Genomic DNA, 115,343 nt, shown 5'->3' on the forward strand with positions numbered 1-115,343 from the left:
CGCTGGTCCCCTGCGGTCTGCTTCCGTCGTGCTGCCATTGAACACCTCCGCCCTCAATTTGGGGCTGGTGAGGTGTCCATCAAACCGGGTCAGGTCCAGGTCGACTGATGGAGTGGCTGCTGGTAAACGCCGCGAAGCCATATGACGGCGTCGCGCGATTGATCGCGGGAGTGATGGGTACGCGAAGAACCTTCGATGCGGAGTTCCGTGACCTGTACATCCGCAGGTTCAGGGAACGGTTCGACTTGGATCCGATGTTGGCGGGTACCAACAACTTCTGGCTCAGCTACGCGCACGTACTCGAGACGTCGCGGTCCACGTGGTCGCGAATCGCCAACTGGCAGACGCTCTATGGGTTCGCGCGCAATCTTGCCACAGCATTCTTCGCGGCCTTCCTATACTCGTGGTTCTGGTACCGGCTGCACCGTGACGCGTTTGTCGTTCCTGAGAGTTTCGATGTGCGGGTGTTGGCGGCATTGTCCTACGGGTATTTCCTCTTGTCGCTCGTGCTCCTGCTTCGCTACTACTACCTGTATCGTGGCTACTTCACGAAATTCGTCTTTCGCGCATTCGTATACGCGTGCTCCGGAAACGTGCCGCCTGTGCGCGAGAACGAGCGCCGGGATCGTGGCGACGGCGTGGGATTCTAAGACCTTCGGTGGGTTCTAGCTGGCTGCGATGCTGCCCGTGACTGCTGCATGAGGTGGTAGTCGAGCACCGTCGACCCGAGTGCGGCAGCGTTCACACCGGCGGCCGCTGCCACGACCACGGGCCAGTCCGGGGAGAAGGACGTGTTCGTCTCCCGCGAGAGGGTCGCCCCATGTGGCGGTCGAATTGATGTGCCGAGCGCAGGTGCTGCAGTCGCCAACCTACCATCTAAGATGCCGCCTGAACCGCCCCGGCCTTACCGGAGGCTCCAGTCTTTAGGAGGCTGGAGCCATGAGGAGAGCGAACCGGGCCTCGCCTGAGGTGCGTGAGCGCGCCGCCCGATGGTCACGCACCCAAGTCCACGAGACGGTGCGCACAACTCGTAGGAGTTGCTCCCGTCGGCCACGTCATTGAGGCGCATCGCTGCGCGGCCGCATCATGGGGAGTGTCCGCAGCAGATGCCAACGTCAGGCCGACCTCGCACTGCCACGCCACGTCTCAGTTGGAGCATTACACTCGCGGTCGTCCTCCTCTCCGGATGTCGCACCACTCCGTCGTCCCGACCGACGACGGACGACTGCATCCCCGGCGACTCGGGCCCGTCACAGCCGCTCGTAACCTCAATCACGGACTCCTTGCCCCCGGGCACGCTTCTCGTCAACGTTCGGGACCGACTGACGGGCGCGGCCCTCGATGCCGCCGTATTGCGCCTCGCCTCGCCCGTTCGCCGCGCCTCGACCGACGCGCGCGGCGATTCTCGGTTCGACTCCCTGCATCCAGGCCAGTACGTCGTGACGACCCGGCGCATCGGCTATGACGCCCGTACAGATACGGTGTCGGTCGGGAATGTTGCAGACCAGCGTGTACAGATGTCGCTTCGCCGCCCTGCGATGTGCCTCAGGAGCGTCGTCTTCGTCGGCCTTCCCAAGGTCGCACGATGAGGGGTCTACGATCGTCTGATAATCCCCACCAACGATCGTCTCCAGTTCCCCACCACGTGAGACCTCACGCCTCGGGCTAAGGGGTGAGGGTGGAACGGACAAGCAACACCGTCATCGACGTCCTCGACGCCGAGGCGAAACGTGCGAGCGGCCGTCACTTCATTGACCGTGGGCTGGCTCGGTTAGGCGACGGCAGGTGACGACGCGTTCGACTCGTCGGCCGCGCTCCAGCGGGTCGAAACTCCCCATAGCCTCCTCGTGCGAGGTCGAGTGCGGCCCCACGTCGAGAGATCCCTCGGTTAACGCCCGATTGACGCCCGAATGGCACAGTTCGGTACCTCGTCGTTCAGCGTTAACCCTCGAGGATCACCCACCAATGATCGAAGAACGAAAGCTTCGCGTCGCGCCCAGTGCAGGCGCAATCGCGACCCGGCTCGCTGCCGCCGTGTCGCTGGCGCTTCTTGCCGCCGCCTGCTCCCCCGACTCCGGGCTCCCGCCGGGCTTGGTGCCGGGATCGGACGCCGCATACGCGGCCAAGGGGGGCAACCCGGCGGCCCGCGTCATCGTCTCCGTCGTCGTCACGCCCAACCCCGCCACCGTGCGGGTCGATGCCACGCAGCAGCTGACGGCGACCGCGTACAATCGCGACGGTGGCGTGGTTCAGGACGCCGTCTTCAAATGGTCCAGCAGCGACCCGACGATCGCGACCGTGAACGCCGCTGGCGTCGTCCTGGGGCGTAGGGCAGGGGGGCCCGTCACGATCACGGCCAAGACCGACATGAAGTCGGCCGCCGCCACGGTCCGCGGCGCGGCGCGGGTGACGGTGGAATCTCGTCAGCTGCAGTGGGTGGTGGTGCCGAGTCCGACCATGCAGCCGCTCCATGCCGTATGGGGCGCTGCCCCGGACGATGTCTGGGCCGTTGGCGAATACGGGACCATCCTGCACTATGATGGCGTGCAGTGGACGTCGGTGGCGAACACCATCTCCCGAAGTCTCGTCCGCGTGTGGGGCGCGAGCAGCACGGACATCTGGGCGACGGCGTACACGGTTGGTGGCGGCGGATATGCCGTCTACCACTACGACGGCCACCAATGGACGCAGTCCACGAGCGTCGGCAACGGAGGTGTCTGGGGGACCGCCTCGAACAACGTCTGGGTGGGCGGCGACGGCGGGTTCCTGATGCGCTTCGACGGAGCGCAGTGGAGCACGGTCTCGAGTCCGTTCAATCGCGCCATCGACGACTTCTCGGGGACGAGCGCCTCCGATGTCTGGGCTGTTGGCGACGCGAGCGGGGGTATCGCCACGATGCACTACGACGGCGTCTCGTGGGCGGCTGCGCCGACACCGCCCGTCCAGCGACTCGGGACGGTATGGGCGGCCAGCGCGGCCGACGTCTGGGCGGGCGGCTACAAGGGCTCGCCGGCGCAGCCGGTCATGCTTCGGTGGAACGGTTCCACCTGGTCGGAAGTGCCACTGCCATCGCTGGGTGGAGCCTGCTGTGTCCACAAACTGTGGGGGAGCGCCGCGAACAGCGTCTGGGGGACGTCGTCGGGAGGGCAGATCCTGCACTTCGACGGCACGCAGTGGTCTGTCGAGGGCACGTCGACGTCATCGACATTCGTGTCCATCTGGGGGTTCGGGGATGACGACGTCTGGGCCGTGGGCGATGGAGGGGTGATTCTCCATCGCACGTACGTGCCGTAGGTGCGAGGCGAGGTCGGATCGGTGTCTACCGCACACTCTCAAAGCACCAGCCGGCGGAGCGGATCCCGGAGTGTGCAATTCTCGCCGGTGATCCTGTGCAATTCTGCGCCGGTGCTAACACGCCTGCAGTCCTGGTAAGCGAAAGCCCATCAGCGCGAACGCGGCGAGCCCGCGCGCATGACATTCGGCGAGCGCGCGCTCGACCGCTTGCGGAAAGCGCAGGGCGAGGACGCCGGGGTCACGATTGACCGCCAGGGCGCTGGACCAATGGCCGGCGCTCACAGGGCTCCCTCGTCGGGGTCGGATGCGTTCGCCCACTGGTGGGCGACGATGGTAAGACCGCCCAGTCCTCGAGACCGAAGCAGGCACATGCATGGCGCAGTTGGTCAATGCCTGAGCGCCGACTTGACGAGGGCGGCAGGGATTGTAGGATTGGGCGGTCGACATGGAGCGGCGCCATCCGCTTTTGAGACGGAAGCGCCGGCCGCTGGGGAGGATGTGAAGCCACGAGGAGGGCATATGCGGCGCAGCGTCACAGGCGGGCTGGTGCTCACGGTCGTGCTTGCAGGATGCAGGGATGTGTCGACGGCCCCGGACGTGCGCGTGCGGTTACCGCTGGATCCCCCGTCACTGTCTGTCGTCCCGGACCAGTTCGCCATCTTCGCGCGAATGGTCACGCTCGCTCAGGGCTGGGTAGGCAGCGGACTGCTGAACACCGGCCAGGGGGATGGCCTGATCGCGAAAGTCAATTCTGCCCGTGCCGCAATGGCCCACGGCAGCCAGAACCTGCCGGCCACGGCGGGAATCCTTCAGGCGCTCGCGAACCAACTGCAGGCCTTCGTGCAGGCGGGACTGCTGACTGCCGCCCAGGCGGCGGAGCTGGTGGCGCTCGGCCAAGCCGTGACAAACAACGAGCTGCTCTTCGAGTCCATCAGTGCGGGTAGCGGTTTCGCCTGCGGGCTGGCTATTGGAGGCTATGCCTACTGCTGGGGACGAAATGACGCCGGGCAATTGGGCAACGGGACTACGATCGCGACCGTCCACCCAACGCTGGTGTCCACAAGCAAGACCTTCACGTCGATCGGTGTCGGTGAGTGGCACGGGTGTGGCCTGACCGCCGGTGGTGAGGTCTGGTGCTGGGGAGGGAATAACTCCGGCCAGTTGGGCGATGGCACGATCATTGATCGGCTCGTGCCATCGCGAGTCTCCGGTGGATGGGTCTTTGCGTCGCTCGATGTGGGTGCGTACGGCACCTGCGGTACCACGACGTCGGGAGTGGCGTACTGCTGGGGCGCAGGAGGCCGCGTCGGAGTCGACCTCGGAGGTCTCGGAGCACCGGCGCCGGCGATGTGCGCGGGCTACTACGCCGGTCCGTGGCCGTGCGCTCTCGCTCCGTTGCAGGTCTCAGGAAGTCACACATTTTCTGCCATCAGTGCAGGACTCTGGACCGCCTGCGGCTTAGCGACTGGGGGACAACCGCTCTGCTGGGGGTGGAACCAGTTGTGGCAACTCGGGAACGGCACCACTGTCAACGCGCCGAGTCCCACCCCGGTGTCGACGAGTTCTCCGTTCCAGTCCATCGCCATTGGGGCCGCTCACGCGTGCGGGATCGCGAGTGGTGGCGCGGCCTACTGCTGGGGGCCATCGGCCTTCAACTGGGGCCAGCTCGGTCACGGCACCTTCCTCGGTGCGTCGGCACCCAGCCCCGTGAGCGGCGGATTGACCTTCAGCATGATCCGACCGGCCAAGGGGAACAACATCTTCTCCTTCACGTGCGGGGTCACCACCGCAGGCGTCGCCTACTGCTGGGGGGCGAACGTGCGCGGAGAGCTGGGTGGGGTGGCCGCCGAGAGCTGCAATTCTGGCGTCTTCGCGTTCCCGTGCAGCTCGACGCCTATCGCTGTGTCCGGCGGTCACATGTTCGACGAGGTAAGCGCCGGCAACGCATTCGCATGCGGTGTGACCCCGGTCGGCGAAGGCTATTGTTGGGGTGCGAACGATGTCGGCCAGCTTGGCGACGGGAGTACTACTGACGCAAGTGCCCCGGTGCGCGTCGTCCGGTGATAGCGCGAGTGGCGAAGGCGTGGCCTCGGACCCCAGTCGTGCAGGGGAAGAGTGTCTGTGTTGCTCCTACGCCAATGGCGAATGCGGCACCGTGCGTTGTCTGGCTGCACCGCGCCGCGATGGCCGCGCACTCGAGTGAGCTTACGCGACGTACGCGATCGAGCTTCTCGCCTGGGACCTTCTGCTCGGCCTCGCACTCATGCTCGCGGCCGGCGCCCTGCCGGCTGACCGGACATCGCAGCGGCTGCGCCCCTGGCTCCGGGTCACCGGGGCGCTGTGCCTGGCCGGGCTGATCGGCCCCCTCGTTGGCGACATGCGGCTGCAGCTGGTCGGGGTGTTCGGGTATGCGGTCCTCCTCCCGCTGGTCGCGTGGATGCTGCGCGGCTGGTTTCGCGCGGAAGAGCGGGAGCAGCGCGTCGGCACCTAACGGGCGGTGGCGCGGAGGGCTGCCCCGGAGGAACGTCTGGATCGCCGCGCACGGTCCTCGCGCTGGGCCATGGGAAGCCGGCCCCCCGGCGCTCAGAACAGGAAGCGCACCACCAGCATCGTCCCCAACACCGTCGTGGCCCCGCCGGCGGCGTATGCTCCGGCGCCGGTCGCCGCACCGCCCGCGATGCCCCCGGTGCACGGCGACGGCGAGCGCTGTCCCTGCACGCCGCCGATGACGGCGCCGGTCACCGCCACCGCGCCTAACGCCACGACCGCCGGGCGCACGTCGCGCCACGACCATGGGCGAGCCGGGGCGCGCTGCGCGGCGGCGCGGGCGTGCTGGTCGCGGGCGGCGCGCTCGTGGCGGCTGATGTGCCGCGTGACCAGGCCACCGATGCCGCCCAGCGCCGCCCCGGCGATCGCCCCGTGCACGGCGCTCTTCTCCGCGTGGCCGAGGCAGCGGGAGGGCGAGACGGCGCCTCCCACGAAACCGGCCAGCGCCCCCGCGCCGGCGCCGACGAGCGAGAGCCCGGCCGCGTTGAGCACACGCCCTTCGCACGTGGCCGATGCACTGAGCCAGCTGACCTCGAGGCAGCGGCGCGACGTGCTGTCGAGCGCGGCACTCGACGGGCGTTGCGATTGGGCCGCGCAGGGGAGGAGGGCGGCGAGGACGAGCGCGATACATGCGAGCGGGGGACGCATCTGGCACCTGCTGCGGGGAGTGAGTCCGGCGCGGTGCTCCGAGCCCGATTGCAGGCCGCCACCGATGGGATCGGGGATGATCGCCCTGGGCGATTAGTTGCCGATTAGCGGGAGTGGCCGCGCCATCGCGGCTCTCCATGAGCTCCCCCCACGCGCGACCACGCCCCCGCGCCGCAGCCCGTCGCCGTCGCGCGCCCCATTGCGGCGCCCGCAGGTGCGCATTATTGTGTGTGATCAACACGGAATATCCACGACCCGGAGCGGAGAGACCATGGCGGCCACGGCACGACGATACGGCACGACTCAGCAGGCGATGGTGAGCCTGCTGATGGCCTCCGGCCGCCTGCATCGCGCGCTCTCCGAGCTCATGGAGCGCCACGACGTCACGCACGACCAATACAACGTGCTGCGGATCCTCCGCGGCGCCGGGGCGGAGGGATTGCCGCGCTACGAGATCTCCGCCCGGATGATCTACCGCGCGTCCGACGTCACCCGGCTCCTCGATCGCCTGGAAGCGCGGAACCTCGTGCAGCGGCAGCGGTCGGCACAGGATCGCCGGCTCTCGCTGACGTGCATCTCCCGGAAGGGGCTCGCCCTGCTCGATGCCCTCGAGCCCGAGGTCGCTGTCGTGCACGAACGAATGACGCAGCGCTTCACGGCCGCCGAGCGCCATGAGCTGGCGCGGCTCTGCGACATGGTGACCGACTGATCGCGACGGCTGGTGCGGCGACACCCCGCTCCGGACGCACGAACACGTGGTGGAAACATCAATAGTTCACAACTTGCAAGGAGGGGCACATGCGGGTGCTGGTGACGGGCGGGACCGGGTACATCGGGGGAGCGGTGCTGCGGGCGCTGCGAGCAGCGGGGCACGAACCGCGCGGCGTCGTACGCTCGGAGGAGGCGGCGCGGGGTGTGCGCGCGCGCGGCGGGGTGCCGGTGAACGGCGACCTGCGCGACCCACGCGGGCTGGCCGAGCTGGCGCGCGATGCCGACGCGGTGATTCACGCCGCCAGCACGCAATCGCCCGATGCGGCGGAGGCCGACATTGCCGCGTCGCGCGCCATCCGTGACGCCCTGGAGGGGAGCGGGAAGCCGTTCGTCCTCACCAGCGGCGCGTGGGTGCTCGGCGACACGGGCGATCGCATGGCCGACGAGACCTGGGCGCGCAACCCGGTGGAGTTGGTCGCCTGGCGCGGTCCGCTGGAGGAGGAGATTCTCGCGGCACCCGGAATGCGCGGCATCGTCCTCCGCCCCGGCGTGGTCTTCGGCGAGCATGGCGGGATTCCGGAGTCGGTCGCTCAGGGTGAGCTTCCCGTTGTCGGCGACGGTGCGCAGCACTGGGCGCTGGTGCATGTGCGCGATCTCGCGGACCTCTACGTACGGGCGCTCGGCGCCCCGGCCGGTGCGATCCTCCATGGTATCGCCCTCGTCGCCACGATGCGCGACGTCGCGCTCCTCGGTGCGGCGCGGCGCGGCGGGCGTTCGTTCGAGTCGGCCACGCTCGCGCAGGCCCGCGATCGTCTGGGGGCGTTTGCCGACGCGCTCGCGATCAACCAGCGCATCTCATCGGACCGGACGCAGGCGCTGCTCGGCTGGCGCCCGAGTCGGACCTCGCTCGTCGAGGAGTTCCTCGGCGACGGGCGGCTGGCGGCTGCCTGAGACAAGGCGGCGCACTCCCCCGGCAGCGAGCCGAGGGAGTGCGAGGCGGGTGTCGGTCGGGGCGACGGGCGAGCGCTTCGTTGCCATGCCCCCCCCGGCAGTCGCGGGACGGTTGGCGGCCGCGCCTAACCCGTCGCACTCGCCACGACGCGCCGCACGAACGGCGCGACGATGGCGACGGTGGGAAAGGCCACGGGCCACGTCGTGAGGCAGCTGCGCACCCACTGTTCAGGGAGTCCAGGATGGAATCCACGTGAGGTGATCAGGACGAACGCCGAGACGATGCAGACCATGATGGCCGACAGCAGGGCGCTGAACAGGACGGGTGCAAAGCGGGCGGGAATGCGCATGACGGTCTCCAGTTGGCAACGGGGAAGGGTTTCAGTCAGGTCGTGCGCTCAGCGCGCGGGTGACGCGAGGAGGAGTGTGGCCCATCCGGCCGCATAGAGCCCGAGGCCGAAGACGAGGTGCGTGAGGAAGCTCTGGATCCTGGCCGCGCCAGGCCTCGGGCTTCGGGAGGCGGCGACCCCCACCCCCATCCCCGGTTGCATCAGCAGCATGGGCGCCGCCACGGTCCCGATGCCGACCGTCAGGGCAGGGCCGATGGTCGGGTGCCGCATCCATTCGGGTCCCCAGATGCCGGTGAGCACCGCTGCGAAGGTGATGCCGATCAGGTAGTGCATCGCCCAGCCGATGACGTGCTCGCCGTGCACGGGAGGCGACGCGGCGATCGCGTCGTGGCGGAACTGGCCGCGGGGCATGTAGGCGAACCAGCGCCCCACCAGCCGGTAGTCGGGGCGAGGGAAGCCGAGCAATCGTCGGCGCGCCAGCCCCCACAGGTCCGTGACCGCGGTGGCGATGACCCCGATGGCGATCGTGCGAATGAGATAGTCCAAGACGTCCTCCGGTCGACTGAGTTGCACTCCATGCGAAGGGAGTGTACAAATTGAAGTCGACTTTAGGTCAAGGAGGCGGGATGGACATCGGCGAGGTGGCGCGGCGGACGGGAGTGCCGGCGTCGGCGCTGCGCTACTACGAGAAGAAGGGGCTGATCCGCTCCGTCGGCCGGACGGGGCTGCGCCGCACCTTCGATGATGGGGTGCTCGAGCGGCTCGCCTTGATCGCGCTGGGGCAGTCGGCCGGCCTCACGCTCGACGAGATCGCGCGGATGTTCGCGGCCGATGGCTCCCCTCGCGTGGACCGTGCGCTGCTCGCCGCGAGGGCGGACCAGATCGACGCGCGCATCCGCCAGATGACCGCGATGCGCGACGGCCTGCGGCACGCCGCTGCCTGCCGCGCCGCAGACCACATGGCATGCCCGAAGTTCCGCCGCCTGCTGGGACTCGCCGCGTCCAGGCGCCGGACGAGCGCGCGCGAGCCTTAGGCGGGGGTCACGCGCGAGTCAGTCGAACAGCGCTGAACGTTGCAGCGCAACGCTTCCCTCACTCGCCGCCCTTCGCCCGCTCGCGCTCTCGCCGGCGCACTGCGAGCAACTCCGCGCACTCCTTCGCCAGGATCCCGCCGTGCACCTCGGGAGGGAGCGTCCCAGGAAACGCCGTGACGTCCGCGAGCAACGGCCACGTGCCGCACGCTGCGCCGACGGCGCCGGCAACGGTGCCGTAGACCACACGCGCGATGCCGGTGCGCCGGATGACGTAGGCACAGAGCACGCACGGCTCCACGGTCGTGTACAGTGTGGCCCCGGCGAGGTGGAGCGACCCGCTGGCCGTGCATGCCTCGCGTACGGCCTCGACCTCGGCGTGGGCACTGGGGTCGAGGCGCTCGCGGGTCCGCTCGCGCCCCGCGCCGAGCACGCGACCGTCGCGCACCACGAGCGCTCCCACCGGAGTCTCGTGTGCCGCCAGCGCCTGGCGTGCCAGCTCCAGGGATCGCCGCATCCAGTAGTCGTCGTCCGTGAGGCTCATTCGGCTAGAACTTCCAGTTGTAGCCCACACGAATGACCTGCGTCTCCAGGTAGTCCGTGCTGACGAGGCGAAAGTTGGTGCCGCGGATGGTACGCTCGACCTGGTTGGTGTTGAGCAGATCGGTGGCGTTCACGACGATCTCGCCCCTCCCTCGCAGAACGCTCTTCTTCGCGCCGGCGTCGAGGAGGTAGCGGCTCCCCATGCGCCCCTGCGGGAAGAGATCGGGGGCGAGGTAGATGTTGGAGAGCTGCAACTGCCAGTCGCGTGGAAGGGTGAGCGTCGCGTTGAGCTTGACGTTGCCCGATGTGAGCTGCTCGCGCGACGCCGTGTACGTTACCGGGACCGGGTAGCGGTTCACGACCGAGAACGCGTCGATGATGCGGCGGTAGACGTTGGCATTGGCGTTGAGCGAGAGCTGCGCCCCGACCAACTGCTGCCAGACCACTTCGCCCCCAGTGCTCCAGCTGCGCCCGGCGTTCTGGAAGACGTTGTACAGGAGCACGCTGCCAGGAGGCTGCGTGGCGATGCGGGTGATCGTGCCGTCGACGATGCGGTGATAGGCGGCGGTGTACAGGCTCCCCGTTGCCCAGCTCGTCTTGTAGCCGAGTTCCATGGAGGTGGCATACTGCGGCTGGAGCCCGGGGTTGCCGACCTTGATCAGCTCCGGCTCGTCGTACTTGGGGAAGATGCGGATGTCGACCTCATTGGGGCGATCGACGCGCCGGTTGAAGAAGAGCGACAGCTTGTTGGCGTCGTCGAACTTCCAGGCGGCGCGCAGGTTGGGGAACGGCCGGAAATACCGATAGCCGTCGCTCTTGTAGGTGTTATGGCCCGGGTTGACGTCGTAGTCGACGTGCACGGCCTCGATGCGGACTCCCCCTTCGAGCTCCACGTGCTCGCTCTCGAAGACGTAGTTGCCGTACACGGCGGGAATGGTCTCGCGGTAGGTCGCCCAGCCGCCGGCTCCCGTGTCGATGGGAGAGTTCTGGCCCGGGAAGAAGCGCATGTTCACCGGGATGGAGCGGTAGCGCCCCTTGAACCCCGCCTCCAGACGCCCCTGCCGGAGCGGCTTGACGTAGTCGGCGTTGAGGTCCACGACGTGCTCGTCGGAGAGCAGCTTGAACGCGTCGCGCCCCGTGAAGGAAGGGAGCGTGTTGGTGAAGAAGTACTGCTCGTCCTCGCGGTGGAAGGAGTAATTGCTGGTGAAGGTCAGCGTGTGCCCGGCCTGCGGGAACCTGTGCACCAGCGAGGCGGTGCCGAACGCGGTGTACTTGACCTCGTCCTCCAGGAACTGCCACAGGCGCAAGCGGGTCTGCAACGTCTGGTCGAAGTACGGGTTGTCGCCGTAGTCGAGGATCTTCTCGCGGTTGAACAGCCCGGCGACGTGGAGCGTGTTGCGCTCATCGATGGCGTGGTCCACCCCCGCGTTGAGGGTGGCGTAGTCGGTGCGGCGGTTGCGCTTGACCTGTTGGACGATGACGGTGCCGTCGTCGTAGGTGCGGGTGGCGAACTCGTTCTTGTTGAGCGTCGGGGAATAGAGCCAGTCGGCCTGCAGGAAGGAGTTGGTCTTGCCGTTGCGGTAGTTGACGCCGACCGAGGGGTTGAACTTGGGCGTGCCCTGGTACTGTGGGCGGATGGTGGGGAGGTTCGCCTTCTTCTCCCACAGCGCGCCCGCACCGCCCATCACGCCCAGCTTGCCGTTGAAGCCGCGCTGTTCCTCCTTGCGGAAAACGAGGTTGATGATACCGGCGCTGGCGTTGGCATCGAACTTGGCCGACGGATTGTTGATGACGTCGATGCGCTCGAGCGCCGACGCGGGGAGGTTGTCCAGGCCGGCTTGCGAGCCGAAGCCGGTGAGTGCGGTCTGCTTGCCGTCGATGAGGACGACGACCTTGTCGCTGCCGCGGAGGAGAATCTTGCCGTCCTGTCCGACGGTCACCCCCGGCACGGCGCTCATGGCCTGGAGGACGGAACCGCCCGACTGACTGATGTTGTCGGCGACGGTGAAGCTCTTGCGGTCCATGGCCGCGGAGACGGCATCGGCGCTCCCCGTGACGACGACGCCGGCCAGCGCCTGCGGCGACCGGGTCATCGCGATGGGGCCGAGGTCGAGGAAGGGACTCAGCTCACCGATCAGGACGCGCTGTCGGAGGGGCTGGTAGCCGATCGACCGGGCCACCAGGACGTATACCCCCTTCTTGAGCGCCGCGAAGGTGAAGGCGCCCTCCTGGTCGGTCAGCCCTCCTGCGACGAACGCGCTGTCCTTCTCCGCCACGAGCTGAAGCGAGAGGTAGGGGAGCGGCGCCTTCGACTCGGCGTCCTGGAGTCTGCCCGAGAGGGTGACGCCCGACGGCGTCTGGGCGGCAACGGCTAGCGGGAGGCAGAGCGAGCAGAGAAACCAACGAAGGACGCGGAGTGGCACGGTACGGGGAAGGGTTGGGCTCGAGGCGTGTATGGAGAACGCCCGTGTGAGGTCCGTCGGGGCGCATCGCGGTGCGCTGGCAAGTTCGCGGGGCGTCGCAGGGGCGACAAGCGGGTGCGGGATGGGCGGTCGCCGGGGTGCCGGATGGCGAGCGCCCCTCGTGGCATGGGACGCGAAGGGGGCTCCGTCGAACCGCTCGGAAGGCGTGATGCGGAACTTGACACCCCAGGCCGCGTGGCGGGAATTGGGGGCGTCCCAGCCCCGGAGTCTCGTCATGGTGATGCGTTCGTGCCGATGCCCCGCATTCCGCTAACGGCGTGCGTCGCGGCGGCCGCGCTGGCCGCGTCGCTCGGGGCATGTGGTTCGCGCGACGAGACGCTCACGCGACGGATCCACGCGCACCCGAGTATGCCACTCGACGCCACGTTGCGGCTCGCGATTGGGGCCGAAGCCGATACCAGTGAGCCCGCCGCACTACTGGCGGGCGTCGGCAACGCGATCATCGACCAGGGGGAGCATCTCGCGATCGTGGATGGCGGCAGCAGCTCCATTCGCCTGTTCGATGCGCGCGGGCGATTCGTGCGGTCGGTGGGTCGGGACGGGAGCGGTCCGGGCGAATTCCGCCTCCCGACATGGATTGGAGGGTGCTGGGGAGGGGGCTATGCCGCGTGGGACTTCGGCCGGAAGGTCGTGTACTACGACTCCCTGTGGAACTATCGCGACGAGGTGCCCATCCCTGCGGCGGTGACGTCCGCGAGGCCGCTGGCTTGCCTCACGGGCGGTGTCATCGTCGCGACCGTGGAGACGGGAGGTCGGGTCCCCGAAGGAGGTGGGCTCGTGCGGCTGCCCACGTCGGTCCTGCGCATCCGCCCTCGCGAAGGACGTGTGGATACGATCGCCACCTTCGCCGGGACCGAGTACTTCTTCTCGCGCCGGTCACCCATCTTCCTCGACGTCCCCCTCGGGCGCGCGACTCGGGTGGCCGTGCGGTTGCAGGACGTCGTCGTGGCGAGCACCGACAGCACCACGTTGCACGTGCTCTCGTTGAACGGCGCGCCGGTTACCCAGTGGCCGCTGGGGCTCACGCGGCGTCACGCGAGCCTGGACGATCAGCGGCGGGCGTTCGAGGAGCGGCTGGAGGCGTTGCAGCTCCTGCGCACGCGCCGCATGCTGCGCCCCCTGCTGGAGGAACTGCCGCGTGTCGATCAGTTCCCCTACTTCGAGACCCTGGTGACGGATGACAGCGCGCGCATCTGGATCAAGACCTACGATGGCGCGGGGACGCCGTGGCGCGTGTGGCAGGTCGTCGGCGACCGCGGAGGCGTGCGCGCGACCGTACGCCTCCCTGCCAAGGCGCAGGTGACGACGATCGCGCAGGGCTGCATCGTCGCCATCGAGCGCGACTCCGTGGGAACGGAGCGCGTGCGCGTGTACGGGATGCGCACGGGGGAGAAGGATGGCCTGATGGCCCCGTGCCCGCTCGGTCTTACCGCCCTCCCTTCGTCGACTGGATGAAGCTGGCGATGTCGCGCTTGAGCTGCGCCAACAGCGCCGGGTGGATGTACATCATGTGCCCCGCCTCGTAGTACTTCAGCGTCACCCGGTCGTGGTACGAGCGATCGTTGCCCAGGTGATCGAAGGTGTACTCGGTGGCGCCGAACGGCGTGGCGAAGTCGTAATAGCCGTTGGCCACCATCACCTCGAGGAAGGGGTTGCGCGCCATCGCCGAGCGCAGGTCCTCGACCATGTTGAGGTACCGGTTGGTGTATGGCGCGTAGTCCCACGGTTGCACCTGGCCGCTGGTGTAGTACGGCAGCTCCGACTCCCAGCGCAGCTCGCGGCGCAGGTAATCGAGGAAGAGCGCGGTGTACGGCCCCGACAGGGCGTGGTTGGAGGGGTCGAACTCCTGTACCTCGCCGGCGGCATCGGCATCGACGCCGGTGTAGCGCCCGTCCAGGCGCCCGATGTGCACCCCCTTGTCGCGCAGCAACTCCTTGCGGAAGCGTGGGTCGGTCACGCGCAGGTTGGCCCGCTCGATGAACTCGGGAGAGAGCCCGGAGAAGCGCGCCACCTTCTGTACGATGGCGGCGCGCTCGGCGCCTTGCAGCCGCGTCCCCTTCGCCAGCGCCGTCAGGTACTCGCCGAAGGCGAAGGCGCGCGACTCGGCGACGGCGCGCTCGAGCGTCATGGCTTGCAGGTCGGCGGGGAGCTTGCGGTGGTACCAGGCCGACGCCGTGAACGACGGGAGGAAGTTGGCGTAGGGGTAGTCGTTCCCCGGGACGTATCCCTTGGTCTGGTAGTCGAGGATGGAGGAGACCAGGACGATCCCGTTCAGCTCCATCCCATGCACGCGTTGCAGCTCCGCGGCCACGCCGGCCGAGCGCATGGTGCCGTACGACTCACCCAGGAGGTACTTGGGCGAGGGCCAGCGATTGAAGGTGGTGGTGAAGACGCGAATGAATTCCGCCACCGACTGCACGTCGCCGCGCGCGCCCAGGAAGGGGCGCATCTCCTCGCCGGCAGCGGCGCGGGAGTAGCCGGTCTGCACCGGATCGATCATGACGATGTCGGTCACGTCGAGCGGCGAGCTCTCGTTGGCCACCAGCGTGTAGGGGGGCGCCGGCTGGAAGCCGTCGGCGGCCATCTGCACGCGCTTGGGGCCCATGAGCCCCATGTGCAGCCAGATGGACGCCGAGCCGGGGCCGCCGTTGTACGAGTAGGTGATGGGGCGGTTGGCGGCGTCCTCGCCGTCCTTGCGGTAGTAGGTGAAGAAGATGTGGGCGCGCGGCTTCCCCGCCGGCGTGCGCAGCACCAGGCGCCCCACGGTGGCGGTGTAGCGGATCTCGATGCCGCCGATGCGTGCCACGTGCGACGTCTCCACATAGCGGTGCGCGGTGTCGGTCGCAGCTGGCGGGGGCGCTCCCTGTGCCGCGGGCGCGGAGGGGGCGGGGCGGGTCTGCGCCTGGAGCGCGCCGGCGACGAGGAGGAGCGGGAGGAGACGCATGGGTGGTGGAGAGGGGGGGCGGAAGGCGAGAGGAGGGGATGGTGCACGACGCTGCAGCCGGGAGGTCTCCCCGTCTTACGCCGGCGAGCGCCGGGCTGTTGGGAGGCGCGGGTGACGCATGGCTGAGGGACGCGTGGCGCGCGCCATGCATGGTGCCGGACGCTGCAGGTGGGGCGTCGACCCCGCCGGTTGCCTCATGTCCAATACGACCGGTTGTCACGCGTCCCGGCCCAGTGTAACTTGAATTCATGACGCTGACACACTGCGCACGTGCCATCACCTGGTACTGGCGGCCCTCTTCACGAGCGGTCCGCTAGCGCACGTCCGTCCACGCGCACTTCCGGGGTCGCTCGACATCGAGCGACCCCGCGTCGTTTGGGGATGGTCTTCCACCAAATCCCGATCACGACGCAGTCGAGCGCCGATGTCGATGCGGCTCCTCACTCGAACTTCAGGAGCAGGCGTCCCATGTCCACTCGACTTTCCTCATTCTCAGGCCCCCAAGCCACGCATTCCCCCCCTCACACGGGGCGGTTCGCGGCCACGATCGCCGGCAATCCAGAGCTTCACGACGTCGGCGCGATACCTTCTCTCCCCGGCGTCCGATCCGATGATGTCGTTCTCACCGGCGATCGGCCGACGGGGCGGCTCCACCTCGGGCACCTGGCCGGCTCGCTGCGCTCGCGCGTCGCCCTGCAATCGGCCGGTGTCACGCAGACGCTCCTCATCGCCGACCTGCAGGCGCTGACCGACAACGTGGCCCGCGCCGCGCACGTTGCCTCGTACGTCGAAGAGGTCGCGCTCGACTACCTGGCGGCCGGCATCGATCCGGCGCGCACCACCATCGCCGTGCAGTCGGGGCTCCCCGCGCTCGCCGAACTGACGGTGCTCTACCTGAACCTCGTCACGGTCGCGCGCCTGGAGCGCAATCCGACGGTACGGACCGAGATCGCGCTCCGTGGTTTCGACACGGGTGGCGGCGGTGCCGGGTCAGGGCGCGCGATCCCCGCGGGCTTCCTCTCCTACCCGGTGAGCCAGGCGGCCGACATCACGGGCTTCCGCGCGACGCTCGTCCCCGTGGGTGCCGACCAGCTGCCGATGCTCGAGATAACAAACGAGATCGTGCATCGCGTCAACGCGGTCGCGGGAGCGACGGTGCTCCCCGAGGGACGCGCGCTCCTGTCCACCACGCCGCGCCTCCCCGGCGTCGACGGGCGCAAGGCGAGCAAGTCGCTGGGAAACGCGATCGGCCTCACGGCGAGCGCCGACGAGATCCGGCGATGCGTGCGCGCGATGTACACGGACCCGGGGCATGTGCGCGTAAGCGATCCCGGGCGCGTGGAGGGGAACGTCGTCTTCGCCTATCTCCAGGCCTTCGATCCGGACCGGGATGCCGTCGACGAGTTGGCGGCACGGTATCGTCGCGGCGGGCTCGGGGACGTGGCGATCAAGCAGCGCCTGACGGATGTGCTCGAGGCGCTGGTGGCGCCCATGCGCGCGCGGCGGGCGGAGTACGAGGACGCCCGGGAGGGCGTACGCGCGCTGCTGGACGAGGGGACGGCGCGCTCACGGACCGTCACCGAAGCGGTGCTCGACGACGTGAGGGGGGCGTTCGGCCTCACTCGGCGCAGTCGACTGCGGTCGCACGCCGCCTCTGGCTGACGGGGCGTGCGCGCCGCAACGTTCGTCAGGCGGAGGTTTGCTGGGCGAGAGCATGAGGGCATCGGCGTGGGGGGAGGGACCTGGACACCGACTCAGGAGGATGGTGCGCATGCAGGGACGTTCGGCGCTGGCGTGGATCGTGGCGGGAGCGCTCAGCATCGGCATGGGCGCATGCGACGGCGGGCGGGTCGGCTCACGACAGTCGGCGACGCGCCCTGCGCCGGTCGACTCGCTCGCCGACGCCTACTGGGCGACGTACCTGGACATCTACCCGGAGGACGGGACCGCCTCCGGCGTGCAAACCGCCGACCACTCGCGCATCCACGACAACGGCCTGGCGGCGCTGCGCCGCGACCAGGAGCGACTCGATCGCCTGCGCGCCGCCACGCTCGCGATAGACCCGACCGTCCTGGAGGGGACGCCGCAGGAAGTCACCTACGCGGTCCTTCGCGAGGCGCTCGAGAGCGAGTACGCGCGCCGCGCCTGCCGCACGGAGCTGTGGGGGGTGGCGTCGTACGTGAACGGGTGGCAGGCGGTCTACACCGACCTTGCGCTCCTGCAGCCGGTCGGCTCCGACTCGCTTCGCGCGGCCGCCCTCGCGCGGGCGCGGGCCCTCCCGGGTTTCATCGACACGGAGATCGCCAACCTGCGTGACGGGATCCGCCTGGGCTACAGCTCACCCAAGGTCATCGTTCGCAACGTCATCGGGCAGTTGGACAACCTCCTCGCGCCGCCGCCGTCGCAGTCGCCCTTCCACTCGCCCGCCGAACGCGACCGTACGGCGTCGTTCGACTCGGCGCTGACGCGCATCATCGCCGGCGAGATCAACCCCGCCATCCGGCGATACCGGGACTTCCTGCAGCGCGAGTACCTCCCGGGTGCGCGTGAGACGCTGGGCGTCTCGGCCAATCCGCAGGGGGCGCAGTGCTATGCCGCCGCGCTGCGCGCATTCTCGAGCGTCCCGATCAGCGCCGACTCCGTGTACACGATCGGGCTGCGGGCGATGGAGCAGGTGCAAGGCGAGATGCGGGTCATCGCCGCGCGCAGCTTTGCCGGCGAGTCGCTGGGAACGCTCCTGCCGAAGCTGCGCAGCGACCCGCGCTACACCTTCCGTACGTCGCAGGAGATCATCGACTCGTCGTCGGCGGTGATCGCGCGGGGCAAGGCGGCGATGGCGCAGTGGTTCGGGCGGCTGCCGAAGGCGGACATCGTGATCCAGCCGTATCCCGAGTTCCGGCAGAAGGCCGGGGCCCCCGGGCAGTACCAGCCAGCCCCCGACGACGGTTCCCGCCCCGCCATCTTCCTCATCAACCCGTCGGACCCGACCCACAAGCCGCGGGCGGATGCCGAGAACGTGGCGGTGCACGAGGCCATCCCCGGGCATCACCTGCAGGCGGCGATCGCGAAGGAGCGCACCGACCTCCACCCGCTGTCGCGCTACCTGTTCAACTCGGGCTTCGGCGAGGGGTGGGGGTTGTACGCCGAGCGACTCGCCGACGAGATGGGGCTCTATTCCAGCGACCTGGGGCGCATGGGGATGCTGTCGAGCGAGGCGTTCCGTGCCGCGCGCATGGTGATCGACGCCGGCATCCACACCCGGGGGTGGACCCGCCAGCAGGCGCTCGACTATCTCCTGACGCACACCGTCCTTCCACCAGCGATCGCCGAAGGCGAGATAGACCGCTACATCTCCTGGCCCGGCCAGGCGCCGTCGTACATGATCGGCCGGATGGAGATAGTGCGGCTACGGGAGAGGGCGCGGTCGGCGCTGGGCGAGCGTTTCGACATTCGCGCCTTCCACGACCGGGTGCTGGAAGACGGGAGCGTCCCGCTAACCTTCCTGCGCTCGCGCATCGAGCGGTGGGTGGTGCAGTGAGGCGGGCCCGGGGAGATCTCGTCGTCATGGACGAGACCTCGCCGGGCCCGAGTGGACACCAGCCGGGCGATGGTCAGGCGGCGCCCGCCGCGACCTCGTGCTTCGGCCCCCAGATCATCCCCTCTGCGGTCAGGGGGTCGATCACGCTCAGGACTTCCGTGACCTTGTCGCACGGGAAGCCCCCCAGGCGCGCGCGCTCCTTGATGAGGTCCACGTTAGGCGAGATGTACACGCAGAAGAGCTTGTCGCGGGTCACGAAGCTGTGCAGCCACTGGATGCTGGGGCCGAGGCTGGTGAGCACGCTGACGGACTGGCGTGCGACGTCCATGAGCTGTTGCGCGCTGAAGGTGCCGAGTGCGGGAATGTGGCGCTCGATGAGGTACTTGGGCATGGAAAGGTGGCGAGTTGGAGTTGGAGTTGGAGTTGGAGTTGGTGGGAGGGGCGTGCGTCAGGGCGTGGCAAGCGCGCATGACACCTTGGAGTTCCACATGGCGAAAGTGCCACTCGGGTTGGATCGCCAGTTCCAGATGTGCAGCGCCCACACCCCCAGCGGCTCGTTGCGCATGAAGGGCACGCCGAGGAGTCGGGGCGGCTCGGAGTGTTGCCAGGCGGCGAACGGCACCACGTAGTCGACGCCGACGAGCTCCAGGCGGCCGTCGCGCTGTGGCTCGTACATGATGAGCTCGGGGCGCAGCAGCTCGATGATCGTGTCCACGCGTGCGGGGGCGAGATAGTGAATGCCCTGGGCGCCGGCGGGTGACGCGGCGCACCCGGCGGGAAACTGCGAGGTGTAGCCGTCCTCCTGGGCGGCGGAGAGGGAGTGGTACTTGGCCGTTGCCATCTTCACGAGGGCGATGGCTTCGCGCTGGGCCGGGGTGAGCTGCTCCTTCTCCCGACCGACGGTTGCATTGGCCGCGCCCTGCCTCGCCTCCATCCTGACGGTCCCGGGCGAGGGGGGTTCGTAGCTGCTGGCGCACGCGGTGACAAACACCGCGAGCATGGCGATGGTCCCGGCAAGGAGCGCCAACTCGCCCCTCGCGTGACCGGTGACGCGGAGCTGCGAGAAGATGGTCGGCGCGAGGGCGCGAAAGCGCTCCGAGATGGAACGCTCGGGGCTGGTGTACGACTCCGAGTCGTCGGTGCGGCGCGACTTGCGGGGCTTGGCGCGCTCGGCCTCGCTCCGTGGCGGGGCGATACGGAAGCGCGAGGCGACGCGGACGTCGCCCTCCGGCTCGCCGCAATCGATGGCGTCGTCGGTGGGGGGAGTGGGATGCAGCGACATGGGATCTCCAGAGTGTGTGTGTGCTTGGGCGGGCGTCGTGCCCGCGACAGGAGAGTGCCACCGTCGGCCCAAGCGCCCCATGCCCGGGATGACGCATTTCTTGCCCACGCGTTCGCGGTGCGCCGCGGACTTCGCCTCGCGTACGGATTGGTTGCCCGCGCGTACGGGGGAGTGGCGCGCGCGTGCGGCGCGCGCCCTGACGCACTAACTTTTTTGGCATGGACCCACTCTCGGACGTGCTGCGTGCCGTGCGGCTCGACGGCGCCTTCTTCTACCTCGTGGAAGCGGTACACCCGTGGTCGGTACACTCGGAACCGGCGGTGGAGCTCACGCCGAGGGTGCTCCCGGGCGCCGAGCACCTCATCACGTATCACATCGTGACAGAGGGGAGCTGCTGGGGAGGGGTGATTGGAGAGCCGCAAGTACTGCTCGAGGCGGGCGACGCGATCCTCTTTCCGCACGGTGACGCGCACTTCATGTCCAGCGCGGAGGGGGGACGGGTGGATCCCTCCCTACACACGTCACGCCCCGCCCGGTATCTCGACACCGTGCGCGTGGGAGCGGTGGGGGGGAGGGGGGAGGGAATGGGGAGGCGTACGGAGTTCGTGTGCGGCTTCCTGGGGTGGGATAGCCATCCGTTCAATCCGCTGCTGCGCTCGTTGCCGCGCATGCTGCACGTCCCCCGTGCCGCGGGAGAATGGCTCTCGCTCTTCCCGCGTCAGGCGGTGGTGGAGTCGCGGCGGGAGCGTGCTGGCGGCGCCACGGTCCTCACGCGCATGGCCGAGCTCATGTTCGTGGAGGTGTTGCGCCGCCACATGGAGTCTGTCGGCGCGAGCCGGCGGGGATGGTTGGCGGCGCTGCGCGATCCAGTGGTCGGCGCGGCGCTGGCGCAGTTGCACGAGCATCCGGCGCGCGAGTGGACGCTGGCCGATCTCTCGCGCGGTGCCAACAGCAGCCGCACCGTGCTGTCGGAGCGCTTCGCCGAGCTGGTGGGGCTCACGCCGATGCAGTACCTGGCGCAGTGGCGGCTGCAACTGGCCGCCGAGCAGCTGGCGAGCACCGCCGAGAAGGTCGCCACGATAGGCGAGAAGGTGGGGTACGAGTCGGAGGCGGCGTTCAGCCGCGCGTTCAAGCGGGCAACGGGAGAGTCACCGGCGGCGTGGCGGAGGAAGCGGGGGACGGGATGAGCGGAGGCGAGCGCCGGATTCCGGGGCGGAGGGAGTCACTGCGTCGGCGTGGCCGCCCCTAGGGCAGCGCAAACGCCACATACGTCCCTCCGCTCCTGGCCCCGTTCTTCCCCCCGCCGCACGCGATCACGATGTACTGCTTCCCGTTCACCATGTAGGTGGCCGGCGTGGTGTTGCCGGCGGCGGGGAGCTCCCCTTCCCACAACAGCGTCCCCGTCGCCTTGTCGAAGGCGCGGATCTTGTTGTCGTAGGTGGTGGCGGCGATGATCAGGAGCCCGTTCTTCGTGACGATGGCGCCGCCGTAGTTGTCGCTCCCGGTGTTCCCGAGCCCCTGGGCCACGAGTGCCGGGTACTGGCCGAAGGGGATGGACCACTTCGTCTCGCCCGAGTTGAGGTCGATGGCGTTGAGCGTCCCCCAGGGGGGCTTGATGGCGGGGTACCCCTCGTGGTCGAGGAAGATGTCGAAGGTGGTGTTGCGGTACTTGAGGAAGGTGGGGAGGTGCAGCGGGAGGATGGTGGGGGCCTGGCCGCTCACCAGGTACTCGGTGAGCTGCGCCACCCCCGAGTCGCCTAACGAGGTGGCGAAGGCCGGCATGCGCCCGGTGCCGCCGCGGATGGCATTGGCGATCTGGTCACGCGTCAGGCGCCTGGCCACCCCCGCCAGCGTCGGCCCGATGGGGGTCGACTTGGCCCCGTGACATTCGGCGCAGTACGCGCCGAACAGCGACCGCTCCTCGCGCGGGACGATCTTCAGGATCCACCCCATCTCGTTGGAGTTGACGTACATCACCCCGGTCTCGGGGTCGAAGGCCGGTCCGCCGTATTCGCCTCCGCCGTCGACGCCGGGGAAGATGATGATCCCCCGGGTGTTGGGAGGCGTCCACGGGTCGGGGGTGGGATTCTCGCGGAAGAGCTTCAGCGCCGCGGCGCGTGCCTCGGGGGTGCGGTCGGTCAGCATGTCCTCGGTGAGCTGCTGGCGCGCGAAGGGCCTGGGGAGGACGGGGAAGCGCTGCGAGTCGGCGGTCACGTCGCCCTCGAGGAGGGCCGGGGGCATCTTGCGCCACTCGCTGGGGAAGAGCTCGGCCCCGCTGTCGCGGTCCAGGACCCAGACGTGCCCGGTCTTGGTGATCTGGGCGACGGCGTCGACGGGCTTCCCGTTTCGCCTGACGGTGACGAGCGCCGGCGCGGCGGGGAAGTCGCGGTCCCACAGGTCGTGCCGCAGCCCCTGGAAGTGCCACTTCCGCTCTCCCGTGTTGGCGTCGAGCGCGACGATGGAGTTGGCGAACAGGTTGTCGCCCAGGCGGTTGGCGCCATAGAAGTCGAACGAGGCGGAGCCGGTGGCGAAGAAGACCATCCCCCGCCGCTGGTCGACGGTCACCCCGCTCCACGCGTTGGCCCCTCCCGCCACCTTCCACGCGTCCGGCGACCACGTGTCGTAGCCGAACTCGCCGGGGTGCGGGATGGTGTGAAAGCTCCAGCGGATCGTCCCCGTCCTGACGTCGTACGCCCGGATGTCGCCCGGCGCCGAGGGGAGCGCCTCGGGGACGGCGGTCCCGATGATGAGCATGTCCTTGTACACGGCGCCCGGCGTGCTGGCGCTCACCGAGAGCCCCTCCACCGGACGCCCCAGCCCCTCGCGCAGGTCGACCCACCCGCTGTCGTTCCCCCACCCCGCCGCCGGCCGCCCGGTCCTGGCGTCGAGCGAGAAGAGGCGGTGGCGATAGTTGAAGTACACGCGCCCGTCGTGCACCACCACGCCGCGGTAGCGGATGCGCGGCCCCGAGAAGTGTCCCCCGGTGGGGTCGAAGCTCCACAGCTCCTTCCCGGTCGCCGCATCCAGGGCGAAGGCCCGCTGCTTGGGCGACACGGCGTACAGCACCCCGCCGACGACGATGGGGTTGGACTGCATCTCGGACCCCTCGAAGGCATCCTTGGTGTCGTAGCGCCACGCCACTTGCAGCTGTGCGACGTTGGCGGGCGAGATCTGCGATAGTGTGGTGTAGTGCGTCTTCTCGTGGCTCCCCAGGTAGACGGGCCAATCGGCGTTGGCGGGGGCGCCGCAGGAGACCGCGACCGACGTGAGGATCAGGGGGACGATGAAGCGGGGGCGCATGAGTGGTGACGCGGGGATGAACGAACGGCGCACGCGTGGGGGGCACCGCCACCGCGCACCGAAGAGGAAACGACGGGGCGAACATGGCGAGGGGGGCGGCGAGGCGCTACGCCCGTCCCGGCGGCGGTGCGCATCCGTTCGCCCGACTACTCGGTGCGCAGCGCCGTCATGGGATCGATCCGCGACGCCCGCCACGCCGGGAGCAGGGTGGACAGGAGTGCCACTCCGGCAAGCCCCGCAGAAACCATGGCAATGGTAAGGGGATCGCGGGGCGAGATCCCGTACACCAGCGGGCGCAACGCGCTCCCCAGGAGCCACGTCCCCCCCACCCCGAGCGCGACTCCCGTCGCGGCCAGCCAACCGCCCTGGCGCAGGAACTGGCGGAGGATCTGCTCGCGCGAGGCGCCTAACGCCGCCCGCACGCCGATTTCCCGGATCCGCTCTCCCACCATCCCCGAGAGCACCCCATAGATGCCCACCGCCGCCAGGACGAGTGCCGAGAGCGCGAAGGCCTGGAACAGGCGTTTGGCGAAGCGGCGCTGGGCGGTGGCCTGGTCGACCAGCGCCGTCATGGTGCGGACCTCGGCGACCGGAATCCCGCTGTTCACGGCGTTCACCGCCTCACGCAGCGAGCGGATGAGCGCACCCGTTTCGAGCGTGGAATGCACGACCAGGCGCACGTAGGAGTCGGCGAACGGGTTCTGCTCCATGGGGAGGTACAACTGCCCGCCGCCGTCGGCATCGAGCCCCGGGTGCTTCACGTCACCCACCACGCCGACGATGGTGCGTAGCGGTGAGTCGGAAGGGCCGAACCGCAGCCGGGCGCCTAACGGGCTCTGGTCGCCAAAACGCCGACGGGCCAGTCGCTCGTTGATCACCACCACCGGGTCGGTCCCTGCCTTGTCCCCCTCCGTGAGAAAGCGGCCACTGACGAGCCTGAGCCCCATGGTGGTGGCGTAGTCGGCCGTGACGGCGAAGCGAAAGACGTCGCCGTCGGAGGCGTGACCATCCGCGGCCGGCACCTCCCAGTGTACGCCCCACGAGTCGAAGTCGTCCGAGAGCGGGAGCTGCGATGTCAGGGCCGCCGAGGTGACACCGGGGAGGGCGCGCGCCGCCTCGTGGACGGCGCGCCACGTCTCGCGAACCATCTCGTCCGATTGGAAGCGTTCTCCGGTGGCGCTCAGTGCCAGCTCGATGCGATCGTGGGTGGCGAACCCGACGTCGACGGCGAGCAGGCGCTGGACGCTCTGCACCAGGATGCCGGCGCCGCACAGCAGCAGGAGCGCCCGCGACAGCTCGGCCACGACCAGCGTGCGCCGTACGGCGTCATGTGCGCCACGTGTCACAGTGCGCGATGCGATCGCCAACCGGGCACGAAGGGCGCGGGCGTGCATGAAGGCGCCCGGCACGAGTCCGCTGACCATGCCTAACGCCGTGGCCAGGAGGGCGGTGAACAGGGCCACCGGGACGTCGATGCGCACCTGGTCGAGGCGGGGGAGCGACGCCGGCGCGAGCGCGACAAGCCCTCCGAGGGCGGCATGGGCGATGGCGAAGCCGAACAGGCTTCCCAGTCCCGACACCAGGAGCGCCTCCATCAGCATGCCGCGGGCGAGGCGCCACCGGCTGGCGCCGAGCGCGGCGCGAATCGTCGACTCGCCACCGCGCTGGATGGCCCGGGCGAGGAAGAGGTTGGTGGTGTTGGCGAGCGCGATCAGGACCAGCAGCGCCGCAGCGCCAAGCAAGGCGAGCAGGGGACCGCCTGTGCGCTCGTTGAGTTGGTCGCGAAGGGGAGTGAGGACGACGCCATTCCTGCCGTACGTGGCGGGATACGCGTCGCGGAGGCGATCGAACACGCGCTCGACGTCACGCGCGGCGACGGCCATCGGGACGCCGTCCCTCAGGCGCGCGACCGCCTGCAAATGACGACAGTCGCGACATGCCGAGCCGCTGGTATCGGCGTAGCCGAGTGGGCGCAGGATCTCCGCACCCGGACTCAGCACGCTCTCGTAATTCGCCGGGAGCACGCCAATCACGCGGTGCTTCACGTCGCCGAGCGTGATGGTACGCCCGACGATGCCGGAGTCACCTCCAAAGCGCTGCTGCCACAACCGGTGGGCGAGGAGGACGACCGTGGTGGCGTTCGGGCGGTCCTCCTCGGGCGTGAAGTCGCGACCGAATGCGACACGGACGCCCATGACCTCGAGCCAGTTGGCGGACACGGCCAGTCCCCTGAGGCGCGACGCGCCGGACTCGTCGGTGAGCGTTGGGGCGTAGTCTCGTGCGGCGGCGACGTGGGACAGCGACGGCGTCTCGCGCCGGAGGTCGGCAATCGTTCGGTATCCGAGTCGTCCCGCGCTGGCGTCGCCGAAGCGTTCGCGGAGGGTGACGATGCGATCGGCATCGCGGAATGGAAGCGCTCCCCACAGCGCCGGCCGGGCGATCGCGACGATGGCACAGGCTGCGCCGACACCGAGGGCGAGCGTCAGGCTGGCGGCGAGGGTGAAGCCCGGGGTGCGACGCAGCCGGCGTGCCGCCAACCCGAGGTCGAAGCCGATGTCGGACATGAGCCCCCTGGTGAAGGGAATTGCCTGATGATCGCGCTCACGGCGGAGTACCGCGGCGAGTGCCTCACGCCAGAATCGGCGACGTGCCGCCCGGACCGCCTCGGGAGCGGTGGCGGCCTCGTGGAACGCCTCGACCAGGTCACCCACGAGGAACTCGCGCTCGTGTTCCGGGACGCGCCGCTCGAGGAGCCAGAGCGCGATGCGCGGAGGGCGCGGCGCGGTGCGATCCTCGGCGCGCGACATCACCCATCCAACTGCGCCGACAGTCCACGCGACAGCGCCCGCATCGCCCGCCACGCCTCGGTGATCGCGACGCGACCGGCGGGGAGCACGTCGTAGTGCCGCCGACGCCGTCCGCCGCGCTGCGGGAGCGGATCGCCGACCCGCGACCGCACGTATCCCTTTTCCTCGAGCCGGGCGAGCGCCGTGTAGACGGCGCCGAGCGTGACGTCGCGTCCGGCGCGCTCCGCGATCTCGCGCTGGACCGCCGCGCCGAAGCCGGCGTCACCGAGGCGCAGGAGCGCCAGCATCACCAGCTGTTCGACGTCGCCGAGGGGCATGTCATATCTCCGTGATATACGAATATATCATCCCTCGCGATCGTGCAATGGGGGAGGGAGGGGACGCCCGAGGCCGTCGTGCGAGGCCGTCATGCGAGGCCGTCGTGCGAGGCCGTCATGCGAGGCCGTCATGCGAGGCCGTCATGCGAGGCCGTCATGCGAGGCCGTCATGCGAGGCCGCTGGCGCCGCGCCGCCGGTCGCCGAGCGGCGGCGCGGCCCTCAGCTGTCGCCCTTCAGCTTCCTGAACTGCGCCTCCACCGACTCGGGGACGAAGAGGTTGTCGGCAATCGCCGCCACCTCCTCCGCATCGCGCCACGCCTGCTCCAGCTGCGCCAGCTCGCCCTCCAGCGCGCGTCGCTCGGCTTCCTCGTGCAGCGCCATCTCCAGCGCCAGCCGCTGCGGCGCCGGGAGCGAGAAGAGGCCGTACTTGTTGAACTCGGCGCGTCGCGACCGCGACTTGGCAGGCGACGCTCCGGTCGTCATCGGCTTGATCGCGCCTTGCGCCTGGCGGCCGGCGTGCCGCAGGTAGCGCTCCGAGTCGCCCACCGCCTCGATCTGCCGTACTGCGTCGGCGATCTCCGCCTGCTTCCCCCCGAACCGGTTGACCTTGGGGAGGACGATGGACGCGATGCGCTCGGCCTCGGCGCCGGCGAAGTGCGCCGAGCCGTTCTTGAAGCGCAGGAACAGGTCCAGCGCACCGTCGTCAGCTGCAGCGATGGCCGACTCGGCGAGGTGACGCCGCCGGACCTGGATGATCCCGTGCTGCTGCGTGCGGATGCGGGCGACGACAGTTTCCGGATAGCCGTAGATGAGGCTGCGCCCCAGGAGCATGAAGCTGTAGCCGAAGGCGCCGATCGCCACCCCCGCGGCAGCACCCGCGGCGTAGAGCGCGGTGACCGCGGCCATCCCCCCTCCGGCGGCGAGGATCGCCCGCTTGCGGCGGCGCCCGAACTGGTCGCCATAGCGCCAGGCGGCGAACTCGGGGCGTTGCGGCTGGCCGATGCGCACCAGCGTCGTCCCCTCGGGGAGCCGGGCCAGCCCGATGTTGTCGGTCGAGACGCGGCGGCGCGTGTCGCGATACAGGCGCTCGGCCTGCTCGATGGCTTCCCAGCGCTCCTCGAGCGGGGTGAGGTTCCATCGCTCGCACTGGCGGCAGACGACCCACAGACGGCCGCGCGCCGGGTCGAAGGCCAGCCGCTCGCCGACGGGGAAGGCCTCGAGCGAGTAGTTCTGGCCGAGCGGCTTGTTGCAGAAGATGCAGGTGGAGAACATCGACTCCCTCTCGTCCGTCCCGAATACTACACGAGGAGACGGCGTGAGGGTTTCGCGATGCCCGGCCAACTTGCGCTGGCAGGCTCATGGGGCGAACATCGCGGGGGTTGGTCCTCACCTTCAACCTCACGCGGAGCCATGCGTCGTACGACAGCGGCACTGCAGGTCGCGCTCCTCGCCTTGGCCCTCGTCGTCGCCGGGCCGGCGGCGGGTCGGGCCCAACAAGGCGACTGGGCCAACCTGGCGCGGTACCGAGAGGCCAATATCGCGCTCGGCGCCCCAGCCCCCGGCGACGCGCGAGTCGTCTTCATGGGGAACTCGATCACGGAGGGGTGGGCGCCGTATTTCGCCACGATGTTCCCCGGCAAGCAATACGTGGGGCGGGGGATCAGCGGGCAGACGACGCCGCAGATGCTGGTGCGCTTTCGCCAGGACGTGATCGCCCTCAGGCCGGCCGTGGTCGTGATCCTTGCCGGGACCAACGACATTGCCGGCAACACGGGGCCGTCGACGCTCGAGATGATCGAGGACAACCTGGCGTCGATGGCCGAGCTGGCCCAGGCCAATGGGATCCGCGTGGTCCTCTCGTCGGTGCTCCCGGTCTGGGACTATCCGTGGAAGCGAGGGGTGGAGCCGGCGCCAAGGATCGTGGCGCTGAATGACTGGATGAGGCGCTACGCAGCGTCACGCGGCATGGTGTACCTCGACTATCACTCGGCGATGGCCGACGAGCGGAACGGGCTGCGCGCCGATCTGTCCGGCGACGGGGTGCACCCTAACGAGGCGGGATACCGGGTGATGGCGCCGTTGGCGGAAGCGGCGATCGCGGAGGCGTTGCGCTCGAAGTAGGGGTGGCGGCGGGGCGGGGAGGCTCACGCTTCGAGCGCCATGTCCGTCGCGTTCAGGCGGCCTCGGCCTTGCGGCCATTGCGGGGAGCGGGGGAATCACGTATCAAAGGTCGCTTGCCCCCCGCGCGAGGAGGAATTCGCCATGAGACTGCGTTCGCGGGTCGCTGCGCTGCTCTCGCTGTGCGGCGCGATCTCGGGCGCCGCGGCCCAGGACCACGCGCACCCGAATGCCGCCGCAGCCGAACAGCTCGGCGCGGTGCACTTCCCGACCTCATGCGCGCCCGGCGTCGCGCTCGCGTTCGATCGCGCGGTCGCCCTGCTGCACTCGTTCGAGTTCGGCGCCGCCATTCGGGCGTTCTCGCAGGTCGCGGCCGCCGACTCCAGCTGCGCCATGGCCCACTGGGGCGTTGCCATGAGCCGTTGGTCCAACCCTCTGGCACCGGGCGTGCGCGCGCCGGCCCAGCTCGAACCCGGGCTCGCGGCGGCCCGGGCGGCGGCCAGGCTGGGGGGGCGCGCCACGCCGCGCGAGCGCGCGTACATCGGCGCGATCGGCAAACTCTACGATGCGTAGGAGCGGGTAGACCAGGCCACACGCGTGGCAGCGTACGAGCGGGCCATGGACGACGTGGCCAGGGCATACCCGTCGGACACGGAAGCGAAGATCTTCCACGCGGTGGCGCTCGTGGCGTCGGCCTCACCCACGGACAAGACGTACGCCAGGCAGTTGCAGGCGGCGGAAGTCCTGGAGGCGCTCTGGAAGTCGCAGCCCAACCACCCGGGGCTCGCGCACTACATCATCCACGCCTACGACTACCCGCCGCTCGCGGCCAGGGCGCGAATGGCGGCACAGCGCTACGCGCAGATCGCCCCGTCGGCGGCGCACGCGCTGCACATGCCTTCGCACACCTTCACGCGCGTGGGGCTGTGGGAGGAGTCCATCGCAACGAACCGCAAATCGTACGAGGTCGCGCTCCGCGAGGGCTCGATTGCCGAGGCGCTGCACGCGCTGGATTACGCCACCTATGCCTATTTGCAGCTGCGTCGCGACTCGGCGGCCAGGGCGGTGGTCGACGGGCTCCCCGCACTCGCGGCGCGGTTCGACGTGCGTGCCGTGACCGGAGCGGCCCCGGGGTCGGCGGGGGTCTTCGCGCTGGCCGCGATTCCGGCGCGCTACGCGCTGGAGCGCCGCGAGTGGGAGGAGGCCGCGCGGCTCGAGCCGGTGCGAAGCGACTTCCCCTGGACGGAGGCGATGGTGTACTTCGCCCGGGCGCTGGGGGGGGCGCACAGCGGCGCGCTCGATCTCGCGCGTGCCGCCACCGACTCGCTCGCGGAGATCCACCGCCGGCTGTCCGCCGCGGGCGAAGGCTACTGGGCGGAACAGGTCGCGATCGAGCACCTCGGGGCGCAGGCCTGGCTCGCCCATGCGGAACGACGGGACAGCGCCGCGTTGCACCTGATGCGTGAGGGCGCGCAGCGCGAAGGCGCCACCGAGAAGTCGGCGGTGACGCCGGGGCCGCTCGTCCCGGCCCGCGAGCTGCTCGGCGACCTGCTGCTGGCGCTGGGGCGCCCGCGGGAGGCGCTCGCCGAGTACCAGGCGGCGCTCGCGAGCGAGCCCAATCGCTACCTGACGCTCGACGGGGCGCGGCGCGCAGCGGGGGCGGCCGGGGACCGCGCGCTGGAGGAGGGCTACGCCGCCCGGCTGCGCGCGCTCACGGGAAGGTGAGCGCGCGTGACGCGAGGAGCAGGGCGCGGTTGATACCGGCGTGCGTGGAGAGGGACCCAGCGACGAACGGGAGGGAGTGACGCATCCCTCCCGCTCGCCGTCTCGCGGCCCGGTGCACCGTGCGGCTACGGCGCCACGAAGGTCCCTCCGTCCCACACCCACGACAGCCGCGCCGCGAAGGCCGACGCCAGCACCTCCGCCGGGGAGTAGACGAGGCTGAGCTCGTCGCCGAGTGTGGTGACGCCCGCGACCAGGCCGGTGATGTTCCGGAACGTCGACCACGAGACCGACGCGAGCGTCGTCGGCATCGGTACGGGCGTCGCGATGGGATAGAAGCCCGCCAGCGCCAGCTGCGGCGCGACGGCGACGAAGGCGCTGTTGGTCTGCACCGTCGCACATGCGGCGCTCGTGCACTCGATCGCGTCCCAATTCTGTGCGGCTGCGGAGGTCGATCGTGCCACGACCTCGAACGGAGCGGCGGTGCCGGCGACGCGCGCCAGCGCCATCGGGTCCGTGTCCGCATCGACCAGCGCCGTCGCTGGGACCACTTGAATCGAGCGACCCAGCCAGGGGAGCGGATCGGACGGCGGCGCCACGCCGGCCACTCCCCGTGGGAGCGGAAGTACGGGGGCCAGGAGCGGGAGGAGCGCCCCCTGTGCATGGAGCGCGGCGCGAGCCGCTTCGACGGCAGGGGCGAAGTCGCTGCGCATGCCGAAGGAGAGGGGAATGGCGGGCTGCGATGCCCCCGCGGGGCGATCGTTGGCCAGCATCACCAGGCTGAGGGGGGCGCGCCCCGCCGTCCATCACGCCCGCGCCGTCGTGCACCGTCCCCACGACCAGGTACTCGGGTTCGAGCATCGCCCGCAGCCCCTGGCACATCAGGGGGTGATCGTCCACGACCAGCACCTTCGTCCTGCCCACGCTCCCCTCCGACCGCGCGCTCCCCAATGAGTAGGGGTGGACGCGAGGCGGTGCAACCAGCCCCGGCCGCTCACCCCCCGCGCATCGCCACCACCGGTTCGATGCGTGCCGCGCGCGCCGCCGGGACCCAGCACGCGGCCACGCCGACGGCGATCATGGCGGTCCCGACCGCGGCCAGCGTGAGCGGGTCGTGTGGCGCGACGCCGAAGAGGAGCCCGCGGATGAGGCGGTTCACGATCACCGCCCCGCCCGCGCCTAACGCGACCCCTGCCGCCAGCAGCATCCCCCCCTCGCGCAGGATCATGCGCTGCACGCGCGCGGCATCGGCCCCCAGGCTCATGCGGATCCCGATCTCGTTGGTGCGCGCGCTCACCGAGAAGGCGAGGACGCCGGCAATCCCCACCGCGGCGATGATCACGGCCAGCATCCCGAAGGCCGAGACCAGGATGGCGTTGAGGCGGCGAGGGGCGACGCTCTCTTCCTTGATTTGCGAGACGGTGAGGACGTGCTCGATGGGGTCGTGGGGGACGACGTCGCGCACGACGCGCGTGGCGGCGCCGGCCAGCGCCTGTGCGTTGCCGCTGGCGCGGATCACGAGCCCCCCGGCGTAGGCGAACTCCTGCGTGAAGGGGGTGAAGACGACCCCGCGCGGCGCGGCGTCGAGCCCGCCGTCCCTGGTGTCGCCCACCACGCCGACGATGGTGCGCCACTCGCCGCTGATCCCGATGAACTTGAGGACCTCGCCGGTCCAGGCAACGCGCAGCCCGATGGGATCGCGCCCGGGAAAGAGCTGCCTGGCCAGCGTCTGGTTGATGATGACGACCCTCTGCGACGAGTCGCGGTCCGTGCTCGTGAACTCGCGCCCCTGGAGCAGGGGGATGGCCGACGCCTTGAAGTAGTCGGGGTCGGCGGTGCGCAATTCGGCGCGCGGCTGCGGCTCGCCAGCTGCAAGCGTGTGCCCCTCTCCCTTGACGTCGAGCTGGAACGGTGTCGCGCGCAACGGCATGGTGGAGCCCACCCCCACCGCCCGCACCCCGGGGAGGGCGCGGACCGCCTCGCGCATCCGCGCGTACAGTGCCTTGGTGTCGGCGTCGCTCCGCCCCCCGCCGCTGATGGGGACTTCCATCGTGAGCACCTCCTCGGCGGTGAGCCCGCTGTCGACGCTGGACAGCCGCTGCATGGTGCGCGTCAGGAGCCCGGCCCCGGTGAGGAGGACGACGGAGACGGCGACCTGCGCCACCACCAGCGTGCGTTGCAGCCGCTGGCGCGCCAGGCTCCCGCTGGCGCGCGAGGCGCCGGCGGCGATCAGCGTCCCCAGCCGCCCCTCGGCGGCCAGGCGCGGCGCGTACGAGATGAGGATGGCGATGGCGACGGTCAGGAGGAGGGTGAAGGCGAGGACGACGCCATCGATGCGGATCTCGTTGGCGCGCGGCGAGTAGCGTTCGGCGAACGCGGCCAGGAGCCGCACCCCGCCGATGGCGATCAGGAGCCCAAGGACGGCGCCGGCCGAGGCGAGGAGGAGGTTCTCGACCAGGAGGAGGCGCCGCAGGCGGGCGGTCCCGGCGCCCAGCGCGGAGCGGATCACCAGCTCGTGCTCGCGCCTGACGCCGCGCATGAGCGAGAGGTTGGCGACGTTGGCCGCCGAGATGACCATCACGAAGGCGGCGGCCCCCATCAGGAGCCAGAGCGTGAGGCGGGCACGTTCGCCCAGCACCTCCACGAAGGGCGTCACCGTGACGCGGTATCCCGACCCGGCATCATACGCCTCGGGAAACTCGGCCTGCACACGCTTGCGGATGGTCGCCACTTCGCTGCGCGCCTGGTCCAGCGTCGCGCCGGGGGCCAGGCGGGCAATCATGTCGGTCATCCGGTGCGTGCGCCCGTGCACCATCATCGCGCTGGTGTGGTGCTCGCTGATCACCATGTTCATCAGCGCGTCGAAGCGCTCGGGAAAGGTCGGCGCCGGCTGCAGGACGCCGACGACTTCCACCGCGCGCCCGTCGATGCGCACCGACTTCCCGACGATCGTCGCGTCGCCGCCGAAGCGCTGGTGCCAGTAGTCGTGGGTGAGGACGACGACCGGGGGGACCCCTGTCCCGTCGTCGCGCTCGTCGAGGACGCGCCCCAGCACCGGCGAGAGCCCCATCACCTGGAAGTAGTTGCCGGTCACCAGGCCGACCTGCATGCGCACGGCGTCGTCCTTGCCCTGCAGCGTCAAGAGCACCCCCGAGTACTCGGCGATCCCCTGCAGCGACTTGGCGCTGTTGCGGAAGTCGAGGATCTCCGGGACGGAGAAGCGGATGTTCTCGCCCCCCGGCCCCTCGATGCTCTGGCGCAGGTAGACGAGGCGGTCGCCCTCGCGATGCGGGAGCGGCTTGAGGAGGACGGCACGCACCACGGAGAAGATCGCGGTGTTGGCGCCGATCCCCAGCCCGAGGGTGAGGATCACGGTCGTCGCGAAGCCGCGAGAGCGCGCCAGCGAGCGCAGGGCGAAGCGCAGGTCGGGGAGGGGCATGGGGACTCGCACGAGGGGCGTGGTGCCCGGTCCCGCTCGGGGGGTGTGAGGCCGGGCCGTTACCGCTACGTCGCGTCAGCGGGCATGGTTTCGACGTTCGAGAGGGGCGAAAATCATCGGTCGCGCCACGCCGTCAGCTGCGGGACGAGCCGGCCGCCGGGGAGTCGAGCAGCGTGCGCACCCGTTGCGCCAGCGTCTCGGGCGAGAAGGGCTTCTGGATGAACGCGGCCCAGGGCTCGAGGGCCTCGGGGTGAAGGGCGAGGTCGTCGGCGTAGCCCGAGATCACGACGGCGCGCAGCCCGGGCATGGACTCGCGCAGCTGGCTGGCGAGTGCGAGGCCGTTGATGCCCGGGAGCACGTGGTCGGTGACCAGCAGGTCGATGTCCCGCTGGTGCCGCGCGCCGAGCGAGAGCGCGGTGCGACCATCCGGCGCCTCGATGACGACGTAGCCGAAGCGTTCGAGGACGCGGCGCATCACGCCGCGCACCGCCGCCGTGTCTTCCACCAGCAGGAGCGTCTCCCGCCCTCGCAGTGCGAGCGGTGGCGCCTCGGACGCTTCCAGCTCGGCGGGGGCGTCGGCGTGCGGCAGGTAGATCGTGAACGTCGTGCCGCGCCCCTCCGCGCTGTCGACCTCGATGAATCCCCCGCACTGCTTGACGATCCCGTAGACCGTTGCCAGCCCGAGCCCGGTCCCCTTGCCGGCCTCCTTGGTGGTGAAGAAGGGCTCGAAGATGCGCGCCTGCGTTTCCCGGCTCATCCCCAGGCCGGCGTCGCGCACCACGAGCACCGCGTAGTGACCGGGGAGCGGGGCCCCAGGCCGCGACACGGCGTCGCCGTCGACCACCCTGGCGGCGGTCACGATGTGCAGCACGCCGCCGTCGGGCATGGCGTCGCGCGCGTTGACGGTGAGGTTGATCAGCACCTGCTCCATCTGCCCCGGGTCGGCGCGGATATGCGGGGCGTCGGCCGCCAGCGACAGCTGCAAGGCGACGTCGTGTTCGAGGAGGCGCTGCAGCATCTTCACGCTCCCCGACACCAGGTCGTTGAGCGAGACGACGCGGGGCTGCACGACCTGCTGCCGGGTGAACGCGAGGAGCTGCCGGGTCAGCGTCGCCGCCGTCGTCGCGGCGTGCTGGATCTCCATCAGGTCCTCGCGCAGCACGTCGTTGCCGGCGCCGAAGTCCTTCAGCAGGAGGTCGGCGTAGCTGGTGATGACGGTGAGCACGTTGTTGAAGTCATGGGCGACGCCGCCGGCCAGTCGCCCCACCGCCTGCATCTTCTGCGCGTGGCGCAGCTGCTCCTCGCTGGCCCGGAGGGCCGCCTCGGCCTGCTTGCGCGCCGAGATGTCGACCATCGTGGCCATGATCGCGCGCGCGCGATCCCACGGGATGTTGGCCACGCTGCACTCGAGCCAGCGCTGGATCCCGTCGTCGCCGGTCACCCGGCACTCGAAGCGGGCCGGGACGGAGATGCCGGCGCGCACCGACTGCACGAAGCCCTCGACCAGCTCCCGGTCCTCGTCGATCACGTGCGACCAGAGGTCCTTCCCGATGCAGGCCTCCGGAGAGGGGAGCGCGAAGAGCTCGGCACAGGCCGGGTTGGCGAGGCGGATCTGCCCGTCGACCTCGATGACGATGGCCTGGATGGAGCCGTCGACCAGGCCGCGGTAGCGCGCCTCGCTGGCGCGCAACGACTCCTCGAACCGAACGCGCTCGATCGCGAAGCGGATGGACTGGAGGAGGAGCGGTCCGTCGACCTGTCCCTTGACCAGGTAGTCCTGTGCCCCCTCGCGGACCGCGCGCTCGGCGATGTCCGCGTCCTGCAGCCCGGTGAGGACCACGATGGGGGTTCCCGGGCGCCGCGCGTGCGCCTCCAGAAAGGTCGCCAATCCCGAGCTGTCGGGAAGGCTGAGGTCGAGGAGCACGGCATTGAACCCCTCGTGAGACAGGTAGTCCAGTGCCTGGCGGAGCCGTCCGGCGTGCGTGAGTTCCACGAAGGCCGGCGCCACGTCCTTGAGCAGCTCCGTGACGAGTCGCGCATCGGCGGCATTGTCCTCGACGAGGAGGACCTTCAGCGGCTCGCGCCGCCCCCGTTGGGTCGTCATCCCGTTCATAGGCGCGTGAGCTTGACGACCTCGAGCCAGAACCCCTCGATCGACTTCACCACGCCGAGGAACTGCTCCAGGTCGACCGGTTTCGAGACGTAGGCATTGGCGTTGAGCTGGTAGCTCCGGAGGATGTCCTGGTCGGCGTGCGAGGTGGTGAGCACGACGACCGGGATGCGCCGGAGGGCGTCGTCCTGCTTGATCTCCTGCAGCACCTCCAGGCCATCCTTGCGTGGAAGGTTGAGGTCGAGGAGGATCAGGTCAGGGGCCGGCGCGTTGGCGTGCCGCCCTCGGCGGTACAGGAAGTCGAGCGCCTCGACGCCGTCGACCGCCACGCTGATGTTGTTGCGCACCCGGGCATCCTTCAGCGCTTCCCTCGTCAGGCGCACGTCGGCGGGGCTGTCCTCGACCAGCAGGATCTCGATGGGTGCGGTGGCCGTGGGCACGGTCAGCCCTCCTGTGGGGCGGCAAGGGTGAAGTGGAAGGTGGAGCCCGCGCCTGGCTGTGAATCCACCCAGATCCGCCCGCCGTGGCGCTCCACGATCTTCTTGCAGATGGCGAGTCCGATTCCCGTTCCCGGGTACTCGTCGCGCCCGTGGAGCCGCTGGAAGATCACGAAGATGCGGTCGAAGTACTGCGGCTCGATCCCGATGCCGTGGTCTCGCACGCTGATGACCCACTCCGCCCCCTCGCGGCGCGCGCCGACCTCGATGCGCGGCGCCGTGGGTCCCGCGAACTTCAGCGCGTTGCCGATCAGGTTGGCGAAGAGCTGCTCCAGCTGTCGCGCGTCCCCGCGCACCACCGGGAGGGGGGCGCGCGTGACCGTGGCACCCGATTCCTCGAGCGCGAGCTTGAGGTCGTCGATTGCCCGGTCGAGCACCTCGTCGGCCGGGACGGGGACGAGCTCGACCCCGTGGCTCCCCACGCGCGAGAGCGTCAGGAGGTCGTCGACCATGCGCTGCATCCGCCGCGCGCCGTCGACCACGAAGGCCATGAACTCCCGGCCGTCGGCGTCGAACCGGTCGCCGTAGCGGCGCTCCAGCAGCTGCACGTAGCTGGCCACGGTGCGGAGCGGCTCCTGGAGGTCGTGGGAGGCGACGTAGGCGAAGCGCTGCAGTTCGTCGTTGGACCGCTTCAGCTCCCGCTCGGCGTCCTTGCGGGCACTGATGTCCACCACCGAGGTGACCACGTAGGATTGGCCGTTGCGCCTGACGGGATTGAGCCCGACCACCACCGGGAACTCGCTGCCGTCGCGCCGCCGGGCGAACAGGTCGCGGTCGGCCCCCATCTCGCGCCGCTCCAGCAGGTGCATCGCGTCCCGGCGCAGCCGGGGGTGCCCCGCCGCAAAACGCTCCGGGATGAGGCGCTCCACCGGCTGCCCCAGCAGCTCCTCGCGCCCGTAGCCGAACAGGCGCTCGACCTCATGGTTCACGAAGACCATGCGCCCGTCGGCATCGACCATCACCACGCCATTCGGCGTCCCCTCGAGGATCGCCTCGAAGCGCGCCTCCGACTCCTGGAGCGCCCCCTCGATGGGACGCGTGACGCGCCGCAGGTACGTCCACCCCAGCGCGCCCACGAGCCCGATCAGGAGGACGGCCGCAATCCCGGCGTCCCGCAAGAATCGATGCGTGCGGGCCAGCACCTCGTCACGCGGAAACTCGGCGAGCACCACCCACGGAATGCCGCCGAGTTCGCGGGCCATGGCCAGCTGGCCACCCGTGCCGGCGCGCACATACGACAGCAGCGTCGTGTCGCCCCGCACGGGCACCGGCGGACCGGCGACGTGCGTGGCGAAGTCGGTCCACGTGCGGTTGTCGACGCTCCCCACGTACACCCGCGCCCCCTGCCCGACGAGCCGCGAGAGGCGGTCGCGCGTCGTCGCGCTCGAGGCGACCGGCTGACGCTGCACCACGAAGCCGACCTCCCGCCGCGCCTCGTCCATGACCGGGGCGAGGATCCCGTACTCGACCGTGTCGCGCAGGATGAGCATCGGCGTGATGGCGCCGGCGCGTCGCCCCGTGGCCCGCCCCCGCCAGTCGCGCACCACGGAATCCGCGAGCGGCGGGCGCGGCGCCCCCGCCTGCAACACCCGGCGCCCCGCGCCGTCCCAGAGTTCGAGGCTCGAGTTGCGCTCGACGTCGGCCGCGTCGAGCAGTTCGCCAACTCCGGCGCTTTCGGGAGCCGTGGTGCGGCGCAGGTACTCCACCACCTCCGGGCGAGACGCGATGCGTTCGAGGGCGGCGGTCCGCGCGCGCCCGGACTGCTCGAACATGGCGGCAAGCTGCGTCGTGACGTCGCCCAGCCGCTGCCGCGCCGCGCCGATGGCTGCCCCACGCATCTCGGCAAATGCGAAGAGCGTGACTGCGGCGATGCCGACACCGAGCGCCGCGCCGACCGCCAGTCCAAGGCGTTGGTCTACCGAGAGGGATTGCCGGCGCATCAGCGCAGACTCCATTGCAGTTCGGGTCTCTCGTCGCCTGGGGCGGCAGCCGAGCCGACAGAGTCAAAATGCCGCATTCGCTATCAATATATTATACGTGCGGCATCGGCGTATCGTCACGCGAGAGCGCTGCGCCACGGGCCTGCCCGCCGGGTCGGTTGGCGGCCGTTAACGCCAGTTTGCAGCCGTTGGCAGGCGTTTGCAGCCGTCCGCACCCGTCCGCGCCCGTTGGCCCTCGGTGGCGCGCGTGCGTCGGCGGCGCGCCGGTGACGCCGGCACGTGGCCCTCTTCCCTCGGGCGGCGGGAAGGGGGCACGGACTTCCATGCGGCGAGTTCCCCACCCAGCCTCCCGCTCGCCTCTGCTGTCAGAAGTTAGTCAAAGTCGTGGCGTGACCACGGATCGGAAGGGAGCGCCATCCATCCCACGCGACACCGTCCCGTTTGTGGGGAGCAGCGATGCGAGCCGCGGGCGGCGCACGGGGACTTCGGCGCACTGGCGAGAAACGCTGAGCTTCCTTGAGACTTTATCCGGTCCTGAGGTCAGCGACCAGCTCGCCGGCCAGCCTCGCGCGCCCACCCGGTTCCCCGGACGCGGAGGATCACGCGGCTCGCCTTCGTGCACCACCTCGCGAGGTCGCCCGCGTCAGCGACATTCACCTCCCGGCTCCCTTCCCCAGTCGCTCGCTGTTGCGTGGCTCGTACTTTGCAGCAGTCCCGGCGCGGCCAGGCGAGGAGCGAGGGCAATGGCGAGCGCGCCACACACCATCCGGTCCGTCGAGGAACTGCGAGCCCAGGTGCCCGCTATCCTCAAGCGACTGAATGCCGACCAGTCCCTCCTGTTGGCGGCGGCGGCGAATCCGGTTCTCGCTCTCGAGGAACTGGGGTATCGCATCCCTAACGAGCTCCACCGTGAGCTGGACCACCGCATCCGCTTCTCGGCCACCGAGCGAGAACGCCTGGCTACGCTCGTCGCCCGCATGCACGAGATCGCCACCGTCCCGTTCGATCCGGATGATCCCGCCGATCTCGAGCGTATCCTGTTCACGCGACTCGAGCTCCCCGAACTCGCGGCGTCGCCGGTGCGGATAGCTATCACGGGAGCAGCAGGCGCAACGGAGGGGGCGAAGGAGATGTCGTCGCGCCGCAGCGGCACGCGGGAGCAGTCGCAGAGCGGCCCCATGTCCATCGCGCCGACGATCCTGCAACACCGGCTCGCGGTGCGATACCACGCCACGGCGGCGGGACCGGAGCCGGACGTGCTCCTGGCGCTCGCGGGAACGCACCCCATCGTCGAGCCCCTCCTGGAGTACCGCGCCATCGTCGCGCGCCACGCGCCGTTCGCGCCGCGCGCGCTGTACGAGCGTGTGCGCCGGGGCGCCATCGGTGGAGTCTCGCTCAAGCTGCGCGCCCGCCTCCATCGCCGGGAGGTGTGAGCCATGCCTGACCTGGGCGGCTTCGAGGTCGTGGGCGAACTTGCCGTCGCCACGCTGAACGAGATCCTCAAGGGGGCATGGGACAACAACATCGTTCCACACTCCGTGGACATCGCGGCGGGAACCGCCTTTGGCCCCTACCAGCTCGCCGACGGCGTCATCGACATCGCGCGCGATACCTTGCACCTGGACATGGACGTCCCGGTCAACGGCGTGCGCATCACGGTGCCCGCCGTGTGCCAGGTCGAGATCGCCAACGCACCGATTCCCAGCGCGCGCTTCTTCGACCTGACCACCGACGTCGTCGCACGCGTGCCGATCGGGGTGCTTCCCGGCACGATACACGTGGCGGCGCTGCTCGGCGGCATCCCCCGCTCCTCGGTCTCGGCGACGGTGACCAGTGGCGATCCGATCCCGGCCCTGACGTTGACGTCGGTCGCGGAGTTCGTGCACGCCAAGTATGCCGACGGCACCATTCCGCACACCGTGACGCAGAACGGCGTAGGGCTCGGTGTCTTCTCGGCCGATGCGTTCATCGAGCTGTTCGACGACGCCACGCATCCCACGCACGCGATCACCGTCACGCAACCGGCCCCCACGCAGGTGGTCGTGCGCATCCCGTTCCACCTGAAGCTTGCCAACCTATCGGCGGGGCTCTCGCCATGCGGTGTCGTCGGCAAGTTGGTGCTCACGAGCGACCTGGTCGTGGTGCCGGGGTCAGTGACCACGCATCTCGCCACGGCCGCGATCACGCTCGAGGACTATGCCCCCTCGCCGGCAAGCGACGCGCTCGGGAGCCATGACAGCGAGGGAAGCAACTACACGTTCAACAACACCGCGTCCGGAGGGCTGCTGGAGAATGCGGTCAAGGCACAGCTCACGGCCCGGGCCAATGCGGTGAAGGCGGCGGTTGGCAACATGACCGTCCCGGTGCCAACGCTGGCGCAGATCGAGTCGTTCATCGCCGACCAGGCGCACGCGGCCATCACCGGCCGTGGGGACATTGGACTCTGGACGCCCACCCCTCCACCCGATGGTGGGGTGACGGTGACCGACGTCAGGCCGCTGGCGCTCACCGACGCGATCGCCTTCTGCCTGAACAATCCCGGGGGGAACACCGGCGCGATCACGAACTTCATTCCGCCGGCCCGCTCGTGCGCCATCGCCATCGACGGCGCCAAGGTCATTGCGCTCATCCACGATCAGATCGACAAGCCGGAGGCCGAGGGGGGCTTCGGGGGAATCCCGCACACTTTCCACGACGTCGACGGCCACACGGCGCGGCTCACACGCCTGACGGCATCGCTGCGCTCGGGCTCGATCCATATAGAAGGCGATGTCACCGTCATCGACGCGATCGCCGACAGCATCGACGTGGACGCGTCGTTCGAGGCCGAAGTGGGGCTGGAATGGGTCGACCAGCCGGATGGGACGCAGATGCTGCGTCCCTTCGTGATCAGCCAGGATGTGGATCTCTCGCTCCTCGCCTGGATCCTGAGCTTCCTGCTGGGCTTCATCACGTTGGGTATCGTGGGGGGGATCATCGCCCTCGTCATCGTGGCGGTGGTGGAAGGGGTCGCGGAGAAGGTGGGCGGGGTCATCATCCGCGACGAGGTGACGGGGCAGGTGAAGGGGATCGGTGCGTGGCCACAGCAACTGGAGGGGATCGGCGATGTGACCGCCCGATTCGAGAATCCGGTGCTGATCGATCCGCAGAGCGTGATGTTCCCGGACGCGTACGTCGTGACGGCAACCTTCGCGTCGGTCCCCGATGCCCTCGCGCAGGCGAATGGTCCGTACGTCGTGCCCGAGGGCGCCGAGGTGACATTCCAGGGCGGGCCACTTACGCCGAACACCACGTACTCATGGGCGTTCGGCGACGGCGCGGTCGCCCACACGCGGGTGGCTACGCACCGCTACGCCGACAACGGACTCTACATCGCCAAGTTCACGACGGCCGTGAACGAAGTGGGGGGCGTCGTGACGCGGCACTTTGCCGCCGTACGCGTGGACAACGTAGCCGCCAGCGTCGATGCCGGAGCTCCACTGACCATCGACGAGGGTCAGGAGGTGGACTTCGTCGCCACCTTCACCGATCCGGGGTGGCCCGACACGCACACGGCAGTCTTCGACTTCGGCGACCGCCAGCTGCCCGCCATCGGGGTGGTACAGGAGAAGCACGACGCGCCGCTCGGCACCGGGACGGCCAGCGCCGCCCACGCGTACTGCGACAACGGGACATACACGGTGACCGTGCGCGTGATGGACGATGACGGCGGCGTGGGTGTGGACACCCGGACAGTCACGGTCCGCAACGTGCCGCCGACGGTGGATGCAGGGGAGGACATGTTCGCGTACCGCTGCACACCGATCACGCTCGTCGCCCGCTTCACCGACCCCGGCTGGTGCGACACGCACACGGGGATCTGGGACTTCGGCGACTGCACGCCGGCGATACCGGCGACGGTGCGCGAGCGCCATGAACCACCCGCCGGGTGCGGGCTCGTGGCCGCGACGCATCGCTACGAGTGCTGCGGCGACTTCGTTGCGGCCGTGACGGTATCCGACGACGACGGCGGCGTAGGGCGCGATTCGCTGGTGGTACGCGTGGTGGACGTGGTGAACGGCGACTTCGAAGGGGGATTCCGGTCACTCGACGCGGGCCTGGTGGCGAATGGGTGGGAACCGTACGCCGTGGGGAAGGGGGCGGTCGCACGATTCGACGCCGACGAGTTTGTGGTGCACGCGGGACAGCGTGCGCAACGCGTGACGTGTGGAGGTGCGACAGCGCGTGCGGGGCTCATGCAACATGTCGGGGCCAATCGTGACTGGGATTACCAACTCGTCGCGTGGTTCCATGCGCGCGAGCATTCGGGGGCGCGTTACCGCCTCGGCATCGACCCGGCCGGGGGAACCAACCCTGATGGTGCGACCGTCGTATGGGGCGAATCCCGCGACGACCATCGCTGGACCGTCCTCGCGGTGCGCGCGACGGCGACGGCGCGACGGCTGACCATCTTTCTCGAGGCGTTCGTGGACGCGAATGCTACGAGGGAGGGGACGGCGTGGTTCGACGACGTGTCGCTACTACCGTATCCCTGTCCCCTGGGCGACGCGCCCCCGTGTCGGCCGCCGCGTGAACGGGAGGTGTGCATCGACTGGCGGGAGGAGCCGAGGCCGCGTGTGATCGGCGTCACGTTCCGTGATCGGGGTTTCACGTTCACCTCCATCGGGCAGGATCCCCTTCGCATCGTCGTGTGGGGGCCCCCCGCGAACACCGGCAAGCTGCAGCTGCCGCGCAAGCAGATGGTGGTGGAGCTCCCGTACGCGGCGAGTACCGTGACGGCCCACGTCACGGCGAGCACATCCGTACCGATCGTCATGCGGGGAAGGACCACTGGAGGGAACACGGAACCGGTGGCATCTTCGGGAGTCCAGGGGGCGATCGAAGCGCTGACGCTCCGCGGGACAGGCATTACGCAGTTGGAGTTCGCCGGGGGAGGCGGTGAGGGACTGCTGGTCGATCTCTGCATCGCCGACGCACAGCAAGGGACGGACGCGCCACCTGACACCACTCCGAGGGGAGCACGCCATGGCTGACAACGGCACCACCACGATTCACATCGCGAGCTGGCCCAAGGAGCCGGCCGCCGTCAACATGTCGATGGACTCGGCGCTCACGCTCAAGTCGGAGGTGCCGTTATGCATCCGGCTGTGCGAACCGATCTGTGCGAAGAGCGACTACAGCATCGGCATCACCATCTTCGACCGTCCGGTCGCGACGATCGCCATCTCGGGCGTGACGCGCTTGTTCAACTGCGACGAGAAGCGGTAATCCGTGGCGGCGCGGAAGAAGGCGAAGGCCGCGGCGCCCAAGGCACGACGGCGCAAGGCGCGACCGGCGAAACAGGTGGAGGAGGCTCCGGCTCCTCCGGCCAACGAGGACACAGCGATGAAGGCAGCCTCCCGCGATGCCGCGGCGTTCCGTGAATCGGCGGAACGGCTCGCGGGCCTCTCGAAGCGTGCCACACGGGCGGCGTCCGCGACGGCGTTGGGCGCGTCGCGCAGCGCGATGGCCGCGGCGCCCGCCGTGGTCGTCAAGGCGGCGACCATCCTCGAGGAGGAAATCGCTATCACGCTCGGCGCCGTGAAGCGAATCGAGCAGCGATTCATCGACGTTGATGCCATGCGCAAGCACGCTCCCGACGCGGTGATGGCCAAGTTCCGGCGTGACGCGCATGATGCCGTGGACATCATTCTCGACGTGCTCACCGCCGCCGCGCAGACCGTCGGGGCGCAGGCGGGGAGGTTCGTGAACGTCACGGCGGGGGCGTCCGCACCGTCGGCTGGGCAATCCGATGGGGCGCCGGCCGGGTTGCAGGTGCCGGCATTGCGCATCCCCGGCACGGTGACGGCCGGGAGGGCGGGGGTGGTGGCCATGGCGCTGGAGAATCCTTCGGATGTCGGCACCGCGAGCTTCACGCTGCACGCGTCGGACCTGGTGAGTGCGTCGGGCACGCGCATCGAGTCGCAGCACGTGGTGTTCACGCCGGCAAGCCTGAGCGTGGGGCCCCGTCAGGCTGGACGCGTGGAGGTGAGCGTCGCGGTCCCACCGGGGACGCCGGCCGGCACCTACGAAGGTCTCGTGCGGGCCACCCAGATGGAAAACCTGCGGGCCATGCTTGCGGTCGTCGTCGCGTAGCGTGGGTACGCCGATTCTGGACAGCCCCGCGCGCTCGCGTGTCGCGACCCGGCGCCGGCGCAGGGCCATGGTGGAGCGCTGGCTCGGCGAGTACAAGCGAGAGACCATCGACGCCCTGCTGACCTACCTGCCCAATACCGAGCCGAGGCGGTATCTGTACGATTTGGTGCCGCAGTATCCCCTGCGGGCGGGGAAGGGGCTACGCCCCGGACTGTGCATGGCCACCTGTGCCGCCTTTGGCGGGAGGCGAGCATCCGCGCTCAACTCCGCCGTCGCGCTGGAGCTCTTCCACAACGCCTTTCTCGTGCACGACGACGTGGAAGACGGCAGCCTGAATCGGCGCGGACTGCCCACGCTGGCCGCCGAGCACGGCCTTGCGATCGCCGTGAACGTGGGCGATGCGATGAATGTCCTGAGTATCGAGCCTCTCATGCGGAACCTCGAGGCGCTCGGCCCAGAGGTCACCTGGAAGGTGTTCTGCGAGATCCAGCACATGGCCCGGCAGTCGGTGGAAGGACAGGCGATGGAGCTGGGTTGGGTGCGCGACAACGTCGTGGACCTGGCAGACGCCGACTACCTGCGCATGACCCTCAAGAAGACGTGCTGGTACACCTGCATTCACCCGTGCCGTATCGGCGCGATCGTCGCGAGCCGTGGGGCGATCGATGCGGACCGGTTCAACCGATTCGGCTACTTCATGGGGGCGGCCTTCCAGATCCAGGATGACGTGCTCAACCTGGTGGCCGACGAGGCGAAGTATGGGAAGGAGATCAACGGCGACATCTGGGAAGGAAAGCGCACGCTGATGCTGATCCACCTGCTCGCCAACGCGACCAGCACGGAGCGCGAGCGGCTGCGGACCTTCCTGGCGACACCGCGCGTCGCACGCCGTGAACGCCAGGTAGCGTGGGTACGCGCGAGGATGGACGCCTACGGGAGTATTGCCCATGCGCGGGCGTGCGCGCACGAGCTCGCGGTGGCGGCGCTTTCCGAATTCCAGCTGGCATTTGCCGACGCGCCACCAACCCCCGAGAAGTCGTTCATCGAGGGGATCGTCCTCTACATGATCGAGCGCGAGCTGTAACCCGGACTTTCGCGACAGCGCTGCGGCGCAGTCACGATGGCGGTGCGGGAAGGGTGAGACGCACCGCGCCTGGCGCCCCGGGGGCGGCGTGATCGCGTGGCGTCATCGCTCGCAGGTAGCTGCGAGTGGCCTCCGCCGCGAGCTCGCCGCCCTGCATCACGACAGCGGTGAGCCACGTCAGCAGCCCGGCCGGGTCGCGGGCCAGCGCCGCCGCCGCGTCGCGCACCACAGCGGCGCCCGAGCTGGTCCGGGTGAGCACTGCGCGCGGTCCCCGCAGCAGGGTCCAACCCGCGGCCAGGACGCCGGAGAAGAGGGCCTGATCGATCGTGCGCCCGATGATGTGCGGGCTGAGCGCGTGGTGAGACGGAATGAGTCCGGCCAGCACGGCGCCGCAGACGTCGGCATAGCGGGGGTCCACACGCGCGCGCGCCGCGATCACCTTGAGCAGTTGCAACCAGAGGGTGTTGAGATGCCGATTGCGGATGCACTCGACGATCAACCCGGCAAAGGCCATGTCGTAGCGCAACTCGCGGTTGACGCGGTCGGCATAGGGCTGCAGGGCGGCCGCCTCGCATGCGTCATGCGCCAGGCACGGCGCCGCGTGCTCCGCCGCCCAGCGCCCGCTGAGGAGGGCGTACTGGATCCCCTCGCCGTTGAGCGGATTGATGAAGCCCGCCGCGTCTCCGACGAGCATGATGCGGTCACCGACGAGGGGGAGCGACGGATCGTAGGTGGACAGGGGCCAGCCGACGATCTTGCCCACGATGCGCGCCGCTCCCAGGCGCTGACGGAGCGCTGGGTCGCTCTCCACCAGGCGTAGCATCATGTCCCGCAGGTGGTCGGTCTGCGGGGGAAATGTCTCGAGGACCATCCCGACGCCCACATTGGCGATGCCCCTCCCCGTGGGAAAGAGCCAGTAGTATCCGGGGAAGCTCTCGGCCGAGAAGTAGAGATCCGACTGGTCCTCAGGGCCCGCGTCGCCCTCGTAGTAGGCGCGCACGGCGATGATGCGCGAGGCATCCGGCGGTGGCGCGCCGCGCAGCGCGCGGGCGACCGTGGAGCTGCTGCCGTCGGCGCCAACGACCAGCCGCGCGGTGAGGGCACGTTCGCCGTCGGGCGTGCGGACGCGCACGGTGGCCACTGCGCCGCTGCTGTCCACGCCCAGCACGCTGGTGCGCTCGAGCACGCGTGCGCCGGCGTCGCGGGCCGCGCCGAGAATCCAGGCGTCGAGCTGGAGGCGGGGAATGCAGCGCCCATAGTCGGGGAGCCCGTCGAGCGCCGGCATCGGGCGGGCGATGAGGGGCTTGCCGTCGGCGTAGAGAGCGGCGCGACGGATGATGTTGGAGGCACGGTAGTCGGCGCGCGTGGTCACGCCTAACGCCGCCAGCTCCTCGAGCGCCACCGGCCCCACGAAGTCGCCGCAAACCTTGTCCCGAGGAAAGGCCTGACGGTCGAGCAGCAACACCTGCCACCCGGCGCGGGCCAGGTGTGCGGCCGCGGCCGCGCCAGACGGGCCGCCACCGACCACGATCACGTCGGAGTCGACGCGGGGCGCCAGGGTTATGCGCACCGCGCCGGCGGAGTTCGCGTGCATGAACGCACCTCGAGTCCAGTGAAGACCGCGCCTGCGGTTGCAGCACCCGAGGCGAGTTTAATGATGGCGTGCCCCGGCCGTCCAGCGTGGCCCGCCGGCACGCGGTGCCCGCGGCCCACACCCGGGTGGCGTCGAACTCGACCATTGCACGGAGCGAGACCACCCTGAGGGCGGTGCGGCGCCATGACGAGATCCCGCGTCACGGCCGGGTGCGTCCTACCGCGTCACGGCAATCGCCTCGATCTCGATCATCCAGTCCGGGCGCGCGAGGCGCGAGACCTGGACGAAAGTGCTGGCAGGCGTGTGCGTGGCGGAGATGTATCGCGACCGCACGTCGCGCACGACGGCGATTTGCGTGGCATCGGTGACGTAGTAGTTGGCCTTGACCACGTCGGCAAAGGTGGCCCCTCCGGCGGCGAGGGCGCGCCGGAGGTTCTCGAAGACCTGCTCGGCCTGGGCGCGAAGGTCGCCCGCCCCCACCAGCGTCCCGGTGGAATCCATCGACACCTGCCCGGAGATGTACAGGGTGCGCCCCCCGGTCGCCTCGACCACGTGGGTGTAGCCGCTGGGGGTGAAAAGTGTGGCGGGGTTGAGGCGGCGGATGACCGGGGAGCGTTGCGCCTGGGGGATCGTCGGTTGCGCGCGGCCGGTCGAGACGACGACGCAGGAGGCAGCGAGCGTGATCAGGATGCGCGTGATGTGTGACATGGGACGGAGGTGGTGTGGTCGGCGGGTGCGTCGAGGGACAAGGACAGTGCGCGCACGGCGCGCCGCGCGCGAGGGGCTGGCTCGCGGCGGCCATGTGAAGGGGAGGAAGATGCTCGCGTTCGTCTGCCTCTCGATCGCGATGGCGATCAGCGCCTGCTACGAGCTGGTGGAGTGGGGGGCGGCGGCGGCGTCGGGGCAGGGGGCCGAGGAGTTCCTGGGGACCCAGGGCTACGTATGGGACACGCAGTCGGAGATGTGGTACGCGCTACTCGGCGCCAGCGCCTCACTGATCCTTAGTGGAGGAGGAGGTCGCCGCCGGTGACAGCGATGGTCACCCTGGGGAGACGCCGGTCGACGCACGATCGCGTGTGCGCACCGAGCTCAGCGCAGGAAGCGCCGCGCCACCTGCTCCAGACGCTCGTCCTTCGCGCGCTCCGCCTCGGCGAGCACCTCTTCCACGTACGGCCTCAGCGCTGGCTCCCCCCACAGATAGCCAGTCGCGCGCTCGGCGAGCTGGGTCTCGTTCACGCGCGCTGCCTCGAGGAGGGCACGGGCGGCCGCGCGGTCGAATCCCGGGGCGTCCCGATCGGGTAAGTCGTAGTGGCGGCGGGGCATCTCCCCTTCCGCGTCGTCTCTCAAGAATGCTCGTGACATGCATGCCCTCCCATCAGACTCCTCAGTGACGCGTACCGAGGGAATGCCGACAAGTTACTGCCTCCCCCCCGCGCCTGGGGGCGGACTTCGACGTCGTGGGCCATCGGGGGGCATCGCGCGGCCGGTGCAGACACGAGGAAGGGTCGACACTCCCGTCCACGGCCCCTTCCGTCCGCCAAATCCCTACTTCCTCCCCCGCCTATCCCCTCCACCACAAGACACCCCCCATCACCTAGCGTAGAAGTGTAGACACCACCGGACCGTCGTTGGCCCGGCCAGCACACCTTGCAGCGAGGCTCCATGGGTAGTCGGCTCGGTCCACACGTCCCAGGCGGAAGCCAGGACGGGAGTGCGCTCGAGGCGCTCCTGTCTGCGGAGCGAGCGATCGCCGAGCGCCTCGCCCAGGCCGAGGCCGAGAGCGCCCGCATCGTCGGCGAGGCGCGCGCCCGCCTCGAGCAGCAGCGCTCGGAGGCCCGCGCCGCCCTGCAGGACGAACTCGGCGCTGCCGACCGCGCCCAGCGCGCCGCCGCTGCACGTGACGAGTCTGCCGCCGCCGAGCACGACGCTCGCGAACGGCACCGGCTCGACAGCGTCACCGACGCCGAGCTGCTTGCCCTCGCCGATACGGCCCTGGCCCTCGTGCTGGGGCTGCAGCGCGACGCGACGATGGGGCGCGCGCCATGATCATTCCCATGGCCAAGGTCCGCGTCCTCGGGCCGCGCGAACAGCTCGACGACACGCTGCGTGTGCTGCAGGACTTCGGGCTCCTTCACCTCAACGATGCATCGGGGCATGGGGGGCTCGTGGCCCCCTCGTCCGACCCGCGCGCTGTGCGCCACCGGCGACAGCTGGCCCACGCGATCGAGGACATCGACCAGGCCCTGGCGATCCTCGGCGTACGACCGTTGCCGCTGGCGGTTGGGCCGGCGAATGCGGGCATGCTGCCTCGCTGCGTCGCACTGGCTCGGCGCGCGCGACGGCAGGCGCAGCGAAACGCGGCGCGCGAGGCGCACCTGAACGAGGAGCGCGCGCTCATCGAGCGCTATCGCGACTTCTTCCAGGCGGTGCTCCCCACGGTGCGCCGGCTCGCCGACACTCCGCGCCTGACGAGCTACGCGGTGATCGTCCCGGCGGCCCAGGCCGGGCGGCTGGCCGAGGCCGAGGCATCGCTTCGCGAGGAGATCGGCCCCGCGTTCGCGCTCACCGCGCGTCCCCTGGCCGGGGGTGACGTGGCGGTGCTCCTCGTCCTCCCGCGCGAGTTCGCCAGTCGCCTCGAGGCGCGGCTCTCCGAGGCACGCGTGCCCGAGGTGCCGCTGCCCGGCGAATACGCCGGGCTCCCGCTCGAGCAGGCGATTCCGCGCATGATGGAGCGCCTGGCCGTGATTCCGGCGGAGTTGCAGGAGTGCGCACGCGAGCGAAGGGAGCTCTGGACGCGTCATGGCAAGGCGCTCACCGAGGCCTCGGCGGCGATGCACGACGTGCTCGCCCGCGACGAGGCCCGCGCGCGCGTCGGCGTGACGGCGCACGCCTTTGCGCTGGAAGGGTGGCTACCGGAGCGCAACATCAGCGAGCTCTCCACGCGGTTGCGACCGGCGGGGAGCGAGCCGGTCGTGGTGGAGCAGGTGGGGCGCGAGGAATGGCGCGCCGAAGATGCGCCGGTCGTGCTCAACAACCCGCGCTTCTTCCGCCCCTTCGAGTCGATCGTCAAGCTCCTCCCCCTACCGCGCTACGGCACCATCGACCCGACGCCGTTCGTCGCCGTCTTCTTTCCCATGATCTTCGGGATGATGCTGGGTGACGTCGGCTATGCCCTCGTCCTCGCGATCATCGGCGTGATCCTGCATCGCGGGTCGCGGCCCGACACGCTGGCGCGCACCGTCGCCGGGATCGCCGGCCCGTGCGCGGCCTTCAGCGCGATCTTCGGCGTGCTGTACGGTGAATTCTTCGGCACCCTGGGGCGCCACCTGTTCGGCATGCGCGCCCTGGCCATCGATCGCGAGGAATCGGTGACGGCCGCCCTCATCATCGCCGTGGCGCTGGGCGCCGTGCACGTCCTGCTGGGCCTCGTGCTCGGGGTCGTCAGCGCGTGGCGCCACGAACGACGGCACGCGCTGGGGAGCGGGGTCTCGGCCCTGATGGTCGTCCTGATCGTCCTGGTCCTTCTCGCCGCCTTCGAGGTGCTCCCGAAGGCGCTCTTCTCGCCGATGGTGATCGCCCTCCTCGTGGCCTTTCCGATCCTGGTGCTGCTGGAGGGGTTCATCGCCCCCATCGAACTGCTCGCCACGTTAGGCAACATCCTCTCGTATGCGCGCATCATGGCCATCGGCACGGCGTCGGTGATGCTCGCCGTGGTCGCCAACCAGATGGTCGGGGCGTTGGGGAGCACCGTCGTGGGGGTGATGTTCGCCCTCCTGTTCCACCTGGTGAACTTCGCCATCGGGGTCTTCAGCCCCAGCATCCACGCCATGCGCCTCCATTTCGTGGAGTTCTTCGGAAAGTTCTACAGCCCGGGGGGGCATGCCTACGAGCCGTTCTCGCACTGGCGCCCCACCTCGGGACATTGACGCCCCACGCAGGAACCACCTCAGGGAGGAACTGAATGGACACGATGTGGATCGCCATCAGCGCCGCGGCCGTGCTCGGCATCTCAGCCGTGGCCACGGCATGGGCCCAATCGAAGATCGGCGCCGCCGGGGCCGCGACCCTCGCCGAAAAGCCGGAACTGAGCGGCACCATCATCATTCTCGTGGCCATTCCCGAAACCATGGTGATCCTCGGCTTCGTGGTGGCCGTGCTCATCATCCTGCGCGGCGGCGGGGGGTGAGGGAGACCCACATGAGCGCCACACCCCTCACCGAGCAGCTGTTCCGTGACGCCGACGCCGAGGTGGCGCGGCGCCTCGCCGCGGCGCGCGCCGAGGCCGCCCGCCTCGAAGCGGAAGGCGCCGCCGCGCTCGACGCCGAGCGGCGCGAGGCCCTCGCGCGCCGCGCCAGGGCGTTAGGCGCTGAACTGGACGGCGAGCGCGCGGCGCGGGACCGCCGTCGCCACTTCGACCTCCTGTCGGCGCAGCGCCGCCTGGTCGAGCGCGCCCTCGAGGTGGCCATGCGGCGCGCGCCGGAGCTCGTCGTACGCGACGACGTGGCCGAGGCGCTGCGACAGATGCTCCGCCGCGCGCTGGCGTACCTGCCCGAGGGTGATGGCGCCGTCCGGTGCCATCCGCTCGTGCTGTCGGCGTTGCACGGGACGGACGATCTCCGCGGCGCGACGATCGGGGGCGACGAGGCGCTCGCCTTCGGCTTTGTCGCCGAGTCGCGCGACCGGCGCGTGCGCATCGACGCCACGCTCGAGACCCTGGTGGCGCGCGAGCGGGAGGCGCTGTCGATCGCGCTCGTCAGGCGCCACGCGGAGGGGCGGCCGTGAGCGACTGGGGCGACCTCGTGGCCCGCGTGCGCGGGCTCTCCACGCACCTGCTGGGCGCCGGGCAACTGCGCGCCATCGCCGGCAGCGGTGGGCTGGCCCAGCTCTCGGCGGCGATCGCCCAGGCCGGCGTGATCCCGGCGCCGCTCGAGCGGGCGGGGGTCCGCCTGCTGGAGCAGGGCATTCGCCGGCACGCCGCCCGCCAGCTGCACCTCGTGTGGCGGTGGGCGGGCGACCGGACGTCCCGGCTGGCGCCGCTCGTGGAGGACGAGGATCGCCGCAGCATCCGGGCGATGCTGCGGGGCGCCGCGTCGGGCACCCCGCCCGAGGCGCGGCTGGCCGGCCTGGTCGCGACGCCGTCGCTCCCCGAGCGCGCGCTGCTCGAGCTGGCGCGGCGGGGCGACGTGGCGTCGGTCGCATCACAGCTGGCGGCGATGGGATGTCCGTACGCGAGTGCGATCCTCGAGGAGGCGTCCCGGCAGTATCCCGACCTGTTGCGGCTGGAGTGCGCCCTCAACACCAGGTTCGCGGCGCGCGCCACGGCGGCCGCGGCACGCGCCGACGCCCCCATGCGTGCGCACGTGTCGAGCGTCCTCGACGTCGAGAACTGCTGGACGGCGCGCCTCCTGCCGGTGAACGGGTCGCCGGCCGACGTGGCCGACTACTTCGTCGAGGGAGGGGCGGAGCTGTCGCGCGATCGCTGGTTGGCCGCCGCGACCGCCCCGACCGTCGTGGCCCGCGAGGCGATCCTGCAGCAGACGGCCGCATCGCCGTGGCTGCGGGCCGCGGCGGCGGGCACGGCGCGTGTCGAGGACGCGGTGTTGCAGGCGACGATCGCCCACCAGCACGGGCTCGCCCGACAGGACCCGCTCGGCACGGCGCCGATCATCGAGTACGTGCTGCGCCTTCGCGCGGAAGTGCGGGCGCTGCAGCGGATGGCGTGGAGCGTGTCGCTGCGGGTGCCGGCGGCGGCGATCGCCCAGGCGCTGGAGCCGGTTCCATGAGGGGGACCGTTCATGCCGTCGCCTCGCCCGCCGTGGCGACGGGCTTTCGCCTGGCGGGGGTTCCCGCGACCGAGGCCGAGGACGGGGTTGCGGCCACGGCGGTGCTTCAGCGGCTGGCCGCGATGCACGACTGTGGCATCCTGCTGGTGGAGCAGTCGCTCCTGGCGGGGATTCCCGACGAGGCGCGCGCGGGGCTGGAGCGCAGCGCCGTCCCCCTCGTCGTCCCCGTCCCCGCGCCGTCGTGGGGTGAGGAGGCGCGCGGCGGCGAGGACTACATCCTCGCGCTGCTGCAGCGCGCCATCGGCTACCGCGTGAGGCTCCAATGACCGGGGGCGCCCGCATCACGCGCATCGCCGGGTCGCTGGTCGAGGCCACGCCCCTCACCGGTTCGCTCTACGAGCTGGCCTTCGTCGGGACGCGCCGCCTCCTCGGGGAGGTGATCCGGCAGGAGGGATCGCGCGCCACGCTCCAGGTGTACGAAGACACCACTGGCCTCGCGCTCGGCGAGCCGGTCGCCACCACCGGCGGGTCGTTAGGCGTGACACTCGGCCCCGGCCTGTTGGGCAGCGTCCTCGACGGCGTGGGGCGCCCGCTGGCGCGCGTCGCCGCCGCCACCGGCGACTTCATCACGCCGGGGGCCACGGCCGCCACGCTCGACGAGGACGCGCGCTGGACCTTTGCGCCGCGCGTCGCCGCCGGCGACACCGTGCGCGCCGGCGACGTGCTGGGGACCGTGGACGAGAAGCCCGGACTCCCCCACCGGATCCTCGTCCCGCACGGCGTCGAGGGAGTCGTGCGCCGCCTGGAGGCCGGGGCGTACACGGTGCGCGACGCGGTCGGTGAGCTCGAGGATGGCACGCCGCTTCGCCTCTCGCATGCCTGGCCCGTGCGCGTGCCGCGGCCGTTTCACCGGCGGCTCCCGCCGTCCCGGCCGTTCATCACCGGGCAGCGCGTCTTCGACCTCCTCTTCCCCGTGGCCGAAGGCGGGGCCTGCATCGTCCCCGGCGGCTTCGGCACGGGGAAGACCATCGTGCAGCAGTCGCTCGCCAAGTTCGCCGAGGCCGACGTGGTGGTGTACGTGGGGTGCGGCGAACGCGGCAATGAGATGACCGACGTGCTCACCGAGTTCCCGGCCCTCATCGACCCGCGCACCACGCGACCGGTGATGGATCGCGCCGTGCTCGTGGTGAATACCTCGAACATGCCCGTTGCAGCTCGCGAGGCGTCGATCTACCTCGGCGTCACGATCGCCGAGTACTACCGAGACATGGGGTACCGGGTGGCGCTGATGGTCGACAGCACCTCGCGTTGGGCAGAGGCACTGCGCGAGATGGCGGCGCGGCTGCAGGAGATGCCGGGCGAGGAGGGATATCCCACGTACCTCGCCAGCCGGCTCGGGCAGTTCATGGAACGCGCGGGTCGCGTGCAGGCGGCCGGGGCCCCGGAGCGGCACGGGGCAGTCACCATCATCAGCGCCATCTCTCCGCCCGGCGGGGATTTCTCGGAGCCGGTGACGCAGGCGGCGTTGCGTGTGGCGGGGGCGATGTGGGCACTCGACGCCTCGCTGGCGCACCAGCGCCACTACCCGGCCGTCGACTGGGACACGTCGTTCTCCCTCTTCGCGTCGCACGTGCGCGACCACTTTGCCGAGGCCGGTGGGAGCGACTGGGATGCGCTGCGCGCCGAGATGGTGGCGCTGCTGCAGCGGGAGCGCGAGTTGCGAGACATCGCCAGTCTCGTGGGACCCGATGCGCTCGAGGATGCCGATCGGCTGGCGATGGACGTCGCCGCGCTGGTGCGCGAGGTGATCCTGCGCCAGAACGCCTTCCACCCCAACGACGCCGTCTCGTCGGTCGCGCGCACCTACGCCCTGGCCTCGGTTGCGGTGGCGCTGCATCGCGCCGCGACCGACGCGCTCGCCGATGGTGTCCCGCTGGCCCGGCTCGACCTGGTGGCTCCGCGCCGTGCGCTGGCCGCCCTGCGCGATGGTGACGAGGGCGACGTCGCGGCGCTCGCCGCCGCCGCGCGTGAGGCGGTGCGCGAGGTGGCGCCGCGCACGTACCCGCCGAGCGCGCCCGACGCCACGCCATCCACGCGAGGATCCGTCGCATGATCGCCCTCGAACGCCGTTACCGGGGCGCCTCGTATGCCGCCGGCCCTCTCCTCTTCGTCGAGCAGGTCCGGGGGGTCGCGCTGGGGGAGTGGGTGGTGATCCGCGACGCAGGACACGCCGACCGTCGCGGGCAGGTGATCGAGACGTCGGAGTCGGTGACGGTGGTGCAGCTCCTCGACGAGAGCATCGGCCTCGCCCCCCACGCCGTCGACATTGCCTTTACCGGCCGGGTGGCGACCACCCCGGTGGGGCGGGACTTGTTAGGCAGGGCATTCGATGGGCACGGGGCCCCGGTCGATGGGCTCCCGGCGCCGATCGGCGAGGCGGTGCGATCGGTCAACGGCGCCCCGCTCAACCCGGTGCGCCGCCGCCCCCCATCCGACTTCATCGAGACGGGGATGTCGGCGATCGACGCGATGAACACGCTGGTGCGCGGGCAGAAGCTCCCGATCTTCTCGGGTCCCGGCTTGCCCGCGCTCGAGATCGCCGCCCGCATCGTGGAGGGGGCGCGTGCCCCGCGCGACGAGCCCTTCGCCGTGGTCATGGCCGGCGTGGGGATCACGGCGCGCGAGTCGGGGGAGTTCCTCGACCGCGTGCGCGCGAGCGGCGTGCTGCCGCGCACCCTGCTGTACATCAACGAAGCATCACATCCCGCCGTCGAGCGCCTCAACGCCCCGCGCCTTGCCCTCACCAGCGCCGAGTTCCTGGCGTTCGAGGCCGGGATCCACGTCCTGGTCGTCATCGCCGACATGACGCACTACTGCGAGGCCCTCCGCGAGATTGCCACCGCGCGCGAGGAGATCCCCGGGCGACGCGGCTACCCGGGCTACATGTACACCGACCTCGCGAGCATCTACGAGCGCGCCGGGCTGGTGCAGGGGCGCGAGGGCTCGATCACCCAGATCCCGATCCTGACGATGCCCGACGAGGACATCACGCATCCGATTCCCGACCTCACCGGCTACATCACCGAGGGGCAGGTGGTGCTGAGCCGCGAGCTGCAACGGCGCGGGGTCAACCCGCCGATCGACGTGTTGCCGAGCCTGAGCCGGCTGATGAGCGCCGGGATCGGGAAGGGGAAGACGCGCGCGGAGCACCGGCAGTGGTCGGATCAGCTGTACGCCAGCTACGCGCGCGGACGCGAGGCGCGCACGATGGCCGCGATCGTCGGCGCCAGCGGCCTCGCCGAGGCCGACCGACGGGCGCTGGATTTCGCCGACCGCTTCGAGCGGGAGTTCGTGAACCAGGGGGCGGGACGGCGCACCATCGATGAGACGTTCGAGATCGGCTGGACGCTGCTGGGACAGCTTCCGCGCGAGGACCTGGTGCGCATCGACGATGCGACGTGGGCCGCCCGCGCGGCGCCCGTGACGCCGCCGTCGCCATGAGCCAGCGCGAACGCCTCGCCGCCACCCGCATCAACCTGCTGCGCGCGCGCAAGGAGCTGGCGCGCGTGCAGAAGGGGGCGTCGCTCGTCAGGCGCAAGCGCGAGGCGCTGGTGGCCGAGCTGTTCCGGATCGCCCGGCCGGCCATGGACGTCCGCTCGCGCATCGCCGCCGCCGCGCGCGAGGCGTCCGAGTCCCTCGTCGACGCACTGGGCGTCCACGGGGCAGGGGAGCTCGAGCGCATGTCGTGGCCCGTACGCGAGGTCGTCGTCGAGTTGCAGCCGGCGACCGTCTGGGGGATCCCCGTGTCGGACGTGACGGCGAGGCCGCAGCTGCGCCGGAGCCTGGCCGCGCGCGCCCTCGCCCCGGCCACCGCCGGCCCCGCCGCGTCGAACGCCGCCTCGCGCTTCGAGGCGCTGGCCGACCTCCTGATCGACGCCGCGCCGCGCGAACAGCGCGTGCGGCGGCTCGGCGAGGCGGTCTCGCGCGCGAGCCGTCAACTTCGCACCCTCGAGCACCAGCTCGCCCCCCGTGTTGCCCGGCAGATCGCCGCCGTGCGCCAGCAGCTCGACGAGCGCGAGCGCGAGGAACGGCTCCGGCTCAAGCACGTGCAGCACCGGCGGTCGAGGTAGGTGCCGCCGGCGAGGCGAGTGCGAGGGGGGCGGCCCCGCCTGTCCAGAGTCGATGCGACGGCGCCGATGCGACGGCGTCGATGCGACGGCGCCGACACGCGGTGCGGTCAGCCTCCCCACCCCCCGTTGCTCTCCGCCACCAGCGCAAAGCGCGGAACGATCGCGTCGAACTCCGACCCGTCGTCGCGCACGAAGTGGTAGCTCCCCTCCATCCATCCCACCGGCGAGGTGAGGACGCAGGTCGACGAGTACTCGTGCGCCGTGCCGGGCGCGATGCGAGGCTGCTCGCCGACGACGCCGTCGCCCTCGACGACGGTGTCGGGTGCCCCCTCGTCGTGGATCAGCCAGCGGCGCGTCAGGAGGCGCGCCGCTGGCGCGCCGATGTTCTCGATGCGGATGCGATACGAGAAGACGAAGTGCCCCGCCCCTGGATTCGACCGCCCGGCCACGTACGCGGGGCGGGCGGTAATCCGGATGCCGTCGGTGATGCGGTGGTGCAGGGCGACCCTGGCGGCGGCCATTCGTGGAGGCTGAGGGGAGTGGGTGACGGCGACGCACCGCGTGCCATGCATGGGAGCTATCAACGAAACGCCGCTCACTCCACCGCGGTTTCGCCTCGCTCGTAGGTCCCGAGATATCCGAACATCGCGCGACGCAACTCTTCCATGTAGCGCGAGCGCTGCTTCGGCGCCGAACGGGCCATCTGGGTCGTGATCGCTTCGCCGATCACCATCAGGATCTCGACGCGCCGGGCACACTCTCCCCGCGTGGCCGCCGGGTCTCGCATGCCGAGCAACGCGACCAGCGCCTTCCCCATGGCCTCGCGCGCCGCCGCGTCCTTCATGGAGGGCGCCGATTCCATGCCGTGAAGGACGAAGTACGCCGGGGTGCGCGCCATGAAGTCGGCGAGGAGGGCGAGCAGGCGATCCACGAATGCCGCGAAGGGAAGCCGTGACCACTCGCTCGCCTGAGCCTGGATCCGAGCGGCCATCGCGTGCCCCTCGGCGGCGTACCGCCGGCGCAGCGCCTCGAAGATGGCATCCTTCGTCGGGAAGAAGTGGTACATCGACCCGACCGACGCCCCGGCGCGACGCGCCAGCTCGTGGACCGAGCAGGCCGATGGGCCCGCCTCGATGATGAGCGCCTCGGCGGCGTCGAGGATCTCGTCGACGCGTCGCCGTCCGCGCTCCTGCCGGGGGAGGCGCTGTGCCAGCCCCTCGCTCCCCTCGTCGGCCACGGACGCCGACGCCAGCGGCGTCGTGCGTCCGCGACCCTTCGCTGGCGGCTCAACGGTCATCGGCGTGCGGATTCGGCCCGGCGAGCGGGCAGTGGCGACCGGCGTTCATACTAGGATTGACATTCTAGAATATTCGTTCTTAAATTGCAAGCGGAACTCGCATGCCACTTGCCACTCCCCGGACGAGCCATTGCCCGTGTCCATTCATCGCCCTCCCCGTCGCGGGAGCATCCGGCGTCGCCCTGCCTGCGCGGCCGTCGTCCCCGAGCAGCGCGCGCCACGCCGCGTCGCGAGTGTCCTGGTGGCCACGGTCCTGGCACTTGCCGCCCTCACGCCGGTGCTCGCCGGCGCGCAGTCCGGCCGCGCCGCCAGCGTCGCCGCCCCTCCTGCTGCGGCATCGGGCGAGGCGGCGTCGGCGGCCGTTGCTCGTCAGGCACGCGCGGGCGCCGACAGCATCCCGCTCACGCTCGAGCAGGCGCTCGCCCGCGCACTCGGCGAGAGCCAGGAGGTGCGCCTGGCCCGCGCGCAGGTCTCGCTGGCCGATGCGCAGGTCACCGCCGTGCGCGCGCAGGCGCTCCCGCAGATCGACGCGTCGCTCTCGTACACCCGGACCTATCGATCGCCGTTCAACACCGGGGGGATGGCGATCCCCGATTCGATGAAGTTCGAGCCCGACTCGACCGGAACGGTGCTCGAGCGATTGAAGTACCTCGAGGAGAACGCCGAGAAGGCCGGGTTGGGGGGACTCGGGTCGCTGTTCAGCGGGCTCCCCTTCGGCCGCCCGAACACCTACGTCGGGACCATCACCGGGTCGCAGGTGCTCTACTCCGGCGGGCGCGTCGGCGCGGCGCTGCGGATTGCCTCCGCGTACCGCGACATGGCGAGCCTGGACTATCGCGAGCATGTGTCCGAGGTGGGGCTGCAGGTGCGGCGCGCCTATGTGCGGGCGGCGCTGTCGCAGCAACTGGAGCAGATTGCCCAGGCGGCGCTCGACCAGGCCGAGCGCTTCCTGGCGCAGGAGCGCCTGCGGCTGCAGGCAGGGACGGCGTCGGAGCTGGAAGTCCTCCGTGCCGAGGTGGCGGCGGAGAACCTGCGGCCGCAGCTGGTCGAGGCCCGCAACGGCGCCGAGGTGTCGCTCCTCGACCTCAAGCGTCTCGTCGACCTTCCGCTGACGCAGCCCGTGCGCCTGACGACTGCCCTCGTGGCGCCGGCCAGCGTCGACACGCTCGCCGATCCCGATCCCGTGCGCGTGGCCGATGAGCGCGCGGCCGTGGCCGCGGCCGATCGCCAGGTCTCGATCCGCGAACGGCAGGTGACGATTGCCCGCGGGAATTTCCTCCCCTCGGTGGGACTGCGCGTGAACTACGGCGGCCAGCGCTTCCCGAACACCGTGTGGGGGCTCGGCGGGGCGCCGCTGCGGCGCGACGTCTCGGCGACGATCGGCATCCAGCTCCCGCTCTTCACCGGCTTCCGGCGTTCGGCCGAGCTGAACCAGGCGCAGGTGGAACTGGAGCGCTCCCGATTGCAGCTGGGACAGCTGCGCGAGGGGGTGCAGGTGGAGTACCAGCGCGCGCGCGGCGAGCGGGCGCGAGCGCTGGCGAGCATCGCCGCGCGGACGCGCAACGTGGAGCAGGCGCAGCGCGTGCACGACCTCACCGTCCTGCGGTACGAACAGGGGCTGGCCACGCAGCTCGAAGTGTCCGACGGGCGGCTCGCCCTCCTGCAGGCGCGCACGAACCTGGCCCAGGCGACGGCCGACTTCCTCCTTGCCGACGCGAGCGTCGACCGCGCCCTCGGGCGCGTTCCCGCAGTCGTTGCCGGCCGCCAGCGGTGACTGCCATGCGCCTCACGCCGCACCCCTTGCACCTGACCGCACGCCCCGGCGCCGCCCGACACGCGCCGTGCGTCCCGACTCCCGACCTTTCCGACGAGCGCACGATGTCACGCCGATTGCAGATTGTTCCGCCCCTCCACCTGTCCCCCCGGGGCGGCTCGGCCCGCGTCAGCACGGTGCGGATGATGGGGATCGTCGGCGCGGTGGTCTTCCTTGCCGCGTGCGGCGCTTCGGGCGGGGAGGGGGCGTCGGCGTCCGCCGCGAAGGGCGAGGCGCCGGGCGCCTCCGACACGCGCGCCAAGGCGCTGCTCGTCTTGACGTCGCAGGACCTGGTGGTCGCCAGGTCGGCCGAGATCGGCGACGCCGTCGTGCTGAGCGGCCCCCTGCAGCCCAAGGAGGTCGTGGCGCTCCGCGCGCGCGTGGGCGGGACGATCACCGGGCTGCGGGTCGACCGCGGCTCGCCGGTGCGGGGCGGGGAGCGCCTGGCGACGATTCGCGCCGCTGGGATCGTGAGCCAGGCGGCGGGGGCCAAGGCGTCGGTCGCCGCCGCCGAGGCGAACCGCGCGCTGGCGCAGCAGCGGCTGGAGGCCGCGCGCTCGCTCTTTGCCGCCGGCGCGATGTCGGCGATCGAGCGCCAGAGTGCCGAGGCGGCGTACGAGGCCGCCGTGGCGCAGGTGGCGGCGGCGAAGGCGCAGGAGACGAGCGCCAGCGAGGCCGCCGACTACACCAGCGTGGTCTCGCCGATCGATGGCGTGGTCAGCGCCCGCACGAGGCGCGACGGTGAGAGCGTCGCGCCTAACGATGAGATCCTGACCGTCGTGAGCGGGCGCACCCTCGACCTCGCGGGGCAGATCGGCGTCGACGATGCGGCGCGCGTGCGCGCGGGGCAATCGGTGACCTTCACCCTCGACGCCTTCCCGGGTGAGGTGTTCCGCGGGCGGGTAGCGCGCGTGGACCCGGTCGCCGATCCCGGTACCCGGCAGGTCGGGGTGCACGTCGAACTGCCGAATCCCGGGGGGCGCATCGTCGGCGGGCAGTTTGCGCGCGGGCGCATCGCGCTCGGCAGCGTGACGGCCATCGTCATCCCCATGACGGCGGTGCAGGGAGGGGCGCTCGACGGCAAGGGCGGGTATGTGTACGTCGTGGCCAACGGGCGAATCAGCCGCCGCGCGGTCACGCTGGGCGTGCGCGACGAGGCGGCTGGCACCGTCGCCGTGACCAGCGGCCTGGCCGCCGGTGAACAGGTGATCGCCACCCCCACCACGGACGTGGTCGACGGCGCGGCGGTCCGCGTCGTGGCCCCGAAGGAGTAGCGGCGATGTCCAGCGGCTCACCGGGCGGAGCGGGGCTCAGCGCCCTCGCCATCCGTCGCCCCGTCTTCACGACGATGATGATGCTGGCGCTCGTCGTGCTGGGGATCTTCAGCTATCGCGGGCTGGCCATCGACCAGTTCCCGAACGTCGACATCCCCATCGTGACGGTGCAGACCGTCTATCCCGGGGCGAGCGCGGAGACCGTCGAGCGCGAGGTCTCGCGGCGCATGGAAGAGGCGTTCAACCCCGTGCAGGGGGTGGACAAGATCACCTCGGTGTCGCTGGAGGGAGTGTCGCAGGTCATCGTGGAGTTCGACCTCGAGCGCGACGGCGACGTGGCGGCGCAGGACATCCGGACGAAGATCGAGACGATTCGCCGCGACCTCCCGGGCGACATCGACCCGCCGATCGTGCAGAAGCTCGACCCCGGCGCCCTGCCGATCCTCTCGCTCGGGCTCTCCAGCCAGGCGACGCCGCTGGTGGAGTTGACGACCCTCGCCGATGAGGACGTACGGCGCAAGCTGGAGTCGGTGTCGGGCGTGGGCGAGGTGCGTCTCTCGGGTGGGCTCAGGCGCGAGATCCGCGTCAACCTTATCCCCGGCAAGCTGCAAGCGTTGGGCGTGACCGTGCCCGAGGTGATGGGGGCGCTGCAGCGGCAGAACCTCGAGATCCCCGCGGGGCGCGTGGAGCAGGGGCCCAACGAGCGCATCGTGCGCGTGACCGGGCGCATCACGGACCCACGCCAGTTCGACGAGGTGATCGTCGCCACGCGGGGGGGGAGCCCCGTGCGCCTGCGGGAGGTCGCGCGCGTCGAGGTCGGGAACGAGGAGGAGCGCTCGCTCGCCCTGCTCGGGAACGAGCGCACGGTGGCCCTGGACGTCATCAAGGTCTCGGGCGCCAACACCGTCGCCGTCGCCGACGGCGTGCAGGAGGCGCTGGCCGAGCTGCGCGGGACGCTCCCCGATGGGGTGGAGCTGTCGGTCATCCGCGACAACTCGGTGCAGATCCGGCACTCGGTGGAAGACGTGATCAAGGAGCTGATGATCGGCGCCGTGCTGACGATCATCATCGTCATGCTCTTCCTCAACGACTGGAAGGCGACGGCGATCACCTCGCTCGCCCTCCCGGTCTCGGTGATCTCGTCGTTCATCCTCATGGGTGCGCTGGGCTTCACGCTCAACATGCTCACGCTGATGGCGCTCTCGCTGTCGATCGGGATCCTGATCGACGATGCCATCGTGGTGGTGGAGAACATCGTCCGCCATCGGGAGATGGGGCGCGACCACTTCACGGCCGCGGGGACGGCCACCCGCGAGATCGCGCTCGCCGTGATGGCGACGACGTTCGCGATCGTGGCGGTCTTCGCGCCGGTGGCCTTCATGAAGGGGATCATCGGACGGTTCTTCTACCAGTTCGGCCTCACCGTGTCGTGGGCGGTGCTCGTCTCGCTGTTCGTCTCGTTCACGCTCACCCCGATGTTGAGCGCGTGGTGGGGAGTGAACCCCCATGGTGGCGAGGGCGGTAACGCCATCACGCGCGCGATCGGCACGTTCAATCGCTGGTTCGACCGGCAGGCCGAGGGGTACCGGGGCGTCATCACCTGGGCCCTCCGGCACCGCCGCTCCACCATGGGGCTCGCCGTCGCGAGCCTGGTGGGGGCGCTGGCGCTGGTCCCCTTCATCGGCGGGAGCTTCCAGCCCGATACCGACAAGGGGGAGTTCGTGGTGCAGGTCGAGGCACCGGCGGGACAGAGCCTGGCGTACACGCGGGGCAAGGTGGAGCAGGCCATCGCCACGCTCGAGGCGCTGCCGGAGGTGAACTACGTGTACACCACCGTGGGCTCGGGGGCCACCGGGACGGTGACGACCGGCGAGCTGTACGTGAAGTTGCACCCGGCGGCCCGGCGCACGCGGTCGCAGCAGGAGGTGATGGTCGCGGCTCGCGCGGCGCTGGCGCCCATCCACGGGTTGCGCACCGGCGTGTACATCGCCAGCGACATCGGGGGGATCCGTCCCCCGCTGGCGATCGAGGTCCGTGGGCCCGAGACGTCGGAGCTGGCGCGCATCGCGAGCCTGGTGCTGCGCGAGGCGGGGCAGGTGCCGGGGGTCGTGGACCTCAAGTCGTCGCTGGGCGATCCCAAGCCCGAGTACCGCATCGCCCTCGATCGCGACGTGGCCAACCGGATCGGGATCGATGTGGGCCAGGCGGCGGCGACCATTCGCCCCCTGATGGCGGGCGAGACGGCGACGCGCTGGGAGGATCCGTCGGGTGAGGAGCGTGATGTCGTGGTGCAACTCGCCCCCGAGTTCCGCCGCTCGCTCGAGGACGTGGGGCAGATCCCGGTGCCGACGGCGGCGCGTGGCGTGGCGGGCGTCTCGACGATTCCGCTCCGCGACGTGGCGACGATCACGCAGGGGGCCGCGCCGGCGCAGATCGACCGCAAGGCGTTGCAGCGCATCGTGACCATCTCGGGCAACCTCACGCTGGAGACGTCGCTGTCCGAGGCCTCGCGGGCGATCGCCGCCCGGGTGGCGTCGCTCGAGCTCCCGCCGGGGTACGACATCGCGCTCGGCGGCGACACCGAGCAGCTGGCGGAGACAGGGGGCTACGTGCTCGAGACGCTGGCCCTGGCCATCATCCTCATCTTCCTCATCCTCGCCTCGCAGTTCGAGTCGTTCACGCAGCCGGTGGCGATCATGCTCTCGCTTCCGCTGTCGCTCGTTGGGGTGCTCCTGGCACTCCTGCTCACCGGGACGACGCTGAACATGATGTCGATGATCGGCGTCATCATGCTCATGGGGCTGGTGGTGAAGAACGCCATCCTCCTCGTCGACAATGCCAACGAGCGGCGGGCGATGGGGCACGACCGCTTCGTGGCCCTGGTCGACGCCGGCGTCGTCCGGCTCCGCCCGATCATGATGACCACGCTGGCGATGGTGGTCGGGATGATCCCGGTGGCGCTCGGACTCGGCGAGGGGGGCGGCTTCCGGGCGCCGATGGCGCGGGCGGTGATCGGCGGGCTCCTCACCTCGACGATGCTGACGCTGGTCGTCGTCCCGGTGGCATACAGCTACCTCGACGACCTTGGGTCGTGGTTCAAGGGGAAGCTCGTCACCCCGGAGCGGGAACGAGAGATCACCGAGGAGCGACGGGCCTCGGGACTCGCGGCGGAGACGGGCTGGGGAGACTGAGGCGGCGGCGCGGCGGGCCATTCCGCGCCTGCGTGTGGGGGCGTACTGTACCGACATGACGGTTCCGCTCTCGCTCGATGGCGTGCGCGTCCTCGACCTTACACAAGTGATGGCCGGCCCCTTCTGCACCATGCAGCTGGGCGACATGGGGGCCGACGTCATCAAGGTCGAGCCCCCCGGCACCGGCGACCTCTCCCGCTCGATGGGCGGGGCCCCGCTGCGCATGACCGGCGACGACAACGCCCCGTTCTTCGCCCTCAACCGCAACAAGCGCAGCGTCACGCTCGACCTCAAGGATCCGGCCGACCGGGAGCGATTCCGGGCGCTGGCGCGCACGGCGGATGTCGTGGTGGAGAACTTCCGCCCGGGCGTGACGCAACGGCTCGGCGTCGACTACGCCACCCTCTCGGCGCTGAACCCACGCCTCGTGTACGCCAGCATTTCGGGCTTTGGCCAGGACGGCCCCTACGCCGACCGCCCGGGCTTCGACCTCATCGCCCAGGGGATGGCGGGAGTCATGAGCGTGACCGGCGAACCGGGGCGGGCACCGGTCAAGTGCGGGATTCCCATCGCCGACCTCGCAGCGGGGCTGTATGCCACGACCGGGATCCTGGCCGCCCTGCTGGCGCGCGAACGAACGGGGCGCGGGCAGCACATCGAGACCTCGCTCTACGACGCGGCGCTCGCGCTCTCGGTGTGGGAGTCCACCGAGTACTGGTGCACGGGGGTCGCGCCGCAGGCGATGGGCTCGGCGCATCGCCTCAACGCCCCGTACCAGGTCTTTGCCACGCGCGACGGCCATGTGGCGCTCGCCGCGCTCACGCCGCAACAGTGGGAGCAGCTGTGCCGCGTGCTGGGACGACCGGCGCTGGCCAGCGACCAGCGATTCGGGACGAATGCGCAACGCATGGCACACCGGGAGGCGCTGGTGCGCGTGATCGAGGAGGTGCTGGCGGCGCGCACCAGCGACGAGTGGGTGGAGGCGCTCCTGGCGGCGGGCGTCCCGGCGGGCCCCATCCACGACTATGCGCAGGCGCTGGACGACCCGCACACGCGCGCCCGGCACATGGTGATGGAGATCGAGCACCCGGTGGAGGGGGTCATCAAGTCGTTAGGCTTCCCGGTCAGGATGGGTGGGACCCCGCTCGCCGTGCGGCGCGCTCCGCCACTCCTGGGGCAGCACACGGCGGAGGTGATGGGGGAGCTGGCGCATCCCACGCCCGGCCCGTCGGCCGAGGGGAGCGGCGCGCGATGACGCCCGCCGGCGGGGGGGTGCGATACGAGCGCCGGGGGGCGACGGCCTTCGTCACCGTCGACCGCCCGTCGGCCCGCAACGCCATGACCTGGGCGATGTACGAGGCGCTCGGCGCCGTCCTCGACGCCGTCGATGCGGAGCCCGGCGTTCGCGTGGCGGTCCTGCGCGGGGCCGGGGGGAGCTTCGTCGCGGGGACCGACATCGCGCAGTTCGCCGGCTTCACCTCGGACGGGGACGGCGTCGCCTACGAGCGCCGTCTCGAGGAAGTGGTGTCGCGGCTGGAGCGGCTCACGGTCCCCACGCTCGCCGTGGTGGAGGGGGGGGCGATGGGGGGAGGGCTGATCCTCGCCGCCGCCTGCGACGTGCGGCTCTGCACGCCGGGCGCGCGCTTCGGCGTCCCCATCGCGCGGACGGTGGGGAACACGCTGTCGCCGGCGAACCATGCGCGGCTCGTGTTGCAGCTGGGCGCGTCGCGCACCATGCAGCTGATCGCCACGGCGGAACCGATGTCCGCGGACGAGGCGCTGCGGCGCGATTTCGTGCTCGAGGTGGTGCCTCCCGCGGAGCTCGACGCGCGCGTGGAGTCGCGCGCCGCCCAGCTGGCCTCCATGGCGCCGCTCACGCTCCGGGCAACGCGCGAGGTGCTGCGGCGCATGGTGGGGGCGCTGTCGGTGGAGGGCGACGACCTGGTGCGGCGGGTGTACGGGAGCCGCGACTTCCACGAGGGGGTCGCCGCGTTCATGGCCCGGCGCCCCCCGCGATGGGAAGGGCGGTGACGCCGATGCGCGAGCCGGCCTCCATGTCGCCAGATGCAAGCGGGTGCGAGGCCGCGCTGCGCGCGGCGCTGTCCGGCGAGGTGCGCTTCGACGCGTACGCGCGCCACCTGTATTCCACCGACGCGAGCCTGTACGCCATCGAACCAGTCGGCGTCGCGTTTCCCCGGGACGCCGACGACGTGGTGGCCGCCGTGGAGGTGGCGCGGCAATTCGGCGTGGCCGTCCTGCCGCGCGGCGCGGGGACCAGCCTGGCCGGGCAGACGGTGGGGAGGGCGGTGGTGCTCGACTTCTCGCGCCACATGCACGAGATCGTGTCACTCGATCCCGAGGCGCGCGTGGCGCGTGTGCAGCCGGGCGTGGTACAGGACGACCTCAACCGGGCGGCCGCCCCCCATGGCCTGCTCTTCGCCCCCGACACCTCCACCGCCAATCGCGCCACCCTGGGGGGGATGATCGGGAATAACTCGTGCGGGATGCGTTCCGCGCGCTACGGCATGACGATCGACCACGTTGCCGCGCTCGATGTGGTGTGGTCCGACGCATCGCGTGGCAGCTGCAATGCCGCCGGCCCCGACGTCGTGCGGCAGCGCGCGCTGGGCGGCACGCTCGAGGCGCGGCTGTACCGTGAGCTCCCCGCGCTCATCGCCCGGCACGCAGCGGCCATCCGGCGAGACATCCCCGCCTTCTGGCGCCGGTCGGGGGGGGTACCGCCTCGAGCGCATGCTCCCCGAGCACGCCCCGTTCAACCTGGCCAATCTCATCGTGGGGTCGGAAGGGACGCTGGCGATCGTCACCGAGGCCACGGTGCAGCTGGTGCCGCAGCCGCGGGCGGTGGTCGCGGTGGCCGGGCACTTCGAGTCGGTCGCCGCCGCCATCGCCGCCAACGACGACGCGCGTGAGTGCGGGGCCGCGGCCATCGAGCTGGTCGACCGGTTCATCCTCGACCTCGCGCGCGGCTCACCGGTGCACGGCGGCCTGGTCTCGATGCTGGACGGGCGCCCCGGCGCCGTCCTGTTCGTCGAGTTCTACGGTGACACCGTGGCCGAGGCCCGGTCCCTGGCCGAGCGCCTGGAGCGGCAGTGGCGTGCGCACGGACACGGCTACGCCACGCTGCGCGCCGAGTCGCCGGCCGATCGCCGCCGCTTCCAGGAGCTGCGCAAGGCCGGGAACGGGATGTTGCAGGCGGCGGGAGAGGGGCGCGAGCGGGCCATCGCCTTCGTCGAGGACACCGCCGTGGCCCCCGCCCGGCTCGCCGACTACACGGCGCGTTTCGCCCAGCTGCTTTCGCGCCGCGGCCTGCGCGCCGGCTTCTACGGCCACGCCTCGGCGGGGTGCCTGCACATCCGCCCCTTCATGGACCTCACCCGCCCCGGAGCGGTGGCGACGCTCCGCGAGGTGGCCGAGGAGGTGCTGGCGCTGGTGCAGGAGTTCGGCGGCATGAACAGCAGCGAGCATGGCGACGGCCTGGTGCGCAGCGAGTTCAACGAGCGGTTCTTCGGCCCCGAGGTGTACGCGGCCATGCGGTCGCTCAAGCAGCTGTTCGATCCCGACGGCCGGCTCAATCCCGGCAAGAAGGTCGAGGCCCCGCGGATGACCGCCCACCTGCGCGACGTTGCCCTGGCCAGGCCGCGCGCGCTCCCCACGCACTTCGCCTTCGACGCCAGCGAGGGGATGTTCGGCTCGGCCAACCGCTGCGCGCGCATCGGCGAGTGCCGCAAGTCGCCCGCCGCCGGCGGGACGATGTGCCCCTCGTACATGGCCACGCGCGACGAGACCCATTCCACGCGCGGGCGGGCCAACGCGCTGGTCCACGCCCTGTCGTCGCCCGACCCGCGCGCCGCGTTAGGCAGCGATGCCCTGCACGAGGTCCTCGACCTCTGCCTCGAGTGCAAGGCGTGCCGCAGCGAGTGCCCGATGTCGGTGGACATGGCGACGATGAAGTCCGAGGCGCTGGCGGCGCGCCACGCGATCCACGGCGTCCCCCTGGCGTCGCGCCTCTTCGGTCATGTCCGCCTGCTCAATCGCGCCGGGGCGGCGCTGGCCCCGCTCTCCAACTGGGTGGCGCAGTCCGCCCCGGTGCGCGCCCTCCTGGAGCGCGCGGCCGGGATCGACCGTCGGCGTCGCCTCCCCCCGTTCGCGCGCGAGTCGCTGCCGCGCTGGTTCGCGCAGCGTCCGGCGGCGGCTTCCCGGGGAGGGACGTCGCGGGGGCAGGTCGTCCTTCTCGCCGATTCGTTCACCAGCTACACCGAACCCGAGATCGGCCGCGCCGCCATCGAACTGCTGGAGCGCGCGGGGTGGGAAGTGGAGCTGGTCGACGACGTCTGCTGCGGGCGCGCGCTCATCTCCAAGGGGCTGCTGGACCAGGCGCGGGCGCAGCATCGCGCCCTGATCCGGCGGCTGGCCCCCGCGGCGCGACGGGGGACGCCGATCGTCGGCGTCGAGCCGTCGTGCATCTTCACCCTGGTCGACGAGCTCCCGGCGCTCGCCCATGGCGACGAAGGGGCGGGCGCGATCGCCGCGCAGGCGCGGTTGGTCGACGACCTCCTGGTGGCTGCCATCGACGACGGCGGATTGCAACTGGCGAGAGGGGGCGGCGAGCGACCGATCCTCTTCCACGCCCACTGTCACCAGAAGGCGGCGCACGCCACGGCGTCGAGCGTCGCGCTGCTGGAGCGACTCCCGGGGGCGCGCGTGCAGGTGCTCGATGCCGGGTGCTGCGGGATGGCCGGGTCGTTCGGCTACGAGCGGGAGCACTACGAGCTGTCGCAACGCATCGGCGCGCTGCGCCTGTTCCCCGCGGTGCGGGGGGCCCCCGAGGCGGAGGTCGCGGCGACGGGGGTGTCGTGCCGCCAGCAGGTGGCGCACGGCACCGGGCGGACGGCGACGCATCCGGTCGTGCTCGTACGGCACGCCCTCGCGGAGTGAGCAGCTGCGCCACCTTGCCGAATGCTGATCGCCGTCCGAGGTTCTCCCGCCCGTCGCGCGCCTCTCCCGATCCCGGTCGTATCGCATGGACGCCAGCATCACCGATAGCGTCATCATCGCCGTTGGCGGCCTGGTCGGCGTCGTGGCGTTCCTCTTCCTCGCGATCACGCGCCTCAAGTGGCACGTGTTCACGGCGCTGCTCGTCCCGATCCTCCTCTTCGCCCTCCTCCCGGGCATCGACCGGGCCAACTACGTCAGGGCGTTCGAGCAGGGGTTCGGGAAGACGATCCAGAGCATCGCGGTGGTGATCGTCCTCGGCTCGATCCTGGCCGAGGCGCTCAAGCACACCGGTGGGGTCGAGCGCATCACCATGTCGATGATCCGCTGGGTGGGGGAACGCCACATGCCGCTCGCCCTGACCATGAGCGGCTTCGTGATCGGGATCGCGATCTTCTCCGACGTGGGGTACATCATCCTCAACCCCCTCGTGCACTCGGCGGCGATCAGGACGGGGCTCAACATGAGCGAGATGGCGACCGGACTGGTGGGGGCGATGCAGCTGACGCACGCCATGGTACCGCCGACTCCCGGTCCGCTGGCCGCGGTGGCGATCGTGGGCGCCGACGTGGGGCGCGTCATCCTGTACGGGTCGATCGCGACCTTCATCGCCAGCTTCGCGGGGTGGGGATACGCGCGGATCGTCGGGCCGCGCGTCGTCTCGCCGCCGTCGGCCGACTTCACGGGGCAGTCGTTCGTGGAGCGTGGGCTCGAGGCGGAGCTCCCGTCCACCTGGGCGGCGTATGCGCCGATCCTCATCCCGCTCGCGCTCATCGCGGGGCAGGGGGTAAGCGCCTTCGCGCTGCCCAGGGACCACATGGTGAACGTGGCGATGACGTACCTGGGGTGGCCGGTGGTGGCGCTCGGCATCGGCGTCCTCCTCGCCTACCGCGGCACGCGCCCGGAGCACGCGGCGGCGCGCCGAGGGGAGTGGGTGGAGAATGCGTTAGGCACCTCGGCCATGATCATCATGGTCACGGGGCTCGGCGGGGCGCTCAGCCAGATCCTGCGCGAGACGCCGGCCGTGGACGCGATCGCTTCGGGGATGGTCTCGACCGGCCTCCCCGCGATCTTCCTCCCGTTCGTGCTGGGCGTGGTGGGCAACATGGTGACCGGCTCCACCACCGTCGGGGTCATCACGTCGGCCACCATCAGCGCGCCGATGATGCCGACGCTGGGGTTGAGCCCCGAGGCGACGATGCTCGCGGGAGCGGCCGGGTCGTTGATCGTGAAGTACATGAACTCCAGCTATTTCTGGGTCTGCACGTCGCTGTCGCGCATGCCGCTGCGCTCGGCGCTCATCTCGTTCGGCGGCGTGACGCTCGTGAACGGGGTGGTCGCGATGGCGGTCGTCTACGCCATGTGGCGCATGGGAATCGTCTGAGCGGCGGGGGCCTCGCCGCCGGGGCCGCGGCGGCGAGGCGCGCTAGCGGGGGAGCGCCAGCCGCGCGTAACGTCGCGCGGCCGTGTCGTTCCGCTGCAGGCGGTAGCGCTCCGCCATGCGCTCGTAGACCCGGCGAACGTCGGGGTGCGTCGAGTCGACATACCGCGCCTGGTTGGCGAGCGCGCGCTGGAAGAGCGAGTCCGCCAGGCGGAAGTCGCCCTTGCGTGCGTACACCCGCGCGAGCTTCGACAGGTCGAGCCCGTATCCGGCGTTGTCGTTGCCGAAGAGCTGCTGCCGGATGTCGATCGCGCGGCGATAGAGCCCGATGGCCTCGTCGAGCCGCCCGAGGGCCAGCCGGATGTCGGCGTAGGCCGCCAGGGCGCCGGCATACGCGGTATGGTGCCGGCCGAGCGAACGCTCGAACACGGCGATGACGTCGCGTTGCACCTGCTCGGCGTCGGCGGGGCGCCCGGCACTGATGTAGATGGCCACCAGTCCCTGTGAGTAGTCGGCCACGTTCGGATGCGATGGCCCGTATGCGCGGCGCTGGATCACGAGCCCGGCGCGGGCCAGGCGCTCGGCCTCCTCGAACCGGCCGCGTTGCGCCAGGAGCATCGCCAGGTCGCCCATGGCCCAGCTGGTGCGGATGTGGTCCTCGCCGAGCGTCGCGCGGCTCGTGGCGAGGGCCCCGCGCATGAGCGATTCCGCCTGCGCCGTGTCGCCGCGTGCCTCGAGGATGACGTCGGCCAGGCGCAGCTGGAGATATGCGGCATCGCTGCTCCGCGCCCCCGCGGCCGACTGGTACAGGGCAATGGCTTCGCGCAGCTCTGCCTCCGCCTCGGCCAGCCGGCCGAGCCGGCGCAGATAGGCCGCGTGTCGCTCCAGGCTGGCCCCGATCCGCGGGTCGCCCGGTTCGAGCGTGGCGCGCCGGATCGCGAGCGCGCGTCGCGACATTTCTTCTGCGCCTCGCAGGTCCTGCAGGTAGATCGCCAGCCCGGCGCGTTGCGCGAGTATCGCGGCCGTCGCCGGGTGGCGCGCGCCGTACCGCATGGTGCGGATGGCCTGTGCCCGCTGCGCCAGCGAGTCCGCCTCGCGGTAACGCCCTGTCCTGCGGAGGACCTCCGTGAGATAGAACAACGTCTCTGCGACCTCGACATGGTCGGCGCCCAGCCGGGCGACGCGCAAGGCCAGGGAGCGCTCCAGCTCCGATTGCGCCGTCCCGTACTGGGCCATGGTCATGTGGACGCGCGCCATGGCTTCCAGCATTCGCGCCTGCACCAGGGGCTGTCCTCGCAACGCCTCCAGCTGCGTTGCGCCGCGGCTCAGCAGGTCCTCCGCCGTCACCGCGCCTCGCCCTGACGTCGGGAGCGAGGCGTCGAAGAGCCCGACGAGGAAACCGGTGACGCTCTCGGATTGGCCCAGCGACTGCTCGGCGTCGGCCAGGGCGCGCTGCGCGCGGACGCGCTCACGCTCCGCCACCGTCGCCTGCCTAACGGCCACCCCGGCTCCGAGCGCGAGCGAGAGCACCGCCGCCGCGGCGGCCGCCGACTCCGCGCGACAGCTTCAGGTACGCCTCGTGGACCAGCGCCGTGGCGTGCATGGTCCGGTCGCCCAACTCGCGACGCAGTTGCCGGCGGGCAATGGCGCGCAAGTCGTCGTACAGGAGGGGGATGACGCGATCCAGGGCCTCGCGGTCACCGCCGCGCGCCGCGCGGAGGAGCCGCGTTACCTCGCCACCGGCGGTGTTGGCCGAGCCTGGCTGCATGGTCTCCGTGGGCTGGTGCACGGAGAATCTGGGTCCTCCCGGCTCGATCTACAAGGAGAAACCCGGTGGGTGATACGAGATGTCCGCCGGGCCCCCGGAATTCCGCAATTCCTGGATACGGCCAAACGCTCGGCGAGGCCGTCGCGCCGCCGCGCGCCCCACCGACCACCGGAGAAATCATCATGCATCGCTTCAACACCGTCGTGCGCCGCGTCATGGTTGGCGCCACGGCGCTCGCCATCGTCGCATCCGTCTCGGCCATGTCGGCCGCGCCGTCGCATGTGCACGCCAGTGCCATGGTCCCCGCCGACGCCTGGCTGAAGAGGCTCCACGGCAAGCACCGCCAGCTGTTCGACTCCCTGTCGTCGTCCGGCGGCATCGCGCTCATCCACATCCTCAACTTCTACGACACCTACAACAAGGCGTACCGCGTCCCGGACACCGACATCAACGCCATCGGCACCTTCTATGGCATGACGACCTTCATGGGGGTCAACGACGCGATGTGGGCGAAGTACCGCATCGGCGAGTTCCTCGGCGAGAAGGACGCCAATGGAGTGCCGGCGACGAAGAACCCGTGGCGTGAAGCGCCGACGATCCTCGGCATGGAATTGCGCCAGGCCAGCATCGTAGCGCTGCAGAAGCGTGGCGCCACGTTCATTCTCTGCAACAACTCCCTCGGCATCCTCTCCGGGATGCTGGCAAAGGCCCGCGGCCTCGACGCGGACGCGGTGCTCGCCGACATGAAGGCGAACATCCTGCCTGACGTGGAGTTGATTCCGGGGATGGTGGTGGCGATCGACCAGGCGCACGCCGCCGGCGTGAGCTACCATCGCCAGTGACGTGCGGGGAGGCGCCGACCGTCATCCTCATCGGGCGGTCGGCGCCGAGGGTGCCGTGTAGCGCCGGGGGTGCCGTGTAGCGCCGCGGCGCTGTCGCGCCTCACCCCAGCGCGAGAATCCCGCGAAGCCGCTCGGCGTACGCGGCGCTCGCGGCATCGCCGGTCACGATCTCGACCTCGGTTGGCGACGTGGCGCCGAGCCCCAGCTCCACCGCCCGCGCGATCTGTTCCTGCTCGAAGATGCGCCGGTCCATGATCGCGGGGTTGGAGCCCAGTTCCTTGAGGACCGCGAGCCCCACCGCATCGACGGCGATGCGGTCGTCGCCCACGAGCATCACGTTGCCCGCCTTCCGCGTGCCGTGCGACGGCCCGCCGTCGGTGAAGGCGGAGACACCATCCAGGACGATGAGCTGCGGCGCGTACGCCGCGTTGAGCTCGGCGATCATGCGCCGCATGTGAGGCGAGCGATGCATCGTGCGCCTGACGGGCTTCGGCGTGAGTCCGACCGCGAGCTTGAGCGACATGGTGAAGACGCCGCCGTAGCCGTGCGTCTTGAGGCAGCAGGTCGTGACGAGATACTCCGCGCTCGCGACCATGCGCGGGATGTGGAAGCCGTCCGGCCAGTGCGATGCGCCCTGGGGAAAGAAGTCCCAGTCGTCGTCGCCCAGCGCCTCGAAATCGACGACGCCGAAGCGGAGGGTGCTGGCGAGGTCGAAGATCGCCTTCTGTTCCATGACGCCGCGCGTTCGCGGCGGGCCGCTGGACTCGCCCAGGGTGATGGAGCGCGCTCCCCGCTCGCGGAGTTCGACAACGAGCTGGGAGAGGGTGTCGTTGTGCGTCGAACCCGGTGCCTCGTCGGCGGAATTGAAGTTCGGCTTCAGCACCACGCGCCGGCCGTCGATACCCCGGGGAGCGAAGAGCTTCAGCGCCTCGCTCACCCCGTGCGCGCGGTCGCTGGTGCGGACGAGGGCAACGCGGCTCGTCCGTCGCGGCGTGGGAAGGACGGGCGCCACGGCACCGAATGCGGGGAGGATGGCGAGCCCAGCCGACGTGCGCAGGAAGTCGCGGCGGTGCAGCGGGTGTGCGGGGATGCGCATCTGGACCTCCGAAGCCCGTCCCGGCGGGAAGGCCGGGGCCTACGTCCCCACGATGGGGAGGGGGGCGGGGGAGGGGCTATCGGGCAGGTGCCTGGGGCGACGTCAGGCAAGGGGGAGCGGGGAGGTACGCCGAAGGCGCCGTCCCTCGGAATGGTCGAGGTCCCTACGCCGCCAAGCACCCTTGCCCTAATGACCGAAAGACGGCATCGTTGCTCGACCGTCAGGCAGTCTCCCCTCACCGTGCAGGAGGAACCATGCGCCGATACGTTGCCGCCCTCGCCCTGTCAGCGCTGAGCGCGCTGGCCTGTGCCAAGAAGGAACAGCCCGCCGCCGACAGCGCCGCGATGGCGCCGGCCCCCGCGGCGATGACCGACGCCGACTTCTCCGGAACCTGGACCGGGATGGCGAAGCTGGCCGGAACCGACTCCGTCATCGCGCACTGGACGCAGGTGTGTGGCGGCGGGACGTGCCTGGGGACGTCGGTCGAGGCTCCCGACACGGTGAAGTCGACGTACGCGATCGAGGCGGACAGTTCACATGGCGTGACCTCGCCGTATGTGGACAAGGCGATGGGAGGGGCCCGAGTCGTGGATCACTGGATTGCGCGCGTGAGCGGAGGGACGGTGCAGGGGCACGGCTGGTTCGTGCTGGCCGACAAGCCCGATTCGGTGGTGGCGCGGTACACGTTCGAGGGGACGCGGAAGTAGCGCCGAGCGCGCGCCGCGGTGCTCGCGGGCGTGTCGGGCAGACTCTCCGCAACAGTTCGCTCGTCACGGCCGACTACGGCGGCTCGGCCAAGCTCCCGCTGGCCGAGTGCATCACGTCGACCACGTGCATCGGCGGGCAGTACTATCGCACGGAGCTCAACGAGTCGCTCCTCGGCGGATTCGGCTACGCCAGCGCCGGGCTCGAGCCCGTCTCCGCGGTCATCACGCAAGCCTGCTAGATCGCGGGGCAGTCGTCGTCGGCCGGTCTCGACGCCCGTGAACGGCAACGGCGCGCACCGGAACCCTGGTGCGCGCCGTCGACTGGCATTCGCGTCGGGGCGACGCTACGCAGGCATCACGTTCCCGTCGCCCTGAATACCAGGACGAAGGTGCGTCCGCCGATGACCGTCGTCGCGGTCACGGTGTTCGGGCCCGGCGTGGAGCCCAGGTACCAGAGCTGGGTCCCCGACGACTGCGCACGCCCGAGTGGCCCCGAGTACTCCAGCAGCTGGGTGACGTTGCCGGTGGCCCCGAAGCGGCCACCACCCTGCGTGATGGTGAAGGTCACGAGCTGGTTCGCGATCGGTTGGTTGTTCGCGTCCCGCACGAAGACTCCGACCCGGACGGGGATGCTGTCGCCCGCTGCCGCGGTGACCGTGGATTCGTACGTCGCGTTGTCATAATCCATCATGACGTACGCGGTGAAGACCTGCGGGCTGTTGGTCAGCGCCCCGCTGGTCGCCGACACCGTATTGAGGACGAGCGAGTTCCCGAGCGTCCAGCTCCCCAGCGACGCGATGCCACTGGCATCGGTCGTGGCTGGGTTGGCCCCGGTGATGTTCCCTCCGCCCGCCGTGACGGCGAACGAGACCGACACGCCCTGCACGGGATTGTTGTACTGGTCCACGACCTTCACGCTCGGCGTCCGGACGGCGTCGAAGACGGCGCCCGAGTCCGGGTCGACGGAGTTCTTGAGGAGGGTGGCGGCCGCACCGGCGGTCGCCGATGCGGTGAACGTCGCCGCGGGAAGGGCGCCGACGGTTGCGCTCAGCGTGTTGTTGTTGCTGCCGGCGGTGGTGCCCAGCGTCCATCCGCCAACCGTCGCGATGCCGGAGGCGTTGGTCGTGACGGTCGCCGATCCCGTGATCGACCCGCCACCACTGGTGACGGCGAACGTCACGTTCGCGCCGTTGATGGGGTTGGAGTTGACGTCGCGCACGACGACGCTGGGCGCGGTGGCTACCGCCGCCGCCACGCTCGCCGTCTGGTTGTTCCCTGCGTTGATGGTGATCGACGCGGGGACGGGCGCCGTCCCCGTGGCGGTGAAGGTCGCGGGGCTTCCGGCGATCGCACCACTCGTCGCGCTGAGCGAGTTCGCACCCGCAAGCGTCCCGAGGATCCACCCGCCGACCGTCGCGATGCCCGAGGCGTTGGTCTGCACGGTTGCCGGACCGCTGATCGAGCCGCCGCCACTGGCGACGCCGAACGTGACGCTCACCCCCGCCACCGGATTGCCGTGGCTGTCGGTGATACGGACGGCTGGGGCGGTGGCCACCGCGTAGCCTGCGACGGCGGTCTGCGCGTCGCCGGCGTGCTTGGTGAGCTGCGCTGCGGGGCCGGCGACACCGGTCGCGCTGAAGGTGACGGGGACGATGCCGGCCGCCGTCGCCTGCAGGGTGTTCGGCCCCACCGTCGTTCCGAGCGTCCAGGTCGTCAGGGTGGCGACGCCGAGGGCATTCGTCATGACGGCGCCCACCGGGGCCACCGCCCCGCCACCGCCCGTGACGCTGAAGGTGACGGCGATGTTGGGCATGGGATTGCCGAACCCGTCACGCACGAAGACGCTGGGCGGCGTCACGACCGCGGACCCCGCCGTCGCGACCTGGCCATTCCCGGCGTTGACCTGCATCGTCGCGAGGGACTGGATCGCCGTCGCGTTGAAGGTGACCGGGCTCCCTGCGAGCCCGTTGCTACTGGCGGTAACGGTGTTGGCCCCCGGCGTCCCGCCGAGCACCCACACCTCGAGCATCGCCAGCCCGGCGGCGTTGGTCTGGACCATCGACGCCCCATTGATGGCGCCGCCGCCCGTCGTGACGGCGAAGGTCACGCGTGTCCCCGCACCCACCGGATTGTCGTTGGCGTCGAGCACGCGAACCGTCGGGTCGATCGGCAGGGGGAGTCCCACGCCGCCGACCTGGTTGTCGCCGGCGTACTTCACCATCTTCGCCGCGGGTCCGGGGATCGCGGTGGCCGAGATCGTCGTCCCGGCCACGCCTGCGGCAGCGACGCTGGCCGTGAGGGTGTTGGGGTTCCCCGCCACCGTCTTGCCGAGCGTCCAGCTGGTCGCGCTCGCGATTCCCTGCGCGTTGGTCTTGACCGGGGTCACAGGTGCAACGACGCCCCCGCCGCTCGAGACGGCGAAGGTCACCTCGGCCCCCGCGATCGGATGGCCCAGGGCGTCCTTCACGATCACGCTTGGCGCCACGGCGACGGCGGCGCCGGCAATGGCCGTCTGGTCGTTTCCGGCGTGCACGGCGATCGTCGCCGCCGTCTGGATCGCGGTCGCGGTGAAGGTCAGCGGGCTACCCACGAGCGTCCCGCTCGTCGCGAGGAGCCTGTGCTCGCCGGCCGCCGGCCCGAGCTTCCACCCGCCGACGGTGGCGATCCCCTGGGCATCGGTCTTCACGGTGGCGTCACCGACGATCGTCCCCCCGCCGCTCGCCACGGCAAAGGTCACGGCGGCGTTCGCGACGACATTGCCGTTGGAGTCCGTCACCCGCACGGCGGGCGCCGTCGGGAGCAGCGTGCCGGCGGCTGCGGTGAGGTTGTCACCCGTCACCTTCTCGATGCGGGCTGCCGCTCCGGTCGTCCCCGTCGCGCTGAAGGACACCGGCGGCACCCCCGTGGCACGCGCCGACAGCGCGTTGGCGCCGACCACCGTACCGAGCACCCATCCGCTCACGGTCGCCGTCCCAGTGGCATCCGTCTTCACGAGCGCGGGAGCCACCGTTCCCCCACCGCCGGTGACGGTGAACGTCACGTCGACGTCGGGGACCGGGTTGCCTAACGCATCCTTCACCAGGACACTGGGTGGCACCGCCACCGTCGTCCCCGCGATGGCCGACTGGTTGTTGCCCGCCTTGATGGCCAGCGTCGCCGCCACTCCCGCACGGCCGGAGGCAGCGAACGTCAGCGGATTCCCGGCCAGCGCGGGAGCGGTGGTCACCGTCAGCGTGTTGTTGCCGGTCCCCGCCCCCGATCCCAGGATCCAGTTGGTCACGCTGGCGATGCCGCCGACGGTCTGCACCGTCACGGCGGTCGCGTTCGAGTTGAGCTTCCCCCCGCCGGAGGTCACGGTGAAGGTGACGGCTGTCGGGGTGACGACGATGTTGTCGTTGGCGTCGGTGACCTTCACGCTCGGCGGGACCGCGACAGCCGTCCCGACGATGGCCGACTGGTCCATCCCTGCATTCGGCACCACCTTGGCGGCCGCGCCAGCCCTCGTGGACGCGGTGAAGGTCGTCGACCGGCCGGCGGCCGTCACGGCCAGGGTATTCCCGCCGACGGTTGCGGCGAGCTTCCAGCTGGCGGAGGCCTTGCCGTCTGCCCCGGTCTGCACCGTGGCTGGCGTGACGCTCCCGCCGGCCGAGGGGACGAAGGTGACGGCAACATTTGCCGCCGGTCCGTTCACGCCCGACACGATGACCGAAATCGGGACTTCGGTACCGACCACCACGTCGGCATATGCGGCGGGGACCCCGGAGGCGGGCGCCACGCTGCGAATCGCCGGCGCCGAAATGGGGTCGTCCTTGGAGCAGGAAGCGGTGATCGCCACCATGGCGAGCACGGTCAAGAACTTGAATGGACGCACGAGACCAACCCTCACGACAAGTGATGATGGAGGCGCCGCGCGCGCGCGACAGCGCACGCGCTCGCGCTTGCATCGCTCCTTATGGAAGACGCATGCGCGAAGGTTGGGGATACTTCATCCGCGACCACCGTGCAGCGCTCTCGCACGAGGGAGGACGCACCTTTCGTGCCGAACCCGGGTACCAGCGTCCCGTGCCCACGTCCGTGGGGTCGCGCGCGAGGGCGCGCGAGGGCGCGCGAGGGGGCGCGCGAGGGGGCGCGCGAGGGCGCGCGAGGGCGCCTGGTGACGGCCAGTCGCCCATCCGTTTGACGGGAGCCGTACCGGGAGGGAGTGTATGTGGATGCTGCCCTCCGTGCGCGCGCTCGCGTCGCTCGGCGTCGCTGCCCTGTTCGCCGCAGCGTGCCGCCCCTCGTCAGGCAGTGCTGGCGCCGATGCCGACGCGCGGTTCGTCGGGTCCGCCCGCTGCGCGCCGTGCCACGCATCGCAGTACGCCGCCTGGCGCTCGTCGCAACACGCCGTGGCCATGCAGCCGGCCACCGACAGCAGCGTCCTCGGGGACTTTTCCGGTGCGACGTACGTCGAGGACGGGCACGTCTCGCGCTTCTTCAGGCGCAACGGGCGATTCGTCGTCAATACCACGGGCGCCGACGGCCGGCTGCACGACTACGAGGTGCGGTACACGTTCGGCGTCTACCCGCTGCAGCAGTACCTCGTCGCCTTCCCTGGGGGGCGGCTGCAGCCACTCACGCTGTCGTGGGACGCGCGCCCCGCGGCCCAGGGCGGGCAGCGCTGGCTCGCCCTCGACGTCGTGGCTCCGCTCGGCCCAGACGACGACATGCACTGGAGCGGGCGTGGGATGAACTGGAACTACATGTGCGCCGACTGCCACGCCACGGCGGTGCGCAAGCACTACGTGGAGCGCGCCGACAGTTTCGACACGCGGTACTCGGAGCTCGGCGTGGGATGCGAGGGGTGCCATGGCCCCGGGGAGGGTCACGCCGCGTGGGGACGCCTCCCGGCGTGGCTGCGGCGCACGGTCTGGCGCGAGGCCAGGCTGCCCGCGCGTCTCGACGAACGGCGGGGCGCCACCTGGAGCATCGACTCCACCAGCGGCAACGCGCGGCGGAGCGTGCCGCTCCGCACCGATCGCGAGCTCCAGGTGTGCGCGCAGTGCCACGCGCGGCGCGTGCACGTCGCCGAAGGATACACGGCGGGCGCGCCCTTCATGGACTACTACGACCCGCTGGTGATCGTCCCCGGGCTGTACCATGCCGATGGGCAACAGGAAGACGAGGTCTACAACCATGTGTCGTTCCTCGAGAGCCGCATGCACGCCTTTGGCGTGACGTGCGCTGACTGCCACGATCCGCACACGCAGAAGCTGCGGCGGCCGGGGAACGAGGTGTGCGGGCAGTGCCATTCTCTCGCGCGCTTCGGCTCGGGCGCCCATCACGGTCACGCGCGCTCCAGCGCGGGCGACGCGTGCGCCTCATGCCACATGCCGGTGACGAACTATCTCGAGATCGACGGCCGTCACGACCACAGCATCCGCGTCCCGCGCCCGGACCGGAGCGTCACGCTCGGAGTCCCCAACGCCTGCAACGCCTGTCACGCCGATCGGAGCGCGGCGTGGGCGGCGGGTTGGGTGCGGAGCATGGGAGGGCGTGATCCCGGCGGCTTCCAGCGCTTCGCGGAATCGTTCGCGCTCGACGATCGCGGGGGGGCGGGGGCGATGGACTCGCTCGTCACCATTGCCCGCGACCGTACGCAGCCTGCGGTCGTCAGGGCGTCGGCGCTCGCACGGCTGGCGCGCCATGGAGCGGCTTTCGCCGGCGGTGTGGCCGATGCACCCCCGACCGGCGCCAGCGAGGGCGGCGTGCCGGCCCCTCATGCGGTGCGCGACACCGCCTCCCCCGCGAGCCGGCTGCTCGCCGCCGCCGCCGACGGGGCCGGCGATACGGATCCGCTCGTTAGGCGATGGGCGCTGGCGGCGCTCGAGGGAGTGCCGCCGGCGGCGCGTATCGCGGTCGCCGCCCCCCTCCTCTCGGACCCCCTGCGCGCGGTGCGCCTGGCCGCCACCTGGTCGCTGGCGCCGGTGGCCGATTCGCTCGCGCGCCCGGAGTGGCGCAGTGCCTTCACGCGCGCCAGCGAGGAGTTCATCGCCAGCCAGCGCTACAACGCCGACCGCGCCGAGCACCGGGTCACCCTCGGCGCCTTCTTCCTCACGCGCCGTGACACCGCCGGCGCCGTGCGCGAGTTCCGCGCCGCCGCGCAGCAATGGCCGCGCAACATCCCGGCCATCGTCAACCTCGCCGGGGTCTTCTCCCTGCAGGGGCGCGAGGGCGACGGAGAACGCCTCATCCGGGACGCGATCGCGCGCATGCCGAACGAGGCGGAGCTCCATTTCGAGTTGGGGCGGTCTCTCGCCCGGCAGCGGAAGCTTCCGGAGGCCATTGCGGCGCTGCAGCGGGCCGTGCAGCTCGCCCCGGGCGACGCTCGTTATGCGCGCACCCTCGAGGCGCTCCGTGCCGGCAGGGGTGCCACGCGCTGACGCCCCATGCTCACGGCCTGATCCAGGCCGGGTTGCGCCCCGCGGCCCGCTGCCGGATCACCCTCCCGTTCGGCCGCATCGTGAAGACGTGCTGCACCTCGGCGACGTAGCCGGTGAAGGCGAGGTGCGCGCCGTCGGGCGACCAGACCGGATCGAGCTGGTGCCCGGGGATGGCGATGTACGTGGCCGCGCCGCCCGAGCGCGGGACGATGACGATGTCCTGGCCGGTCGGCCCGTTCAGCGACGAGAAGGCGATGTGCTGTCCATCGGGCGACCAGGTCGGGTGCAGCGAGTGCCGCATCTTATCATCGCTCACCCGCATGCGCGACGAGCCGTCGGCGTTCATCACGTAGATGTGCGACGTGCCGATCAGGCCGAACGACGAGAAGGCGATGCGGGAACCGTCCGGCGACCAGGCGGGCGCCTGCTCGTAGGAGTACGGCATGTCGGCCGTCAGGTTCACCACCGTGCTCCCGTCCACGTCCACGACGAAGATGTCATAGGGATCACCGACGGTTGCGGAGCCGACGAAGGCGAGCTTCGTCCCGTCGGGGCTCCACGCGGGATCGGTCTCGACGCCGGCCATCTTCGTGAGGTGGCGGATGTTCATTCCGTTGCGGTCGACGATGAAGAGGTCGTACAGCATTTCCCCGGTCGTCAGGTCGCGCTGCGTCACCGCGAAGGCGATGCGCCGGCCATCGGGTGATGGCGTCGGGTGACGCGAGACGTTCCCCGCGTTGATGCGCGTCAGGGTGCCGTCGAGGGCGCGCACGAAGATCTCGTTCCCACTTTCCGACACGCGATCGAATACCAGCGCGCCCGTCGGGCGCGGATGCACCGTGGCCGTCAGCTGCGCGGACCTTCCCTCGCTCGACACCGTGATCACGGTCGATCCGGGAGCGAGCGCCCGAAGCTGTCCATTGCCCGCCACCTGCACCACCTCGGGGCGACTCGCTCCCCAGTACTGCTCCCGCCCAATCAGGAGTGACCCGTCGGCGGCCTCGGTGCGGGCGACGACCTGGTATTCCTCGCCCAACTCGAGATCCAGGCTCCCGTCGCTCAGGACGACACGGGCGACCGGCGGCACCGGCGGCTCCACCGCCGCGACGACCAGTTGAACTTCGCCCGTCACCCCATCGCTGGTCGCAGCGATCGTCGCCTGGCCGGCGCCGACCCCGGTCGCCACCCCCGACTCGCTCACGGTCGCGATGTGGGGGGCGAGACTCTGCCAGGCGACGGGACGGTGCAGCTGGCGTCCCTGGGCGTCGCGCGGCGTCGCGGTCAGCTGCACCCCTTCGCCGACGCGAATGGACGGCATCGCCGGGGTGAGGACGACCGCATGGACCGGGGCTGGAACGGCCACGGGGGGGATGGGGGCCGAGTCGCCGCACGCGGCGGCGAGCACGGCGAAGGCGATTGCCAGCGCGACGGTGCGGTGGTTTGCTCGGTTCGATAACATATGGATGCTCCTCTCGCTCGATTGCCGGTTCGTTCTGGGGCCTCACGGCGGCCTCCGTAACGGGTGTATTCTGGCGTGCACGCGTTATCTCCCCCTGCTGGCAGGCGTTATCTGGGGGGTCTCCGCCGACTTTTCTTCTCGATCCCGGCCATTTTCGGCGATTTCCGGCGATGATTCGGTTCCAGACCCTCGGCGCAATCGAGCTCCGACGGGACGACACGGCGCTGGCGACGATCCTGGCGCAGCCCAAGCGCTTGGCCCTGCTGGCTTATCTGGCCTGTGCGCGGCCGGCGGGATTCCGGAGTCGCGACACGATTCTCGCCCTTTTCTGGCCCGAATCGGACACCGAGCGCGCGCGAAACAGCCTCCGGCAGGCACTGCACCACCTCCGGCGGGGGATGGGAGAGGACGCCATCACGACGCGGGGCGAGCGCGAGGTGGGGATCGACCCGGCGATCGTGATATGCGACGCCTCCCGTTTCGACGCCGCGATCGATGGCGGGCAGCTCGAAGAGGCGCTGGCGCTGTACCAAGGGGACTTCCTCGCGGGGCTGCATGTCCACGACGCCCCCGACGCCGAGCGGTGGCTGGACGATGAACGACTGCGACGACGGCGATTGGCGGTGGAGGGGGCGCGACAGCTGGCCGAGGCGGCCGCATCCTCGGGCGACGCCGAAGGGGGCGTGCGCTGGGCCCGGCGGGCGCTGGCGATCGATCCGACGGACGAGGGGGCGGTGCGCCGCCTCGTGGAGTTGCTGGCGGATGCGGGTGACGTGACCGGCGCGCTGGATGTCTATGCCGACCACGTGAAGCGCCTGGCGGCGGACTTCGGCCTCAAGCCGTCGCTCGAGCTCACGCGCCTGGTACAGTCGATCGGCGAGCGCCCGGTCGCGACGACGGCCGAAATCGTCGCCCTTGCACCTGGCGGAAGCCGGGGCGCACCAGAGGGAGACCAGTCAGGAGCTGGTGGAGCGGTGACGGCGGCGCTGCCTGTGTCCGTCGCGCCCGTCGCGCCGGCCGCGCCTGCTGCGCCGGCCGCGGCGCGTGCCTTGCCTGCGGCGCCTCTCCATGGCGCTCCCGGGCGACGACGCTGGGCGCGCGCCGCCCTCGGACTCGCCGTGCTCGTCGTGGCCATCCTCGGCATCCGCTGGGCCATGCGGGATCGCGCCGAGCGAACCGGCACCACCCCGAGCATCGCCGTCCTCCCGTTCGTCAACATGAGCGGCGACTCGGGAAACGAGTACCTGGCGGACGGGATGACCGAGGAGCTCCTCAACCGACTGGCGCAGGTGCCCGGGCTCCAGGTGGCGGCGCGGACGTCGGCCTTCGCCTTCAAGGGGCGCAACCTCCCCGTGGATTCAATCGGGCGCGCCCTGCGGGTGCGGCACGTGCTGGAGGGGAGCATCCGCCAGGCCGGCGACCGCTGGCGCATCACGGCCCAGCTGATCGATGCCGCAAGCGGGTATCACCTGTGGAGCGACAACTTCGAGGCCTCGATGGGCGACGTGGTCGCCGTGCAGGACAACATCGGTCGAGCGATCGTCGCGCGCCTCCTGGTGCAGGTGGGAACGGGGACCGTGGCGGCCGAGCGAGAGCCTCGGGATGCGATGGCGCACGTTGCCGTCATGAAGGGGTGGCGCGCCTTCCGTGCGAACACGCCGGAGGGATACGCCGCGGCCATCGGGCACTTCCGCGAGGCCATCGCCCGTGATTCGTCATATGGGCATGCATTCGCCGGACTGGCTACCGTCAGGCACTGGCAGGGGTACCTGCGGTGGGCGCCGACGGACAGCGCGTACGACGAGGCGCGCTCGCTCGCCGGACGTGCGCTCGCCCTCGACTCGAATCTCGTGGATGGCTGGCTGGTGCTCGGTCGCACCCAGGAAGTGCGCGGCGGCGATGACGCCGTCGCCGAGGGGCACTACCGGCGGGCGATGCGGGCCGCCCCAAGCGATCCACGCCCGTATTCGCGCCTCGCCCCGCTCGTCGCGCGGGCCGGCCGCCCCGACGACGCCGTCGCGCTCGCGCTGCGCGCCGTCGAGCTCGACCCGGCGTCGCCGGCCGTGTACTCGGACTTGGCCAACCTCTACTCGACACTGGACCGCCCGGCCGACGCGGAGCGCGCCATCCGCCAGGCGCTGGCGCTCGATCCCGGGCACCCGATCCTCCTCGGCAACCTGGCGTTGCAGCTGGTACGCCTCGGGCGCTTCGTGGCCGCCGAGTCGGCCATCGTCCGGTCACGCGCGCGCGCGCCCGACAACCCGGTGCAGCTGGGGCAGCACGCCTTCATCGCCGCGCGGCTCGGCCAGCGCGACCGGGCACGCGCCCTGGCCGACAGCGCCGCGCGCCTGGGGGTCTCGCGCGTGAGCCTGGCGACGACCTGGCTCGCCCTCGGCGACACCGCACGCACGTACGCGCTGCTGGAGCGGGCGCTGCGCGAGGGTGACGACGAGCTGCCCTTCGTCCTCGACAGCACGACCTTCGCCGCCATACGGCGCGAGCCGCGGTTCCAGCGCATCCTCGAAGCCGTTCGCACCGCGCGGGACTCGCGGTAGCGCGAGCCGCCGCGTCCGCCGCGCCACGCAGCCGGCCCGCACCGCCGGTGCGGACGCCGGATGCGTGGCGCCGTGTCCCGGCTCGATCAGGGCGACTCCGCCAGGAGCGTCTCGATTCCCGTTGCCACCTGGTCCACCGTCGCCTCGTACGGAAACTGGATGCGCACGCGCCCCCGCGCATCGAGCGCGTAGAGCGTGGTGGTGTGATTGACCGTGTACTTGATCGCCGACTCGGGCCGGGGAACGAACTCGTACGATGCGCCATAGAGCGCGACGACCCGATCGATCTCCTCGCGCGTCCCGGTGAGGCCGAACGCGTCGAGGTCGAAGCTCTCGAGATCGGCCGCGAGCACCTCTGGGGTGTCACGCTCGGGGTCGACGGTGATGTACAGCGTCGTCACCCGGGCCCTGTCGTCCCCGAGCCGGCGCGTGACCGAGGCGAGCTTGGAGAGGGTCGTGGGGCAGACGTCGGGGCAGTAGGTATAGCCGAAGAAGACCAGGACCACCTTCCCTCGCTGCGACGCGAGGGAGAACGGCGCACCGGTGTGATCGGTCAGGACGAAGTCGCCGCCGATGGACGTCACGGGGGGGTGGTCGCGTGACGTCTTCCAGCGCGCCAGTCCGAGTGCGGCGACGGCGAACGCGAATGCGAGCGCGGCCGCCGTTCGGCGTGCGGTCGGCGTCATCGCATCATCCCTTGCCGCTTGCGCACTTCGGCGGCGATGGGGAGGCGGGTCCCGTCGTCCAGGGTGAGGGTGACGGTGATGGTGTCGCCGGCCACCAGCGGCTGGCGCACGCCGAAGAGCATCAGGTGCAACCCGCCCGGGCGCAGCGCCACGGCGCCGCCGGCGGGGATGTCGATCGAAGGCACGGGCGACATCTGCATCATGCCGCCGCCGCGCTTCATCTCGTGCAGCTCGAGGGTGTCGGCCACCGCCGTGGCTCCGCCCACGACCGCGCGTGGGGCAGGGCCCCGGTTCTCGAGGATCGCGAACACCGCCGTGACCTTGCGCCCGGCGGGAGTCTCGAAGGTGAAGGCGTCGCGCGCGGTCACCGCGGTCACCGCGGTCACGGCGGGGGCCTGCGCGCCGAGCGGCAGCGCGGCGACGGCGAGGAGGAAGGCGATGGCCGCGAGTGGTGAAGCGCCCGCGCGGCGCGCGAGGTAGGTCGGGGGAAGGGTCATGGCAGTGGTGTCGAGTGTGGTGGGGACGCGCGCAGCGAGATGAGAAAGCCGGCCAGCGTGCGGCGCTCGTCGATGGTGAGGTGTGCGTACCGCGGCATCGCGCCGCCCCCGGGGATGCCGGTGGCGAGGGTCTGGGCGATGGCGGCGGTGTCGATTCCGTTGCGGAAGGCGCGCGCGTCGCGGAAGTCCCGCGGGCGCGGATCGAGCGTGGCGGCGATGGGGCCGTCGCCGCGCCCGTCCGTGCCGTGGCAGCTGGCGCACCCGTTGGCGCGGTAGAGTGCGCGGCCGCCCGGCACGGCGGCGGCGTTGCGGCCCCCGGTGGCCGCGAGCGGTGAGGGGGCGCTGTCCAGCGCGGTGAAGGCGACCACGCGTGCGCGTACCGACAGCACGCGCCTATCCGTCAGATGCAACGCCAGGGCCACCGTCTCGCCCAGGACGAGCGGGCGTTGCAGCCGTGCGACGACGCCGTGCACGCCGCCCGGCGAGAAGGCGACGTCGCCCCCGGGCGCAATGGCGACCGAGGAGACGGGCGCCGTCATCGCCATCCAGCGCGATCCGTCTCCGCCCGTGGGGGACCGGTGCTGCCGCTGGGTCACGAGCGAGACCGCGCCCACGCCTGGGGCGGTGATGCCGCGCAGCGTGTCGGGGTAGCGGCCATGGTTGACCAGGGTCAGGTAGACTGCCGCTGGCGCCCCGCCCGTGGGTGGGACCATCACCGCTCCTTCGGCACGCACCTCCGGGGAGGTGAAGCCGCACGCCGCCAGCAGCAACACCAGCAGGAGCAACGCCGGCAACTGCGCCAGCGCCGACGGCAACGGTGCGGGCGGCATGGCGGGCGGCATTGCGGACGGCATTGCGGACGGCATTGCGGACGGCATTGCGGGCAACGCCGCGGGCAGCGCCGCCGGCGCCAACGTGAGCGATGCGACGACAGCGCCGCGCGACTGCGCGACGAGGCGCCTCCCGACTCGGGGCGCCGGCTGGGGCGTGCGAATCATGCGTGGCGATTGGTGTCGGAGCGACGTCCCCCGCGGGATCATCGCATGGAACGATGGACGCCGTGGACCGGCGCCGCCGCAGGAGGTGGCGGCCGGTGGGGGACGCGTGGGAGTGGGATCGCCGGCGCCGGGCGCCGGGGGCCTCTACGCCGCCGGTGGGGCGTTGGCGAAGGGGAGGAGCCGCACGCGCGCCGCCGCGACTCCGATCGTCGAGGCGAAGACGGGCGCGTTGCGCGCCGGAATCGCATGCGGGGCGGCCAGGATCGAGGGGGGCTCGATCGCGGTCGGCGACGTGCCGCAGCAGTCGGTGGCGCAGTCGCAGGGATGCGCGGGAGCGTCCTCGCCGGCGTCCACTTCGTGCGCGGCCGCCGCCATGTGCGTGTCGGCGTCCGCGTCGTGCGCGGCCACCGCCATGTGCGTGCCGGCGTCCGCGCGCTCGTGAGCCCCGGCGTGCGTGCCGCTCCCTGCGACCCCGTTCTGCCGGACGGGGTGGTGCATCGGGCACGGACGCCACGACGCCGGCGCCGCCAGGAAGACGGCGAACCAGATCCACAGCAGGGCGGAGGCGGCGCGGCGCGAGCACGACGGGTGGCGCATCGTGCGTCCAACCTAGCCTGCCACCGCCGTGCAGCAATCGTCTTTTCCCCGATGTCCGGACGTGTGCCGGGGCGGTAGCATCCCGCTCGCCCCCACACCGGACGCCATCCCATGGATACCCTGCAGAAGGCCACCGCCATCGTGGCCATCGCCTTCGGCCTTGCCACCGTTGCTGCCGGCGGACGAGTCCTGGCGGGCGGTGACCCGGGCTATGTCGTCTACCTGCCACTCCTGGTGTTCAACACCGTCATGGGCGTGGCATACATCGGGGCGGGCGTCGCGGCATGGCGCAACGCCCGCCGCGGAAGGAGCGCTGCCGGGGCGATCGCCCTGCTCAACTTCCTCGTCCTGCTTTTCATCGTTTACCAGTACCAACGCGGGAGCGCCGTCGCGGTCGACAGCGTGCGCGCGATGACGTTCAGGACCGCCGTCTGGCTCGTCCTGCTCGCTGCGATGACCCTGGTGCTGCGCCGATCGCGCGCCGCCTGACGGGCGCTAGCGAAGCTCCCGCCCCAGGTGCGGTACGCCGGTGTGCGGCTTGACGCGCTTCCGCAGCGGCAGCGCCTCCTCCGGGGGGAGCTTGGTCGCGATGTCGGCTTCGGCCACGATCCCGATCAGGACCCCGTCGTCGCTCACCACGGGGACCCGTCGCACCGATCCCTCCTCCATCAGGCGCACGATCTCCGATACCTCGGCGTCCGGGTGTACCGTGCTGAGCGGGGCAGGGGTCATCACGTCATGCACCGGACACGGGTGCTGGTGCCGGCGCGCAACGCATCGCGTGGCGATGTCGCGATCCGTGATGAGTCCCACCAGGCGCAGGCGTGTCTCGCTCTCCACCACCGGGACCCCGCCGATGTTCTCGTAGCGCATGATCTCTGCCGCCTTGCAGACGTCATCCGTCGGCGTGACGAAGAACGGCTTCGGCGTCATGATGTCGCGCGCTTTCATCAGGCTCACCCCCTTGGCCAGATCTCGTTCTCCTGAAGCATAAGGCCGAACGACGCGGCAGGCATCCGGCGACCGTTACCGGTCGTGTCCGGCATTCCCGCAGCTGCGGCAGCTGCGGCAGCGCGTCACCGCCGGCCCCGAGCGCGGCGGGCTACCACCCGGGAAGGAGCTGCACCCCCCACACCCATCCCTTGGTCGGTCGCTGGAACGGCTTGGCGTAGAACACCTCCAGCACCATCGCCCCGAACAGGTTGAAGCGAGAGGAGACGCCGGTGGAAACGATCGGGATGCGATCGGGAGACTCGCGCGCGAACACCCACCTGGGCGAACTCTCGCTCGTCCACGCCACGCCGGCATCGACGAACGGGGAGATCTCGACGGGGAGGAAGCGCGTCTCCAGCAGCCCGAGATCCTTCGTGCCGAACAGCGGAATGCGCAGCTCCAGGTTCGCGGCGCCGATGCGGCTCCCGATGAGCCGGTCGTACTCCGGACAGCTGCTCCCACCCTGTACCCCTGCCGAGCACTCCGCGGGATCGAACGAGAACACGGAGTAGCCGCGCACCAGGTAGCTGTCGCCCACATACAGCGGCGAGAGACGAGGTGATTCCGAATCCTTCCCGTAACGCCCCAGCGAGAGGCCGCGGAAGGCGAATGTGAACGGCTTGGCGAAGAGGTAGCGGCGGTAGTCGACCGTGACCAGGTTGTACGTCAGGTCGCCGACGGCGGGGGCGATCTCGAGGCGATACCGCCCGCCGGTGACCGGCGAGGTGAAGCCGAACATCGAGTTGTCGAAGACGAGCGCGGCCGACCCCTGCGCGAAGGAGAGCGACGAAGGAGAGTCGGCGTTGGCCCGCCCCAGGTCATAGGCGGTGCCGCCCAGCACCGCCAGCCGCTGCACCCTGGTGCTGAAGCTCACGCGCGAGAGACCGGCCGACAGCTCCAGTCGCCTGACGGACGAGAACGGGTATGTCACCCCCGCTTGCACCTGGTCGAAGAAGACGCGCTGCAGGTACTGATTGACGATGGTCGCATCGGCGGTGCCACCTCCCGGGACGTTCACGGTTCCCGGCTCGACGGTGGTGTAGAGCGTGAGGTAGGGGACGTGACTGGCCCCGTAGTAGCGTTGCCATCGACGCTTGAGGTCGAGGTAGTACGCCGCGGCACCGATGTCCTGCACCTCGCCCATCGCCTGCACCGCAACCCCGACGTTGCGGTCGCCCAGCTCGTCGCTCCAACTGGCCGATATCCCCCCCGCGAACCCCGTCCCGTACCGGCTCGTCGCGACACCGACGGAGAGTGGTGAGATGGCGTCGAGCTTGAGGGTGGGGGCGTAGGCGCGCTCGCTGAAGGTGCTCGTCCCCACGAGCCCGCTGCTGGCGTCGTGGATGCGACGCTCGACCACGCTCGTCGCGACGGCCTCGGCCGGCGCCAGGAGCCCGGCCGTCGCGTGCGCGACGATGGTATCCGTCACCGGCTCGCCCCGCGCGCTCGCCGCGTCCAGCGCGCGAAGGCGATACCCCGTGCGATCGAAGACGGAGAAGAAGACTCGCCCGGTGCGCGAGGCCACGGAGATCGCCGGCGATAGCGCCGCGATGCCGCTGACGCCGGTGGCCGTGTGCGTCACGCGCGTGCGCGCCCCGGTGGCGAGGTCGACCCGATAGATGTCGGGAAAGCCATCGGGGGTGCTCAGCACGTACAGGCTCTTCGAATCGGGCGTCCACTGGGGGTTGAGCGTGTTGACGCCGGCAAAGAGCGGCACCGGCCGGATGGCCCGTGAGGCGACATCGATGACGGCGATTCCCAGCGGGGCGTAGGTGAGCTGGTCCAGGTTCGTCCCGGGGCCACGGTCGGTGGCGAAGGCGATCGACGCGCCGTCGGGTGACCACGCCGGCTGCACGTCGGCGTACGGGTCGCTCGTCAGGCGCCGTACGCTCCCGGTCGTGAGATCGTAGGTGTAGAGATCGCTCACGCCGCCGGCCTGCCCCGAGAAGGCGATGACCTTGCCGTCGGGGGACCAGGTGGGGCTGGAGATGCCGCTGACGCCCGGAATCGTCACCTGCCGCGTGATGTCGCGCCGTGCCACGTTGGCGATCGCCAGCTCGTTGCGTCCCTCCCGGTACGTGACGAAGGCGAAGTCGCGCCCGTCGGGAGACCACGTCCCGGCGTTGTAGACGAAGCTGAGCGCGTCGAAGTGTGTCGTGCCCGTGGACGACGTGAGGCGCGAGACGATCTCTCCGGTGGCGACGTCGGCGATGAAGATGTCGATGGAAAAGAGCGAGCGGCTGGAATAGAACGCGACGTAGCGTCCGTCGGGGCTCACCACCGGGGCGACGTCGAGTCCCGGCTCGCGCCCGCGCTCGGCGAGCACGGCGACGCCGACCTCGCGCGGATCGCTGCGCCCCGACATGGCCGGCCGGTACAACGCGCGCATCGCCTCGGTCCACTCGGCGACGAGCTGGTCCGCGGTGAGATGCAGCTGGCGCTGGATGGCGTTCTCGAGCGGGTGGCGCAATGCCTCGAGGAAGAGGTCGACGAGCGTGTCGTCGCCCCAACGCCCGCCGATGTAGGCGCACAACGCCTGTCCGTAGCGATACGGGAAGATCCGGGGGTCGGTGAGGTCCTTGTACTTCGGGACCTTGTCGCGCAGCACCGCCGAACGCATCCACATGGCCGTGTTCGGATCGTTGCGCCCGACGGACAGGTACTCCGCCATCCCCTCGACCAGCCAGAGCGGGAGCTGCCCGAGACTCTGGATGCCCCCTCCGCCGCCGCGCTCCGCCGGCGCCTCGGCAGCGGCATACTGGAAGACGTGCACGAGCTCGTGCCCCAGGACGTGATCGTTCTCCGCGTAGACACCGGTGAGCGGCATGGTGACGCGGCTGCGGTACGCCTCGGTGACGCCCCCGGTCCCCTCGCCGATATCGCTGGGAACGACGTTCGTCTGCTGGAAGTCGGCCGGGCTGGCGTAAAGGATCAGCGAGCGCCGGCTGACCGTGTCGCCGAAGAGCGCCAGGTGTCGCGCGTACCAGCGTTCCGCCATGCGCCCGGCGTCACGGGTAGCGGCCGCCTCCTCCGGATAGTAGTGCACGTCGTAGTGCGGCGTGCGGAGGACGCGGAAGTCGAAGCGTCGGTACACGACCTTGTTGCGCCCGAAGTACTGCGCCGGGAGTACCGCCGGAGCGGCGAGGGACAGGGCAAGGAGGGCGGGACGCAGGGCGCGCGCCGCTCGCCGGATGGTCGTGAGGTATCGCATGGTCAATCCTCCCCGCTGGGCGCGCGTGCGCGCTTCGACGCATCGTCCCGCCCGTATGCCCTAACGAGATACAACTATCACATGCACGCGGCCGTGTCCCGCCTCACGACAGCGGTGTCGGAGGTGCCCGACGCCATCGCCGCCCGGCCGTTGGCGGCGGCGACGATGGTGGTATAGAGCGACGTGCGGCCGAGGTCGCCGCCGGGATCGGCGTAGATGTCGAGGCAGGCCGCCTGCGTGGGGTCGACCATGACGGCGGGCGACACCCAATAGCTGTTGCTCCCGATGGCGTGCAGGTAGAGGACCAGCACTCCGCCTGGGCGCAGCGCGATTGCGGGGACACTCAGTTGCTGCGTGGAGTGCCCCGTGACGGTCCCCAGCCGGATGCGCGTGTCGAGCCCCGTGGTGGGGAGCGAGAAGACGTTCACGTCGAGGAAGGCATTGTTGCGCACGAAGAGCGCGACCTCGCCACCCCGAGGGGCCTGGCTCGTACGGTTGCACCCCGCCAGCGTCAGGAGCGCGCCAACCAGGGTGACAGCCGATACGAGACGACGAACGCTGGACATTGCACCTCCCTGCGAGCGACGGCGTGACGATAGCGCTCGCCACGGCCGTGTCTGTCGGGTCATCGGCGCTGGCTCGTCGGGACGTCGCCACGGAACACGGGTGCGCCTGCGGAATCGGGTGCCAGGGCGCGACGCATCGCTCCATGGTGATACGCGGAGGCGCACGGGAGGTTCACTCTTCAACACGTTCTTTGCAGGAAACCCGTGAGCGCGCACGCCGGGTGCGCGGGCGCGTGGACGTTACAGGTATCGCGACACCGCCATGCACAGGACCGAGATGAGCAGGAGGACGGCGGCCCCCTGGATGGCGGCGGTGCCACGCGCACGCAGGTGGCCGGCCCGCGTGATGAGCGCCGCCTTCTCCATCCCGTCGGCCATCGTCGCGGCACGCGTCATCAGGGCCGCCGCCTGCAACGTGTTGGGGCGCCCCACGATGGCACCGATGAGGAGCGCGAGGATCCCGGTCACGGCGCCGATGCTCAGCCCCATCCCCGTCGGGGAGCGGATCCAGTCGGTGCCGTAACGCCCGGATGTGCGCCGATAAAGGTCGAGTCCGCTAAGCACCGTGATCAGGGCAGCGGCAGGGATGACGTCGAGGAAGCGCCGCTTGATCAAGGCTCCCATCACCTGACCGCCTGCCGGTCCCGCATCGGCGACCGCCTTCATGAGGAAGGTCACGACGACGAAGACGGCACCGGCCCAGTACACGCCGGCCAGGATGTGAACAGCGCGCAAGATGACGAGAGGGGTGTCCATGCGAGGCTCCGAAGGAGTGACGGTGCCCGGAGAATCCAGTCATGACGGGTTGGGCTCGCAAGGGGCCCGGGACGCCCTTCACTCACCCTTAGCAGGGTACGAGTGTCATAGCGGCATCACACAGGGAGGATTTCGCCCCTGCAGATCGTCGCTTGTCGAAGCACCGGGTGCCGGCTTACGATCCAGCATGCCTGATGAGTACGAGCTGGCCCCTTCCCGCGCGGCGCGCCGCCTCGCCAGGGGAGTCGCGGTGATCATCGCCCTCATGGGCGCCGTGGCGTTGGCAGGGTGGACCTTCGGCGTTCCCATCCTCGCGACATTGGTGCCGGGTGACGTGTCCATGAAGGCCAACACGGCACTCGCCTTCATCCTGGCCGCCCTTGCGCTCTGGCAGGTGACGCGAGATGCCGAAGCGTCGCGCATGCCCCCTGCGATCGGCCAGGCGGCCGCCATCCTCGTCATCCTCATCGGTGGGGGGGCGCTCGCGGAGCATGTCCTCGGGGTAGACCTCGGCATCGACCACATGCTGGTGCGCTCGGCACGCGTGGACGATTTCGGGCCGGAGCCATCGCCGCGGATGGCCCCAGGTGCGGCGCTGGGCCTCGTGCTGAGCGGGACGGCGCTGTTGGTGCAGTTGCGCCTCCCCGCCTTCGCCACGGCGGTGGTCTACGCACTCATGTCGTCGGTGCTGTTTCTCGCGGCCACGGCCTTCGTCGGCTACTTCTACGGGGTGCGCTCACTGACGACGTTCGGAGCGACCACGGCGATCGCGCTCTCCACCGTGGTGAGCTTCATGCTCCTCTCGGTGGCCACGATGCTCGCCAGGCCGGAGCAGGGATTCATGCCGATCCTCCTCGGTCGGGGTGCCGGTGGCCTGGTGGCGCGGACGCTCCTCCCCGCGATCTTCCCCGTCCTCTTCCTCCTGGGATGGATCCCGGTCATCGGCGAGCGACTGGGGCTGTTCGACGCGCGCTTCGGCCTGGCGGTCATGGTGGTCCTTGGCGTCGTGGTCGCGACGGTCATCCTCGTCAGGCTCGCGATGGCGTTGTGCCGCGTCGACGCCGAGCGCCGGGGCGCGCAGGAGGAGCTCGAGGCGCTGAATGCCGGGTTGGAGCTCAGGATCCGCGAGCGCACGGCATCACTCGAGCGCGCGCTCGCCGAGGTGAAGCAGCTGGGCGGGCTCATCCCCATCTGCGCCTGGTGCAAGCGCATCCGCGACGACCATGACTACTGGCAGGAGGTGGAAGGGTACATCGCCGCGCGCTCCAACGCCGAGTTCACGCACGGCATCTGCCCCACCTGTTCCGAGACGCTGCTGCGGAAGGCGGAGATCGAGGATGGCTGAGCCATGCCGCACGCGGCCGGCGGCCTCCCCCCGCGACCTGGTCACGTATCCGCGCGCCGAGGGGCGACGCGGCGCGCCACCGCCCACGGCAGCCACAGCAGCGTCATGGCGAGAGAGGCCAGCAGGACCATCCAGAGCGCGCGCCACGGCCACGCCCCGAGGACGTCCAGCAGCGAGGGTTGCCCCGGCATGTCGCGCCCGAGATAGCCGTAGTTGAGGCCGAACGCCGCGTCGACGATGAACATCGTCACGGCATAGGCGAGTCCGAGCCCGATCGCCAGGCGCAAATCTGGCCAGGCGGGGCGGAAGCGGCGGACCACGACCGCGTACACCCCCGCCCCGATGACGAAGGTGTGATAGAGCCAGAAAGCCCAGAAGGCGAGCGTGGAGGGTCCCCCCTGCAGGTCCGGCGTGAGGACGGCCTGTGAGGCGAGGGCGAGTCCCCAGAACCACGCGAGCGCGTGGAGGGGGCGCCGCGGCCAGGCAAAGGCGAGGGCCGCGATCACCGCCGAGCAGTCGCACAGCTGCAATGGGAGCGACCAGCGCACGTCGAAGCCGTGGACGATGTGATCGTATCCCTGGTACGCGACCCAGAGCGACGCGACCAGGAGGGCGATGAGGCGCTCGTAGCGGCGCCGAGCGCGCGTCTCGCGCAGGTGCGCGCCGATGGCGCACAGGGCGGCGACGACGCCCGCGAGGGCGACGACCGACGTGAGGTGCAGCGCGCCAAACGGGGTGAAGCGCGTCATCGCGAGACATGGACGGGAGGAGGCACCCAGCGCAGGACGCCCGCCGGCGTGGAGCACCCGTCACCTCGGGAGCCCCCAGGGCGCGGGATCGCCCTCGGGGGCCGCAGGCGGCGCCAGCGGCGATGCGGCCCCGCCCCCGCCCCCCTCCAATCAACTCCTGCGCAGGGGCGGGGGAAGGGGCGCGCGCCGGGACATCCCTCACCGCACGGCTCGGCTTCGCCCGATTGCCTCCGGTACGCACGGGGTGTCTCTTCCGGGCATGACTGCATCCATCCGTTCATTCATCGCCGCCGCCGCCCTCGCCGCCCTGGCCGGCTGCGCATCGTTTGGCTCGGGGAAGTCCCCATCGCCCCAGTCGCCGACGGCGACGCGCATCGTCACGCACGTCGTCACCCATGACGCCAAGCTGATCGGCTCGGCCGTGGGCGGCGTGCGGGTCAGCATCCGCGACGCGGCCACCGGCCGCCTGCTCGCCGAGGGGCGGCACGAGGGGGGAACGGGAGACACGCGACGCATCATGCAGGAGCCGCGCAAGCGCGGCGAGGACGTCTTCACGGCGGGCGATGGCGCCAGGTACGTGGCCACCATCACCCTCACGGAGCCGACGATGGTCGATGTGACGGCCGAGGGGCCGCTCAATTATCCCGACCAGATGGCACGCGCGTCCAAGCGGCTCTGGCTCTTCCCGGGGCGCGACGTCACGGGCGACGGGGTCGTGCTGGAGATGCACGGCTACGTCATCGACCTCCTTGCCCCCGACACGACGGCGGCGCTCCGGGCGTCGTCCCGCGTGCCGGTGCGTGCGCGCGTGCGCATGCTGTGCTCGTGTCCCACGCAGCCGGGCGGCATGTGGGAGGTGGGGGACGTCGTCGCCCGGCTGGTGCGCGACGGGATGGTGGTGCGAGAGGGGAAGCTGGCGTATGCAGGCGAGGGGAGCACCTATGCGGGGGAGATCGAGCTCCCGGCCGAGGGGCGGTACGCCCTCGAGATCCTGGCGGCCAACCCCGGGGCGGCGACGTTCGGGATGGTGCGCCGCTGGGTGAACGTGGCGCGTTAGGGCGATAGGGGAAACGAACGGGCGGCGCGTCGTGCGCCGCCCGTGGCGTCGAGCCCCCTCGGGTCGTGGACCGCGCGTGGGGCGGCCGGTGCCGGACGCCGCTGGCTACGCCTCCACCATGCGGTGCGCGAAGGCGATGACGGCGTCCACGTCGGCGGCGTTCGTCGCCAGGCCGAACGAGACGCGCACCGCCCCCGTCCCCTTGGTCGGGTCGATGCACTGGCGGAAGGGCTCGAAGCCGCCGCCCAGCGCATCGGCGGGGAAGCAGCGCTCGATCTCGCCGCGTGACAGCCGCAACGCGGTCTCGCCGGCGCCCGGGTTGCAGAAGCACCCCGTGCGCAGCGAGATACGCTCGGCGGCGGCGTGTGCCTCCACCTGGCGATGGTCGACGAGCGTGCCGTCGCCCCGGTAGAAGTTGAAGACGATGGTGCCACCGCGGCGATCGGTGGAGCCCGGGCCGAAGATGCGCAGCACCGGGGCGCCGTTCCCGTGCCGAAGCGTCGCGAGTGCGGCCAGGGCACGCTCGGTCAGCGCCGTCACGTGCTCGTGCACGTGCTCGATCCCCACGCGCTCCAGGACGTCGAAGCCGAACAGGATCGCGGGGATGCCGAGATAGTCCACCGTCCCGTCCTCGAACGCCGCAGCCCCTTCGGCGAACAGGAAGCGATCGGCCTGCACCGAGGCGACGGAGATGGTACCTCCGGCGAACCAGGGGCGGTGCAGCTTGGCCAGCGCCCGGCGCCTGGCGATCAGCGCCCCGATCCCGGTGGGGTAGCCGAACATCTTGTAGAACGAGAGCGAGACGAAGTCCGGGTGCCAGCGCGAGAGGTCGAGCCGGTTGGTCGGCGCGAACGCGGCGGCATCGAGAAGGACGTCCCACCCCGCGTCCTGCGCGCGCGCGATGAACTCCAGCGGGTGTTGCACGCCCGAGAAGTTCGACTGCGCCGGATAGGCAAACAGCGAGTTGCTGGCCTCGGGGTGCATCGCCAACTCGCGCTCGAGGGCCTCGTCCTCGATGCGGAGCTCGGGGCCGAGCGGGACGTACGTCGTGGGCGCGCCATGCGTCCGCGCGAACTCGCGGATCCCGTTGACCGAGTTGTGGTTGTCGAAGGTGAGGAGGAAGCGATCCTTGTTGGTGAACGGGTACGACTCGCCGACGAGCTTGAGCGCGTGGCTGGCATTGGCGGTGAAGATCACCACGTACTCGTCCGGATCGGCCCGGAAGTAGCGGAGCACGCGCTCCCGCACCTGCTCCACCAGCTCGCTGGCCCGCAGCGAGGCGGGGCTCAACGAGTGCGGATTGCCGTAGATGCCGGTGCGCAGGAGCTCGGCGTGGCGGTCGACCTGCGACTGCGCATAGAGCCCGCCCCCGGTGAAGTCGACGTAGACGTGACGGTCGGCGTCGAGCCTCGCGTATTCGGTCCCGCGCAGTCGGGCGATCCGATCGGCGGCCGCCTCGTCCAAGGCGTGTCGAGGCTCCATCGACGTGCTCACGAGCGATCTCCTTGCTCTCAGGGGAAGGTGGGGGGCGCGGCGCGGGACCGGCGTGCAATCTACCGACAGCCGGACGAAATGGCGCGGGCGCTAGGCCGTCCCGAGCGCCAGCCCCACGAGATCGAGGATCTGGCGCGGGGTCGCCGGCTTCTGCAGGAAGTTGACCCCGGGCTCCAGTCGCACCGGGTGGGTCCCGTGGTCGGGGTCGTAGCCGCTGGTGAAGATCACGTGCAGGGCGGGACTTCGGGCCTGGAGGTGGGCGGCCAGCTCCACCCCTCCCACCCCCTCCGGCATCACGAGGTCCGTCAGGAGCAAGTCGGGCGGGGGGGTGTAGCCCTGCCACCGGTCCAGCGCCTCGCGACCGCTGTGCGCCACGTGCACGCGGTATCCCCCGCGCTCGAGGACGCGCCGCGTCATCTCGCGCACGGAGGCGTCATCCTCCACCACGAGGATGGTCCGCATGACGGGCGGGAGGGGGAGCGGTTCGGCGGTCGGCGCCGCGATGCGCACCTCCCCGGGGACGAGGGCGGGCAGGAGCACCTCGAACGAGGTGCCGTGGCCGACCTCGCTCTCCATCAGGATCACGCCGTGGTGCTGCTGCACGATGCCGAAGACGGTCGGGAGGCCGAGCCCGGTCCCCTTCCCGGGTTCCTTGGTGGTGAAGAACGGCTCGAAGATGTGGGTCCGGTGCTCGGGGAGGATCCCCGACCCCGTGTCGCGCACGCGAACGCCGTTGAACGTGCCGGGCTCCACGCCGGGGAAGGGGCGCACGTCGTCGGCGGAGAGCGCGCGGGTGAAGGTCTCGATCGTCAGCACGCCGCCGCCGGGCATGGCATCGCGCGCGTTGACGGTGAGGTTCATGATGACCTGCTCGAGCATCCCGGGGTCCGCCTTGACGGTCAGGGCCCGCGGGTGCATCGCGAGCTGCAGCTGCAAATCCTCCGGGACCACCCGGCGGAGCATGCGCGCCAGGTCGGCGACCAGGTCGTTGAGCTCGACCGGGCGCTCCTGCATCACCTGCTTGCGGCCGAACACGAGGAGCTGCCGCGTCAGGTTGGCCGCCCGCTGCGCCGACGCCTGGATGTCCTGCAGCAGCTCGGCGGCGTCGCCAGGCAGGCCGGGGAGGGCGCGGGCCATCCCCACCTGCATCATGATGGCGGCCAGGATGTTGTTGAAGTCGTGCGCGACCCCGCCCGCCAGCTGCCCGATGGCCTCCAGTTTTTGCACCTGGCGGAGCTGGTCCTCGACCCGCTTGCGGGCGGTGATGTCGTCGGTGACGCCCACCACCCGATAGATCCCTCCGTCCGCGTCGCGCACCGGAAAGGCCCGCGCGTGCACCCAGTGGATCGTCCCGTCGGGACGCTGCAGGCGATACTCGTGGTCGTACTCGCCGCCGGCCACCACCGTGTCCCAGGCGCGAACGATGCGGTCGCGATCCTCCGGATGGATGAGCGACAGCCCCACCTCGGGCGAACGCACCAGCGTCTCGGCCGATACGCCGTACATCCGCTCCACCCCGGGGCTCATGTACAGCGTGTGGCCGGTGCGGGCATCGATCATCCAGAACACCTCGCGGATGTTCTCCGCCAGCTGCCGAAACCGCTCCTCACTGGCGGCCAGCGCCGTCTCGGCACGGGCATGCTCGCTGCGCGAGCGCAACGCCATGATGCCATAGGCGAGGTCGTCGGCCAGCTCGGCGAGGAGCGCGATCTCCTCCTCGTCGAACGCGCCAGCCTCGGGCGCGTACACCGTCAGCGCGCCGAAGACGTGTCCCCCGTCGCGCAGCGGGACGACGAGCGACGCGCGATACCCGCGCGCGATCGCGTCGGCGCGCCACGGCTCCATCGTCGGGTCGGAGAAGAAGTCCTGGCACACGACGGGCTGCCCGGTGCGGATGGACGTCCCGGTGGGGCCCCGCCCGCGCGGCGTGTCGCTCCAGACGATCTCGAGCCCCTCGAGGTAGCCCGCCTCGTACCCCCAGTGCCCCACCGGCTCGACGTGCTGCTCGTCGTCGTCGCCGGCGTACCCCACCCACGCGAGTCGGTAGCCGCCGTCCTCGACGATGACGCGGCAGATGTCGCGCAACAGCTCGGTCTCCGTCTGGGCGCGCACCAGCACCTGGTTGCAGTGGCTGACGGTCAGCAGGGCCCGGTTGGCACGCCGCAAGCGATCCTCGCTCTCGCGGCGCTCGGTGGTGTCCGACTGGATGCCGTCCCAGACGACGCGCCCGTCCTCGAGGCGCCGCGGCGTCGAGGAGACCTGGATCCAGCGCGTGGCGCCATCCGGACGGGTGATCGGCGCCTCGACACTGAACACGGAGAGGTCGCGCGCCGAGGCCTCGGCGGCCGCGTCGATGCGCGCGCGATCGTCGGCGGAGTAGAGTCCGAGCATCGCCGAGATGTCACGCTGGACCTCCTCCGCCCTCACCCCCATGACGCGCTCCACGTTGGCGCTGACGTGCAGGTAGCGGCGCGTCCCATCCAGCTCCCGCACCACCTGGTACAGCACGCCGTTCGGGATGTTGTCGCCGATGGCCTTGAGGCGCTCGGCGTACTCGCGGGCCTCGACGGTCGCGGTGCGCGCCTCGGCCAGCGCCGAGGCGAGGAAGAGTCCGGTCACCGTGATCGCGGCCAGGAAGACCTGGACGAGGAAGAGCCGCTGCGCCAGCGTCTCGCCGCCTAACGGGAACGACGCGGGGGCGCGCAGGACGACCGCGACCGCCACCAGGGCCAAGCTGGTCATGGCCGCGGTGACGCCCCGGATCCCCAGGCGGAAGGCTGCCCAGACGACGATGGGCGCGAGCATGTAGGGGTGCGGCGCCAGCCATCCGATGACGACATCGCCGCGGAAGATCCGGTAGGCGGCCGCGATCCAGATCGCGAGGACGACGACTCCCTCGAGGGCACGCACCGGCCGCCGCGGCGTCGTGACGCGGTCCGGGGTGCGCGCCCACGAGACGATCAACGGGGTGAGGAGGAGCATCCCGAGGACGTCGGCGGTCCACCAAGTGCCGACGCTCGCCAGGAAGCGCGCCTGGCTGGTCAGACTCGTCAGCCACGCCGCGACCACGGCGCTCGCCGCCGCCCCGAGCGTTGCCCCGGCCAGGAGGGCGAATGTGTCGCGAACGCGCCGGAAGGTGACCGACAGTCCCGCCACCCGGTCGATGATCCACAGCGCCACGCCGAGCTCGATCAGCGATGCGCTGAAGTAGCCCAGCCCCAGCCACAGTCGCACGCCGGCCAGCGTGCTCGAGATGCTGGCGGCGAGGATGACGGTAGCGGTGGCCGCTCGCCACGTGCGGCGCGGGAGGAGGATGAACCCGCCGAGGAGGACCCCCGAGGGAGGCCAGAGCGGGGCGAGCGGGTTGGGGAGGGTGATGCTGTGCAGCCCCACCTGATGGGCGACGAGGAAGGCCACGCCAAGGAGGGCGAGGGCGAGGGCGTCGCGCAGGCGCGAGGACGGGGGGAGCACGCGGGAAAGGTATCGCGCCCTTCACGAGTCGGTGAGGGCGTGGCGTTGGGGGGGGCGCCGTGCGGTCACCCGGGCGCGGGCCGACGGGGGATGGCGGGGAGGGGCGGATGCGCGTGCCGCTCCGCGACACCGCGCTCCCGCCCCCTGCCTCATGTCACGACAGTCGGCCCCTCCCGTCCCGTCAGCTCCCGGAGCCGGGCGACCGACCGCGCGGCGTCGATGTACGGGGCCAGGGCCTCCTGCGCGTCGCGGTCGTGCCGAGCGGGATCGGGTTCGAACGCTTCCGCGTAGAGTCGCAGCGTGGCCCCCGCGGTCCCCGTCCCCGAGAGGCGGAAGACGATGCGCGCCCCGCTGGCGAAGAGGATGCGCAACCCCTGGTTGGCGCTGGTGCTCCCGTCCACGGGGTCGTGATAGGAGAAGTCGTCGACGCTCCGCACGACGTCGCCGGCGAGGGGCGTCCCCGCGAGGGCATCGCCCTGCCGGCGCACGCCGTCGATGGCCGCGCGTGCCGCGGCGGCGTCGAGGTCCTCGTAGTCGTGCCGCGTGTAGAAGTTGCGCCCGTAGCGGCGCCAGTGGTCGCGGACGATCGCCTCCACCCCCTCCTTGCGGCTGGCGATGATGTCCAGCCAGAAGAGGACCGCCCACAGGCCGTCCTTCTCGCGCACGTGGTTCGACCCCGTCCCGAACGACTCCTCGCCGCACAGGGTGATGCGTCCGGCGTCGAGCAGGTTGCCGAAGAACTTCCACCCGGTGGGGGTCTCGTAGCACGGGATGCCTAACGACTCGGCGACCCGGTCGGCGGCGCTGCTGGTCGGCATCGAGCGGGCCACGCCGGCGATCCCCGACGCGTACCCGCGTGCGCGGGTGGCGTTGGCCGCGAGGACGGCCAGGGAATCCGACGGCGTCACGAAGAACCGGCGTCCGAGGATCATGTTGCGGTCACCGTCGCCATCGGAGGCGGCGCCGAAGTCCGGGGCGTCGGCGCCGAACAACTCCTCGACCAGGTCGTGCGCGTAGGTGAGGTTGGGGTCCGGATGCCCGCCGCCGAAGTCGGGGAGGGGGGTGCCGTTGATCACCGTCCCCGGCGGGGCCCCGAGCCGGCGCTCGAGGATCTCGTGGGCATAGGGGCCGGTCACGGCGTGCATGGCGTCGAAGCGCATCCGGAAGCGCCCGCCGGAGAGGAGGGCGCGGATGGCGCGGAAGTCGAACAGCGACTCCATCAGCGCGGCGTAGTCGGCGACGGGGTCGACCACCTCGACCACCAGCGCCCCGAGTGCGTGCTCCCCCAGGGTGCCTAACGGGATGCCGCCTCCCTCGGCGATGCGGTATTCCCGCAAGCGGCGGCTGCGATCGGCGATCGCGGCCGTGATCCGTTCGGGGGCCGGCCCGCCGTTGGCCATGTTGAACTTGATGCCGAAGTCGCCATCGGGGCCGCCGGGATTGTGGCTGGCGGAGAGGATGATCGCGCCGTCGGCGGCGCGTAGGCGGATCAGGTGCGAGGCGGCCGGGGTGGACAGGAGCCCGTCACGCCCGACGATGACCCGGGCGACGCCGTTGGCGGACGCCATCCGCAGCACCACCTGGATCGCCTCGTCGTTGAAGTGGCGCCCGTCTCCGCCGACCACCAGCGTGGCCGCGGGTGGCAGCTGCACGGCGTCGAACGTCGACTGGACGAAGTGCGCCAGGTAGTGCGGTTGCCGGAACACCGCGACCTTCTTGCGCAACCCGGACGTACCGGGCACCTGGTCGGCGAATGGGGTGGTGGCGACGGTGCGGATCATCGATCGGGACGGGGCGGGGGCGCCAGCGGCGCGGCGTGCGACCGCGCTACCTGGGAAACACGGTACGCCGGCCGTGCGCGATCGGGACGGAGCGACGCATCGTGAGGCGCCGCCCCTCGCTGGGGGGGGCGCCGAAGGTGTGCGTGGCCTCGGCCCTGGGCGGGAGCATGAGCTTCGCCCGGCTCATCGAGGCCGAGTCGCTCACCAACTGCGCCGGCCCGGCCGGGATCCCGTTGAGCTTGAGGATGTACGCCACGACGTCCTCGTACTCCGCCCGCGGGAGCGAGCCGGGATCGCTGTCGGGCATCGTCGTGGCGATGCTCTTGAAGAGGTCGTACGTCGACTGCCCTCCCCACTTGAGGCGGAAGTCGGCGCTGGCCATCTCGGAGCGGGCGTGGCACTCGAGGCACGTGCGCGTGAACACTTGCTCGCCGCGCCCGGCCTGCTCCTCGGAATACGTGCTGTCGGCGGTGCTGCGCCCGGTGTCGGCGGCCGCGCGCCGGCTGGTGTCGGCAACCTGCCCCTGGGCAGGGAGCGTGACGAAAAGCGCGCCGCCCAGGGCGGCGCCCATCAGGGCTTTCGTGAGGCGCATGTGGCTGGGCTGGAAGGGAAGGTCCGATGAAAGCTCGCCCTCGGTTCCGCCGTGGGCAACGGGGGAGAGCCGCACGCGCCGCGACGCGAAATGTGACAACCCGCCTGCCGGGGGACGGGGGGCTACTCAGCGCGGCCGCGCGCCGCGCACATTGGTGCGCGCCGCCGCGGCGTCGGGCGCCGTTGCGTCGGCCGTCGCCGCGCCATGCGATCCGCACTCCGACCACAGCATTCCGACTCACGAGATGTCTCGATACCCCCTGACCGACCTCGCGCTCTCCCGACGCCTCGAGCGCGCCGAGGCGTGCGCCAATGCCGCCTTCGTCGAGGCGCGGGCTGCCCTGTCGCCCGCCGTCGGGGCCGGGTGGCGTGACGTGGGTGGGGCGTACGTCATGTTCGACGGCATCGGCTCCCCCCTCACGCAGAGCTTCGGGGTGGCGCTCTTCGCACCCGCCTCGCCCGATCAGCTGCAAGGCATCGAGGAGTACCTCGGCGCGCGGGGCGCCGAGGTCGTCCACGAGGTGAGCCCGATCGCCGATCCCGCGATCCTCCCGATCCTGGCCGCGCGCGGATACCGTCCGGTCGAGCTGACATCGGTGCTCTGCCGCGTGTTGGACCCCGCGCAGCCGTCGCCCGACTCCGGTACGCCGGGACTCGTGGCGCGCCGTATTGCTCCTGACGAGACTGCCACCTGGGTCGAGACGGCGGCGGCCGGATGGGGCGAGACGCCCGAGCTGGCCGAATTCATGCGTGACTTCGGTGGCGTGACCGTGCGGGCCAGCCGGACCCACGCCTTCATCGCCGAGCGGGACGGGGTGCCCATCGCCGCCGGCGCGATGCATATCAACGAAGGCGTCGCCCTCCTGGCGGGGGCGAGCACCGTTCCGGCCGGGCGGCGCCAGGGGGCCCAGGCCGCGTTGCTCGCGGCCCGGCTCCGGTACGCCGCCGACTGCGGCTGCGACCTGGCGATGATGTGTGCGGCACCGGGCAGTGGATCGCAGCGCAACGCCGAGCGGCGCGGCTTCCGGATGGCGTACACGCGCATCAAGTGGGGGCGCGGCGACGCCCTAACGCGGGAGGCCTGAGGCGACGACCCGCCCCAGCCAGGTCGGCAGGGCGTGCAGGTGGTCGATGTGGTCGGGCGCGCTGTTGCCGGCGAAGCCAAGGAGGGTGAAGCCCCCGGCGCGCGCCTCCGATGTCTGCTGCATACCGTTAGGTCCCCACGCCAGCGCGGTTGCGCGCGGCACCCCCAGCTCCGCCAGCAGCCAGCTGGCGGTCTCGGTGGTGCTGGCAAAGGTCCCCGGAAAGATCTCGGAGTGCGACACGAGCATGCGCACCTCGCCGCGCACGGCCCGTCGCGCGAAGCGCAGGAGCGACTGGAGGTTGGCGGGGTCGAGGCGCCCCCCCTCGGCGACGACGCGCCGGTCGGGGATGTACCCCGTGTGGATTCCGTCGAGGATGACGATGCCGCGCACGCGTGCGGCGCCGGCGCTGTCGCCGACGATCGCGCGCACCGCGCCGTTGCCGGCGCTGAAGGCGCTGAGGTAGACATCGCCCGACGCCACGCGCCGCGCCCCCCCATCGCGCAGCACCGAGTCGATCGCGGCCAGGAGGCGAGGCCACGCGCTGCCGTCCCGGAAGGGGCGCTCGTAGGCTGACGACCCCGCGGCGAGATTCACGACCGCGACCGCCATCCCTGAGTCGATCGCCTGCGCGGCATCGACCGCCAGGTACGCGGGGCCGAGGAAGTGGATCAGGAGCGGAACGGACATCCCGCTCGGTGCGCGGGACGGAAGGTGGAGTTCGACCGGACGGGGCAGGATCCCCTCGAGGAGGACGCGCCGCGTGCCGAGTTCGTGGGGCGCGATGCGCCGATGGGCGCGAGAGCTCTCCACCATCGGCGACGGGTACTGCGCCGCCGGTGGTGGGGCGGGCGCGGCGGCGATCGGTGCAAGAGGCGGAGGAGCGGGCGTTGCCGCTGGCGGCAGTCGCCCGCACGCCGCCGCCCCCCACGAGCATGCGACGACGAGCGCGACGAAGTCACGGGGGGAGCGCCGGGAGGAGGTCATCCCCACCAAGCTGGCGCCGGTGCGATGGGCCGGCCAGTGGCGGCCCATCTCTCCGACGACCGCGCCTCACTCGTACCGCAGGGCCCGCATCGGGTCGACCTTCGACGCGCGGAGTGCCGGGAGATAGCCGGCCCCGAGCGCGACGACGGCCAGCAGGAGCGCGCCGCCCACGACCGCGAAGGGGTCGAAGCCCTGCACGCCATACAGGAGCGACTGCGCCCCGCGCCCGACCGCGACGGCCCCGGCGATGCCGATCACGCCGCCAATGGCCAGCATGACCGCGACCTGCCGCAGGACCATCCCACGCACCATCCCGGCGTCGGCCCCTAGCGCCATGCGCACCCCGATCTCACGCGTGCGCTGGGCCACGGTGTAGGCCAGCACGCCGTACAGCCCCACCGCCGCCAGCAGCGTGGCGAGGGCGGCAAAGGCGGCCGAGAGCGTCCCGAGCATGCGATCCAGGAAGACGTTCTCCTTCACCTGCTGCGGGAGCGTCTTGAGCTCCTCGACCGGGAGGTTGGGGTCGAGGCGGGCCAGGAGCGGCGGGATGCTGCGCAGGAGCTGCTCCGGCGCCATTGCCGTCCTGACGTAGAAGTACATGTTCCCCACCGTCGAGTCCTGGCGCCAGGGGATGAAGAACTGCGGGGGAACGGCCCGCTTCACGTCGCTGTACTTGGCGTCCTTGATGAGTCCCACGATCTCGATCTCGAGCGGCCCTTCGCCCTCGGTCGAGATGTGCTTCCCCACCACGTCGCGCCCCATGTTGAACTTGCGCGCGAACGCCTCGTTGACGACCGCGACCTGCGGCGCCCCCCTGCCGTCGGCCACGGTGAACTCGCGCCCGGCCAGGAGCGGGATGCCTAACGCCGAGAGGTAGCCGGCGCCGACTTCGTTGAAGCGGGCATTGGTGTCGGTGTCGGGATCGGCCTGGAAGCCCTCGACGCGCATGTCGGTCCCCCAGTTGTCGCCCGAGAGGATCGGGACGCGGGCCGACGACACCGCGGTGACCCCCGGCAGCCCCGAGAGCTCCTCCTCGACCCGGTTGAAGAGCGTGGCCGAGCGGGCGGGCGCGTAGCCGTTGAGCCGCGGCGAAATGGCGAAGGTGACGACGTTGTCCGCCTTCACGCCCAGCTCGACCCGCGCGATGTTGGCCAGCGACCGGATGAACAGCCCCGCGGCCACCAGGAGCGCCATCGAGAGGGCGATCTGCGCCGTGACCAGCGATGACCGGAAGCGCGCGGCCGACTTGTGCGAGGAGAGGTTGCCGGCGTTCGAGCGGATGGTCGTGACCAGGTCGGAGCGCGTGGAGTGGAGGGCCGGAAAGAGCCCGAACAGCACGCCGGTCGCCAGCGACGTCGCGGCGGCGAAGACGACGACGCCGGTATCCAGGGAGAGGACGAGCGTTCGTGTCGCCGCGGGCGGGAGCATCGACGCGATCGCGGTCAGCGTCCACTGGGCGACGATGACGGAGACGACGCCCCCCATCACCGCCAGCAGCACCGACTCCGTCAGCAGCTGACGGAGCAGCTGCCAGCGTGCCGCGCCGATGGACAGCCGCACCGCCATCTCCATGGAACGGTTGGCGGCCCGTGCCAGGAGGAGGTTGGCGATGTTCGCGCACGCGATCAGGAGGACGATCGCCGTGATCCCCATGAGCATGAAGAGCGGCGTGCGCGATTCCGTGTGGATGGTGCTCTGGCCGCGCGCCCCGGGGGCCAGCACGAGCTCACGCGCCTTGAAGCGCGCCATGGTCGCGTCGCTCATCCCCTGCTGCTGCGGCGCCTCGACGTCGGTGATGATGGGCTTGTAGATGCTGTTGAGTCCCTGGGCGGCCTGCGCGAGGTCGACGCCGGGCTTGAGTCGCCCGAAGGCGTACACCCAGTAGGAACTCCGGCGCTCGTAGTCGTCGCGCGGCCCGGAGAGCAGCCCCCGCATGGTGATGGGGACGAAGACGTGGGGCTCGATACCGAGCGTGGTCCCCGTGAACCCCTCGGGGGCGATGCCGATGATGGTGAGGGCCTGCCCGTTGACGGTGATGACCTCGTTGAGGACCGACGGGTCGCTCCCCAGCTGTGTCTCCCAGTACTGGTGGCTGAGGACGGCGAGCGGGTGCGCGCCGATGATCTCGTCGTCATTGGGGCCGATGAGTCGCCCGCGCGCGGCCGAGATCCCCAGCGTCGAGAAGTACGATCCGGAGACGAACATCCCGTTGCCGTTCAGCGTCTGGTTCCGGAAGGCGACATTGGCGGTGAAGCCCCGGTGGGCGGCCAACCCGGCAAGGACCGTCTGTCGCTGCTCCAGGTCGCGGAACATGGGATACGACAGGACCTGCTCGCAGTCGCCGGCCTGGCTGCAACTCGTGCGTCCCGGCTTGGGTCCCGGCGCCGAGAGGTTCACCAGCCGGCTCGCCTCGCGCACCGGGAGATTGCGCAGGAGCATCTGGTTGAACAGGGAGAAGATCGCGGCGTTGGCGCCGATCCCGAGCGCCAGCGAGATGACGGCGACGGCGGTGACGAACGGCGACTTGGCGAGCGTGCGGAAGGCGTACCGTATCGTGTGCATGTCGCACTCTGCTGGGGATGGCCGGAGGGACGACGTCCAGCGCCTTGGACAGCGTACGAACGCCAAGGGGTTTCGTTTCAGGGTGCGCCTCGCCAAGCGCCCGGGGGCCCGACACTATAGGAGTGGCGCAGGCCGGCGCCTGTGTGCGCCTCCACTCCCGTCCTCCGTCCCCAGGTCATTCGACCCATGCCCGACATCGTCCACGACTTCCCGGTTGGCGCGCCAGCCGCCCGCGTCTTCGACATGTTCACGACCTCGGCCGGCCTCGACACCTGGTGGACCGCCCGCTCGAGCGGGACGCCGTCGTTAGGCGCGGAGTATCACCTCTGGTTCGCCCCCGAGCACGACTGGCGCGCCCGCGTCACGGCCTGCGATCCCGGGCGCCGCTTCGAGCTCGAGGTGACGCGCGCCATGGATGACTGGTTGGGGACGCGCGTGCGCGCAGAGCTCGAGGAGCACTCCGGTATCACCACGGTCCGCTTCGCCCATCTCGGCTGGCGCGAAGCCAGCGAGCACTTCAGGATTTCGTCGTTCTGCTGGGCCATGTACCTCCGGTTGCTGCGGCTGTATCTCGAGGAGGGGGTGGTGGTGGAGTATGCGCGGCGGCTGACGGTGTAGGGCGGGATACGCAGGGCGGGAGGCGCCGGGCGGGAGACGCCGGGCGGGAGGCGCGAGTCGGGAGACAGGACCGGTGGCGCGTGGTGCGCCGCCAGCGGCGGGTGGATAGCGTTGCCGGAAGGGTGAGCGTATGCTATCGGCGGCGGACACCCGGTGTTCCGCCGAACGCACACGTATCCAACGGGCGCCAGCGCGCCGGAACACCAGGAGGGGAGCTTGGCTCGTCGTCAGGATCGCGTGCGCCGCGCGGCGCGCGCTGGAGGGCGCGTCGCCACTTTGCTGCTGGCGGTGCCGTTGGCGGTGCCGTTGGCGGTGGCCGGGGCGCAGCAGGGTGCGGCGCCGGTGAACGATCGCCCCAACCCGTACAAGACCGAGGTGGGATGGGCTCGCATGCCCGAGGGGCGCACATGGGGGTCGACCAGCGCGGTCGACATCGATCCCGACGGCGTGAGCGTCTGGGTGGGCGAGCGTTGCGGCGCCAATACGTGCGTCGGGTCGAATCTCGACCCGATCCTCAAGTTCGACGCGACCGGATCGCTGGTCAAAAGCTTCGGTGCGGGCCTGGTCATGTGGCCGCACGGGATCCATGTCGACCGCCAGGGGAACGTCTGGGTGACCGACGGGCTGGACAACCGCCCACGCCGCCCGCGCGGCGCCCCGCCCGACGCCCCCCTCCCCCCTGCGCCTGCGATGGTCGCGGGGCACCAGGTCCACAAGTTCTCGCCCGAGGGCAAGCTCCTCATGTCGCTCGGCGATCCGGGGGGCGGGCATGACGCCCGGTACTTCTGGCAACCCAACGACGTCCTGGTGGCGCCCGACGGGAGCATCTTCGTGGCCGAGGGGCACGGCGGCGACAATGCGCGCATCCTCAAGTTTGCGCCTGACGGTAAGTTCCTGAGGGCGTGGGGGAAGAAGGGGACCGGCAGGGGAGAGTTCGACCAGCCGCATGCGCTGGCCATGGATTCGCGGGGGCGTCTCTTCGTCGCCGATCGCTCGAACAACCGCATCCAGATCTTCGACCAGGAGGGGACCTTCCTGGACGCGTGGTACCAGTTCTCGCGCGTCAGCGGGCTCTGGATCGACGCCGACGACACGCTCTACGCCGCCGACTCCGAGTCCGGGTCGATCGATCCCTCGCGCAAGGCGTGGCTGCGCGGCATCCGCATCGGGAGCGCGAAGGACGGGAGCGTGCGGTACTTCATCCCGGATCCGGATGTGGACTCACGGAACACGAGCGCCGCCGAGGGCGTGGCCGTGGACCGGAACGGCGTGATCTACGGGGCGGAGGTGGGGCCGCGGGCGCTGAAGCGGTATGTGAGGAAGTAGGTGGGAGTCGGGAGACGGGGGACGGGGGACGGGGGACGGGAGTGCGCGCGTGTGGCCGCGCGCTGACCGGCGCGCAGGCACCGAGACACGCAAACGGCGCCCAGAGGCGCCGTTTGCACTCCCGTCTCCCAACGCCCGTCTCGCCACTCACCTCCGCAGCGCCAGCGCCGTCAGCGTGGTCGACGATCCGGCCCCGGAGGCGAAGACGATGTACTGCCGCCCCTTGTGCATGAAGGTCATCGGGAGCGCGGTGGTCTTGGCCGGAATGCGCACCGCGCCGACCTGCTTGCCGGTCGCCTTGTCGACGGCGAACAGCTGCGGCGGCTGGCCGGGGACGCCGCCATTGCGCCCCGTACCGTAGATGAGGAGCGTCTTCGTCGTGATGATCTGCGCCTGCCCCCGCGCCCCCTGCGGCGGGAGCGACACGCCGGCGAAGAGCGGGTCCTTGCTGCTGACGGGTACCATCCCGCCGTTGGGGATCCACCACTTCCTGTCGCCGGTGTTCAGGTCGTAGGCGGTGATCCCGCCGAATTCCCTGGGCTTGGCGATCGACACGCCCCCGATGAGCGAGGCGCCGGCGCGTGACGAGAATCCCTCCCCCTGCAGGTCCTTGCGCGGCGTGTACCCCGCGGGGGTCGGGAGCGCCCCGGGAAGGCCGCAGCTGTCGTGCGGCGACGAGTAGTTGAACTCCGAGCACGGGTCCTTCTGCAGGGAGATGGTGCTCAGCCCCGTCTGCGATCCGACGTACACCATCCCCGTCTCCGGGTCGACCGCGACGCCGCCGTCGATGTTCACCCCGCCCGACGCGCCAGGGGCGTACCACGAGCAGGTGAGCCCGCTCGTGCCACCGTCGATGGGCTGCCCCGGGATGTAGTACGCGCCCATGCGGCACTTCCGGGCCAGCGTGAGCGCCGAGTCCCTGATGGCCGGCGTGTAGTCGATCAGGTCGCGCTCCATCAATCCCTGCTGGCTGTACGGCGCCGGCCTGGTGGGAATCGGCTGCGTGGGCCACGCCTCCTCCCCCGGGACCTCGCTCGCCATCACCGGGGTCTCGACGATGGGCCAGACGGGCTCTCCCGTCTCGCGGTCGAGCACGTAGAGCCACCCCTGCTTGGTGGCCTGGGCGACGATCCTGCGCCGCCTCCCGTCGACGGTGACGTCCAGCACGTTAGGCGCGATGGGGGTGTCGTAGTCCCAGATGTCGTGGTGCACGAACTGGTAGTGCCACTTGCGCTTCCCGGTCCTGGCGTCGATCGCGACCAGCGAGTTGCCGAAGAGGTTCGCCCCGGGACGATGGCCGCCGTATTCGTCCATGAGCGGCATCCCGGTGGGGACGTAGACGAGGCCGAGCTCGGGGTCCGACGCCCACGTCGCCCACGGGTCCACCTTGCCGACCCCCGGCGTCCCGGGCTTCGTCCCATGCTTCCACGTCTCGGCGCCGAACTCGCCCGGCTGCGGGATGAGGTTGAACTTCCACAGCTGCGTCCCGGTGCGCACGTCGAAGCCGCGCACGAAGCCGTGGATGTTCCTGAGGCGGATCGGGTAATAGCCGTGGATCGACGAGTTCCCGAGGACGATCACGTCGCCCATGATCACCGCCGGGCTGCTGTTGGCGATTTGTCCCTCGCTGGGGTCGATGCCGGTGGTGCCGTCGGCGCCCGTCTTCGTCGCCTCGTTCCACCGTTCGCCCGGCCTGGCCTTGCGCGCGGGGGCCGCGTCGGAGATGATGAGCGGTCCCGAGTCGTCGACGGCCAGCGGCACGATCGGGTAGCCGAGTCCCTCCATGAGGTCGACGACCCCGTTCTTCCCGAACCGGGGGTCGGGAAGCCCGGTCTTCGCGTCGAGCGAGGCGAGGTGGTAGCCCGGCGTGATCACGATGACGCGCTCCTCCTTTCCGTCGGTCCAGTACGCGAGCCCCCGACCGGCGAACTGTCGCGGCGCCTTCTGCCAGCGGATCCCCTCGTCCATGCGCCACATCCACAGCGTCTCGCCCGTCTCCGGATCGATGGCGGTGGCGATGCGGCGCGTGGTGGCCACGGTGAAGAGGCGCCCGTTCGCGTAGAGCGGGGTCGTGCGGTAGTACTCGTCGGCGCCGAAGGGGGCCGCGTTCCACGTCCACGCCACCTTGAGCGAGTCGAAGTTGCGGGCGTTCACCTGGTCGAGCGACGAGTAGCGCGTCCCCCACGCGTCCCCGGCCCAGTACCGCCACTCCCCCGGCACGTTGCCGCGGACCAGCGACTGCCCCTGCGAGGCGCTCGAGGTGGCGACGCGGGCGAGCGAGGCGGCGACCAGCGCCGCCGCCAGTACGGCCGTCGTCCCTAACGAGCGCCGGGTGGTCCATCGTTGCGTCATGGTGGTCTCGATCCTCGCGCGGTGGGGGAAGGGTGGGCGGCGCCGTCAGCGCCCGCTGGTCTCGATCCGGATGCGCCTGGCGGCGACGGTGTCCGCCGGGAGCTCCTCGTCGCCCGCCGGGAGGCCGTTGAGCATGAGGATGTACGCCGTCACCGCCGCGTACTCGTCGCTCGTCAGGCTTCCCGGGCTGTTCTTGGGCATCTTCTCGGTCATGAAGGCGAGCAGTTCGGAGAGGCGCCTGCCCTCCCAGGCGTTCCGGAACGTCACCCCGGTGTGCGAGGCCGGCGTGTGGCACTCGCGGCACGTCCCGACGTAGATGTCCTTCCCGCGTGCCGCCTGGGCATCGGTGTACACCCCCGACAGCGTCGAGCGCACCTCCTCGCCCGCCTGCGCGTGGGCGGTGGCGGCGGCGCCGGCCAGGGCGATGGCGAGGGCGAGCACGGCGAGCGTCCCGCCGGCCGGGCGCGATGGCGTCCGCGCCAGGCGGGCGACCACGATCGACACCCCCCAGAGCACGGCGACGATGATCAGCAGGAGCATCAGGGTACGCATCAGGGCGACGGCCAGCGTCACGTCGAGCGCGGGCCAGGTGAAGCGGTATGCGCGCAGCACGGCGAACCGTGCCGTCATCCAGTGCCAGCTTTCGTGGGCCACCAGGGCCGAGAGCACGATCACGCCCAGCCGCTCGGCGACCACGCGGCTCAAGATCCATGCAAGGAGCGGGATGGCAAGGGCGATGACCAGCAGCTGCCCCAGCTCCACGCCGACGTTGAAGGCGAGGAGCGAGGTCACGAGATGGCGCCCCGCGAACTGGAGCGAGTCGCGCAGGGCGAAGGAGAAGCCGAAGCCGTGCACCAGCCCGAAGCCGAAGGCCACGAGCCACCGACGGTCGAGGCGCGCCCCGGCGATGTTCTCGAGCGCCATGGCGACGATCGAGGCGGCGATCAGGAACTCGATGAGGGGGGGAAACCACCCAGCGCCGGGCGCCATGCCTAACGCGGATGCGAGCAGGGTGATGGAATGCGCCGCCGTGAAGGCGGTCACGACCCCGGCCAATGGGCGCAGCCGCCGGATCGGGATGACGAGGCAGAGGAGGAACAGGAGGTGATCGAGCCCCCCCAGGATGTGCTCGAACCCCAGCGCCACGAAACGCCCCGCCGCCTGCCACGCGCCCGGATCGAGGGGGACCAGCCCCGGGTTCCCCTCGTACTGGAAGGCGCGCTCGCTTCCGTCGGGCATCGCCCAGCGCAACACGGTGGAGGTCGTGACGCCCAGGTGGGCCAGCAGGGGGCGTACCGAGAAGCGCGAGTGGGGCGAGGCGATGGGATAGGCGAGGACCACGTCCATCATCGCCTGGCGCCACGGGAGCTCCGTCTCGTTGGGGAGTGGCGGGGACGACGCCCCGGCCACGGCGCAGTCGAACGACTCGAAGCTGCGGTCCGACGGCAGGGCGATGCGCGCCGCGACGATGCGCCCGCCGGTGAGGCGGCGGCCGCCCTCGTACAGC

At 70.8% G+C, this 115,343-nt stretch carries 89 protein-coding genes and 1 pseudogene (1 of these 90 running past the window's edge); 45 read left to right on the forward strand and 45 right to left on the reverse strand.

Going from position 1 to position 115,343, the window contains the following annotated elements:
• The first annotated feature begins 107 nt into the window (after window positions 1–107).
• Together ABS52_04720 and ABS52_04725 are read left to right on the forward strand one after the other, a co-directional pair.
• A complete protein-coding gene (locus ABS52_04720; GenBank protein ODT04347.1) occupies window positions 108–650 on the forward strand; it encodes a hypothetical protein in 543 nt (180 codons plus the stop codon).
• Between the two features lie 1,315 nt (window positions 651–1,965).
• Window positions 1,966–3,294 (forward strand): hypothetical protein, encoded by a 1,329-nt coding sequence (locus tag ABS52_04725; protein ODT04348.1) that lies wholly within the window; start codon window positions 1,966–1,968, stop codon window positions 3,292–3,294.
• Between the two features lie 627 nt (window positions 3,295–3,921).
• Here the strand turns inward: ABS52_04725 and ABS52_04730 are convergent.
• Entirely contained in the window at window positions 3,922–4,191 is a 270-nt protein-coding gene (locus tag ABS52_04730) for a hypothetical protein (protein ODT04349.1), read from the reverse strand.
• A gap of 1,366 nt (window positions 4,192–5,557) precedes the next feature.
• Here ABS52_04730 and ABS52_04735 point away from each other — a divergent pair.
• A complete protein-coding gene (locus tag ABS52_04735) occupies window positions 5,558–5,785 on the forward strand; it encodes a hypothetical protein (GenBank protein ODT04350.1) in 228 nt (75 codons plus the stop codon).
• A gap of 92 nt (window positions 5,786–5,877) precedes the next feature.
• Here ABS52_04735 and ABS52_04740 read toward each other — a convergent pair whose 3' ends face one another.
• Complete coding sequence (locus ABS52_04740) at window positions 5,878–6,489, reverse strand: hypothetical protein (GenBank protein ID ODT04351.1); 612 nt, start codon at window positions 6,487–6,489, stop codon at window positions 5,878–5,880.
• Window positions 6,490–6,760: 271 nt separating this feature from the next.
• On the opposite strand from ABS52_04740, the gene ABS52_04745 reads away from it, so the two are divergent.
• Together ABS52_04745 and ABS52_04750 are read left to right on the forward strand one after the other, a co-directional pair.
• Window positions 6,761–7,198, forward strand: a complete 438-nt coding sequence (locus tag ABS52_04745; GenBank protein ODT04352.1) for a hypothetical protein — start codon at window positions 6,761–6,763, stop codon at window positions 7,196–7,198.
• A gap of 89 nt (window positions 7,199–7,287) precedes the next feature.
• A complete protein-coding gene (locus ABS52_04750; GenBank protein ODT04353.1) occupies window positions 7,288–8,151 on the forward strand; it encodes a hypothetical protein in 864 nt (287 codons plus the stop codon).
• Window positions 8,152–8,276: 125 nt separating this feature from the next.
• Here ABS52_04750 and ABS52_04755 read toward each other — a convergent pair whose 3' ends face one another.
• Both ABS52_04755 and ABS52_04760 read right to left on the reverse strand, forming a co-directional pair.
• Window positions 8,277–8,501, reverse strand: coding sequence for a hypothetical protein (locus ABS52_04755; protein ODT04354.1), 225 nt, complete (start codon window positions 8,499–8,501; stop codon window positions 8,277–8,279).
• Between the two features lie 48 nt (window positions 8,502–8,549).
• Window positions 8,550–9,047, reverse strand: coding sequence for a hypothetical protein (locus ABS52_04760; GenBank protein ID ODT04355.1), 498 nt, complete (start codon window positions 9,045–9,047; stop codon window positions 8,550–8,552).
• A gap of 80 nt (window positions 9,048–9,127) precedes the next feature.
• Here ABS52_04760 and ABS52_04765 point away from each other — a divergent pair, with 80 nt between their 5' ends.
• Window positions 9,128–9,535 (forward strand): MerR family transcriptional regulator, encoded by a 408-nt coding sequence (locus ABS52_04765; GenBank protein ID ODT04356.1) that lies wholly within the window; start codon window positions 9,128–9,130, stop codon window positions 9,533–9,535.
• Between the two features lie 58 nt (window positions 9,536–9,593).
• Here ABS52_04765 and ABS52_04770 read toward each other — a convergent pair whose 3' ends face one another.
• Entirely contained in the window at window positions 9,594–10,076 is a 483-nt protein-coding gene (locus ABS52_04770) for a hypothetical protein (GenBank protein ODT04357.1), read from the reverse strand.
• 4 nt (window positions 10,077–10,080) lie between these two features.
• The gene (locus tag ABS52_04775) at window positions 10,081–12,498 is read right to left on the reverse strand and encodes a TonB-dependent receptor (GenBank protein ID ODT04358.1); all 2,418 of its coding nucleotides are present in this window, start codon (window positions 12,496–12,498) and stop codon (window positions 10,081–10,083) included.
• Window positions 12,499–12,792: 294 nt separating this feature from the next.
• On the opposite strand from ABS52_04775, the gene ABS52_04780 reads away from it, so the two are divergent.
• Window positions 12,793–14,013, forward strand: coding sequence for a hypothetical protein (locus tag ABS52_04780; GenBank protein ODT04359.1), 1,221 nt, complete (start codon window positions 12,793–12,795; stop codon window positions 14,011–14,013).
• On the opposite strand, the gene ABS52_04785 is transcribed toward ABS52_04780, so the two are convergent.
• Window positions 13,985–15,379, reverse strand: coding sequence for a peptidase S10 (locus ABS52_04785; GenBank protein ID ODT04448.1), 1,395 nt, complete (start codon window positions 15,377–15,379; stop codon window positions 13,985–13,987). The two genes, ABS52_04780 and ABS52_04785, sit on opposite strands and share 29 nt — an antisense overlap.
• Before the next feature lie 705 nt (window positions 15,380–16,084).
• On the opposite strand from ABS52_04785, the gene ABS52_04790 reads away from it, so the two are divergent.
• Both ABS52_04790 and ABS52_04795 read left to right on the forward strand, forming a co-directional pair.
• Window positions 16,085–17,164: a tryptophan--tRNA ligase gene (locus ABS52_04790; GenBank protein ODT04449.1), complete on the forward strand. Its 1,080-nt coding sequence runs from the start codon at window positions 16,085–16,087 to the stop codon at window positions 17,162–17,164.
• Between the two features lie 100 nt (window positions 17,165–17,264).
• The gene (locus ABS52_04795) at window positions 17,265–19,040 is read left to right on the forward strand and encodes a hypothetical protein (protein ID ODT04360.1); all 1,776 of its coding nucleotides are present in this window, start codon (window positions 17,265–17,267) and stop codon (window positions 19,038–19,040) included.
• 73 nt (window positions 19,041–19,113) lie between these two features.
• On the opposite strand, the gene ABS52_04800 is transcribed toward ABS52_04795, so the two are convergent.
• Together ABS52_04800 and ABS52_04805 are read right to left on the reverse strand one after the other, a co-directional pair.
• Window positions 19,114–19,431 (reverse strand): hypothetical protein, encoded by a 318-nt coding sequence (locus tag ABS52_04800; protein ID ODT04361.1) that lies wholly within the window; start codon window positions 19,429–19,431, stop codon window positions 19,114–19,116.
• Window positions 19,432–19,488: 57 nt separating this feature from the next.
• Window positions 19,489–20,322: a hypothetical protein gene (locus ABS52_04805; GenBank protein ID ODT04362.1), complete on the reverse strand. Its 834-nt coding sequence runs from the start codon at window positions 20,320–20,322 to the stop codon at window positions 19,489–19,491.
• Window positions 20,323–20,540: 218 nt separating this feature from the next.
• On the opposite strand from ABS52_04805, the gene ABS52_04810 reads away from it, so the two are divergent.
• On the forward strand, window positions 20,541–21,509 hold the full coding sequence (locus ABS52_04810; GenBank protein ODT04363.1) for a hypothetical protein: 969 nt from the start codon (window positions 20,541–20,543) through the stop codon (window positions 21,507–21,509).
• 58 nt (window positions 21,510–21,567) lie between these two features.
• Here the strand turns inward: ABS52_04810 and ABS52_04815 are convergent, their stop codons facing one another.
• The 4 genes from ABS52_04815 to ABS52_04830 all read right to left on the reverse strand — a co-directional run bounded on the left by ABS52_04815 (window position 21,568) and on the right by ABS52_04830 (window position 28,019).
• On the reverse strand, window positions 21,568–23,622 hold the full coding sequence (locus ABS52_04815; GenBank protein ID ODT04364.1) for a pyrrolo-quinoline quinone: 2,055 nt from the start codon (window positions 23,620–23,622) through the stop codon (window positions 21,568–21,570).
• Window positions 23,623–23,768: 146 nt separating this feature from the next.
• A complete protein-coding gene (locus ABS52_04820) occupies window positions 23,769–26,429 on the reverse strand; it encodes a hypothetical protein (protein ODT04365.1) in 2,661 nt (886 codons plus the stop codon).
• Window positions 26,429–26,746 carry a hypothetical protein gene (locus ABS52_04825; GenBank protein ODT04366.1) on the reverse strand — a complete coding sequence of 106 codons (318 nt, stop codon included), beginning with the start codon at window positions 26,744–26,746 and terminating at the stop codon, window positions 26,429–26,431. The genes ABS52_04820 and ABS52_04825 overlap by 1 nt, the downstream gene beginning before the upstream one ends.
• Window positions 26,747–26,966: 220 nt before the next feature.
• Window positions 26,967–28,019: a hypothetical protein gene (locus tag ABS52_04830; GenBank protein ODT04367.1), complete on the reverse strand. Its 1,053-nt coding sequence runs from the start codon at window positions 28,017–28,019 to the stop codon at window positions 26,967–26,969.
• Between the two features lie 138 nt (window positions 28,020–28,157).
• Between ABS52_04830 and ABS52_04835 the strand changes: the two genes are divergently transcribed.
• From ABS52_04835 to ABS52_04845, 3 genes are all read left to right on the forward strand, one after another.
• Window positions 28,158–28,868: an acylhydrolase gene (locus ABS52_04835; GenBank protein ID ODT04368.1), complete on the forward strand. Its 711-nt coding sequence runs from the start codon at window positions 28,158–28,160 to the stop codon at window positions 28,866–28,868.
• Window positions 28,869–29,009: 141 nt separating this feature from the next.
• Window positions 29,010–29,438, forward strand: coding sequence for a hypothetical protein (locus ABS52_04840; protein ODT04369.1), 429 nt, complete (start codon window positions 29,010–29,012; stop codon window positions 29,436–29,438).
• A 24-nt stretch (window positions 29,439–29,462) separates the two neighbouring features.
• Window positions 29,463–30,590: a hypothetical protein gene (locus ABS52_04845; protein ID ODT04370.1), complete on the forward strand. Its 1,128-nt coding sequence runs from the start codon at window positions 29,463–29,465 to the stop codon at window positions 30,588–30,590.
• Window positions 30,591–30,715: 125 nt separating this feature from the next.
• Here ABS52_04845 and ABS52_04850 read toward each other — a convergent pair whose 3' ends face one another.
• From ABS52_04850 to ABS52_04870, 5 genes are all read right to left on the reverse strand, one after another.
• On the reverse strand, window positions 30,716–31,360 hold the full coding sequence (locus ABS52_04850) for a hypothetical protein (protein ODT04371.1): 645 nt from the start codon (window positions 31,358–31,360) through the stop codon (window positions 30,716–30,718).
• Window positions 31,361–31,581: 221 nt separating this feature from the next.
• Window positions 31,582–34,026: a hypothetical protein gene (locus tag ABS52_04855; protein ODT04372.1), complete on the reverse strand. Its 2,445-nt coding sequence runs from the start codon at window positions 34,024–34,026 to the stop codon at window positions 31,582–31,584.
• A 133-nt stretch (window positions 34,027–34,159) separates the two neighbouring features.
• Complete coding sequence (locus ABS52_04860) at window positions 34,160–36,130, reverse strand: hypothetical protein (protein ID ODT04450.1); 1,971 nt, start codon at window positions 36,128–36,130, stop codon at window positions 34,160–34,162.
• Between the two features lie 5 nt (window positions 36,131–36,135).
• Window positions 36,136–36,576 carry a response regulator gene (locus ABS52_04865; protein ODT04373.1) on the reverse strand — a complete coding sequence of 147 codons (441 nt, stop codon included), beginning with the start codon at window positions 36,574–36,576 and terminating at the stop codon, window positions 36,136–36,138.
• A 2-nt stretch (window positions 36,577–36,578) separates the two neighbouring features.
• Complete coding sequence (locus ABS52_04870; GenBank protein ID ODT04451.1) at window positions 36,579–37,664, reverse strand: PAS domain-containing sensor histidine kinase; 1,086 nt, start codon at window positions 37,662–37,664, stop codon at window positions 36,579–36,581.
• 1,652 nt (window positions 37,665–39,316) lie between these two features.
• On the opposite strand from ABS52_04870, the gene ABS52_04875 reads away from it, so the two are divergent.
• The 5 genes from ABS52_04875 to ABS52_04895 all read left to right on the forward strand — a co-directional run bounded on the left by ABS52_04875 (window position 39,317) and on the right by ABS52_04895 (window position 45,792).
• A complete protein-coding gene (locus ABS52_04875) occupies window positions 39,317–40,006 on the forward strand; it encodes a hypothetical protein (GenBank protein ODT04374.1) in 690 nt (229 codons plus the stop codon).
• 3 nt (window positions 40,007–40,009) lie between these two features.
• On the forward strand, window positions 40,010–43,606 hold the full coding sequence (locus ABS52_04880; protein ODT04375.1) for a hypothetical protein: 3,597 nt from the start codon (window positions 40,010–40,012) through the stop codon (window positions 43,604–43,606).
• The gene (locus ABS52_04885) at window positions 43,599–43,841 is read left to right on the forward strand and encodes a hypothetical protein (GenBank protein ID ODT04376.1); all 243 of its coding nucleotides are present in this window, start codon (window positions 43,599–43,601) and stop codon (window positions 43,839–43,841) included. Before ABS52_04880 ends, ABS52_04885 begins: the two co-directional genes overlap by 8 nt.
• A 3-nt stretch (window positions 43,842–43,844) precedes the next feature.
• A complete protein-coding gene (locus ABS52_04890) occupies window positions 43,845–44,708 on the forward strand; it encodes a hypothetical protein (protein ODT04377.1) in 864 nt (287 codons plus the stop codon).
• A gap of 67 nt (window positions 44,709–44,775) precedes the next feature.
• Window positions 44,776–45,792 (forward strand): polyprenyl synthetase, encoded by a 1,017-nt coding sequence (locus ABS52_04895; GenBank protein ODT04378.1) that lies wholly within the window; start codon window positions 44,776–44,778, stop codon window positions 45,790–45,792.
• Between the two features lie 31 nt (window positions 45,793–45,823).
• Here ABS52_04895 and ABS52_04900 read toward each other — a convergent pair whose 3' ends face one another.
• Together ABS52_04900 and ABS52_04905 are read right to left on the reverse strand one after the other, a co-directional pair.
• Window positions 45,824–47,386, reverse strand: coding sequence for a hypothetical protein (locus ABS52_04900; protein ODT04379.1), 1,563 nt, complete (start codon window positions 47,384–47,386; stop codon window positions 45,824–45,826).
• 216 nt (window positions 47,387–47,602) lie between these two features.
• Complete coding sequence (locus tag ABS52_04905) at window positions 47,603–47,989, reverse strand: enamine deaminase RidA (GenBank protein ID ODT04452.1); 387 nt, start codon at window positions 47,987–47,989, stop codon at window positions 47,603–47,605.
• A 199-nt stretch (window positions 47,990–48,188) separates the two neighbouring features.
• Here ABS52_04905 and ABS52_04910 point away from each other — a divergent pair, with 199 nt between their 5' ends.
• A complete protein-coding gene (locus ABS52_04910; GenBank protein ID ODT04380.1) occupies window positions 48,189–48,416 on the forward strand; it encodes a hypothetical protein in 228 nt (75 codons plus the stop codon).
• 59 nt (window positions 48,417–48,475) lie between these two features.
• Here the strand turns inward: ABS52_04910 and ABS52_04915 are convergent, their stop codons facing one another.
• Window positions 48,476–48,709 (reverse strand): hypothetical protein, encoded by a 234-nt coding sequence (locus ABS52_04915; protein ID ODT04381.1) that lies wholly within the window; start codon window positions 48,707–48,709, stop codon window positions 48,476–48,478.
• 339 nt (window positions 48,710–49,048) lie between these two features.
• Between ABS52_04915 and ABS52_04920 the strand changes: the two genes are divergently transcribed.
• Genes ABS52_04920 through ABS52_04960 form a run of 9 tightly spaced genes read left to right on the forward strand, consistent with a single transcriptional unit; the run spans window position 49,049 to window position 57,299 of the window.
• The gene (locus ABS52_04920) at window positions 49,049–49,432 is read left to right on the forward strand and encodes a hypothetical protein (GenBank protein ID ODT04382.1); all 384 of its coding nucleotides are present in this window, start codon (window positions 49,049–49,051) and stop codon (window positions 49,430–49,432) included.
• A gap of 8 nt (window positions 49,433–49,440) precedes the next feature.
• The gene (locus ABS52_04925) at window positions 49,441–51,312 is read left to right on the forward strand and encodes a hypothetical protein (protein ID ODT04383.1); all 1,872 of its coding nucleotides are present in this window, start codon (window positions 49,441–49,443) and stop codon (window positions 51,310–51,312) included.
• Between the two features lie 35 nt (window positions 51,313–51,347).
• Entirely contained in the window at window positions 51,348–51,572 is a 225-nt protein-coding gene (locus ABS52_04930) for an ATPase (GenBank protein ID ODT04384.1), read from the forward strand.
• A gap of 11 nt (window positions 51,573–51,583) precedes the next feature.
• Complete coding sequence (locus ABS52_04935; GenBank protein ID ODT04385.1) at window positions 51,584–52,168, forward strand: hypothetical protein; 585 nt, start codon at window positions 51,584–51,586, stop codon at window positions 52,166–52,168.
• Window positions 52,165–53,169 carry a hypothetical protein gene (locus ABS52_04940; GenBank protein ODT04386.1) on the forward strand — a complete coding sequence of 335 codons (1,005 nt, stop codon included), beginning with the start codon at window positions 52,165–52,167 and terminating at the stop codon, window positions 53,167–53,169. Before ABS52_04935 ends, ABS52_04940 begins: the two co-directional genes overlap by 4 nt.
• The gene (locus ABS52_04945; GenBank protein ODT04387.1) at window positions 53,166–53,495 is read left to right on the forward strand and encodes a hypothetical protein; all 330 of its coding nucleotides are present in this window, start codon (window positions 53,166–53,168) and stop codon (window positions 53,493–53,495) included. Before ABS52_04940 ends, ABS52_04945 begins: the two co-directional genes overlap by 4 nt.
• Complete coding sequence (locus ABS52_04950) at window positions 53,492–55,282, forward strand: V-type ATP synthase subunit A (GenBank protein ID ODT04388.1); 1,791 nt, start codon at window positions 53,492–53,494, stop codon at window positions 55,280–55,282. Before ABS52_04945 ends, ABS52_04950 begins: the two co-directional genes overlap by 4 nt.
• The gene (locus ABS52_04955; protein ODT04389.1) at window positions 55,279–56,670 is read left to right on the forward strand and encodes a V-type ATP synthase subunit B; all 1,392 of its coding nucleotides are present in this window, start codon (window positions 55,279–55,281) and stop codon (window positions 56,668–56,670) included. Before ABS52_04950 ends, ABS52_04955 begins: the two co-directional genes overlap by 4 nt.
• Window positions 56,667–57,299, forward strand: coding sequence for a hypothetical protein (locus ABS52_04960; GenBank protein ID ODT04390.1), 633 nt, complete (start codon window positions 56,667–56,669; stop codon window positions 57,297–57,299). Before ABS52_04955 ends, ABS52_04960 begins: the two co-directional genes overlap by 4 nt.
• Before the next feature lie 107 nt (window positions 57,300–57,406).
• Here the strand turns inward: ABS52_04960 and ABS52_04965 are convergent, their stop codons facing one another.
• Together ABS52_04965 and ABS52_04970 are read right to left on the reverse strand one after the other, a co-directional pair.
• Window positions 57,407–57,820 (reverse strand): Co2+/Mg2+ efflux protein ApaG, encoded by a 414-nt coding sequence (locus ABS52_04965; protein ODT04391.1) that lies wholly within the window; start codon window positions 57,818–57,820, stop codon window positions 57,407–57,409.
• Between the two features lie 74 nt (window positions 57,821–57,894).
• On the reverse strand, window positions 57,895–58,596 hold the full coding sequence (locus tag ABS52_04970; protein ODT04392.1) for a hypothetical protein: 702 nt from the start codon (window positions 58,594–58,596) through the stop codon (window positions 57,895–57,897).
• Between the two features lie 241 nt (window positions 58,597–58,837).
• On the opposite strand from ABS52_04970, the gene ABS52_04975 reads away from it, so the two are divergent.
• The 7 genes and pseudogenes from ABS52_04975 (at window position 58,838) to ABS52_05005 (ending at window position 71,271) form a co-directional block, all read left to right on the forward strand.
• On the forward strand, window positions 58,838–60,370 hold the full coding sequence (locus tag ABS52_04975) for a hypothetical protein (GenBank protein ODT04393.1): 1,533 nt from the start codon (window positions 58,838–58,840) through the stop codon (window positions 60,368–60,370).
• Window positions 60,371–60,546: 176 nt separating this feature from the next.
• Window positions 60,547–61,683 (forward strand): hypothetical protein, encoded by a 1,137-nt coding sequence (locus ABS52_04980; protein ID ODT04394.1) that lies wholly within the window; start codon window positions 60,547–60,549, stop codon window positions 61,681–61,683.
• A gap of 5 nt (window positions 61,684–61,688) precedes the next feature.
• On the forward strand, window positions 61,689–64,874 hold the full coding sequence (locus ABS52_04985) for a hypothetical protein (protein ID ODT04395.1): 3,186 nt from the start codon (window positions 61,689–61,691) through the stop codon (window positions 64,872–64,874).
• 55 nt (window positions 64,875–64,929) lie between these two features.
• The gene (locus tag ABS52_04990) at window positions 64,930–66,129 is read left to right on the forward strand and encodes a CoA-transferase (protein ID ODT04396.1); all 1,200 of its coding nucleotides are present in this window, start codon (window positions 64,930–64,932) and stop codon (window positions 66,127–66,129) included.
• Window positions 66,126–66,905 carry an enoyl-CoA hydratase gene (locus ABS52_04995; protein ODT04397.1) on the forward strand — a complete coding sequence of 260 codons (780 nt, stop codon included), beginning with the start codon at window positions 66,126–66,128 and terminating at the stop codon, window positions 66,903–66,905. Before ABS52_04990 ends, ABS52_04995 begins: the two co-directional genes overlap by 4 nt.
• Before the next feature lie 5 nt (window positions 66,906–66,910).
• Window positions 66,911–69,830, forward strand: a pseudogene (locus ABS52_05000) (FAD-binding protein).
• Between the two features lie 85 nt (window positions 69,831–69,915).
• Window positions 69,916–71,271 carry a gluconate:proton symporter gene (locus ABS52_05005; protein ID ODT04398.1) on the forward strand — a complete coding sequence of 452 codons (1,356 nt, stop codon included), beginning with the start codon at window positions 69,916–69,918 and terminating at the stop codon, window positions 71,269–71,271.
• A gap of 42 nt (window positions 71,272–71,313) precedes the next feature.
• Here the strand turns inward: ABS52_05005 and ABS52_05010 are convergent, their stop codons facing one another.
• Together ABS52_05010 and ABS52_05015 are read right to left on the reverse strand one after the other, a co-directional pair.
• Entirely contained in the window at window positions 71,314–72,798 is a 1,485-nt protein-coding gene (locus ABS52_05010; protein ODT04399.1) for a hypothetical protein, read from the reverse strand.
• Entirely contained in the window at window positions 72,761–73,057 is a 297-nt protein-coding gene (locus tag ABS52_05015; GenBank protein ODT04400.1) for a hypothetical protein, read from the reverse strand. The genes ABS52_05010 and ABS52_05015 overlap by 38 nt, the downstream gene beginning before the upstream one ends.
• A 161-nt stretch (window positions 73,058–73,218) precedes the next feature.
• Here ABS52_05015 and ABS52_05020 point away from each other — a divergent pair, with 161 nt between their 5' ends.
• On the forward strand, window positions 73,219–73,878 hold the full coding sequence (locus ABS52_05020) for a hypothetical protein (protein ODT04401.1): 660 nt from the start codon (window positions 73,219–73,221) through the stop codon (window positions 73,876–73,878).
• A gap of 100 nt (window positions 73,879–73,978) precedes the next feature.
• Here the strand turns inward: ABS52_05020 and ABS52_05025 are convergent, their stop codons facing one another.
• Window positions 73,979–74,974 carry a hypothetical protein gene (locus ABS52_05025; protein ODT04402.1) on the reverse strand — a complete coding sequence of 332 codons (996 nt, stop codon included), beginning with the start codon at window positions 74,972–74,974 and terminating at the stop codon, window positions 73,979–73,981.
• Between the two features lie 254 nt (window positions 74,975–75,228).
• Here ABS52_05025 and ABS52_05030 point away from each other — a divergent pair, with 254 nt between their 5' ends.
• Window positions 75,229–75,681 carry a hypothetical protein gene (locus tag ABS52_05030; protein ODT04403.1) on the forward strand — a complete coding sequence of 151 codons (453 nt, stop codon included), beginning with the start codon at window positions 75,229–75,231 and terminating at the stop codon, window positions 75,679–75,681.
• Window positions 75,682–76,036: 355 nt separating this feature from the next.
• Here the strand turns inward: ABS52_05030 and ABS52_05035 are convergent, their stop codons facing one another.
• Entirely contained in the window at window positions 76,037–79,552 is a 3,516-nt protein-coding gene (locus ABS52_05035; GenBank protein ID ODT04404.1) for a hypothetical protein, read from the reverse strand.
• A 334-nt stretch (window positions 79,553–79,886) separates the two neighbouring features.
• Here ABS52_05035 and ABS52_05040 point away from each other — a divergent pair, with 334 nt between their 5' ends.
• On the forward strand, window positions 79,887–82,103 hold the full coding sequence (locus tag ABS52_05040; protein ID ODT04405.1) for a hypothetical protein: 2,217 nt from the start codon (window positions 79,887–79,889) through the stop codon (window positions 82,101–82,103).
• Window positions 82,104–82,113: 10 nt separating this feature from the next.
• Here ABS52_05040 and ABS52_05045 read toward each other — a convergent pair whose 3' ends face one another.
• A complete protein-coding gene (locus ABS52_05045; protein ODT04406.1) occupies window positions 82,114–83,562 on the reverse strand; it encodes a hypothetical protein in 1,449 nt (482 codons plus the stop codon).
• A 170-nt stretch (window positions 83,563–83,732) separates the two neighbouring features.
• Between ABS52_05045 and ABS52_05050 the strand changes: the two genes are divergently transcribed.
• The gene (locus ABS52_05050; protein ODT04407.1) at window positions 83,733–86,117 is read left to right on the forward strand and encodes a hypothetical protein; all 2,385 of its coding nucleotides are present in this window, start codon (window positions 83,733–83,735) and stop codon (window positions 86,115–86,117) included.
• 86 nt (window positions 86,118–86,203) lie between these two features.
• Here the strand turns inward: ABS52_05050 and ABS52_05055 are convergent, their stop codons facing one another.
• The 4 genes from ABS52_05055 to ABS52_05070 form a co-directional block, all read right to left on the reverse strand.
• Entirely contained in the window at window positions 86,204–86,803 is a 600-nt protein-coding gene (locus ABS52_05055) for a hypothetical protein (protein ID ODT04408.1), read from the reverse strand.
• A complete protein-coding gene (locus ABS52_05060) occupies window positions 86,800–87,243 on the reverse strand; it encodes a hypothetical protein (protein ODT04453.1) in 444 nt (147 codons plus the stop codon). The genes ABS52_05055 and ABS52_05060 overlap by 4 nt, the downstream gene beginning before the upstream one ends.
• Window positions 87,244–87,296: 53 nt before the next feature.
• Window positions 87,297–88,115, reverse strand: coding sequence for a hypothetical protein (locus tag ABS52_05065; GenBank protein ODT04409.1), 819 nt, complete (start codon window positions 88,113–88,115; stop codon window positions 87,297–87,299).
• A 327-nt stretch (window positions 88,116–88,442) separates the two neighbouring features.
• On the reverse strand, window positions 88,443–88,895 hold the full coding sequence (locus ABS52_05070) for a hypothetical protein (GenBank protein ID ODT04410.1): 453 nt from the start codon (window positions 88,893–88,895) through the stop codon (window positions 88,443–88,445).
• Window positions 88,896–89,006: 111 nt separating this feature from the next.
• Between ABS52_05070 and ABS52_05075 the strand changes: the two genes are divergently transcribed.
• Entirely contained in the window at window positions 89,007–89,384 is a 378-nt protein-coding gene (locus tag ABS52_05075) for a hypothetical protein (protein ODT04411.1), read from the forward strand.
• Window positions 89,385–89,390: 6 nt separating this feature from the next.
• Here ABS52_05075 and ABS52_05080 read toward each other — a convergent pair whose 3' ends face one another.
• From ABS52_05080 to ABS52_05095, 4 genes are all read right to left on the reverse strand, one after another.
• Window positions 89,391–89,846, reverse strand: coding sequence for a hypothetical protein (locus ABS52_05080; GenBank protein ODT04412.1), 456 nt, complete (start codon window positions 89,844–89,846; stop codon window positions 89,391–89,393).
• A 151-nt stretch (window positions 89,847–89,997) separates the two neighbouring features.
• Window positions 89,998–93,099 (reverse strand): hypothetical protein, encoded by a 3,102-nt coding sequence (locus ABS52_05085; GenBank protein ODT04413.1) that lies wholly within the window; start codon window positions 93,097–93,099, stop codon window positions 89,998–90,000.
• Between the two features lie 77 nt (window positions 93,100–93,176).
• A complete protein-coding gene (locus ABS52_05090) occupies window positions 93,177–93,665 on the reverse strand; it encodes a hypothetical protein (protein ID ODT04414.1) in 489 nt (162 codons plus the stop codon).
• Window positions 93,666–93,905: 240 nt separating this feature from the next.
• Window positions 93,906–94,421, reverse strand: a complete 516-nt coding sequence (locus ABS52_05095; protein ODT04415.1) for a hypothetical protein — start codon at window positions 94,419–94,421, stop codon at window positions 93,906–93,908.
• 250 nt (window positions 94,422–94,671) lie between these two features.
• Here ABS52_05095 and ABS52_05100 point away from each other — a divergent pair, with 250 nt between their 5' ends.
• Window positions 94,672–95,766 carry a hypothetical protein gene (locus ABS52_05100; GenBank protein ID ODT04416.1) on the forward strand — a complete coding sequence of 365 codons (1,095 nt, stop codon included), beginning with the start codon at window positions 94,672–94,674 and terminating at the stop codon, window positions 95,764–95,766.
• A 41-nt stretch (window positions 95,767–95,807) separates the two neighbouring features.
• Here the strand turns inward: ABS52_05100 and ABS52_05105 are convergent, their stop codons facing one another.
• On the reverse strand, window positions 95,808–96,515 hold the full coding sequence (locus tag ABS52_05105) for a hypothetical protein (GenBank protein ID ODT04417.1): 708 nt from the start codon (window positions 96,513–96,515) through the stop codon (window positions 95,808–95,810).
• A 259-nt stretch (window positions 96,516–96,774) separates the two neighbouring features.
• Between ABS52_05105 and ABS52_05110 the strand changes: the two genes are divergently transcribed.
• The gene (locus ABS52_05110) at window positions 96,775–97,572 is read left to right on the forward strand and encodes a hypothetical protein (protein ID ODT04418.1); all 798 of its coding nucleotides are present in this window, start codon (window positions 96,775–96,777) and stop codon (window positions 97,570–97,572) included.
• Between the two features lie 105 nt (window positions 97,573–97,677).
• Here the strand turns inward: ABS52_05110 and ABS52_05115 are convergent, their stop codons facing one another.
• From ABS52_05115 to ABS52_05130, 4 genes are all read right to left on the reverse strand, one after another.
• Window positions 97,678–99,054: a hypothetical protein gene (locus ABS52_05115; GenBank protein ID ODT04419.1), complete on the reverse strand. Its 1,377-nt coding sequence runs from the start codon at window positions 99,052–99,054 to the stop codon at window positions 97,678–97,680.
• Window positions 99,055–99,156: 102 nt separating this feature from the next.
• Entirely contained in the window at window positions 99,157–102,537 is a 3,381-nt protein-coding gene (locus tag ABS52_05120; protein ID ODT04420.1) for a hypothetical protein, read from the reverse strand.
• A 149-nt stretch (window positions 102,538–102,686) separates the two neighbouring features.
• Window positions 102,687–104,318, reverse strand: a complete 1,632-nt coding sequence (locus tag ABS52_05125; protein ID ODT04421.1) for an alpha-D-glucose phosphate-specific phosphoglucomutase — start codon at window positions 104,316–104,318, stop codon at window positions 102,687–102,689.
• A 46-nt stretch (window positions 104,319–104,364) separates the two neighbouring features.
• Window positions 104,365–104,910 carry a hypothetical protein gene (locus tag ABS52_05130; protein ODT04422.1) on the reverse strand — a complete coding sequence of 182 codons (546 nt, stop codon included), beginning with the start codon at window positions 104,908–104,910 and terminating at the stop codon, window positions 104,365–104,367.
• A 244-nt stretch (window positions 104,911–105,154) separates the two neighbouring features.
• Here ABS52_05130 and ABS52_05135 point away from each other — a divergent pair, with 244 nt between their 5' ends.
• Window positions 105,155–105,994 (forward strand): hypothetical protein, encoded by an 840-nt coding sequence (locus ABS52_05135; protein ODT04423.1) that lies wholly within the window; start codon window positions 105,155–105,157, stop codon window positions 105,992–105,994.
• Here ABS52_05135 and ABS52_05140 read toward each other — a convergent pair.
• Together ABS52_05140 and ABS52_05145 are read right to left on the reverse strand one after the other, a co-directional pair.
• Window positions 105,977–106,777 (reverse strand): hypothetical protein, encoded by an 801-nt coding sequence (locus tag ABS52_05140; protein ODT04454.1) that lies wholly within the window; start codon window positions 106,775–106,777, stop codon window positions 105,977–105,979. The two genes, ABS52_05135 and ABS52_05140, sit on opposite strands and share 18 nt — an antisense overlap.
• Window positions 106,778–107,044: 267 nt before the next feature.
• A complete protein-coding gene (locus ABS52_05145; GenBank protein ID ODT04424.1) occupies window positions 107,045–109,540 on the reverse strand; it encodes a hypothetical protein in 2,496 nt (831 codons plus the stop codon).
• Between the two features lie 186 nt (window positions 109,541–109,726).
• Between ABS52_05145 and ABS52_05150 the strand changes: the two genes are divergently transcribed.
• The gene (locus ABS52_05150) at window positions 109,727–110,158 is read left to right on the forward strand and encodes a hypothetical protein (GenBank protein ID ODT04425.1); all 432 of its coding nucleotides are present in this window, start codon (window positions 109,727–109,729) and stop codon (window positions 110,156–110,158) included.
• 312 nt (window positions 110,159–110,470) lie between these two features.
• A complete protein-coding gene (locus tag ABS52_05155; GenBank protein ODT04455.1) occupies window positions 110,471–111,484 on the forward strand; it encodes a hypothetical protein in 1,014 nt (337 codons plus the stop codon).
• Between the two features lie 147 nt (window positions 111,485–111,631).
• On the opposite strand, the gene ABS52_05160 is transcribed toward ABS52_05155, so the two are convergent.
• A complete protein-coding gene (locus ABS52_05160) occupies window positions 111,632–113,836 on the reverse strand; it encodes a hypothetical protein (GenBank protein ODT04426.1) in 2,205 nt (734 codons plus the stop codon).
• A gap of 45 nt (window positions 113,837–113,881) precedes the next feature.
• On the reverse strand, window positions 113,882–115,343 hold the 3' portion of the coding sequence (locus ABS52_05165) for a hypothetical protein (GenBank protein ODT04427.1). The gene runs 311 nt beyond the window's last position; 1,462 of the gene's 1,773 nt are visible here — the last part of the coding sequence; its start codon lies beyond the right edge, outside the window; its stop codon occupies window positions 113,882–113,884.

It is taken from the genome of Gemmatimonadetes bacterium SCN 70-22, assembly GCA_001724275.1.
GTDB lineage: Bacteria > Gemmatimonadota > Gemmatimonadetes > Gemmatimonadales > Gemmatimonadaceae > SCN-70-22.

Excerpts from the sequence above, each read along its gene's own strand:
- ABS52_04720 (ODT04347.1), top strand. The coding sequence starts at position 108 with ATGGAGTGGCTGCTGGTAAACGCCGCGAAGCCATATGACGGCGTCGCG.
- ABS52_04725 (ODT04348.1), top strand. The coding sequence starts at position 1,966 with ATGATCGAAGAACGAAAGCTTCGCGTCGCGCCCAGTGCAGGCGCAATC.
- ABS52_04735 (ODT04350.1), top strand. The coding sequence starts at position 5,558 with ATGCTCGCGGCCGGCGCCCTGCCGGCTGACCGGACATCGCAGCGGCTG.
- ABS52_04740 (ODT04351.1), bottom strand. The coding sequence starts at position 6,489 with ATGCGTCCCCCGCTCGCATGTATCGCGCTCGTCCTCGCCGCCCTCCTC.
- ABS52_04745 (ODT04352.1), top strand. The coding sequence starts at position 6,761 with ATGGCGGCCACGGCACGACGATACGGCACGACTCAGCAGGCGATGGTG.
- ABS52_04750 (ODT04353.1), top strand. The coding sequence starts at position 7,288 with ATGCGGGTGCTGGTGACGGGCGGGACCGGGTACATCGGGGGAGCGGTG.
- ABS52_04755 (ODT04354.1), bottom strand. The coding sequence starts at position 8,501 with ATGCGCATTCCCGCCCGCTTTGCACCCGTCCTGTTCAGCGCCCTGCTG.
- ABS52_04765 (ODT04356.1), top strand. The coding sequence starts at position 9,128 with ATGGACATCGGCGAGGTGGCGCGGCGGACGGGAGTGCCGGCGTCGGCG.
- ABS52_04770 (ODT04357.1), bottom strand. The coding sequence starts at position 10,076 with ATGAGCCTCACGGACGACGACTACTGGATGCGGCGATCCCTGGAGCTG.
- ABS52_04780 (ODT04359.1), top strand. The coding sequence starts at position 12,793 with ATGCCCCGCATTCCGCTAACGGCGTGCGTCGCGGCGGCCGCGCTGGCC.
- ABS52_04795 (ODT04360.1), top strand. The coding sequence starts at position 17,265 with ATGGTGCGCATGCAGGGACGTTCGGCGCTGGCGTGGATCGTGGCGGGA.
- ABS52_04800 (ODT04361.1), bottom strand. The coding sequence starts at position 19,431 with ATGCCCAAGTACCTCATCGAGCGCCACATTCCCGCACTCGGCACCTTC.
- ABS52_04805 (ODT04362.1), bottom strand. The coding sequence starts at position 20,322 with ATGTCGCTGCATCCCACTCCCCCCACCGACGACGCCATCGATTGCGGC.
- ABS52_04810 (ODT04363.1), top strand. The coding sequence starts at position 20,541 with ATGGACCCACTCTCGGACGTGCTGCGTGCCGTGCGGCTCGACGGCGCC.
- ABS52_04815 (ODT04364.1), bottom strand. The coding sequence starts at position 23,622 with ATGCGCCCCCGCTTCATCGTCCCCCTGATCCTCACGTCGGTCGCGGTC.
- ABS52_04820 (ODT04365.1), bottom strand. The coding sequence starts at position 26,429 with ATGTCGCGCGCCGAGGATCGCACCGCGCCGCGCCCTCCGCGCATCGCG.
- ABS52_04825 (ODT04366.1), bottom strand. The coding sequence starts at position 26,746 with ATGCCCCTCGGCGACGTCGAACAGCTGGTGATGCTGGCGCTCCTGCGC.
- ABS52_04830 (ODT04367.1), bottom strand. The coding sequence starts at position 28,019 with ATGTTCTCCACCTGCATCTTCTGCAACAAGCCGCTCGGCCAGAACTAC.
- ABS52_04835 (ODT04368.1), top strand. The coding sequence starts at position 28,158 with ATGCGTCGTACGACAGCGGCACTGCAGGTCGCGCTCCTCGCCTTGGCC.
- ABS52_04840 (ODT04369.1), top strand. The coding sequence starts at position 29,010 with ATGAGACTGCGTTCGCGGGTCGCTGCGCTGCTCTCGCTGTGCGGCGCG.
- ABS52_04850 (ODT04371.1), bottom strand. The coding sequence starts at position 31,360 with ATGCTGGCCAACGATCGCCCCGCGGGGGCATCGCAGCCCGCCATTCCC.
- ABS52_04855 (ODT04372.1), bottom strand. The coding sequence starts at position 34,026 with ATGCCCCTCCCCGACCTGCGCTTCGCCCTGCGCTCGCTGGCGCGCTCT.
- ABS52_04860 (ODT04450.1), bottom strand. The coding sequence starts at position 36,130 with ATGACGACCCAACGGGGGCGGCGCGAGCCGCTGAAGGTCCTCCTCGTC.
- ABS52_04875 (ODT04374.1), top strand. The coding sequence starts at position 39,317 with ATGGCGAGCGCGCCACACACCATCCGGTCCGTCGAGGAACTGCGAGCC.
- ABS52_04880 (ODT04375.1), top strand. The coding sequence starts at position 40,010 with ATGCCTGACCTGGGCGGCTTCGAGGTCGTGGGCGAACTTGCCGTCGCC.
- ABS52_04885 (ODT04376.1), top strand. The coding sequence starts at position 43,599 with ATGGCTGACAACGGCACCACCACGATTCACATCGCGAGCTGGCCCAAG.
- ABS52_04895 (ODT04378.1), top strand. The coding sequence starts at position 44,776 with ATGGTGGAGCGCTGGCTCGGCGAGTACAAGCGAGAGACCATCGACGCC.
- ABS52_04900 (ODT04379.1), bottom strand. The coding sequence starts at position 47,386 with ATGCACGCGAACTCCGCCGGCGCGGTGCGCATAACCCTGGCGCCCCGC.
- ABS52_04915 (ODT04381.1), bottom strand. The coding sequence starts at position 48,709 with ATGCCCCGCCGCCACTACGACTTACCCGATCGGGACGCCCCGGGATTC.
- ABS52_04920 (ODT04382.1), top strand. The coding sequence starts at position 49,049 with ATGGGTAGTCGGCTCGGTCCACACGTCCCAGGCGGAAGCCAGGACGGG.
- ABS52_04925 (ODT04383.1), top strand. The coding sequence starts at position 49,441 with ATGGCCAAGGTCCGCGTCCTCGGGCCGCGCGAACAGCTCGACGACACG.
- ABS52_04930 (ODT04384.1), top strand. The coding sequence starts at position 51,348 with ATGGACACGATGTGGATCGCCATCAGCGCCGCGGCCGTGCTCGGCATC.
- ABS52_04935 (ODT04385.1), top strand. The coding sequence starts at position 51,584 with ATGAGCGCCACACCCCTCACCGAGCAGCTGTTCCGTGACGCCGACGCC.
- ABS52_04945 (ODT04387.1), top strand. The coding sequence starts at position 53,166 with ATGAGGGGGACCGTTCATGCCGTCGCCTCGCCCGCCGTGGCGACGGGC.
- ABS52_04950 (ODT04388.1), top strand. The coding sequence starts at position 53,492 with ATGACCGGGGGCGCCCGCATCACGCGCATCGCCGGGTCGCTGGTCGAG.
- ABS52_04955 (ODT04389.1), top strand. The coding sequence starts at position 55,279 with ATGATCGCCCTCGAACGCCGTTACCGGGGCGCCTCGTATGCCGCCGGC.
- ABS52_04960 (ODT04390.1), top strand. The coding sequence starts at position 56,667 with ATGAGCCAGCGCGAACGCCTCGCCGCCACCCGCATCAACCTGCTGCGC.
- ABS52_04965 (ODT04391.1), bottom strand. The coding sequence starts at position 57,820 with ATGGCCGCCGCCAGGGTCGCCCTGCACCACCGCATCACCGACGGCATC.
- ABS52_04970 (ODT04392.1), bottom strand. The coding sequence starts at position 58,596 with ATGACCGTTGAGCCGCCAGCGAAGGGTCGCGGACGCACGACGCCGCTG.
- ABS52_04985 (ODT04395.1), top strand. The coding sequence starts at position 61,689 with ATGTCCAGCGGCTCACCGGGCGGAGCGGGGCTCAGCGCCCTCGCCATC.
- ABS52_04990 (ODT04396.1), top strand. The coding sequence starts at position 64,930 with ATGACGGTTCCGCTCTCGCTCGATGGCGTGCGCGTCCTCGACCTTACA.
- ABS52_04995 (ODT04397.1), top strand. The coding sequence starts at position 66,126 with ATGACGCCCGCCGGCGGGGGGGTGCGATACGAGCGCCGGGGGGCGACG.
- ABS52_05005 (ODT04398.1), top strand. The coding sequence starts at position 69,916 with ATGGACGCCAGCATCACCGATAGCGTCATCATCGCCGTTGGCGGCCTG.
- ABS52_05020 (ODT04401.1), top strand. The coding sequence starts at position 73,219 with ATGCATCGCTTCAACACCGTCGTGCGCCGCGTCATGGTTGGCGCCACG.
- ABS52_05025 (ODT04402.1), bottom strand. The coding sequence starts at position 74,974 with ATGCGCATCCCCGCACACCCGCTGCACCGCCGCGACTTCCTGCGCACG.
- ABS52_05030 (ODT04403.1), top strand. The coding sequence starts at position 75,229 with ATGCGCCGATACGTTGCCGCCCTCGCCCTGTCAGCGCTGAGCGCGCTG.
- ABS52_05040 (ODT04405.1), top strand. The coding sequence starts at position 79,887 with ATGTGGATGCTGCCCTCCGTGCGCGCGCTCGCGTCGCTCGGCGTCGCT.
- ABS52_05045 (ODT04406.1), bottom strand. The coding sequence starts at position 83,562 with ATGTTATCGAACCGAGCAAACCACCGCACCGTCGCGCTGGCAATCGCC.
- ABS52_05050 (ODT04407.1), top strand. The coding sequence starts at position 83,733 with ATGATTCGGTTCCAGACCCTCGGCGCAATCGAGCTCCGACGGGACGAC.
- ABS52_05055 (ODT04408.1), bottom strand. The coding sequence starts at position 86,803 with ATGACGCCGACCGCACGCCGAACGGCGGCCGCGCTCGCATTCGCGTTC.
- ABS52_05070 (ODT04410.1), bottom strand. The coding sequence starts at position 88,895 with ATGCGCCACCCGTCGTGCTCGCGCCGCGCCGCCTCCGCCCTGCTGTGG.
- ABS52_05075 (ODT04411.1), top strand. The coding sequence starts at position 89,007 with ATGGATACCCTGCAGAAGGCCACCGCCATCGTGGCCATCGCCTTCGGC.
- ABS52_05080 (ODT04412.1), bottom strand. The coding sequence starts at position 89,846 with ATGAAAGCGCGCGACATCATGACGCCGAAGCCGTTCTTCGTCACGCCG.
- ABS52_05085 (ODT04413.1), bottom strand. The coding sequence starts at position 93,099 with ATGCGATACCTCACGACCATCCGGCGAGCGGCGCGCGCCCTGCGTCCC.
- ABS52_05090 (ODT04414.1), bottom strand. The coding sequence starts at position 93,665 with ATGTCCAGCGTTCGTCGTCTCGTATCGGCTGTCACCCTGGTTGGCGCG.
- ABS52_05095 (ODT04415.1), bottom strand. The coding sequence starts at position 94,421 with ATGGACACCCCTCTCGTCATCTTGCGCGCTGTTCACATCCTGGCCGGC.
- ABS52_05105 (ODT04417.1), bottom strand. The coding sequence starts at position 96,515 with ATGACGCGCTTCACCCCGTTTGGCGCGCTGCACCTCACGTCGGTCGTC.
- ABS52_05110 (ODT04418.1), top strand. The coding sequence starts at position 96,775 with ATGACTGCATCCATCCGTTCATTCATCGCCGCCGCCGCCCTCGCCGCC.
- ABS52_05115 (ODT04419.1), bottom strand. The coding sequence starts at position 99,054 with ATGGAGCCTCGACACGCCTTGGACGAGGCGGCCGCCGATCGGATCGCC.
- ABS52_05125 (ODT04421.1), bottom strand. The coding sequence starts at position 104,318 with ATGATCCGCACCGTCGCCACCACCCCATTCGCCGACCAGGTGCCCGGT.
- ABS52_05130 (ODT04422.1), bottom strand. The coding sequence starts at position 104,910 with ATGCGCCTCACGAAAGCCCTGATGGGCGCCGCCCTGGGCGGCGCGCTT.
- ABS52_05135 (ODT04423.1), top strand. The coding sequence starts at position 105,155 with ATGTCTCGATACCCCCTGACCGACCTCGCGCTCTCCCGACGCCTCGAG.
- ABS52_05145 (ODT04424.1), bottom strand. The coding sequence starts at position 109,540 with ATGCACACGATACGGTACGCCTTCCGCACGCTCGCCAAGTCGCCGTTC.
- ABS52_05150 (ODT04425.1), top strand. The coding sequence starts at position 109,727 with ATGCCCGACATCGTCCACGACTTCCCGGTTGGCGCGCCAGCCGCCCGC.
- ABS52_05160 (ODT04426.1), bottom strand. The coding sequence starts at position 113,836 with ATGACGCAACGATGGACCACCCGGCGCTCGTTAGGGACGACGGCCGTA.